The following is a 114,629-nucleotide window of genomic DNA, read 5'->3' as shown; positions in this document are numbered from 1 at the left end:
GGACCCTGCGCAGCCAGGCCGTGGGGACGCCGTACATCATCCGTTCGCTCGGCACCGGCCCGGACGGCGACGTCTTCGTCGGGGGCTACCTGACCCCGCGCGGGGTCGCCCGGGTCGATCCGGAGACGGGCGCGACGACGCAGCTGGCCTGGAGCGCGCAGGTCGAGGGGATGACGGCGCACGGCACGGACCTGGTGCTCGGCGTCTATCCGCACGGCAAGCTCTATCGCTACGACGCCACCCAACCCTGGTCGTCCGGCGTCAATCCTGGTGCACCGGTCGACATCGGCCAGGCGCAGGACCGGCCGGTCGCGCTGACCCCGGCCGGCGACCTGACCGCCGTCGGCACGGTTCCCGAGTACGGCCAGTTGGGCGGGGCGCTGTCGCTCTACGACCGGGCGACCGGTGCGGTCGACGTGTATCGCGACGTCGTGCCGGCGCAGTCGGTCGTGACGCTCATCCATCGCGATGGGATCGTCTACGGCGGTACGGCGATCTGGGGTGGCCTCGGCATCGAGCCGACCGCGACCGAGGCTGTACTGTTCGGCTTCGACCTGGCGACCCGGACGGTGATCTTCTCGCTCGTGCCGGTGCCGGGCGAGACCAGCATCGGCGGCCTCGCCTTCGACGACACCGGAGCGCTCTGGGGTACGGCGACCAACACCCTGTTCCGGTACGACCTCGCGGCCGGAACCGTGACCCAGCGGAGGACGTACTTCCGGGCCGATCCCGCGGTCGAGTACTACACCGGTCACGGCCTGTTCTGGCATCAGGGCCGGCTGGTCGGCAGTACGGCCGGAACGATCTTCAGTGTCGATCCGGCCACCCTGGAGCTGACCACGATCGCGACGAACATGACCAATCTGGCGATCGACCGGCTCGGCCACCTCTACTACTCCAGGCGCGGCACCGGCGAGCTCTACCGCTGGACCAGCACCTGACCGGGAGTCAGCCGGGCTGGATCGTCAGATTCGCCATGTCGACCACGGCGCGGTAGCCGATCGCCTCGTAGATCTTGTTCGAGATCGGGTTGGCCTGGTCGGTGAACAGGCACATCCGGGTCCCGTCGGCGAGGCCGCGGGCGGTCAACTCGGCGACGACGTGGGAGGCGATGCCGCGGCCGCGGTGCTGCTTCGGCGTATAGACCGGGCCGATCCGGCACACCCCGAAGGCGGGCGGATTGACGCCGGTCAGGTGCGCGGGCTCGCCATCGGCATCGATGAACAGCCAGAACCGGCGGCCGGCGAGAATCTGCTGCCGAACCACTTCGCGGTCGCGGGTGCTGAACTCCGGCTCTCGACCGCCCTGCTCGGCGGCGTCACGGTTGAAGGCCTCGCACCAGTCCACGACGAGGTCGTCGTCGGCGGGCTCGGCCGGGCGCAGGGTCCCGGCTGGCGCCTTCGGCCGGGTCACCTCGCGGCACTCGAACAGCCGGGAGTGCATGGCCACCTCGACGGTCCCGCCCTCGCGTCGTACGGTCTCGTCGGCGATGACGCGGGCCGCGGGCAGGGCTCCGTTGCAGCCGCCCGGATGCTCGCCGCGATCCAGCAGCGTGGTCGCGAGCAGGCGGGCCGCCGGGTCCGGCATCGGCAGCACGAACATCGGATGCGGCGGGTTCGCCATCGTCCGCATGGCGGCGCTGATCACCGTACCGCCGTCGCTGATCGTGGCCCACCAGCGCGGCCAGTCCGGGTCGGGCGCGCCGTCGGCCCGCTCCCGTACCGTTCGCTCGCTGATCGTGGCGACCACACTGCCGGTCACCGGGTCCTTGGCGAGCACGGTCTGGGCCACGGCCAGGAACTCGGCCGGGTCGGTGAAGAACTGGACCTCCATGCTGCGGACCCTAAATCTCGCACCACTCCCGCACCCAGTGATTTTCCCCTCCGGCCGATCGTGCCCTGAGCCTGTCGAAGGGCCAGGCCCGATCGTGCCTGCCCTTCGACAAGCTCAGGGAGCGTTGTGGCCACTTCCCTGCCCCGCCCAATCCGCCGCCGACCGTCACTTGCTTCGTGCCCGGTCGGCGGGTTTTTAGAGGCGGAAGACGGTCTTGGGGATGGTGGTGACGAGGTCTTGGGCGATGGTGTGGGCCTCGGCCAGGTCGAGCTGGTGGGTGGCCACCAACTCGGCCAGGTAGACGGCGTCGGTGCGGCGGGACATGTCGTGCCGGGCCGGGATGGACAGAAAGGCTCGGGTGTCGTCGATGAAGCCGGACGTCTTGTAGAAGCCGGCGCTGTCGGTGACCGCGGCCCGGTAGCGGCCGATCGCGGCCGGGGTGTCCAGGAACCACCACGGGGCACCGGCGTAGACGCTCGGGTAGAAGCCGGCCAGCGGGGCGATCTCCCGGGAGAACGTGGTCTCGTCGACCGTGAACAGCACCAGCCGGAAGTTCGCGTCGGTGCCGAAGTCGTTCAGGATCCGGCGCAGCGGCTCGGTGTAGCCGCCGACCGCGGGAAGATCATGACCGGCGTCGGTCCCGTAGCGGGCCAGCGACGGGGCGTGGTGGCTGCGGTGCACGCCGGGGTGCAACTGCATCACCAGGCCGTCGTCGGCCGACATGGCGGCCAGCTGGTAGAGCAGGTTCCGCCGGTACGCGACGCCGTCCTCGACGCTCGCCGTGCCGGCCAGACCGGCGGCGTGGATCCGTTCCGCCTCGTTGTCCGGCAGCGGCGTGCCCCAGGCGTCGAACGGGCCGTTGTCGGTGGCCGTCGCGCCGTGCTCGATGAAGTAGCGGCGGCGGGCCCGCAGCGCCTCGATCAGTCCCCGGTACGAATCCGTGCCGGACCCCGCGGCCTCGGCGAGCCGGGCCAGCCGGTCCGGCCAGCCGACGACGCTCGGGTCCAGGTAGCCGTCGGCCCGGAACGTCGGCAGCACCCGGCCGGTGAACGTCGGGTCGGCGGCCAGCGCCCGGTGCGCGGCAAGATCATCGGCCGGGTCGTCGGTGGTCGCCAGAACGTTGATCTTGAAGCGGTCGAACAGTGTTCGAGGGCGGAACTCGTCGCTCTGCAGCAGCTCGGAAAGCTCGTCGTACAAGCGATCCGCGGACTCCTCGCTCGGCCGTACGGTGACGCCGAGGATCTCCGCCAGCTGCGACTCGAGCCAGTAGCGGACCGGCGTGCCGGCGAAGACGTACCAGTTCCGGCAGAGCAGCCGCCAGATCTCCCGGCCGTCCGGAGGTGTGGCGGCATCGCCCCGACCAAGATCACCAAGGCTCACCCCGGTGGCGTGCAGCAGGCGCAGCACGTAGTGATCGGGAGTGATCAACAACTCGGCCGGGTCGCCGAACGGCGCGTTGTCCAGCAACAGGGCCGGATCGACGTGCCCGTGCGGCGAATAGATCGGCGCATCGGCCACGGGCTCGTACAACTCCCGGGCCAGGGCACGGATCGTGGGATCGGCCGGGAACAGCCGGTCCGGGTCCAGTTGCAGTATCTGCGCGGCGGTCTCGGTCACACGCGGTCCTTGTCTCTTGAACGTTCGGCAACAACAGGCACGGGGGCAGGTCCGGAGGAGGACCGGATGGTCAGGTGGGTCGGCACCAGGGTCAGGCTGCGCCGCGACTGGGCCCGGCCGACCAGCCCCGGATTGATCTGGGACAGCAGCATCGTCGTCGCCACCTGGCCGACCCGTTCGATCGGTGCCGTGCACGTGGTCAAGGGCGGATGGCAGAACGAGGCGCCGAAGATGTCGTCGCAGCCGACGATGCTCAGCTGGCCGGGTACGTCGATGCCGCGGGCCCGGCAGCGTTCCAGCATCCCGATCGCGATCAGGTCGTTGAAGACGATGCAGCCCGTCGCCTCGGCATTGAGTACGGCCTCGACGGCCGGGCCGCCCGACGTCATGGTCGGCGCGAACGGCCCGAGCCGGACGATCTCGAGACCCGGCCGGGCCGACAGTTCCTCGGCCAGGGTCTTCCAGCGCAGCCCGTTGGAGAAGGAGTTGACCGGGCCGCCGAGGTAGGCCAGCCGCCGATGTCCCAAGGCCAGCAGGTGATCCAGCGCCTGCCGCAGCGCGGTCGGGGTGTCGATCACGACCGTCGGCACGGTGCCGGCGTTGCGGTTGATCGTGACCATCGGCCGGGTCCGGTGGGTCGCGATGATCTGGTCGTCGGTCAGCCGGGAGGCGGTCAGGATGACGCCGTCGGTCGCCGTCCGGAGCCGGTCCAACGCCTCCGCCTCGACCTCGGCCGACTCCTCGGTGTCCACCAGCAACTGGGTGTAGCCGGCCGCCTTCAGCTGGTGCTGGGTGCCCCGGATCAGGTCGAAGTAGAACGGGTTCGTGATGTCGGGGACGAGCAGCGCGACGGTCCGGGTCCGGCCCGACGAGAGGGCGCGGGCCTGGGTGCTCGGCACGTAGTTGAGTTCGGCGGCGATCTTCTCGATCCGTTCCCGGGTGCGCGCGTTGACCCGGCCCGGGTTGTTCAGCGCCCGGGAGACCGTGGACGCGGCGACGCCCGCCGCGGCGGCCACATCGCCGATCGTGGCCGGTCGGTCAGCCCCGCCTGCTTCTGACAACGCCTCGATCCTCCTCGATCGCCTCGATTCGGTACGGGCCCTCGGGTTCCCGCTCCCGACTCGGCTCGCACAGGCAGAAAAGCACACTCGGCAACCGGTGACAAACGTTTGCCATGACTTGCCAGCTTGGCGGTGCCCGGTCGACCTTCCCGCATCGGGGGAGTTCCGGCTGCGAACACGCGGCGCCAAGTCCCCCGTTGCGGGCGATTGGGGCCGGTGGCCGGAGGGCACTAGCATGAGGTCCTTACTGCGCGCGAAAGGTGTCTCGTGTCCCAGCCTCCCGGTGATCTGACGGCGGCCGGCGTTCCGAATCCGTTCAACACGCTCGGCCTGACCTTCGACGATGTGCTGCTGCAGCCCGGCCTCAGTGACGTGAATCCGTCCGAGGCCGATACGACCTCGCGGGTGTCCCGCCGGATCTCGATCAAGGTGCCGCTGCTGTCCTCGCCGATGGACACCGTCACCGAGTCGCGGATGGCGGTGGCGATCGCCCGGCAGGGCGGCCTCGGCGTCATCCATCGCAACCTGTCCATCGAGGAGCAGGCGCACCAGGTCGACGTGGTGAAACGGTCCGAGGCCGGCATGGTCGACGAGCCGATCACCATCTCGCCGGACGCGACGATCGGCGAGGCCGACGCGATGTGCGGCCGCTACCACATCTCCGGCGTCCCGGTCGTGGACGCCGACCTGAAGCTGCTCGGCATCGTCACCAACCGGGACATGCGGTTCGAGACCGATCCGACCCGGCTGGTCGGCGAGGTGATGACCAAGATGCCGCTGGTCACCGGCCACGTCGGGATCAAGGGCGACGAGGCGATGAAGCTGCTCGCCCAGAACAAAATCGAGAAGCTGCCGCTGGTCGACGACCAGGGCCGGCTGCGCGGGCTGATCACGCTGAAGGACTTCGTCAAGTCCGACCAGTTCCCGAACGCGTCGAAGGACGACCAGGGCCGGCTCCGGGTGGCCGCCGCGGTCGGCTTCTACGGCGACGCGTGGAAGCGGGCGATGGCGCTGATCGAGGAGGGCGTCGACCTGCTCATCGTCGACACCGCGCACGGGCACTCGCACGGCGTGATCGACATGGTGCGCCGGCTGAAGGCTGAGCGGGCCGCCGCGGGCGTCGACATCGTCGGCGGCAACGTCGCCTCCTACGACGGGGCGAAGGCGCTGGTCGAGGCAGGGGCCGACGGCGTCAAGGTCGGCGTCGGGCCGGGCTCGATCTGCACCACCCGGGTCGTCTCCGGCGTCGGCGTGCCGCAGGTGAGCGCGATCTACAACGCCTCCCGGGCCTGCAAGCCGGCCGGGGTGCCGGTGATCGGCGACGGCGGCCTGCAGTACTCGGGCGACATCGCCAAGGCGCTGGTGGCCGGCGCGGACACGGTGATGCTCGGCTCGCTGCTGGCCGGCTGCGACGAGAGCCCGGGCGAGTTGATCTTCGTCAACGGCAAGCAGTACAAGGCGTATCGCGGGATGGGCTCGCTCGGCGCGATGGCCAGCCGGGGTCGCCGGACGCCGTCGTACTCGCGGGACCGCTACTTCCAGACCGACGCCGACTCCGATGATCATCTGATCGCCGAGGGCATCGAGGGCCAGGTGCCGTATCGGGGCCCGCTGGCCGCGGTGGCGTACCAGCTGGTCGGCGGGCTGCGGCAGTCGATGTGGTACGTCGGCGCGCAGACGGTGCCCGAGCTGCAGCAGCGCGGGACGTTCGTCCGGATCACCTCGGCCGGGTTGCGCGAGTCGCACCCGCACGACATCCAGATGACCGTCGAGGCGCCGAACTACTCCGGCAAGTAGCCGCTGCGGACGTAGGAGATTCGAGGAGTTCATGATCGACATCGGTCGGAGCAAGCGTGCCGAGCAGGCGTACGCGTTCGACGACATCGCCATCGTCCCGTCCCGCCGGACCCGTGGTGAGGAAGAGGTCTCGCTGACCTGGCGGATCGACGCGTACACGTTCGACCACCCACTGATCGCGGCGCCGATGGATTCGATCATGTCGCCCGCGACGGCGATCGCGGTCGGCCGGCTCGGCGGGCTCGGGGTGCTCAACCTGGAGGGCCTCTGGACCCGGTACGAGGACCCGGAGCCGCTGCTCGAGGAGATCGCGTCGATCGCCGACCCGATCGAGGCGACCCGGCGGATGCAGCAGATCTACTCGGCCGAGATCAACCACGAGTTGATCTTGAAACGGGTGGCCGAGATCAAGGAGGCCGGCGTGCCGGCCGCCGGCGCGCTGTCGCCGCAGAACACCGCCGAGTACGCCAAGGCGGTGGTCGAGTCGGGCGTCGACTACTTCGTCATCCGCGGTACGACGGTCTCCGCCGAGCACGTGTCCTCGGTCCGGCAGCCGCTCAACCTGAAGCAGTTCATCTACGAGCTGGACGTGCCGGTGATCGTCGGCGGCTGCGCCACGTACCACTCGGCACTGCACCTGATGCGGACCGGAGCGGCGGGCGTGCTGGTCGGCTTCGGCGGCGGTGCCGCGTACACGACCCGTTCGGTGCTCGGCGTGGCGGTGCCGATGGCGTCGGCGACCTCGGACGTCGCGGCGGCCCGGCGGGACTACCTGGACGAGTCCGGCGGTCGCTACGTGCACGTGATCGCCGACGGCTCGGTCGGCCGGTCCGGTGACATCGCGAAGGCGATCGCCTGCGGCGCCGACGCCGTGATGGTCGGTTCGCCGCTGGCCAAGGCCGAGGAGGCGCCCGGCCGCGGCTACCACTGGGGCCCGGAGGCCTGGCACGCCGAACTGCCGCGCGGCGAGCGGGCGAAGTTCGACACCGTCGGCACGCTCGAGCAGATCCTGCGCGGCCCGTCGACGGTGCCGGACGGGACGATGAATCTGGTCGGCGCGCTGCGCCGTGCCATGGCCACCACGGGCTACACCGACCTCAAGGAGTTCCAGCGGGTCGAAGTGGTCCTCGGCTGACGCTGTCTCCTCGATGGACGGACGCCTGAACGTCGACCAGCGGGCTGCGGCGCTGGTCGAACTGCCCAAGACGCGGTACGACCTCGTCGTCGTGGGCGGCGGCGTGCTCGGCGCCGGGATCGCGCTGGACGCCACCACCCGCGGCCTGCGGGTGGCGCTGATCGAGGCCGTCGACTGGGCCGGCGGGGCATCCGGCCGGACCGGCAAGATCATGGCCGGGCGGCCGCGCACCCGGACCGAGGATCTGCGCGCCATCCCCGTCCTGCGCCGGGAACGGACCCGGCTGCTGGACCGGCTGGCGCCGCACCTGGTCCGCCGGGTGCCGATGCTGCAGCCGGTCGCCTCACCCTGGGACCGGGTCGCCATCGCCGCCGAACTGATCGCCCAGGACGCTCCGGTGCCGCGGACCGGCCGGGCCGGGCTGCTGCCCGCGCACCGGCAGCTGCCGCGGCGGTCGGTGCGCCGGATCGCGCCGGCACTGCGGCCGGAGTTGATCACCGGCGGTGTGCAGTACTTCGAGGCGGAATGCGACGACGCCCGGTTCGTGCTGGCGCTGGTCCGGACCGCCGAGTTGTACGGCACCACGCTGGCCCATCACTGCCCGGCACTCGAGTTGATCACCACTGACGGTGCGGTGACCGGCGTCCGGGCCCGGGACGAGCTGTCGGGTGAGGAGTTCGTGATCAACACCGCCACCGTGGTGATCGCGGCCGGGGCGAACACGCCGACCCTGGTGGGGGACCGGATCTCGCTGCCCCGGATCGAGCGCCAGCGGCGGGCCTATCTGGTGCTGCCGCGGGACCGGATCCGTGCCTCCACCGGGATTCTGCTCGCTGATCATGGAATCTCGCTGGTGCCCTGGGGTCGGCACTGGATCGTCGGGCCGTCCCGGTCACCGGTCGGCGACGGGCCGATCCGGCCGTTCGATGATCATGACCTCCGGCTGATCCTGGACGCCGTCAACCCGCAGCTGGCCCGGGAGCTGGGTCCGGCCGACGTCTCGGCCGGTTATGCCGGGAGTCATCCGGTGATCACCGACGGCGCCGGGCGAGATCGAGATCAGTGGGTCGGCACCGCCCCGGGCCTGGTGACGGCGGTGACCGCCGAGGCCGCCGGCTATCGGGACCTCGCGGCGCGCGCCGTCGACGCCGCCGGCGGCCTGATCGGCGGGCTGGTGCCGAAGCCGATCACCGACCGGGTGCCGCTGCTCGGCGCCGACGGCTACTTCGCCCGCTGGAACCAGCGGCACCTGCTGGCCCGCCGGGCCGGGCTGCACGTCGCCCGGGTGGAGCACCTGCTCCGCCGGCACGGGTCCGCGCTCGACCCGGTGCTGGAGTTGATCATGGATCACCCTGAGCTGGCCCGGCCGCTGCTCGGCGCCGAGGACTACCTGGCCGCCGAGGTCGTCCACGCCGTCACCCACGAGGGCGCGGTCACCGTCGACGACGTCCTGTACCGCCGCACCGGGATCGCGTACGAGACGGTCGACGGAGGCCGTACCGCCACCACCGCGATCGCCGACCTGATGGCGCGCTGGGCGGGCGGAACGGCGGACGCACCCTGAGCTTGCCGAAGCATGTCCTGAGCCTGTCGAAGGGGGCCGAGCCGGATCGGGCCTTGCCCTTCGACAGGCTCAGGGAACGTTGTGGCCGGTCCCGACTTGTCGAACGGGCTGGACGACTCTTCACACGCCGTTCAGGGCCTGGCCGCGCACCGGCGCCGGAATTGATCATCTTCCGTTGATCGATTGGGATGGTGAGCACCCGGGGGATCGGCAGCACTCGACGGACCTTCCTGACCGTGACCGGCGCGGCCGCCGCGCTGGCCCTGGCCGGCAACCTGCCGGAGATCGAGCCGGCCCGCGCTGCGGCGCCGAGCTCGGGCCGGCCGCGGGACCCGTTCACCCTCGGCGTCGCCTCCGGTGATCCGCTGCCGGATGCCGTGGTGATCTGGACCCGACTGGCCCCCCGGCCGCTGGAGCGATTCGGCGGGATGGACTACCGGCCGGTGCCGGTGCAGTGGCAGGTCGCGGAGGACGAGCGGTTCAGCAGGATCGTCAAGGAGGGCGTCGCCGAGGCCCGGCCGGAGGCGAGCCACGCGGTGCACGTCGACGTCCGGGGGCTGCGGCCGTGGCGCGAGTACTGGTACCGCTTCCGGGCCCACGGGCAGCTGAGCCCGGTCGGCCGGACCAAGACAGCCCCGGCTCCCGACGCGGCGATCCCCGAACTGAGTCTGGCGTTCGCGTCCTGTCAGGCCTGGTGGGAGGGCTGGTACACGGCTCATGCCGACCTGGCCGCCCGGCAGCACGACCTGGTCGTCTTCCTCGGCGACTACATCTACGAGTTCGGCATCGACCGCGGGGTCCGGCCGCACTCCGGCGAGGACTACGTCACCCGGGAGACGGTGACCCTGGACGAATACCGCAACCGGTACGCCTCGTACCGGATGGACCCGGACCTGCAGGCGGCGCACGCGTCGGCACCGTGGGTCGTCACGATGGACGACCACGAGGTGATCAACAACTGGGCCGACGAGGCCCACCCGAGCGCACCGCCGGCCCAGTTCCTGGTCCGCCGGGCCAACGCGTTCCGGGCCTACTGGGAGCACATGCCGCTGCGGGCGGCCCAGCAGCCGCAAGGTCCGGACCTCCAGCTCTACCGCCGTTTCCGGTACGGGAAGCTGGCCGAGTTCAGCGTGCTGGACACCCGGCAGTACCGCTCCGACCAGGCGTACGGCGACGGGTCCAAGCCGCCCGGCCCGGAGACGAAGGACCCGGCCCGGACCCTGACCGGCGACGCGCAGGAGAAGTGGCTGCTCGACGGCTGGGCCGCTTCCCGGTCGCGGTGGAACGTGCTGGCCCAGCAGAACGCGCTGGCCCGGCTCGACGTCCAGGACGGCGCGGGCGTGGTGGTGCCGATGGACACCTGGGACGGCTACGAGGCCTCCCGCAGCCGGGTCCTCGGCGGTGCCCGCGACCGCAACGTCCGCAACCTGGTCTCGATCGGCGGCGACCTACACCGCAGTGTCGCGTCCGACCTCCGGCTCGACTTCGACGATCCCGACTCGCCGGCGGTCGGCACCGAGTTCGTCGGCACCTCGATCAGTTCCGGGCTGGACGGGATGGACCTCGACCCGGGCGGCGCGACGCTGCTCAAGGAGAACCCGCACATCAAGTACTGCAACTTCCAGCGCGGGTACGTCAGCTGCAGTGTCACCCCGGAGCGCTGGATCAGTGACTTCCGCGTGGTCGACAAGGTCACCGTGCCGAACGGCACCGTCAGCACCCGGGCCAAGCTCCTGGTCGAGGACGGCCGCCCCGAGATCCAGACCCTGTGAGGCGATCATGATCAAGGTCCCCGGACCCCGGACCGCCGCCGTCCTGCTCGCGGCCGTCGGCCTGACCCTGCTCGGCGTACCCGCGACGGCCGAGCCGCCCGCCGCCGCGCCGACCCGGAGCACGGTCCAGGTCTCGACGACGCCCGAGCGGCTCGACGTCGTCGGGCTGCCCTGCCTGCCCGGCCAGCTCACCCTGACCATGATCAACACCGGTTCGGAGAGCCGCTACGCCGACCTGTTCCTGGACCCGACCGGCCCGCTGCAGTTGTCCCGCGACATCTTCTCGTCCTGGCTGCCGGCCACCGACCCGGACCAGCCGGTGTCCGCGCCGGTCGAGGTCCGGGTGCCGCGGGACACCGAGCCCGGCGACCACAAGATCACGTTGCGCCTGGACCGCAGCCGGCTCGACGTACCGGTGCGGGTGAATCCCTTGCCGGGCAAGGATCCCGGCAGCAACCTCGCCCTCGGCGAGCAGGCGGCCGCGTCGTCGACGCACGGCAACTTCGAACTCTGCGGCGCCGTCGACGGCGACGCCGACTCCGAACACTGGGACACCCTGACCGGCTGGAACGACGGCACCCGGGCCGCCTTCCCGGACACCTATGACGTCGCGCTGGCCGAGCCGACCATGATCAACAAGGTCGTGCTGAGCACGCTGGACTCGGCCCGCTACCCGGCGAGATCGGTCGGCCTCAAGGACTGGGACGTCCAGGTGCGCAGCGGCGCCGGCGGCTGGACGACGGTCGCCGAGGTCCGCGGCAACCAGGCCGGTCGGGTCACCAGCACCTTCGACCCGGTCCGGGCCGACCAAGTCCGCATCCTGTGCCTGGCCGGAAACGACAACACGTACTCCCGGATCGTCGAGCTCGAGGTGTACGGGAGCTGACCCGGATCGGCCGGGCGCAGCCGGTCAGTGGCAGTGCTTCCGGGCGGCCTGGCCGAGGCTCGGATCGGCCGGAGCGGCGCCCGGCCGGCTCCACTGCGGCACCGGTCGCCCGTCGCGCTGCCACCAGCTGGCCGTCGGGTGCTGCGGCCAGCCAGCTGGTGAGTCCTCCCACTCCTCCTGACGGCCGTAGACCGTCAAATCCAGCAGGTGGGCCTGCACCATGGCGGTCTCCACGCCGCGGCCGGTGACCTCGTACGTCAGATAGACGTCGTCGCCGACGCGCAGGTAGCAGGAGTAGTTGCCCCGTTCGGCGTCGAGGCTGCTGGCGACCGCTTCGTCCTCGACGCCGGTCGCCGAGTACCAGTCGTACGGGTAGCCCATGAACTCCTTGAACGGCGCGATCTCGTCCCACGGCGCATCGGCGAACACGGCGAAGGACACGCCCCGGTGGTGCAGGTAGCTCGTGTCGTGGACGTCGAACAGCGAGGCCGTACAGCCCTCGCACTGCCCTTCGATGCCGGCGCCCGGCCACCACATGTGCTTATAGACGATCAGCTGGTCGCGGCCCTGGAAGATGTCCAGGAACGGCACCGGGCCGTGCTCGCCGAGGAGCTTGGCCTGGGCGTCGACCTTGATCATCGGCAGTCGTCGCCGGGCGGCTGCGATGGCGTCGCCTTCGCGGGTGTGGGCCTTCTCCCGGCCCAGCAGGGCGTTGCGCTGCTGCACCCACGCGTCGCGGTCGACGACTTCCGGTACTGCTGGCATTGCGGTTCTCCTCGTACTCGTCGGAACGGTCACACAGGGTTGGACGAGCGACCACGGGGACTGTCATCGGTCGTCGGTACGCTGATTTCGGATCACCACCGGAAGGCCGACAAGGATGACGGACGACTCTCTCGAGGAGCACCGGCCGCGGCTGCGCGCGCACTGCTACCGGCTCACCGGCAACGTCGCCGATGCCGACGATCTGGTCCAGGAGACGTTCCTGCGTGCCTTGCGGTCGCGGGACCGCTTCGAGGGCCGCGCCGCCCTGGCCACCTGGCTCTATCGGATCGCCACCAACCTCTACCTGGACCAGCGCAAATCCGCGGTACGTCGAACGGTGCCGTCCGGGGACGCGCTGGAGTGGAGCACCGACCTGGGCCCGTTTCCGCAGCAGCCGGGCGGTGATCCCGCTTCGGGCGTGCTGGCCAACGAGACGGTCGAGCTCGCGCTGATCGCGGCGCTGATGCACCTGCCGCCCCGGCAACGGGCCGTGTTCGTGCTGAGCGAGGTGTCGGGCTGGACCCCAGCGGAGATCGGCGAGAGCCTCGGCCTGTCCCGGACCGCCGTGAACAGCCTGCTGCAACGCGGCCGCCGGACCCTTCGCGACCGGGCGCCCGAGGACCGGTACCGCTGGGCCCGGCCGGAACTCACCGCCACCGACGAGGACGTGCTGCGCCGGTATGCGGCGGCGATCGAGCCCGCGGACTTCCGCGCGCTGCTCGCCGACGACGTCCGCATCACGATGCCGCCCGCCCCGGCGATCATCGGCATCGACGCCGCCGCCGAATTCCTGGGCCGCGGGCTGGATTGGCGCACCTTCCCCGCCGTCGCCAACGGGCGCCCGGCCCAGCTCTGCTATCTCTGCGACCCCGGCTCCGAGTTGTACCAGGCGACGGTCGTCGACGTGCTCCGCGTCGAGAACGGCCGGATCATCGAGAGCAACGCCTTCGTCGGCGCCCACCACGTGCAGGCCTTCGGCTTCCCGGCCACCCTCCGACCGGACCACGGAATCGGCAGCCCACCGGACCAGGACCGCGCTCACGTATCCGGCTAATTTCGAGCCATGCATGTATTCCTCGCCGGTGCGACCGGCGCCGTCGGCCGCCGGATCGTTCCGCTGTTGATCAAGGAGGGGCACCGGGTTACCGGCACCACCCGGCGCTCCGAAAAGGCCGAGTTCCTGCAGTCCCTGGGCGCCGAGCCGGTCGTCGTCGACGCGTACGACCGGGACCGGGTGCGTGAGGTCGTCGCGGCGGCCCGGCCCGACTTGATCATGAACCAGCTGACCGACCTCGTCGTGTACGACGTCGCGGCCAACGCGAAGCTGCGCCGGGAGGGCACCCGGCACCTGGTCGACGCCGCGCTGGCCGCCGGCGTCCGCCGCTTCGTGCATCAGAGCCTCGGCTGGATCTACGCGCCCGGCCCCGGCCTGGCCGACGAGGATGAGCCGCTCGACCTCGACGGCGACGCGGCCCGGCGGTCCCTGGTCGGCAGCGTGCTCGAGGCCGAGCAGGCGGCGGCGGAGGTGCCCGAGACGGTGTTGCTGCGGTACGGGCTCTTCTACGGGCCGGACACCTGGTATGCCCCGGACGGGCTGAAGGTCGACGAGGCACGGGCCGGCCGGCTCGTCGCGAACCGCGACGTGACGAGCTTCCTGCACGTCGACGACGCCGCGGCGGCCGCGGTGCAGGCGCTGGACTGGCCGAGCGGCCCGGTCAACGTGACCGACGACGAACCGGCGGCCGGCACCGACTGGATGCCCGTCTTCTGCCGGGCCGTCGGCGCAGCGGACCCGGCGATCTCGACGGAGGAACGGCCCGTCTGGGTCCGCGGGGTGGCGAACCGGAAGGCCCGCGGGCTGGGCTGGGCGCCGGTCTACCGCTCCTGGCGGGACGGCTTCACGGCGTTCTGAGCAGCGGGCCGAGCCGCTCCAGCGCCCGCCGCCAGGCGTGGTCCGGCGGCGTCGCGTACCCGATCAGCACACCGGCCGCCGTGCTGCCGGGCGCGTGCCAGTGCACGGGGGCGTTGAGCCCGTACACCTGCAGCCCGGCGGAGGCGGCCCGGTCGACCAGCGTGTGTTCGCTGGCCGGGTCCGGCAGCGGCACCAGTGCGTGCAGGCCGGCGTCCAGCCCGAGCGGTGGGGTGTCCAGGGCGGCGGCCAGTTCGCCGCGGCGGCGCTGATAGCTGCGCCGCGCTCGCCGTACCTGGCGGTCGTAGTCGCCCCGTTCGATCAGGTCGGCCAGGGCCAGTTGATCGATCGCCGGCACCGTCGCGCCGAGTTCGTCGGCGGTCTCCCGGGCGGCCTCGATCAGGGCCGGCGGCAGCACCAGCCAGCCGATCCGCAGCGCCGGGGCCAGCGCCTTGCTCGCCGTACCGGCGTAGATCACCCGCTCCGGAGCGGCCGCCTGAAGCGCCGCCACCGGAGTCCGGTCATAGCGGAACTCGCCGTCGTAGTCGTCCTCGATCAGGTACGCCCTCGCGGACCGGGCCCAGTCCAGGAAGGCCGCGCGGCGATCCGCGGCCAGCGCGACGCCGTACGGGTGCTGGTGGGCCGGCGTGAGCAGCGCGGCCCTGGTCCCGGCCGCAAGGTCGTCGGGATCGGCGCCGTCGTCGTCGACGGTCAGCGCGGCGAGCCGGAGCCCACCGGCCGCGAGCAACCGCCGGTGCCGCGCCAGACACGGACTCTCGGTCGCGATCTCCTCGATCCCGAGCCGGCGGAACGCGCGCGCCAGGATCGCCAGCCCGTGCGTGAAGCCCGCCGTGATCATGATCGACCCGGCGCCGGCCCGGACACCGCGGGTCCGGGCCAGATAGCCGGCCAGGGTGCGGCGGATCTCGGCCAGCCCCGCCGGATCGGGTACGTCGAGCGCCGTCGCCTGGATCGCGGCGAGCACCCGCCGGACCGCGGCCGCCCAGACCGTGCGCGGGAACGAGCCGAGATCGGGCCGGCCCGGCCGAAGATCGATCATGCTCGGCTCGCTGCCCGTACCGCCGGCCGGCGCCGTCGTCGCCGGGGCCTGCGCGACCCGAGTCCCGGATCCGGGGTGCCCGACCAGCCACCCCTCGGCGATCAACTGCTCGAACGCCTCCACCACTGTGCCCCGGGACACCCCGAGCTCCACCGCTAGGCTGCGCGTCCCCGGCAACAGCGTCCCCGGCGCCAACCGGCCGTCCCGGACCGCCCCACGCAGCGCGTCCCGCAATGAACGCCCGACCCCCGGACCACGCCGGACGTCGAGCAACAGATCAAGATCATTGAGTCCCATCGCCCGCCAAGTCTGCCGCCACCCCGGCCACCTGCCCACCCGCCGATCTGCGATTCGGCCCGCCCGCGAGGGCTGGTTTCGTGACTCGCGCCACCCGCGAGGGCCTGGTGGTGATTCGCGCCGCCTGCCTGGGTTGGTGGTGACTCGCGCCGCCCGCCCGGGCCTGTCCGTGACTCGCGCCGCCCGCCCCGAACCAATCCGCGACCGCTCCTCGTAGCCGCGGCTGGTACATCGGTCGCGGCTACGAGGAATGGTCGCGGTCGGGCATCGACGGTAGGCGGCGGCGCGTGGGCTGGCCGCCGCGGGTACGGGCGGGCGCGGCCGCCTGCCTGGGCTTGTTCGCGACTCGCGCCGCCCGCCCGGGCCTGTCCGTGACTCGCGCCGCTCGTCCCGAACCAATCCGCGACCGTTCCTCGTAGCCGCGACTGGTACATCGGTCGCGGCTGCGAGGAATGGTCGCGGTTGGGCATCGACGGTAGGCGGCGGCGCGTGGGCTGACCGCCGCGGGTACGGGCGGGCGCGGCGGTCCTGGCGGGGTCCACGCGAGTCCCGCGACTGCTCCGCGCATCCGCGACTGGTGCAGCCTCCGCGGAGGGTGTGGGCGGAGGCTCGGATCTGGCCCGGACCGCCCTGTTTCGGCGTCGGAGTTCCACGCTCAGGGCGAGTGTCACAGATCTGCAACGCAACGCCTCGTGTAATCGGTTTCTCGGCTTCTCGAGGGGCTTTGCATTGCAGATTTGCGACAGCATGATCGCTCGCGTGTGGATCGAGCGTCCAGGGCGATAGCCGCGCCCAGGAGCGCTCGCCGCGCCGCCTACCCGGACCGCCCGCGGCCGGCGTCGCCACCCGAACTGCCCGGGGCTCGCGCCGCCACCCGAACTGCCCGGGGCTCGCGCCGCCACCCGAACTGCCCGGGGCTCGCGCCGCCATATGACCATCGGCGCGCCCTGCGTCCATCTGCGACTCGCGCCACGCGACCGCTCCCCTCCACTGCGACCAATCCTCTCCATCCGCGACCGCTCTACCCATCCGCGACTCGTGCAGCGATCGCGGCTGCGCGGAACAGTCGCGGTCGGGGCGAACCTGCCGTACGGGCGCCAACCCGCGCCGCGGATACATCCGGGTGCGCACCGGCTGCGGTCAGAGGGAGGCGAAGAAAGCGTCGATGTCGGCGGCCAGGGCGGCCGGCTGCTCCATCGCGATGAAGTGACCGCTGCCGGGGTTGTCGGTGCCCCAGTGCCGGACGTCGTTGCTGAGCTCGGCCAGCCGACGGATCCCGGGCGGACCGCTGTAGACGCCGGTCGGCGCGGCCTGCTGGCCGCCGGGCCAGACGAAGCGTTCGCTGTTGAACATGAACCAGGACGACGAGGCCGCGGTCTGGGTGAACCAGTAGATCGACGCGTTGATCAACAGCAGGTCCCGGTCGATCGCCTGCTGCGGCTCGGGCACGACGAACGTGAACTCGTGGAACTTCTGCATCAGCCAGGCGAGCAGCCCGACCGGAGAGTCGTTCCAGCCGTACGCCATCGTCTGCGGGTAGTGCCGCAGTAGCAGATGATGATCAACTCCCTGCCCGGCCCATTGCTGGATCTGGTCGTAGACGGCCCGCTCTTCGGCGTTCAGGTCCGGCAGCAGGTCCTCGGTCGGCAGCCCGATCCCGCTGTCCAGGTGGACGCCGATCACGTGCTCCGGATCGGCCTTCGCGGTCTCCTGTGCGACGTAGACGCCGAGGTCGCCGCCCTGCACCCCGTACCGCTGACAGCCGAGTCGCCGCATCAGTTCCGCCCACAGCCGGCCGACGTCGCCGACGCCGAACCCGGCGGCCTGCGGCTGGCCGGAGAACCCGAAGCCGGGCACGTGCGGCACGACGACGTCGTACCCGAGCTTGATCAACTCGGGGATCAGGGTGACGAACTCGGCCACCGAGTTGGGCCAACCGTGGGTGATCAACAACGGCACCGCGTCCGGGGCGCCGGACCTCACGTGCAGGAAGTGCACGTCGACGTCGTCGATGGTCGTCACGAACTGCGGGAAGGCGTTCAGCCGCGCCTCCTGGGCGCGCCAGTCGAAGCCGGTCCGCCAGTAGTCGGCGAGCTCGCGCAGATAGTCGGTCGGCACGCCGCGGCTCCAGCCGTCGCCGGGCAGGCTGCGCGGCAGTCGGGCGTTCGCCAGCCGGGACTGCAGGTCGTCCAGGTCGGCTTGCGGGATCTCGATGCGGTAGGGCCTGAGCTGTGTGGTCATGTCGACGACCCTAGGCGTCGTGTAGGACGGATCCTGTCCTACACAGTTAGAATCCTGGACGCCATGGGTGATCCGTCGGAACGACTTCTCAACCTGCTGTCACTGCTGCAGACGCCGCGGGACTGGTCCGGCACCGAGCTGGCCCGCCGGCTCGCGGTGACCACCCGGACGGTGCGGCGCGACATCGACCGGCTCCGTGCGCTCGGGTATCCGGTGCAAGCGGCGATGGGTCCGGACGGCGGCTACCGGCTGGTCGCCGGGACCGCGATGCCGCCGCTGCTGCTGGACGACGACGAGGCGGTCGCGATCGCGATCGGGCTGCGGATCGCCGCCGGCCAGGCCGTGACCGGGATCGAGGAGACGGCGGTACGGGCGCTCGCGAAGCTCGAGCAGGTGCTGCCGAAGCGGCTCCGGCGCCGGGTCGGCACGCTCGGCGCGGCGACCGTGCCGTTCACCCTGCGCGACGACCCGTCGGTCGACCCGGACCTGCTCACCCGGCTGGCCGGCCTGATCGAGAACACCGAGCGGCTCCGGTTCGACTACGTCGCCGCCGACGGTTCGTCGACCGACCGGAACGTCGAGCCGCGCAGCCTGGTCGCGCAGACGGGCCAGTGGTATCTGCTCGGATATGACCTCGACCGCGGCGACTGGCGGACGTTCCGGGTGGACCGGATCGGCACCCTGCGGCCGACCGGGCATCGGTTCCGGCCACGGGACCTGCCGGCCGAGAGCGTCGAGGCGCTGGTCCGTCGCCAGGTGTATGCGCGGGCGCCGGTGTACCGGGCCGTGGTCACGCTGGCCGCGCCGGTCGACCGGGTGGCCCGTCGGTTCGGCGGCCGCGACGGGCTGACGCCCGAGGGTGACGGCTGCCGGTACGTCAGCCACGAGGACACGATCGAGTTCCTCGCCTTCCGGTTGTTCCGGCTCGACTGCGAGTTCGTCGTGCACGAGCCGCCGGAGTTGATCAACTACCTCCGCCGGCTCAGTGAGCGGTCGCTCCGGGCCGCCGGTCCGCCGAGTTGATCAAGCTCCGGTCCGCTGGACACCGGAGTTGATCAAGGTCCAGGTCAGGACAGGTCGATCAGGGCGAGTTCGCGGTTGATCGCGGTCCAGCCGCCGTTGCCGCGGGCGGCCGGGATGATCCGTGGCACCGTGTACCAGTTGGTGCCGATCCCGGTGTGCAGCACCTCGGCCTCGGTCAGCCCGGGCCCGATCCGGTACAGGTTGTCGCCGAAGTTCGCGCCCGCATACACCTGGCCGCCGCTGACGGTGATCACGCCGTAGCCGCTCAGCTTGCCCTGCGCGATCACGGTCCGCCGGGCGAGGTCGTACGCGATCCAGGTCCCGGAGACCCGCTTGTACGAGACGTACAGGATCCCGTCCAGCACCGCGACGCTCTGGATGCTCGGCATGCCCGGCAGCGGGGCGATCCGATCGATCACCGTCCGGGTCCGCAGATCGAAGACGGCCACCTCGCTGGTCGGCTCGGTCGGCGGGGTGCCGCCGCCGCCCCAGGTGTCGCCGGCGATGTAGGCCCGGTCGCCGTCCAGCGCGATCGAGGTCAGGCCCTGGTTCTTCAGGATGTCCAGCCGCACCTCGAACTCGCCGGACACCGGGTCGAGCAGGGTCAGCCCGCCCTGCAACGATCCGGTCGGCGGCGCACTGGTGATCAAGATCGTTTCCGACCTCGGATGGCGGACCACCGACCACGGTCGTTGCTGCCCGTTGAGGATCCGGCCGTAGCTCTTGATCTTGCCGGTGTCCGGTCGGAGCAAGATCAACTCGGTGCTCGGGTAGAGCGCCGCGACGATCCCGTTCCGCCAGGTGATCATGTCCTTCGGCTCGCCGGCGACGTGATGCCGGCTGCTGGTCCGGCGGGCCGGGTCGTGCACGGTGATCGAGAAGTGCCCGCCGGCGGCGACGGTGCCGTCCGGCCCGAGGCTCAACGACTGCAGGAGTTCCGGGCCGGCCGCGTCCTCGTTCTCGACCAGGTCGCTGGTGGTCACCTCGCCGGAAGCCGGGTCGAAGACGAAGAGCAGACCGCTGCCGCAGGCGCCGATGATCTTGCCGTCCGGAAGCTCGGCGACGCCGCGGTTCTCGTCACCGGCCGGGCCCTGGCCGATCACGGCCATCGTGTTGCCCTCCCGGCGCAGGATGCTCCCGGTCCGCCGGCCCAGGCCGATCACCGCGCCGTCGGCGTCGAAGGCGAGGGCGTCGATCAGGTACTCGTCGGCGGCGGGCAGGTCGACGAAGCCGGACCCGTCCCGGTTGATCTCGATCACGCCGTTGCCGACGCCCGCGTAGACCTTGCCGTCCCGGACCGCCAGCGAGCCGAACCCGCGGCTCAGCGTGGTGTCGGCCGGCATGATGTCGACCTTCTCGCCGCTGACCCGGTCGATCCGGATCAGGTGCGAGGGGATCGTGCCGACGTAGACGTACCGCTCGTCGGCGGCCAGCACCCGGGCGTACTGCGAGCCGGCGACCGCCCGGCCGAGATTGGTCAGGGCGCGGGTGGCCGGGTCGAACGACCAGACCTCGCCGCGCGGGTAGGTGCCGAGGTAGACCACCCCGTCGGGCGCCGGCGCGGTCTGCCAGGGGATGGTCCCGACCGGGCCGATCTGGCCGATCGTGGTGGCGGACCCGGTCGCCGGGTCGTACTCGACCAGGTCGCCGAACGAGTACGTACCGATGTAGACCTTGCCGCCCGACAACCCGGCCGCCCAGGCGCCGTCACCGCGCTCCAGCGGAACCACCTTGGTCACGGAGCCGGAGGCGATGTCGTACGTGATCACCTTCGGCGGGGTCTGGCCGCGGCTGACACACCAGGCCGTGCTGCCGTCGGTCGCGAAACCGACGATGGCCGCGCTGAGCGCCGCGGTCCCGTACAACTTCGGTGGCTGGGCCGCCAGGGCCGGGGCAACGGTGCTCCCGGCCAGCGTCGTGCCCGCCAGGGCTGCCAATCCACCGGTCTTGATCAGCTGACGTCGATCCATTCAGTCACGCTAGAGCGATCTGCCATGTTTGAGCAATACCCAAATTGTCTTTTCGGCCATCCGCTATGCAGGAGCAGGGCCGCTGCGGTACGGGACTACGCTGACCCGCGTGACCGATCAGGTGATGACCGAACTCCACCGGCTGCGGGACAGTATCGACAACATGGACGCGGCGCTGGTCCATCTGCTGGCCGAGCGGTTCAAGATCACGCAGCGGGTGGGGGAATTGAAGGCCCAGTACGGACTCCCGCCCGCCGATCCGGCCCGCGAGGCCCAGCAGATCAGCCGGCTCCGCGAGCTCGCCGAAGAGGCCAAGCTCGACCCCGAGTTCGCCGAGAAGTTCCTCAACTTCATCGTCGCCGAGGTGGTCCGGCACCACCAGGCGATCGCGGAGCACCACGCGACGTCCTGAGCCAGACTGGCGGACGTCCGGCTGGACCTCGCCAGAGCAGATCAGGCGGGCTGGTCGTGGAGGTGGGTCAGCTGCCGGCTGAGGGTGATCAGGTCGTCGACGAGGGTTTCGGGTGCAGTGAGGGCTTGGTCGAGGTCGGCGATGATCGCGGTTCCGAGCTCGCGGGGGTAGACCGTGAAGGACGGCGGGAGGTCGGTGGGGACGGTGACGCCGAGGGGGACGTAAGTTGCGACGCCGCAACCGGCGGGGATGACCTTGATGGGGGTTTCCCAGAAGGCGTCGCCGAGTCCTTGGTTGTGGACGGCGACTTCCTGGGCATGGCCGTGGTGGCCTGTGCGGCAGACGAGATCGGCGAGCCATTCGGGGGCGTGCTCGTTGAGCGGTTTGGCGACGCCACGGCTCGGCTTGAACTCGAACGGCCCGCCGAAACCGTAGCGGTGATTGGTTCGGGCGGACCAAACGCAGCTGACGAGCCGGTCGCACTCGCCGGTGGCATCGAGCAGGTGACCTCCGATGCCTCCGGTCGCCCCGATTTCCTCGATGGGTTGTCCATGATCGTTGAGGCTGCGGAGCGCGATCAGGTGCTCGGTGATCGTGTCGATGGATTCCCAGTCTTCGTACGTCGTGTCTTCGCTGCTCCAGCGGAGCTGGCCGCCGTAGACCGGTGCAACGGCATCGGAGATCGCGTTCAGGATGTCGCGCATCACCAGAGCGGCGGCCTGCCAGGAGTCCAGGACCGAGCGAGTGGCCACCTGCAGGATCCACGGCTCGAGGTGCTTGTTCACGGGCGGTCCTCCGCTCGGTTCTCGGGGTCTTGTTCGGGCATCGGCAGGTGGCGCACGGTGAACGTACCATCCGTCACGTACCGTCGGAGGTGCTGGTTCCCCCGCGCTGATCGCTGGAACGCATTCGCGGATTCGGGTTCGGCGAACCACCACTCCACGGGGTGGCCGTCGGCGGCCTTGATCTGCCGCAACGCCGTTTCGATCATGCCTGGCACCCCGCCCTTCTTGGATTCGCCGAACCAGTCGTGCCAGTTGCCGTCGCTGCTGATGAACTGCCGGTAGCGGCCCTTCGCGTCGACGACGACTTCGGTCGATTGGTCACCGTGATCGCGGAAGGTTCGGGTGTCCATGTGGGCCGCCGTGCCGTCATGTTCGATGCGGTATTCCTTGCCGGCGGGCGCACCGGTGATCTCGCGGGCGTGATCTTCGTAGCGTTGGTTGTACGGGTCGTTGAAGGTGCGGCGGGGTGGGTCGACCCAGCGGCCGATGGGTTGATCAACTTCTGCAGCGACGTCGTGATCTTGGTCGGCGTAGTGATCATGAAGCTCGGTGTCGATCAACCACAGGGTGCGGCCGTCGCCGGCTTGGTGCCAGGTCTTGCCCTCGGGGGTGCTGGTCCAGCCGAACACGTCATTGGCCCGGCGATCGGGGTCGGCGTATTCGGGGCGGTCGTAGCCGTTGGCGAGCGCGACGGTCTTGCTGGCGTAGCGGGCGAGGTCGGGTCTGCCGTCGGCGGTGTAGTCGACCCCGTGTGGGTAACGCTCCCGGAGGGACTCGGGGACGGGCTGGTGGGTGCCGGCCAGTTCCGGGCGGGACTGGCCGGTCGGCTGCGGCGGGTCGGAGAGTTGCCGACCGGGCTCGCAGCGGCGGTAGATCAACTCGTCCCGGAGCCGAAGGTCGCCCGGTGGGAACGGTGGATCGTTCTTCCGCCATTCCGAGCCGAGCCGGTTCCCGATCCGGGCCGGGTTGAGCGGCGTGTTGTCGGGCCCTTCGACGGGGACCGTGCGGAACCGGTCGAGCGCGACGGTTTGCCGATCCTCCAGTTCCGCGTGCCGGTCCGGGGCGAGGTGCGGTCTCGGCGGGGCGAGGGCGGCTCGGATCGGCGGGCGCAGCTCCTGCCGGATCCGCTCCAGCTCGGTCGCGTAGAGATCGTCGAGTTGCGCCTCGCCCCGGTACGCCTCGTACTGCTCGCGGGTGGCGCCGTTCTTCGCGACCGCGTCCCACCGGACCCGATCCCACGCCTCGGCCCTGGTCAACGACCGAGTTGCCGGTGCGTCCCGGTCGTCGGCCGGCCGCTGATCATCCCGTTCGGGCAGGTGGTCGGGCCGGGACTCGCCGTGAGCGGGCAGGTCAGAATCATCCCGGTGATCCTCCGCACGGCCGATCTCCCGCATGCCGGAACCCTAACGGCCGGGCCGGGCGTCCGTCGGGTCTGCCTCACCACCTGTCGGTGGTTCGCCGTAGAGTCCGGACAACAATCTATGCACCATGAGGAGGACTCCGCGTGCGACTGGAAGACATCACCACCGACCAGCGCCTGTGCGGGGTTGTCCCGGGAGAGCAGGTGCTGGTCGTCGGCGTGCGCAGGAACGGTCGGGATGCTGTCACGCTCACCTTCGAGCGCACGGACGGATCGCTCGACCGCCGGCTGCTCTATCGCGCCGACGAGGCGGTCCTCTCCGTTGCCGAGGCGACGCGCCGGCCGTTCGACGCCGATGCGCAGGACTTCCGGTTGGTGGCCGAGGCGCAGCGCATTCGCCTGGCTGGCGCCTTCGACCCGATGCTGGCGGTGGCCACCAGCGATGTGCAGCCACTGCCGCACCAGATCAGGGCCGTCTACGGCGAGATGCTGCCGCGAACTCCCTTGCGCTACCTGTTGGCCGACGACCCTGGCGCGGGCAAGACGATCATGGCCGGCCTCTACATCAAGGAGTTGCTGCTGCGCGACGTCGTTCGTCGGGTGCTGATTGTCGCACCCGGTGGCCTGGTCGAGCAGTGGCAGGACGAGCTCTGGTTCAAGTTCGGCCTCGAATTCGACCTGCTCACCTCCACGGCAGCTGAGGCCGCGTTGGGCCGCTCCGTCTTTGACGGCAAGGACCGGCTGATCGCACGGATGGACCAGTTGGCTCGCAACGACGACCTGAACGCCCAGCTGGCGGACTCCGAGTGGGACTTGGTTGTCGTGGACGAGGCCCATCGGATGAGTGCCCACTACTTCGGCGGCAAACTTGAGCGCAGCAAGCGATTCCAGCTGGGTGAGCTGCTGGGCGAGCGGACCCGTCACCTGCTGCTGATGACGGCGACGCCGCACGCCGGCAAGCAGGAAGACTTCGAGTTGTTCCTCACGTTGTTGGATCGGGACAAGTTCGAGGGCAAGGCACGTCGCGGAGTCACGCCGGGCGACACCTCAGACGTGATGCGCCGGATGGTGAAGGAGGACCTGCTCACGTTCGAGGGCAAGCCGCTCTTTCCCGAACGGATCGCCCAGACCGTGCCCTACGAGTTGAGTCCGGAGGAGCAGGACCTCTACGAGCAGGTGACGGCATATGTCCGCAACGAGATGGGGCGGGCCCAGAACCTTGACGGTAAGCGGCGCAACACCGTTGGGTTCGCACTTACCGTGCTGCAACGCCGTCTTGCCTCGAGCCCCGAAGCGATCTTCCAAAGCCTTCGTCGTCGCTCCGATCGTCTGCAACGTCGTCGTCAGGACCTGATCAACGGAGTCGGCGTGGCCGATCCGTTCTACGACGAGCGGCTCGAATCCGATCCCGACGAATTCGCAGCCGACGAGATCGAGACAGTCGAAGAGGAACTGGTCGACGCGGCCACTGCGGCTCGCACGGTCGACGAGCTGGACGCAGAGCTCGCGGTGCTGGACCACCTCGTCGCAGCTGCACGCAAGGTCCGGCACCTTGACACGGACCGGAAATGGATCGAGCTCCGCGACATCCTCGAGCACGACGTGATCGGTCAGGACGACTCAGGGCGACCGCGTAAGTTGATCATCTTCACCGAACACCGCGACACCCTCGACTATCTCGAGCGCAAGATCACCGGGTTGCTCGGACGCAGCGGGGCGGTGCGCGCCATCCATGGTGGCGTGCGTCGAGTCACCCGCCGGGAGATCACCGAGGAGTTCACCCATAATCCCGACTGCCACATCCTCCTGGCCACCGATGCCGCGGGAGAGGGCCTCAATCTCCAGGTCGCCCATCTGATGGTCAATTACGACCTGCCCTGGAATCCCAACCGGATCGAGCAGCGCTTCGGCCGCATCCACCGGATCGGGCAGACCGAGGTCTGCCGGCTGTGGAACCTCGTCGCCCAAGGCACGCGCGAGGGAGCCGTGTTCACCCGACTGTTGGAGAAGGTCGAGGAGCAGCGGCAGGCGTACGGCGGTCGCGTCTTCGACGTGTTGGGCGCGGCCTTCGACGAGCATCCCCTGCGTGACCTGCTGTTGGAAGCCATCCAGTACGGCGAGCGGCCGGAAGTGCGGGCCCGGATGGATCGCGTCATCGACGCATCGGTCGCCGAGGGCGTGCGAGACCTGCTGGAGGAGCGAGCCCTGGCGAAGGAGACCATGGCCGAGGCCGACCTGCAGGCGCTGCGCCGGACCATGGACGAGGTCCGCGCGCGGCGGCTTCAGCCTCATTTCATCGCCGAATGTTTCCTCGCCTCCCTCAAGGCGCTCGGTGGTCGTGCCGCACGACGCGAGGCCGGCCGGTACGAGATCAGCAACGTCCCAGCGGTGGTACGCGAGCGGGCCAAGGCAGATCGCCGGCCGGTGGCGACGCGCTACGACCGGGTGACGTTCGACCTCGACCGCGTCGACGGTACCGAGCTGACCCGGGCCGAGTTGATCGCGCCCGGGCACGTCCTTCACGACGCTGTCCTGACTGAGGTGCTGGCCACACGGGGCGAGGTCCTCGAACGCGGAGTCACGCTGGTGTCTTCCAAGGTCTCCGAGCCGGAGTTGCTGGTCGCGCTCCAGGAGGAGATCGTCGACGGCACCGGCACCACCATCGGCAAACGCTTCGGCTACGCCTACGTGAACGCTGACGGACGGGCGCGTCCGGCAGGACCCGCCCCCTACCTCGACTGCGTGGCTGCGCCGGTGTCGTTCGACGTGACCTCGGTCGCCGGGGCGCTCGACGGGGCCGAGGGAGCGGCACTGGACTGGCTGGTGACCGAGCAGCTGCCGGCCTATCTCGCCGAGGTGGCCCAGCGGCGCGTTGCGGAGGTCAAGCGGTCCCGCGCGCAGGTGACCCAACGGCTGAATCTCGAAATCAACCGGCTCAGCGGTGAGGCGATGGAGGCGGCCGAGCGGCAGCGGCTCGGCAAGCGCGTACGGGAGACACCCGAAAGTCTGGAGCGCAAGGCGGCCGAGCTCGACGCGCGGCTGACGGCCCGCACTGCGCTGCTCGACAAGCAGGCCCTGCTGTCGTCGGTGCCGCCGCGCGTTGTGGCGGCCGCCGTCGTACTGCCGCCGAGCGCGGTCGAGCTCCCCGCCGACGCCCCGATGCACGCCGTGGCCACCGAGGAGGTGGAGCGTCGAGGAGTTGACGCGGTGCTCGCGGCTGAGCGGATCCTGGGCCGCGCGCCGGAGGAGATGGCGCGCAACAATCCGGGCTACGACATCCGGTCGTTCCCGGGTCCGGAGCAGCCCGACGGGCCGACGATCTTCGTGGAGGTCAAGGCACGCATCGCTGGGGCGAAGGGCTTCTACGTCACCCACACCGAGATTCGCCACGGTCAGAACGCCGCACCGCACTACCGGCTGGCGCTGGTACGGGTCGATCCGCGCGGCCCGGAGCACGACGAAGTCCGCTACCTCACCGATCCGTTCCGGGAATTGCGACTCGGCGCCTTCGACGCCGACGGCGTGCTTGGGAACTGGGCCCGGACCTGGGCGAAGGGATCGGCGCCCTTCTGACGCGCCGGGTCGGTCCGTGGAACGAGTCGGACCGTTCCGGCACATCGGCTGCAAGAACGACATAGGTTTAGGCACGGGGCACAGTGGCATGGGCACGGGGGCGGACGCCTGCGGCGTGCTCACCCAGGTCGGGTCGAAGGGTCCCCCACAGGTAGGCCACGAAGGAGAAGCACTTGCCCGCTATGGAGGGTCACCCCCGCAAGCTGATTGAGGTGGCGTTGCCGCTGGAGGTGATCAACCGCGAGTCGGCACGCGAGAAGTCGATCCGCCATGGGCACCCGTCGACGCTGCACCTCTGGTGGGCCCGGCGTCCGCTGGCCGCCGCGCGGGCCGTTCTCTTCGCCCAGCTCGTCGACGACCCGAGTGCCCGCCCGGAGGAGTTCCCCACCGAGGAGTTGCAGCGCAAGGAACGCGAGCGGCTGCATGGTCTCATCGAGCGCCTGGTCGTGTGGGAGAACGTCCGCGACGAAAAGCTGCTGGAGGAGGCCCGGCAGGAGATCCTCAAGTCCACCAACGGCAACCCGCCGCCGATCCTCGACCCCTTCGCCGGCGGCGGCACCATCCCGCTCGAGGCCCAGCGGCTCGGCCTGGAGGCCCACGCCTCCGACCTCAACCCGGTGGCGGTGCTCATCAACAAGGCGCTCATCGAGATCCCGCCGAAGTTCCGCAACCAGCCACCGGTATTCCCCGGACTCGCCGAATCGGAGTTCCGGGACTGGAAGGTCGCCGCAGGTCTCGCCGCCGACGTCCGCGCCTACGGGCAATGGATGCGCGACCAGGCCGAGCAGCGGATCGGTCACCTCTACCCAAAGGCGACCCTGCCCGACGGCACGCAGGCCACCGTCATCGCCTGGATCTGGGCCCGCACCGTCACCTGCCCCAACCCGGCCTGCGGCATCGAGATGCCGCTGGTCCGGTCCTGGTGGCTCGGCAAGAAGAAGGGCAAGGAGGCGTACATCGTCCCGACTGTCGTCGGCGACCCGACCCATCCGTCGCGGCTGCGGGTCAAGTTCGAGATCGGGCACGACGCAGTCGGTCCGCAGATCGTCGGGACGATGTCGGGTCGACAGGGCGGCGTCTGCGTCGCATGTGACTCGGTCGTGTCGAAGGATCACATCAAGTCGGAGGGCATGGCGGGCCGGATAGGCGCTGCACTGATGGCTGTCGTCGCGGAGGGCAGCCGGCAGCGAACCTACTTGCCGCCAACCCAGGAGCACGAACACGCTGCCGCCGTCACACGCCCGCATGACGTCCCCGACCAGGAGCTCGGACACGACCCGCGGAATCTCTGGACGCCGCACTACGGGCTGACGAAGTTCTCTGACCTCTTCACCAACCGCCAGCTCGTCGCCCTCACCACCTTCAGCGACCTCGTCACCGAAACCCGCGAGCGGGTCCTCGCCGACGGCGGCACCCCCGAGTACGCCGACGCTGTCGCGACCTACCTGGGCATCGTCGTGAGTCGGCTGACTGACTACCAGTCATCGATCACCACCTGGGCGAGCAATCCGCAGATGGAGATTCTGCGCAACATGTTCGCTCGGCAGGCGATCCCGATGACCTGGGACTTTGGCGAAGGCAATCCGTTTGCAGATAGCTCGGGAAGCCTGACGAAGATGGCTGGCGCTGTGGCAAACGCGGTCGAGCGGCTACCGGCGTCAGCCGGGGCGGTCGCCCGCCAGGAAGATGCTCAAGAGGCGGTCAGTCGGCCTGTCGTCCTCAGCACCGACCCGCCCTACTACGACAACATCGGCTACTCAGACCTTTCCGACTTCTTTTACGTCTGGCTTCGCCGCAGCCTTCGGCCGGTGTACCCGGACCTGCTGGCAACGATGCTGGTGCCGAAGGCCGAGGAGCTGGTCGCAAATCCGTATCGCCACGGCGGCCGTGATGGGGCTCGTGAGTTCTTCGAGGAAGGGTTTCGAACTGTCTTCGCGCGTGCGCGAGTTGCTGCAACCAGTGAATTCCCGATCGCGGTCTACTACGCCTTCAAGCAGAGCGAGGCAGATTCCTCCGGCGAAGCATCTACAGGCTGGGAGACACTTCTGGAAGGAATGGTTCGCACAGGGTGGGCGATAACGTCGACTTGGCCAATGCGCACCGAAGGCTCCGGCCGGATGATCAGCATTGGCTCCAACGCCCTTGCCTCTTCCATCGTCCTTTCCCTCCGCCCCCGCCCGGAGGACGCACCGACGACCGACCGTCGCGGCCTAATCGGCGCGCTGGAGTCCGAGTTGCCGGACGCGCTGCGCAAGCTCCAGCAGGGCTTGATCGCGCCGGTTGACCTGCCGCAGGCGGCGATCGGGCCCGGGATGGCGGTGTTCAGCCGCTACTCGGCGGTGATCGAGAACGACGGCACGAAGATGACCGTCCGCTCGGCGCTGGCGCGGATCAACGAGCTTCTTGATCAGGTCCTGTCGGAGCAGGAGGGCGATTTCGACGCGACGACCCGGTTCGCGATCGCGTGGTACCGCCAGAACGGCTACGGCACCGGCGTCTTCGGTGATGCCGACAACCTCGCCCGGGCTCGCAACACGAGCGTCGCCGCGATGGATCGCGACGGCATTCTCACCAGCCGCGCGAGCAAGGTCGCGCTGATCAGGCCCACCGATCTGCGCTGGGACTACGACATCGTCGCCGACGACCACACCAGCATCTGGGAGGCACTGCATCACCTGATCAAGATCCTTGAGCACGACGGCATCGGTCCGGCCGGCGATTTCCTCGCCGCGGCGCTTAGCCGCCCGGACGGCGCGGTCGAGTCCGACCTAGTCAAGGAACTCGCCCACCTACTCTTCCGGATCGCCGAGAAGCACGGCTGGACCAAGGACGCGCTCGCGTTCAACAACGTTGTCACCAGCTGGCCCGACGTCCAGCACTCGATGCAGGCTGCCGCCGACGCCCGACCAGCGCAGTCCCAGGAAGCCTTCGACTTCGAGGAAGGAGACGAGCGATGACACAGGAGCTGAAGGCCCACGAAGAGCCGTTGCAGAAGGTCTTCTCCAGCGACTACGACTTCCGGATCCCGCCCTACCAGCGTCCCTACCGGTGGCAGACGGACCAGGCGATCCAGCTACTGGACGATCTCGAGCACACGCTCGAACGCAGCGACAATGAGCCCTACTTCCTCGGCTCGCTGGTCCTCGTTGAGGCCGGGAAGGACATCTACGACGTCATCGACGGACAACAACGCCTCACCACGCTGACCATCCTGTTCGGTGCACTTCGCGACCTCAGCACTGATGACGTCTACGGGCGGGCCCTCGGAGCCTACGTCACCGAGCCAGGCAATCCGGTGACGCGCACGCCCTCCAAGCCGCGGCTATTGCTGAGGGAGCAGGAGGCTGAATTCTTCCAGTCCTACGTGCAGAATCCGGGAAAGATCGCGGTCCTTGTTGGTCTTTCGGACAATGCAGCGGACACGGAATCCAAGCGGGCGATTCGCGACAACGCCAAAGTCCTGCACGAGCGCCTGTCGGCGTGGGGTGAGGATCGGCGCCAGGAACTCGCGACCCTGATGACGACCAACACCTACCTGGTCGTCGTTGCCACCGCGAACCTCGACAGCGCCTACCGGATCTTCAGTGTGATGAACGCACGCGGTCTTGATCTGGCGCCGACGGACATTTTCAAGTCGGAGGTGATGAGCAAGTTCCCGGCCGACTCCGACTATGCCAAGCGCTGGGAGGACGCCGAGGCAGTGCTCGGCAGTGAGGGTTTCACTGACCTCTTCCGCGATGTCCGCACCATTGTGAGTGGGAAGCTTCCACGCCAGGAGCTCCTCAAGGAGTTCCCCGATCAGGTGCTCAACGGTTACCTCACGGCGGGGGCTGCCGCGAACTTCGTGGACGACCTGATCCTGCCTTATAGCAGGGCTTTCGAGCGCACTGTCGTGCAAGACTTCGGGCACGGCGCCGAGTGGGAAGCAGTCAACCATCGGCTCCAGCGACTCGCGATGATCGACAACAAGGATTGGCGGCCCGCTGCGTTGTGGGCACTCAAGGAGCACAGCGACGACGCGGAGTTCCTTGCCACCTTCCTCGACAGGCTCGAGCGGCTGGCAGCGAGCTTTCTCATGCGGGGCGTCTACACGACGCCACGCATTACCCGGTATCTCGACCTGGTCAATGAGCTCAAGGCTGGCAAGGAGCTGTCGGCTCCGGCGCTCGAGCTCACCGATGAGGAGCGTCGGGAAACGCGGAACGCCATCAACGGGCAGATTTACCGCATGCAAACTCGGCGAGCGCGCTATGTCATGCTTCGGCTTGACGAACTGCTGGCCAAGGATCCCGGGGCCACGTACAAGCACAGCATCATCAGCATCGAGCATGTTCTGCCGCAGACCCCAGCCGAAGGGTCGCAATGGCTAGCGGATTTCACCGAGGAGCAGCGGGACGATTGGACCCACCGGCTGGGAAATCTCCTATTACTCAATCGCAGGAAGAACAGCCAGGCGCGCAATTACGACTTCGCTGCCAAGAAGTCGCGCTACTTCGGTGGAGTAAAGGGTTCCTCCGTGTTCGCGCTCACCACCCAGGTACTCGAATACGAAACCTGGACGCCCGACGTCATCGAGGCCAGGCAGAAGCAGCTCGTAGATCTCCTTGTTCACGAATGGCAGGTGGATTGACATGGCACTCAATAACCGCGACCGGATTGGCAGGATGTTCGACCTGTTGGCGCCGGACATCGAGGCGTTCCTGCACCGGACTGTGCCGCCGGCAGACGGCAAGAACTGGGTGGAGATCTATGGGGACGTCATCGGTACTGGGCATGACGTGAATCCGGGGGACCCGTCGGTCCAACTCAAGTTCCTTTCCGAGAACGTGACCAGCCGGTACAAGAAAGGCTGGCGACCGCTGCAGAAGGTGTTCAGCCGCACCCACGAGGCTTGGGCGGGCGAACTGCTCCAGGTGCGGCATTCCTGGGCGCACCTGAAGCCGTTCTCCAACGACGACGCCTACCGCGCGCTCGACACGGCACAGCGGTTCGCGGTCGCTATCAACGCGCCCGAGACGGCTGATGCGATCGGCAAGATCAGGCTCGACCTGCGCCGGGTGACGGCGGAGAAGGACGACCAGCGGACGCTGCGCTCGGCAGCCGCTGCGAACCCCGAGTCTTCCGGGCTCAGACCGTGGCGGGAGGTGCTCGCGCCGCACGACGACGTTGCGACGGGCAATTTTCCCGCATCGGAGTTCGCGGCTGATCTTTACAAGGTGGCCAGCGCGGGGGAGCAGGACAGCGAGTACGCCCAGCCCGTCGAGTTCTTCCGGCGGACGTACCTGACCGAAGGTCTCAAGGACCTGATCGGTCGCGCCGTGCGACGGCTGTCCGGCGATGGCAACGCGTCACCGGTGATCAACCTCCAAACCAACTTCGGTGGCGGCAAGACGCACTCGATGCTCTCGCTGTGGCACCTCGCCAGTGGCACGTCGCTGAGCGAATACCCACAAGAACTGCAGGACCTGCTCGTCGCGTCCGGCGGCCTGCCGGAGGAACCGGTTCGACGCGTGGCACTGGTCGGCAACCACTTCAGTCCGGCAGGGGAGACCCGGAGCGGTACACGAATCAAGACACTGTGGGGCGAACTCGCCTGGCAGCTCGGCGGCGCCGAGGCGTACGAACTTGTGGCTGAGGCCGACCGCTCGGCCACGAATCCGGGTGGCGCGCTCCATACCCTGCTGGAGTTCTATGCGCCGGCCGTCATTCTCATCGACGAGTGGGTCGCCTACGCTCGCCAACTCCCGGATCAGGTCGAGCCCGACAGCGAGGTCGCAGGCGGCACCTTCGACACGCAGTTCACCTTCGCACAGGCGCTGACCGAGGCGGCGAAGGCCACCCCGGGAGTCCTGCTCGCGATCTCGATCCCGGCATCAGAAACCGGTCGGGATCCCAACCAGATCGTGGTCGGCAGCGCCGAGGAAGTCGGTGGAACTCGCGGCCTGGAGGCACTCAAGCGCCTGCAGAACGTCGTCCGCCGGGTGGCGGATCAGTGGCGTCCAGCCTCCTCGAGCGAGGCCTACGACATCGTCAAGCAACGCCTCTTCACTCAGCCCGATGCCGCGGCCCTGGCGGCGATCAGCCAGACGGCGCGGACCTTTGTGGAGTTCTACCGCAGGCACGACAATGACTTCCCCCGCGAGGCGCGCGACGCGTCGTACGAGGACCGGATCAAGCGGACTTATCCCCTCCACCCCGAGCTCTTCGACACCCTGTACGAGGAGTGGTCCAGCCTTGACCGCTTCCAGCGGACCCGCGGTGTACTGCGCCTGATGAGCGAGGTGATCCACGCGCTGTGGACCGGCGGCGACGCCGGGCCCCTGATCATGCCGGGCTCGCTGCCGCTGGCGGCGTCCCGGGTCAATGCGGAGCTCGCGCAGTATCTCCACGACTCGTGGCGGGCGATCATCGACGCCGATGTCGCAGGAGAGGGATCCGAGCCGGCCCGGATCGACAAGGAGCGGTCCGTCTTCGGCGCACGATCGCTGACCCAGCGGCTCGCCAAGACGGTCTTCTTCGGCGCCGCTCCGACCATCGGCTCCGCTCACAAGGGCATCGAGACTCAGCGGGTCTTCCTCGGCACTGCTGTGCCGGGCGACGTGCCGGGCAACTTCCACTCTGCGCTGACGGCGCTTGCCGATCGTGCGACGTACTTCTACTCGGGGCAGGGCAAGTACTGGTACGACCTGCAGGCCAACATCACGCGCCGGGCCAAGGACCAGGCCGAGCGGATGCACAAGGAGGACGTCTGGGCTGAGATCGTCACCCGGCTCAGTTCACAGACGCGCGCCCGCGGGGGGTTCGCCAACGTCCACATCTGCCCGAACGACACCGGCGACATCCCGGACCTCGACGAAGCGCGCTTGGTCATCCTGCATCCCAGGTTCACCCACGCCCGCAACAACGGCGCATCGAGTGCCAAGGAGTTTGCCCAGACCGCGACCGAGCAGAAGGGCACCGGCCACAGGACGTTCCGGAATGCCGTGGTGTACCTTGCCGCAGACCAGGATCGGATGGCCGAGGTCGACACCGCGGTGCGGGACTACCTGGCCTGGAAGGAGGTCCTGGCTTCGCACGATCTCGATCTGACCCAGAACCAGCGCAACCAGGCCGAGGAGCGCCGTCGGTTGGCGAACGACACTGTCGACGCGCGACTGCTGGGCGCCTACCAGTGGGGTCTGGTGCCGGACGCTCCCAATCCAAGCGGCCCGTTCGAGATCGCGGTCACCAAGGTCGAAGGCTCCGCAGCCTCTCTCGCCGAACGCGTGACCAAGAAGCTCGCCGGCGACGGGAGGCTCGCGCAGCAGACCGCCGCGCTCAACATCAAGTTGGCCATCGACCGGGTACCGAAGATCTGGGAGAGCGGTCACGTGGCGGTCGGCGACCTGTGGCAGCTCTTCGCGTCGTACCCCTACATGCCTCGACTGCGGGACTCCTCGGTCCTCTTCGACGGAGTGCTCAACCAGCCGCTACTGCTCAACGACGGGTTCGCCCTCGCTGAGGGTCACGACGGCGAACGGTACGTCGGTCTTCGGATCGGCACCGGGCGGCTGGACGGCGCAGTCACCAACGCGACGTTGATCGTCAGGTACGAGATCGCGGAGCAGCAGCGACAGCAGGAGCAGCAGCAGGAGTCCGTCGGCGAACCCAGCCCCGATCCGGTGGCGGACCCGTCGAGGCCCGGCTCGTTCGATATCGAACGTCCCCCGGTCACGGTCGAGCTGGACCGTCGATTCTTCGGCAGCAAGACGCTCGATTCCGAGCGTTACACGCTGGACTTCAAGAAGATCTCCGACGAGGTGCTCGCCCATCTCAACGCCCAGGGCATCCGACTGACGGTGCGGGTGGAGATCGAGGCGCTCGCCGGAGACGGCTTCGACGAGGCGCGGCGGCGGACGATCTCCGAGAACGCGACGGTGCTCCGGTTCGACCAGGCCGGCTTCGAGGCGGAGTAGGACCGGGCACCAAGGTCGTGACCTGCCGAGAGCAGGGGCGGGTCAGGCCGCCCGCGGCGTGGGTACGGGATCGTCGTTGCCCAACTGGGCGGCCAGGGCGGCCCGGCCGCGGGACAGCCGGGCCTTGATCGTCCCCTCCGGCGCCCCGACCTCCCGCGCGACCTCGGCGACCGACAGGTCACAGAGGTGGTGCAGCACGATGGCCCGGCGCTGCTCGGCCGGAAGCCCGGCCAGGGCTCGGGCCAGCGCGATGCCGGTCACGTCGGGTTCGGCCGGCGTCCGGGCCGGTTGCTTGGCCCGGTCCGGCGGCTGCAGGGCCCGCTTCGCCCGGCGCCAGCGGCTGACCGCGAGGCGGTACGCGACCGTTCGCACCCAGGCCTCGGGCGCCAGGTCGGGATCCAGCGTGTGCCGCTTGTCCCAGGCCCGGACGAACGCCTCTTGGACGCAGTCCTGGGCCTCGGTGAAGTTTCCGCACATGGCATAGACCTGACCGACCAGTCGGCCGAACGACGTTGTATAGAAGGCGTCGAACGTTTCAGGATCCATGACCTTCCCCCGCGATGGGCAGGCGTCCGGGCCGAGCGGGGACGAGCGCTGGGGCTTCGCGGTGCGCCTGAGGCTCCATGTCTACGCCACGGCTGCATTCCGGTTGTACGTCGAATGCACTTCCGGCGACGGCGTCCAGGGGACGGCAATATGCGGGCCGATGCTGACCCGCTGGTGCGCTAGTTGATCATTCCCACTCGATGGTGCCCGGCGGCTTGCTGGTGATGTCCAGCACGACCCGGTTCACCTCGGCCACCTCGTTGGTGATCCGGGTGCTGATCTTCTCCAGCACCTCGTACGGGAGCCGGCTCCAGTCGGCCGTCATCGCGTCCTCGCTGCTGACCGGGCGGAGCACGATCGGATGCCCGTACGACCGGCCGTCGCCCTGCACGCCGACCGACCGGACGTCGGCCAGCAGCACCACCGGGAACTGCCAGATGTCACGGTCCAGCCCGGCCGCGGTGGTCTCCTCGCGGGTGATCAGGTCGGCCTGGCGGAGCAGGTCGAGCCGCTCCCGGGTCACCTCGCCGACGATCCGGATCGCCAGCCCGGGGCCGGGGAACGGGTGCCGCCAGACCATCTCCGGCGGCAGGCCCAGCTGCTCGCCGACCTTGCGTACCTCGTCCTTGAACAGGGTCCGCAGCGGCTCGATCAGCCGGAACTGAAGATCATCCGGCAGGCCGCCGACGTTGTGGTGGCTCTTGATGTTGGCCGCGCCCTCGCCGCCGCCGGACTCGACCACGTCCGGGTAGAGGGTGCCCTGGACCAGGAACTCGACCGTGTGGCCGGAGTCGGACTCCGCACTCGCCACGACCTCCCGGGCGGCCGCCTCGAAGCACCGGATGTATTCCCGGCCGATGATCTTGCGCTTGGCCTCGGGATCGGTCACCCCGGCCAGTTCGGACAGGAATTGATCTTGGGCGTCGACCACCTTGAGGTCGGTCTTGGTGTGCGCCACGAAATCGCGTTCCACCTGCTCCACCTCGCCGGCCCGGAGCAGGCCGCCGTCGACGAAGACGCAGGTGAGTTGATCACCGATGGCGCGCTGTACGAGAGCCGCGGCGACCATCGAGTCGACGCCGCCGGACAGCGCGCAGAGCACCTGCTTGTCGCCGACCTCGGACCGGATCCGCTCCACCTGCTCCTCGACGATGTTGGCCATCGTCCAGGTCTGCCGGCAGCCGGCGATGTCGATCAAGAACCGCTCCAGCACCTGCTGGCCGTGCTCGCTGTGCAGCACCTCCGGGTGCCACTGCACGCCGGCCAGCTTGCGGTCCGGGTGCTCGAACGCGGCGACCGTCGCCCGCGGCGAGGTGGCGTTGACCAGGAACCCCTCCGGCGCCGCCGTGACCTCGTCGCCGTGCGACATCCACGAGCTCAGCTCGCCGGGCAGACCGTTCAGCAGCACGCCCGGCGCCTTGACGGTGACCGGTGTGCGGCCGTACTCCCGCATGCCGGTGTGCGCGACCGTACCGCCAAGGGCCTGGGCCATCGCCATGAAGCCGTAGCAGATGCCGAACACCGGCGTCCCGTTGGTCAGCATCGCCGGGTCGAGGCCGGGGGCGCCCGGCGCGTAGACCGACGCCGGCCCGCCGGACAGGATGATCGCCTTCGGGCTGCGGGCCGTGATCTGCTCCACCGACGCCGTGTGCGGCATGATCTCGGAATAGACGCCGGCTTCGCGGACCCGGCGCGCGATGAGCTGGGCGTACTGGGCGCCGTAGTCGACGACGATCACCAGATCATGATCAAACGATGTCATAGGGTTCGCGGCCTTCTCAGACGTCAACGGTGGGGAAGCCGGAAGTCTATCCATGGCCCAACCCGCACAAAACCTGGCAGCATGCAGCCATGGACGCTGATGTGATCGTGGTCGGCGCCGGCCTGTCCGGCCTGGTCGCGACGGCGGAACTCGCCGAGGCGGGGAAGTCCGTGCTGCTGCTGGACGCGGAGCCGATCCAGTCCCTCGGCGGCCAGGCGCACTGGTCGTTCGGCGGGCTGTTCCTGATCGACACGCCGGAGCAGCGCCGGCTCGGGGTCCGGGACTGCGAAGAGCTCGCGCTGGCCGACTGGTACGGCTCGGCCGGGTTCGACCGGGACGAGGACTACTGGCCCCGGAAATGGGCCGAGTCCTTCGTGCACTTCGCGGCCGGGGACGCCCGCAGCTGGCTGCACGGGCTCGGCGTGCGCTGGTTCCCGCTGGTGCAGTGGGCCGAGCGCGGCGGCTACGCGACGCCCGGGCACGGCAACTCGGTGCCCCGTTTCCACGTCACCTGGGGCACCGGTCCCGGGTTGGTCGAACCGTTCGCGAACCAGGTGCTCGCCTCGCCGCGGGTACGGCTGCGGAACCGGCACCGGGTCACCGGGCTGGCGGCCGGTGCCGACGGCGTCACGGTGACCGGGTCCGTGCTGTCCCCGTCCGATGCGCCGCGCGGTGTCCGTACCGAACGGACGGAGGTGGGCGGGTTCACGTTCTCGGCGCAGGCCGTGGTGATCGCGGCCGGCGGCATCGGCGGCAATCTCGACCTGGTCCGCAAGAACTGGCCGCGGGTCTGGGGCGAGCCGCCGAAGAACATGATCATCGGCGTGCCCGACTACGTCGACGGCTCGATGCTCGAGGTGGCCCAGGCGGCCGGCGCCCGGGTGATCAACCCGGACCGGATGTGGCACTACCCGGAGGGCATCGTCAACCATTCGCCGGTCTGGACCCGGCACGGCATCCGGATCCTGCCCGGCCCGTCCTCGCTCTGGCTGGACGCCGAGGGCCGCCGGCTGCCCGCGCCGCTGTTCCCGGGCTTCGACGCCCTGGGCGCGCTGCGCGCCATCACCGCGGCCGGCCACGACCACTCCTGGTTCGTCACCGACGTCGAGACCGTCGGCAAGGAGTTCGCGCTGTCCGGTTCGGAGCAGAACGCCGACCTGACCGGCAAGAACCTGCGGCTGCTGGCCGGCCGGGTTGCGCCCGGCCCGACCCCGGAGGTGCGCGCGTTCCTCGACCACGGCGTCGACTTCCTGACCGCCCAGACCGTCGCCGAACTGGCCGTGAAGATGAACCAGCTGACCCCGGACCACCGGATCGACCCGGACGTGTTGCGCCAGACCATCGAGCTGCGCGACCTCCAGGTCGGCAGCGGCCTCGGCAAGGATCCGCAGATCACCGCGATCACGGCCGCCCGGCAGTTCGTCGTCGACAAGCTGATGCGCGTCGTCCCGCCGCACACCCTGTTGGACCGCAAGCATCCCGGCCGAGCCGGCACCGGCGGCCCGTTGGTCGCCGTACGCCTGCACGTCCTCACCCGGAAGACCCTCGGCGGCCTGGAGACCGACCTCGACGGCCGCGTCCTGGTCCCAGGCGGCGACGTCCTCCCGGGCGTCTACGCGGCGGGCGAAGCGGCCGGTTTCGGCGGTGGCGGCTTGCACGGCTATCGGGCCTTGGAGGGTACGTTCCTCGGCGGCTGCCTGTTCAGCGGCCGAACCGTAGGTCGCTCCCTCGCCGGCGCCCTCGCTTGATCGCTGCACTCCGGGTTCCCTGGCCTGTGGATAACTGGGGCCCGGGGTGGCGGGGAGGACGCCCCGCGTGTTGGTGTTGTTGCCGTGGAACCTCCACGGTTGATCACCGTGCCCGCCGCGTCTCGGCACGGGTTGACGGCGCGTCAGCTCCGGCGGTCTGCCCGGTTTCGCCGGTTGACCCGAGGGGTGTACGCGACCGGATCGGAGGAGCCGACGCTGACCGAGCGCGCTGCCGCCGCCGTCCTGGTGTCGCCCGCGGATGCCGTGATCACCGGGGTGACGGCGCTCTGGCTGCCCGGGGTCGAGATCGGCTCGCCGGAGCCGATCCGGGTGGCGACCGAGACCGCGGGCCAGACCGTCCGAAGCGGCGTACGGCTGAGCCGGGTCAGGTGCCTCCCGGACTCCCGCCGCCGGATCGCGACACCTCAGGCGGCGTGGCTCGCCGCCTGTGCAGACCTCGACCTTGTCGATCCGGTGGCCGCGGCCGACTGGTTGATCCGGCTACGTCGGGTCACGCCCGCGGAGTTGGGCGCCGCGGCAACGTCGGCGTCCGGCCGCGGCTGCCGACTGGCGCGGAGCGCGGCGGGCCTGGCGCAGTCCGGCGTCGACTCGCCGAAGGAGTCCGAGCTCCGTCTTCTGCTCGTCCTGGCCGGCCTACCGGAGCCCCGTTGCAACCCCAGGATCGGCACTGCCGATGAGCCGATCGGGCAGATGGATCTGGTTCTCGAGGAGTTCAAGACGATCGTCGAGTACGACGGCGACCAGCACCGGACCGACCCGATGCAGTGGAGTCGTGACATCGCACGTCACGAGGCGGCCGTGGCGGCCGGCTATCGGATCATTCGCGTGACTCATGGGCGGATGAAGCATCCTCGCGAGATCGCCGAGACGGTCCACAAAGCCCTGACCGACCGCGGTTACCGCGGCCCGCGCCCCCGCTACACCAACCTCTGGCAAACCCTCTTTGAATCGCGTCGAGTGTGAGGCTGCGACCACGAATCGGACCGATTTCGTGGTCGTAACCTCACACTCGGTGAGGCGACTCCGGGGCGGGTAGGGGAGGGGTCGGGTTAGGTGGACGAGCTTGATCCGCTGCTCGAGCCGGAGTCGGACGAGCTCGAGCCGGAGTCGGACGAGCTCGAGCCGGAGTCGGACGCGCCCGACTCGGACGAGCTCGACTCGGTGGTGCCGGTCTCGGTGGAGGGCGAGTCGTACGAATTCGTCGCGGACGAGCCCTCATCCCCGGAGTCCGAGGTGGAACCGAGGCTCGATTCGCCGAGGCTGGAGTCGGAGAGGGTCGAGCCCTGGGTCGAGGTCGACTCCGCGGCCTTGGGCTCACCGGGCTCCGGCGCCGGCGGGAACGGCTCGGGCGGCGGCGGGGTCGGCTCGGGCTGCGGGGTCGGCTCGGGCGCCGGCGGGGTCGGCTCCGGGGCCGGCGGGAACGGTTCCGGCTTGGGGAACGGCTCCGGCGTCGGGAACGGCTCCGGCTGCGGGGACGGCTGCGGCTGCGGGAACGGGCCGGGCTGCGTGTTCTGCGGTGCCTGCTGCTGCGACTGCTCCCACGGCGCGCCCGAGTTGCCCCAGACCGGGTCGGCGCTCTGCTGCTGCGGCGGCTGGTACGGCGCGTACGACTGCGACGGCTCACCCGGCTGCGGGCCGTTCACCGACGGGTACCCGCCGGGCGTCGTGTTCTCCGGTACGGCCAGCGCCATCACGATGTAGGCGATCACGCCGATGCCGCCGCCGGTGACCAGGGTGAGCACGACCCAGAGCACCCGGACCAGGGTCACGTCCATGTTCAGATACTCGGCGAGCCCGCCACAGACGCCGGCCAGCACCTTGTTCGAACTGCTGCGCATCAACCGCTTCTGCGGTGGCGGGTACGGGTTGCTCATTGAAGTTCTCCTTTGTTCTGGTCGTTCGCCATTGGTCTATTCCCTGCCCCGCGAGAGAGCGAGACCGAGCACGCCGACCACCACCAAGGTCAACGGTCCGGCCACCCGCAGTACGCCCCATTCGATCTTTCCCGCGATCGCCGTCCACAGAGCGAAGACGGCGATCGTGCTCAACAGAAGCCCCGCGATCAGCGAAACGACGTCGCGCTTCATCGCGTCACCTCCAGATAACCTTGGTCGAGTTGCAGGTCCAGCGTCAACGTCGGCGCCTTCGGATCCACCGCCACCGGCACCTCGTCGGCCAGATCGCTGCCGGACTGCTCCCGCCGGTCCAGCACCAGCACGCTGCCGTTGTCGACCCGGTAGCGGATGTTCAGGTTCACCCCTTCGGGTACGTGCACCCGCACCGTTCCGACATCGACGTTCGCGGCGACCGTCGTGTTCTTGGTCAGCTCCACCTGGCTCAGGTCGAGTTCCAGCCAGCCGAACTCCTTGACGATCGGCGTGGTCGGCAGGTCGGCCGGTGTCGCGTAGACCCGGACGTCGCGGGCCATGTCCTGCACCTGCTGCGCGGCGCCGGCGACCGACACGGCGGCCAGCACGAATGCCAGCACGATGCCGATCGGCAGGATGCCGCGGGCCCGGCCGAGCCAGGTCGCGGCGACCAGCGTGATGCCGACGACCAGCAGGGCCGCGGCGACGTAGATCGTGGCCGTGATCGGCGCCCCCAGCGCGTCGGCGGTGCCGAGGCCGGCCAGCACCAGCCCGACCGCGATCAGCCCGATCAGCCGCAGCCGGCGGGCCGAGGGGCGGTCGGCGGGCCGGGCCGGGGCGACCGGCACCGGCAGCGCCGGCTCCGGGTGGTAGAGCCCGATCGGGTCGGGATTGCTGAAGTACGCGGCCCGGGCCTGCGCGTCGGCCACCGCCGGATCCGGTTGCGTCCTCCCGCGATCATCGACCCGTGCCCACGGCGGCTGCTGGTAGTCGGTGGGCGCGGCGGGCCCGGCCGGGCCGGTCGGCTCCTGGTGCCGGGCCGGCCCCGGATCGGCGGCCGGCCGGGTGTGTTCGGCCGACGGCTGCCCGGACGCCTCGGCGACCCGGCGCCGCCAGGCCTCGGCGGCCTGGGCGAACGGGCTGTCCGCGGTCGGGGTCTGCCCGGACCGGTCGGTCGGGTTCTGCCGGGCCTGGTCCTGGCCGTACCAGTTCTGGGTGTGCGGGTTCTGGGCGTACGGATGCTGGGCGTACGGACTCTGGGAGGGTGGGCTCTGGACGTACGGGGACGGCGGGGTCTGGCCGACCGGCGGCGTGGTCGGCTCCTCCGTCGAGGACGTACGACCGTCATTGCGGCGGCCGCGGTGATAGCCGAAGTACCAGATGCCGGCCAGGATCAGGGCGGGGCCGAGGCCGAACGGCAGCAGCGACCCAAACACGCTGATCGAGATCACGCTGGCGACCACCACGATCGCGATCCACGCCTCGCGGGGCACCTTCCGGATCCGCGGGCCGACCAACTCCTCGAGCTTGGACCGCTCCGAGTCCTGCTCGGGGATGAGCAGCCAGCCGGCCAGATACAGCACCAGGCCGACACCGCCGCTGAGCGCGAGCAGGACTCCGCCGATCCGGACCAGCAGCGGGTCGATGCCCCAGTGTGCGGCGATGCCGCCACACAGACCGGTCAGCTTGCGGTCACCCGTGCTGCGCCGGATCGTCCAGATCGAACCCATGGGGCCATCCTTCCCGGCATGTGCGTTCGTACCATCCGGGAGCACCCCCAATTGGGCCTGGCTGCCCCCAATCCTGCTCGCCCGATTACGGTCCGCGGGGTTTAATGGCGGCAGACGGCCCGGAAGGCGCCGCTGTGCCCTGACGATGCTAGCCGGGCAGCGCGGCGGGCGACAGGGCCGAACCGATGGCCAAGGAGCCCATGTCTGCGACCGAACCGCGATCGATGCCCGGCCCGGGCGCCTCCGACGCGGACCGCCCCGGGAACGGTCGCCCCCTGCCCTCGGACGTCGCCGAGACCGTCCAGGCCGGCGAGGCCGGCGAGGTCGGCGAGGTCGAACAGCCAGCCCCGACCACTGCCGATCAGGCCGCTGCTCCCGTACCGCCGACGCCTCCGCCACTCCCGTCGACCGTGCCGCCGAAGCCCGCTGCCGTACCGCAACCGGAGCCCGAGGAACGGCCCCGGGCCACCCGGCTCGCCGGCACCGCGATGCTCGGCGGCGTCTGCGCCGGCCTGGCCCGCCACCTCGGCTGGCCGGTGATGGTGCTCCGGGTCGGCTTCATCGTCTTGATGTGCATCCAGTTCGTCGGCGTCGTCATCTACGGCCTGCTCTGGCTGCTGCTCCCGCCGGAACCGATCCGCGCCGCGCCCGGCCTGGAATCGGCGTCCCGGAGCGGCATGCGCGACTCGGCCGGACAGATCCGCCGGTTCGACTGGGGCGCGATGTTCGCGCTGGTCGCCCTCGGGGTCGGGCTGCTCTGGATGATCCAGATCAGCGGGCTCGGGATGGCCCAGCAGATCTTCTGGCCGGTGCTGTTCGCCTGCGCCGGCGTCGCGCTGGTCTGGCGGCAGGCCGACGTCAGCCGGCAGCGGCAGGCGCTGGCCGAGCTGGCCGCCCGGCCGCGGACCGCCCGCTCGGTGGCCCGGGACCGTTCCCTGACGACGGTCTCGTTGATCCTCGGCCTGGCCCTGGTCGGCGTCGCCTTCGCGCTGGTGCTGGTCCAGCAGGGCAACTTCGAGCAGTTGCCGAACGTGCTCGCGATGACCATGCTCGCCCTGGCGGCGCTGGCGATCGTGCTCGCGCCGTGGCTGCACAAGTCGCGCGCGGAACTGAACGAGGCCCGGGCGGAGAAGGTACGGGCGGAGACCCGGGCCGACATGGCGGCGCACCTGCACGACTCGGTGCTGCAGACGCTGGCCCTGATCCAGCGCCAGGCCGACGACCCGAAGATCGTCCAGCGGCTGGCCCGGCGCCAGGAACGGGAACTGCGCGGTTGGCTGTACGACGACGAGACCGAGCAGGTGACGTTCAAGGCCGCGCTGGCCGCCGCGGCCGCCGACGTCGAGGACGACCGCGGCACCCCGATCGAGGTGGTCACCGTCGGCGACAGCCACCCCAGCGAGGCGGTGCAGGCGATCGTCGCCGCCGCCCGGGAGGCGATGGTCAACGCGGCCAAGCATTCCGGCGCGGACAAGATCGACGTCTACGCCGAGGTCTTCGGCGACGAACTCGAGGTGTTCGTCCGGGACCGCGGCCAGGGATTCGACCCGGCCGGCATGGGCGCCGACCGGATGGGCGTCCGGCGCAGCATCATCGACCGGATGGAACGCCACGGCGGCAGTGCCGAGATCCGCAGCGAACCGGGCGACGGCACCGAGGTCCGGCTCAAGATCGACAACCATTGATGATCACCGAAGGATGACGATGACCCAACCACCGAACCCGTCCCAGCCGCCGCGACCCGGTCAGCCCGGATCGCCTTCTCCGCAAGGACAACCGGCCCAGCCGGCATCGGCCGTACCGCCGGCCCGGCGCCGGGTGGTCGTCGTCGATGATCATGCGATGTTCCGGACCGGCGTGAAGGCCGAGATCGGCCGCGCCGTCGAGGTGGTCGGCGAGGCCGCCGACGCCGACACCGCGATCAAGGTCGTGCTGGCGACCCAGCCCGACGTCGTGCTGCTCGACGTCCACCTGCCCGGCGGCGGTGGGATCGAGGTGCTCCGCAAGGTGCACGAGAAGAACCCGGAGCAGAAGTTCCTCGCGCTGTCGGTGTCGGACGCCGCGGAGGACGTGATCGGCGTGATCCGCGCCGGTGCCCGCGGGTACGTCACCAAGTCGATCGCCGGCAACGAACTGATCGACGCGATCCGCCGGGTGGCCGAGGGCGACGCCGTGTTCTCGCCGCGGCTGGCCGGGTTCGTGCTGGACGCGTTCTCCGGCGCGATCGACATCGCGAGCGTCGACGAGGACCTGGACCGGCTCTCCCAGCGCGAGCGCGAGGTGCTCCGGCTGATCGCGCGCGGCTATGCGTACAAGGAAGTCGCCAAGGAGCTGTTCATCTCGATCAAGACCGTCGAGACCCACGTCAGCAGCGTGCTGCGCAAGCTCCAGCTGTCCAACCGGCACCAGCTGACTCGCTGGGCCACGGATCGCCGGCTCGTCTGAAACATCTCTCCGGAGGATGTCGAAACGCGGTGGCGGGCTCCGTTCCACGGGTGTCAGCGAAAGAGACCCGAGGGAGCCCACCATGAACGCCACCGAGATCGCCGAAGTCCTGAACCACCCGTACAGCCAGGAACTGCTGAGCCGGGACATCACCCGGCTCGCCTACGTCGCCAAGGACGGCACACCGCGGAACATCCCGATCGGGTTCACCTGGAACGGGACCGAGATGGTCGTCTGCAGCCCGAAGAACGCCCCGAAGCTGCACTCGCTGCGGCGCAACCCGGCGGTCGCCTTCACCATCGACACGGAGGTCCACCCGCCGAAGATCCTGCTGCTCCGCGGCAACGCCGAGCTGGACCCGACCGACGACATCCCGCAGGAGTACCTGAAGGTCGCGAGCACGTACCAGATGACGCCGGAGCAGCGGGTCGAGTGGGAGGCCGGCATCCGGTCCCTCTACGCCGACGGCATGGTCCGGATCGTCGTCAAGCCGACCTGGGCGAAGTTGATCGACTTCGAGACGACGCTGCCGACCCCCGTCGCGGAACTCATCGAGCAGCAGGCCGCGCGGGCCGCACAGCAGTGACCGGCGGACACAGCAGACCCGGCCGGCGGCTGCCGGCCGGGTCGGTATCCCCGCGGTGGTGGGGAAGGGTCAGCTGCGGGCCGACTTGCGGCCCTTGATCACGCCGTAGATCGCCAGCACGACGAGGCTGCCGGCCAGAGCGAGCAGCCAGGTCCAGAGCGAGAAGAACCCGCTGATCCCGCGGTTGAAGATCAGGTCGCCGAGGAACCCGCCGACGACCGCACCGACCACGCCGACGACTAGCGTGCTGATCCAGCCACCGTTGACCCGGCCGGGGAGGATCGCCTTGGCCAACGTGCCCATGACCAGGCCGACGATGAGGTACGAGAGGATGCTCATGCCCGCGAAGCTACCGGCGCGGCGGCAGCCGGCCCAGGCCTCGGCGCCGAAATCAGGGGAGCCCGACGTCCGAACCAGGGAAGACCTGGATCGCGGTGTCCCGGACACCCGGAGGCTCGGACACTAAGCTCGACGTCATGGAGCTAGCCCACCAGATCCTGCTCTTGATCACGCTGTTGGGCTTCGCCGCGACCTGTGGCGGGCTGTTGGGGCAGCTCCGGTCTCGTGACCCCGAGGTCACCGGCGGCATGCTGATCGGTGGCTGGGTGCAGCTGATCGGTTGGGTCGTGGTGTCGGCCTGGCAGTTGATCGGTCTCGCCCCGTACTCCGAACCGTCCGGTCGGTACGTGCAGCCGATCGTCGTCGCCGTGATCATGATCCTGCAGTTGATCTTGCTGGCGAGCAACCGGAAGTTCACCTCGATCCCGCGTGGCCTGTGGGGAATTCTCCTCATCATGTCCCTTGCGGAGTCGGCGATCGCGGTGATCTGGCAGTAAGGTCTGCGACAGGATGCGCCTCTCAGCCCGAGTCGATTACGCCCTCCGCGCCGCCGCAGAACTCGCCGCCGCGGGGGAGCCTCGTACTGTCGATCAACTGGCCGCCGCGCAGCAGATTCCCGCGAAGTATCTGGAGAGCATCCTCGGCGAGCTGCGCCGCGGCGGTCTGCTGCGGAGCCAGCGCGGCCCCGACGGCGGCTACCGGCTGGCCCGGCCGGCCACGGAGATCAGCATCGCCGACGTGATCCGTGCCCTGGACGGAGAGCTCGCCAACATCCGCGGCAGCCGGCCGGAGCACCTGGAATATGTCGGCGCCGCGATCACCCTGCAGAAGGTGTGGATCGCCCTGCGTGCCTCGGAGCGATCGATCCTGGAGCAGGTCACCCTGGACCACGTCGCGAAGGCCAAACTGCCGCGGACCGTCGCGAATCTCGCCGACAACCCGGACGCCTGGGTCTGACCGATTCGTCTCATTCGCCGGTGATTGCGTAGACTGAGCACTTCTTCAACTCGTCGAGTTCCTGCCGCGGGTTGATCGCACGTCGTAGCACTTGACATCTGCTCCGTGCGTAGTCCCGCCGGAATCGTCCGGCTGGATTGTCGGCGGGACGTACTCACAGATGGTGTAACCCTTTGACTTCCTTCACCGAACTGGGCGTGCCCGCACGCCTGGCCGCCGTGCTCACCGAGCTCGGCTTCGACACTCCCACGCCCATTCAGCAGGCCACCCTGCCCGACGCGTTCGCCGGGCGGGACCTGCTGGGCCGTGGCCGGACCGGGTCCGGCAAGACCCTCGCCTTCCTGCTCCCGCTGGTCGGGCGGCTGTCCGGTCCCAACCGGCGCCGACCCCGCTCCGGCGCGCCGCGGGCCATGATCCTGGCGCCCACCCGGGAGCTCGTCGCCCAGATCGACGCCGCCCTGCAGCCGCTGGCGAAGGCGGCCGGGCTCACCTCGCGTACCGTCTTCGGCGGCGTCGGCCAGGGCGCCCAGGTCGCGGCGATCCGTCGCGGCACCGACATCCTGGTCGCCTGCCCCGGCCGGCTCGAGGACCTGATCGAGCAGGGACTCTGCTCGCTGTCCGACGTCGAGATCTCGGTGCTGGACGAGGCCGATCACATGGCCGACCTCGGCTTCCTGCCTGCCGTACGGCGACTCCTCGCCGGCACTCCGGCCGGCGGCCAGCGGATGCTGTTCTCGGCGACCCTGGACCGGGCGGTCGACGCCCTGGTCCGGCAGTTCCTGGTCGATCCGCAGGTGCATCAGGCGGACTCTGCGCAGTCGCCGGTGAGCACCATGTCGCACCACGTCCTCCAGGTGACCCGGGAGAACCGGCTGCCGATCTTGATCGACCTGACCAGTGCCCCCGGCCGGACGGTCGTCTTCACCCGGACCAAGCACGGCGCCAAGGGGCTCGCCCGCAAGCTCAACCGAAGCGGCGTGCCGACCGTCGAGCTGCACGGCAACCTGGCCCAGAACGCGCGGACCCGCAACCTGGAAGCCTTCCACAGCGGGAAGGCGACCACTCTGGTGGCCACCGACATCGCCGCCCGCGGGATCCATGTTGATCATGTGGCACTGGTGATCCACGCCGATCCGCCGGTGGACCCCAAGGCCTACCTGCACCGCTCCGGCCGTACGGCTCGCGCCGGCAACTCCGGCTCAGTGATCACGTTGGCGACGCCCGACCAGGCCAACGAGGTACGGCAGCTGACCCGGTCGGCCGGCATCACCCCGACCACGACCAAGATCACCACGGACCGGCACGCCGTGCTCAGCGAGCTCGCGCCCGGACCGCGGGTGCTGACGAAGCCGGTCGAGTTCGAGGCTCCGGCCGAGAGCCAGCCGGTCACCCGGTCGGCGGGTGAACGGCAGCGCGCCGAGCGTCCGGCCGGCGGCGGCCGCGGCCGTCGCCGGGGTGCGGGCCGTGGCCGCGGCACCGGTACGGCTGCGACGGCGGAGCGGGAGACCAAGACGGCCTCCCGGCCCGCCGCAGGCGGCCGGAGCCGGGGCCGTCGCCGGTCGTCCGGCTCCTCGAGCCCTGCGGCGTCACCGACCCACAGCGCCGCCGCGTTCAGCGCCCGCCGGCGCTGACCTGATCGCGGGGCACCGTAACGATTCCGCGGGATCGGCCCGGGGAAGGCGCGGCGAACCTACGCTTCTCGCCATGGTGTATCCGAGCGCCCCAGCCGAGGCGCGCGCCGAGCGCCCCGGCCCGGGCCGGGGTTGGCTCGCGGCCGTGATCAGCTGCGGCGTGTTGATCATGGCGGTCCAGTTCCTGTTGGCCGGCGCCGTGGCGACCCGCCTGGTCACGCCGGCTCCGAGCACGTACCGGCTCAGTGACAAGGCGGGCCGGGTCTCGGTCGAGCTGCCGAAGACCTGGTGGGAGGCGACGGCGCACAACGCGGGCCAGGTGGTCAGCGACGACACCGGCGACTGGGTGGTGCCCGACCTCGAGGCCTCCAGTGACACGCCGCGCTGGCTGTCCGTCTGGGTCGACCGGTCCTGGGACCAGGACACGGCACTGGCGCGGCAGCACGAGACCTTCGTGGCCGACGGCTGCCCCGACGAGGCCTGCCTCACCGACGCCGTGACCGAGATCATGATCGACGGGCACCGCGGGCTGCGTCAGCTGGCCCACTTCGATGACGGGCACCTCGCCGTACTCACCACGCTGGACACCGGGCGCTGGATGATCTTCGTGACCGCCGACGGCCCGGAGACAGCCGAGGGTGCGGCCGAGTTGATCACCATCTCCGACTCGCTCCGGCTGGCCGGCTGATGAGCTCGCCGAGCTCACGTCTCGCCAAGCCGCGGCGTCGCTGGGGCCGCCTGACGATGGGGATCGGTGCCTGCGTGGTGCTCGTCGGCGTGATCACCATGATCATCGTCGTGGCCACCGGTCAGTCCAACCGGCTGCTCACGCCGCGATCCGCCGACCCGGAGGTGTTCCACCTCCTCGACACGGGCGGACGGGTCTCGGTCGAGCTGCCGACGACCTGGTGGGACACGACTGCCCGGGACGCCGGCGAGACGGTCAGCGACGACACCGGCGACTGGCTCGTCGCGGCGCTCTCGGCCGCGAGCGACGCGCCGCGCGAGCTCGCGGTGTGGCTGGACGATCCTTCGGGCGCCGGTGACGGGCTGACCGAGCCGCACGCGGAGTTCCTCGCGGCCACCTGCTCCGACGGAGGAGGCTGCACGGCGGAGGCGGTCGCCTCGGTCGCCGTCGACGGCAGGCCGGGACTACGCCAGACGCTCCGCTTCGACGACGGCCACCGCGGAGTGATCACGACGATCCCGACCGACCAGTTGTTGATCTTTGTGCTGGCGGAGGGCCCGGACACCGACGACGCTGCGGCGGAACTGCTCAAGATCAGCGATTCGGTCCGGGTCCGCTGAGCCTGATCAGATCAGCGGCCGGAACGGGGACAGCACGGCCTCGGAGAACTTGACCATCAGGTTGCGCCGGTTCCACGACTCCAGGGTGAGCTCGATCGTGTTGGACGAGTCGATCGAGAAGATCTCCTCCATCTGCCGGGCCACGCCCGGGTCGAACACCTCGAGGTTGATCTCGTAGTTGCCGAGCAGGCTGAGCCGGTCGATGTTGGCAGTGCCGATGGTGGACCACTGGCCGTCGATGGTCGCGGTCTTCGCGTGCACCATCGCGCCCTGGTAGAGGAACAGCCGAACGCCGGCGCTGAGCAGCTGGTTGTAGAAGCCGCGGGACAGCCAGTCGGCGACGATGTGGTTCGACTCCTTCGGCACGATGATCCGCACGTCCACGCCACGCCGGGCGGCCCGGGTCAGCGCGGCCAGCATGTCCTCGTCCGGAATCAGGTACGCATGGGTCAGGTAGATGTGGTGCGACGCGCGGTCGATCGCCTCCAGATACATCCCGCGGATCGGGTACACCAGGTTGCGCGGGATGTTGCGGTGGATCCGGATCGTCGGCGTCCAGATCGGTGCCCCGGAGTCGGGCAGGGCCGGCCGGCGGCGGTTGGCGAACAGGTTCCAGTAGTCGATGAACGCGTTCTGCACGTCCCAGACCATGTCGCCGGTGAGCCGGGCGTGGGTGTCGCGCCAGTCCGTGGCGTACAGCGAACCGATGTTGTAGCCGCCGAGGAACGCGGCCTTGTCGTCGACGACCAGCAGCTTGCGGTGGTCCCGGCCCGAGTTGCGGATGATCCGCAGCGGGCTGGCCACCAGCGGGTGCCGGCGGACGTGCAGATGGCTCGGGAAGTTGAAGAAGCGGCGCGGGACGACCAGGTTGGCGAACTCGTCGAACACGATGTAGACCTCGACGCCCCGGTCGGCCGCGTCGAACAGGGCCTGCTTGAACGCCTGCCCGACGGCGTCGGACTTCCAGATGAAGGTCTCGAAGAAGACCTGCTCCTTCGCCTGCCGGATCGCGTCGAGCATGTCGGCGTACAGATCCTCGCCGTACGTGTACACGGTGACCTCGGACCCGCCGACGGTGACCGAGCGGGGTGGCAGCCGCGGGAACACCGCCGGGGCGCGCTTGCGCTTCCGCCAGACGTCGACGATCCGCAGGCCGATCAACGTCGCGCCCTGGATCGCGGCGATCACCAACAGGATCCGCCTGATGATGGTGCCGATCCGGAGCCGACCGATCATCCGGGGCCCCCGCGGCGTTGTTCGGGGGAGCGCAGCGGAGGAGAAGACCGCCGTGGGGTGGTGCTCATGGGCACAGAGTAGTGGGGCGTCCCGACAGGCGGGCCGTGTGTGTACGTGAGCTGTGTTAAGTGGGCTGTGTCAGTGGGCGGCATTAGTGTGGTGACGTCATGAACTCCTCGAACTCGGCAGCAGCAGCGGACACCCGGATCGATGCCGTCGCGTCCGCGGCGGAGGAGGTGGCCCGAGCCATGGGCGACGTCCAGGACGACCTGTTCGGCGCCGTCGCCGAACCGCGGCCGAAGCGGAAGCCGAAGTTCGATCTGGAAGCGCTGCTGGACGGGCTGAATCCGCCGCAGCGTCAGGCCGTGCTGCACGACGGCGGCCCGGTCGTCGTCGTGGCCGGCGCCGGTTCGGGCAAGACGCGGGTGCTGACCCGCCGGATCGCCTACCTGGTGGGCGAGCGGAAGGTTCATCCGGGCTCGATCCTGGCGATCACGTTCACCAACAAGGCGGCGGCCGAGATGCGGCACCGGGTGATGGATCTGGTCGGCAACCGGGCGAAGCTGATGTGGGTCTCCACGTTCCACTCGGCGTGCGTCCGGATCCTCCGCGCGGAGATCAGTCGGTTCGGCATGAACCGTACGTTCTCGATCTACGACGACGCCGACTCGAAGCGGCTGATGCAGCTGGTGGCTCGTGATCTTGATCTTGACCCGAAGCGGTTCGGGGTCCGGACGATCATGAACTGGGTCTCCAACTGCAAGAACGACCTGGTCGATCACGACTCCGCCCGGGCCCGGGTCAACGGGCCGGACGAGGAGCGTTTTCTCGAGGCGTACCAGGAATATCAGCGGCGGCTGGTCGCCGCGAACGCGCTCGACTTCGACGACTTGATCATGACCACGGTGCACCTGTTCCAGGCCTTCCCGGAGGTACGGGAGCAGTACCGGCGCCGGTTCCGGCACGTGCTGGTGGACGAGTATCAGGACACCAACCACGCGCAGTACGCCTTGATCAGGGAGCTCTGCGGTTCCGAACTGGCGGCGCAGGACGGACGGCCGGAGCAGCGGGAGGCCGACCCGCCGGAACTCATGGTGGTCGGCGACTCCGACCAGTCGATCTATGCGTTCCGCGGCGCGACGATCCGCAACATCCTCGACTTCGAGTCCGACTTCGCCGGCGCCAGCACGATCGTGCTCGACCAGAACTACCGGTCCACCCAGACCGTGCTGAACGCGGCGAACGCGGTGATCACCAAGAACGAGGGCCGGCCGGACAAGCGGCTCTGGACCGACGCCGGCGACGGCGACCTGATCGTCGGGTACGTGGCGGACTCCGAGCACGACGAAGCCCAGTTCGTGGCCGGCGAGATCGACAAGCTCAGCGACGACGGCAAGAGCCGATACGCGGACTGCGCGGTGTTCTACCGGACCAACGCCCAGTCCCGTCCGTTCGAAGAGGTGTTCATCCGGGTCGGGCTGCCGTACAAGGTGGTCGGCGGGGTCCGGTTCTACGAGCGGCGCGAGGTGCGCGACGCGATCGCGTACCTGCGGGCGATCAACAACCGCGACGACGACGTGTCGGTGCGCCGGATCCTCAACGTGCCGCGGCGAGGGATCGGTGACCGGGCCGAGGGCGCGGTCGAGGAACTGGCTCGGGAGAAGCGGATCAGCTTCGGCGAGGCGCTGCGCCGGATCGACGAGATCAACGGGCTGGCGACCCGGTCGGCCAAGCAGCTGCGACTGTTCGTCGACTTCCTCGACGCGCACGAGAAGATGGTGGCCGAGGGCCAGCCGGCCGACCAGATCCTGACCAGCGTGCTGACCGAGTCGGGCTACCTGGCCGAGCTGCAGGGCTCGACCGATCCGCAGGACGAGACCCGGATGGAGAACCTGGTCGAGCTGGTCGCGGTGGCCCGCGAGTTCGTCGCCGGGACCGTCGGTGTCGAGGCCGAGCTGGAGCCCGCCGCACTGCCGGGCGCGCTGCCGGACGACTTCGACATCACCGCCGAGCTCGACCTGGCCGGCGGTGCACCGGAGCCGGACCCGTCGCTGGGCGCCTTCCTGGAACGGGTCGCGCTGGTCGCCGATTCCGACCAGATTCCCAGCAACGATGCCGACGACGCCGGCGTGGTCACCCTGATGACGCTGCACACGGCGAAGGGACTGGAGTTCGACACGGTGTTCCTGACCGGTCTCGAGGACGGCGTGTTCCCGCACCAGCGGTCGCTGACCGACCAGGTCGAGCTGGCCGAGGAGCGCCGGCTCGCCTACGTCGGTCTGACCCGGGCCCGGAAGCGGCTCTACCTCAGCCGGGCCGCCGTCCGCGCCGCCTGGGGCGCCCCGCAGCACAATCCGCCGAGCCGGTTCCTCGGCGACATCCCGGACCGGCTGGTCGACTGGCGCCGGACCGAGAGCGCCCTGACCTCGTGGCGGAACAGCTCCGCGACCTCGTCGCGGCAGTCCTCGGGCCGCCAGTCCTGGAACTCGCAGCCCAGCCGCCCGCGGCCCACCGAGCGCGAGATCCCGTCCCTCGCCGCGGGCGACAAGGTCCTCCACCCGACCTTCGGCCTGGGCAAGGTCGTGGCGACGTCGGGCGCGGACGACAACGCCAAAGCCGATGTGGACTTCGGGTCGGCGGGCCTGAAGCGACTGGCCCTGAGGTACGCGCCTTTGCAGAAGTTGTAGGTAGGAGGTCGGCGCGGCGGAGCCGGGGGCTTGGGGGTCGATGCGCGGGCAACCAGTCGCGCGCGGTGGTTCAGTGCCGCTGCCGCGATCTGGGTGTGCGCGCGACGGCCAGTCCCATCCACGCCCGCGCATCGACCCCCAAGCCCCCCGGCTCCGCCGCGACCTTGGGCCGCCTCCCCGGTTGGGGGCGGGACTGAGCCGAGCGCTGATCTGGTCTGTGCTGGCTGTGTCGTACCGAGCGATGATGCTGATCACGAGCGTGCCTGACCCGACTCACCGTGAGGCGGCTGCTCGATCCTGCCCGCCCACATCCTTGCTCAGACCCCTCCCCGCCGCGCCCAGCCCCCGCCGTCGTCGCAGCCCTGCCGCGCCCGGCCTCCGCAGTGCCGGGCCGCTGTCGCCGCAGCCTCGCCGTGCCCGGCCTCCGCGGTGCCGGGCCGCTGTCGCCGCAGCCCGTCCGTGCCCAAACCTTCGCAGCGCCGAGCCCCTGTCGTCGCGCCCCGACCGTGCCCGGCCTTCGCGGCGCCCGGATCCCGTGGCCGCAGCCCGCCTCGCCCCAGCCTTCGCAGCGCCCAGGCTCGCAGCGCCGAGCCAGGCCGCGCCGGGCCCCGCCGCGCCCAGCCTTCGCCGAGCCTTCGCAGCGCCGAGCCCCGTCGCCGTAGCCCCGCCGCGCCGCGCCTTCGCAGTGCCGGGCTCCCGTGGCCGCGGCCCGGCCGCGCCCAGTCTCGCAGCGCCGAGCCCGCCGGGCCGGGCCTCCGTCGCCGTAGCACGCCGCGCCCAAACCTTCGCAAGCCGAGCCCGCCACCGCAGCCCCGCCCCGCCCTGGCCCACCCCGGGCGGCCCCTCGCCCTATCCGCGACTGTTGTACGCGTTCGCGACCGTTGCACCGGTCGCGGATGCGAGGAGCGGTCGCGGATGGGTACTCGAACGCGCGCCGTCGACGATCGCCGCGGCGAGGAGGCGATCGTCATCAAGATGCTGTGAGCGTGGATGGTGCGGTCTAGGTGACACGAATCTGCAACGGAACAGTGCTGCAATCGATTGCAGCGGCTTCGATGAGCGGTTGCACTGCAGATTTGTGACACCCCTCGGCTTTGCGCCGATCGTTGGCGGCGAGGCGGACGGAACGTTCGGGGCGTCGGGTGCTGGTGATCACGAAGCCAATCAGCTTCGTCAGCTCGGCGTCAGTCGATGCGGAGGTCTCGGACGACCTGGTTCAGCTGGTTGGTCAGGTCGGTGTTGCCGATCGGGACGGCGCCGAAGAACATGCCCCAGTTGTCGCCGTCGGGGACGACGATGAAGATCACCTTGTCGCCGGGGAAGGGGAGGCCGGGCTTGTCGACGCGGATGTCGGCCTCGATCAGCCAGCCTTGCTGGCCGGAGATGGTGATCGCCTCGTTGCGCAGGTCCTGTCGGTTCGGCGAGTACGGCTGGTACATGTCCGTGGTGACGCCGCACTGCATGATCAACTCCGCGATCGCCTTCGGCTGGCCGGGGAAGTCGGAGCCGAGCAGTCGGCCGACGGCGAGCTGGGCGATCCAGCCGGGGTTGTCGTTCACTCCGAGGTACTGCTGCGTGACGTCGTACGCGAAGCTCAGCCGGGGCTCGGGCGCAGCGGGCTGGAAGTTGCCGGCGGCCGGGAAGGACAGGTTGCCGCCGTGCACCCGGCCGTCCTCCGGATGCGCCTCGCGCCGGTTCGGGTCACCGAGCGGGCAGGGCCGCGAGCCGTCCGGGCTCGGGCTGGGGGAGACGCTCGTCGGTTGGTCGGTCGGCTGCGAATCGTCCCAGCCGCTCACGGTCGAGTCCGGGTAACTGCGGTCGGTGATCGGCGACCCGGCCGTGGTGGTCCGGAAGATCATGATCGCGGCGATCGCGATCACCACGACGAGGACCAGCGCCGCGACGGTCAGATAGGCCGCGCGCGAGCCGGGGCCCGTCCCACCGGATCCTGCCCCACCGGCGCCGGGTCCGCCAGCGCCCGGTCCGGGCTGGCGCGGGTCGGTCGTGGTCTCGGCCGACCAGGAGTCACCGTCCCAGTAGCGGTAGGCGCCGGGCTGGCCGCCCGGGTCCGGATACCAGCCGGGAACGGACATGATCAACTCACCGCCAGCGAGTCCGTCGCGGCGTCCAGCTCGGCGATCAGGTCTTCGCGTTCCATCGGCACCGCGTGGAAGTAGTACGTCCTCGGGTCCGAGTCGACCACGATGATCCGGATCAGCGAACCCTTGGTCTTCAACTGGGGATGGGAGAACGTGAGCAAGGCGTCCAGCCGGGTCGCCGGCGTGCTGCCGATCTTGGTCGGCTTCGTCTCGTTCTTCGCGATCGTGACGTCGACACTGGTGTAGAAGTCGCTGGTGACCAGGCACTGGAGCAGCCGCGAGGTGGCCTCCTCACCCTTCGGGTCATCCTCGAACGTGAGCACGCCGACCTGGGCCGATGCCTCCCAGCCCAGTTCCTCCCGCATCCGCTGGGTCTGCACCTGCGCGTCCCGGCTGTACGGGAAGCGGCGGGTCGCGACCGGCGACCGCCAGCTGACCGGCAGCCGCTTGAAGGTCAGCGGACCGCCGTGCACCCGGTCGTCCGACGGCGGGTCCGGCAACTGGTTCGGCGTGGTGAGGTCACAGGCCACCGGACGGGCGCTCGGCGTACCACTCGGTTCGGCCGATGACGGTGCCTCGGTCGGGCTGGAGTCGTCCCAGCCGCTGACCGAGGAGGACGGCAGGGCGGCGTCGGTGAACGCGCCACTGGTCTGCCGGGTCAGCACCACCACCCCGACGACGATGATCAACACCACGATGACGCCGCCGGTGATCATGGCCGCCAGCCGGCCGCGCCGCTGGCCGGTGGCCCGCCGCACGTTCGCCGTCCAGGCCCGCCCGTCGTAGTAGCGGAGCCGGCCCGGGGTGCCGTCCGGATCCGGGTACCAGCCCGGTTGCGGCCCGGCGCCCGGCGGCCCGGCACTCATGGGATGGCCTCCAGCGCCGGATGCTCCTCCCGCCAGCCGTTCGTGATCGGCAGCCGGCGGTCCCGGCCGAACGCCTTGAACGAGATCTTGGTGCCCGGCGGGTACTGCCGGCGCTTGTATTCGGCCCGGTCGACCATCCGCATCACCCGGTCCACGAGGTCGACGTCGTACCCGGCCGCGATGATCTCCGCCCGGCCCTGATCACCCTCCACGTACTCGGCGATGATCTTGTCCAGCACCTCGTACGGCGGCAGGCTGTCGGTGTCCTTCTGGCCCGGCCGCAACTCGGCGCTCGGCTCCTTGGTGATCGAGTTCTCCGGGATCGGCGGCTGCTCGCCGCGTGCCACGGCATGATCGTTCCGCCACGTCGCGAGCCGCCAGACCCAGGTCTTCGGTACGTCCTTGATCGGCGCGAAGCCGCCCACCGCGTCGCCGTAGATCGTGCTGTAGCCGACCGCGAGCTCGCTCTTGTTGCCGCAGGCCAGGACGATCGACGGGTTGTGCTGGTTGGACTCGGCCATCCAGATCACCGCCCGGATCCGTGCCTGCAGGTTCTCTGCCGCGACGCCGTCGATGTCGATCAAGGAATGGAAGGCGTCCACGGCCGGCGCGATCGGCACGGTGCTGAAGTTCAGCCCGAGCCGCTGGGCAAGATCGGCGGCGTCGGTCTTGGAATGTTCGGAGGAGTACGCACTCGGGTTGGAGATCCCGTACACGTTCGCCGCGCCGATCGCGTCGCTGGCGATCGTCGCGACCAGGGTGGAGTCGATCCCGCCGGACAGCCCGAGGTAGACCCGCTCGATCCCGTTCTTTCCGCAGTAGTCGCGCAACCCGAGCACCAGCGCGGAATAGACCTCCTCGTCGGCCGACAGCCTCGGATACCGCGGCGCCTCGATCGGCGTGCTCGGTGCCGGATAGGCGTCCGTGACGTGATGCCGGCTGATGATCAACTTCTCGGCGCGGGAGACCGTCGGCCCGTTCACCGCCTGGGAATCGGGCAACTCGAGGTCGGCCAACACCAGGTCCTCGACGAACTGCGGCCCGCGGACGATCAACGTACCGTCGGCGTCGGAGATCATCGAGTCGCCGTCGAAGACCAACTCGTCCTGGCCGCCGATCAGATTCACGTACGCCAGCGCACAGCCGGCCTCCCGGGCCCGCCGCGACACCAGCTCGCCGCGGGTGTCATCCTTGTCCCGCTCGTACGGGCTTGCGTTGATCACCGCCAGCAGCCCGGCACCCGCCTCGGCCGTCGCCGCCACCGGTCCGCCGTCCTGCCACAGGTCCTCGCAGATCGCGACCGCGACATCCACCCCGCCGATCGTCAGCACGGTCAACTCGTTGCCGGGTTTGAAGTAGCGGAACTCGTCGAACACGCCGTAGTTCGGCAGGTGATGCTTCGCGTACCGCGCCACCACCTCACCCCGGTGCAGCACCGCCGCCACATTCTGCGGATGCCCCTTCTTGGGATGCTCCGGCTCGTCGGTCCGGTCCAGATACCCGACCACGACGACGAGCTCGCCGAGCCCCTCGTCCGCCAGCCGCGAGGCGAGCCTGGAGACGCTCTGCCGGGACTCCTCGATGAAGCTCTGCCGCAGAGCCAGGTCCTCGACCGGGTAGCCCGTCAGCGCCGTCTCGGGGAACAGGACGAGCTGAGCCTCCTTGGCGGCCGCACGGCGAGTCCAGTCCAGGATCTTCTCACCGTTGCCTTTGATGTCGCCGACGATGACGTTGAGCTGAGCCAGGGCGATGCGCAGATGTGCCACGTAGCTGAGCCTAATCGCGACGGTGGTCTGTTGAGGGAGGGGATCATCCCGCTGGGCGGTACGGAGGGCTGTGCGGGTGTCAGTGCACGGGCAACCAGTCGCGCGCGGCAGCGGCAGGAAATCACCGCGCGCGACTGGTTGCCCGCGCACAGACCCCCAAGACCCCATCGCGGGATCACCCCTCCGAGGGGTTGTAACGCGTCTGTTACACGACGGAAGGCAGACTCAACCCCATGGACAAGCAGACCGAGTTCGTTCTTCGTGCGATCGAGGAGCGGGACGTCCGGTTCGTCCGGCTGTGGTTCACCGATGTGCTCGGGTTTCTCAAGTCGGTCGCGATCGCCCCGGCCGAGCTGGAGGGGGCGTTCAGCGAGGGGATCGGGTTCGACGGGTCGGCGATCGAGGGGTTCGCCCGGGTGTACGAGTCCGACATGGTGGCGCGGCCGGACCCGTCGACGTTCCAGATCCTGCCCTGGCGGGATGCCAACCCGGCAACGGCTCGGATGTTCTGCGACATCACGATGCCGGACGGTTCGCCGTCGTACGCCGATCCGCGCTACGTGCTCAAGCGGGCGCTGCAGCGGGCCGCCGATCTCGGGTTCACGTTCTACACCCACCCCGAGGTGGAGTTCTTCCTGTTCAACGACCCGCTGGACCCGGACCGGCCGCCGATCCCGGTGGACCAGTCCGGCTATTTCGATCACACGCCGCAGAGCACCGGCAGCGACTTCCGGCGCCGGGCGATCACGATGCTCGAGCAGATGGGGATCTCGGTCGAGTTCTCCCACCACGAGGGCGGTCCGGGGCAGCAGGAGATCGATCTTCGGTACGCCGACGCGCTGTCCACGGCCGACAACCTGATGACGTTCCGGGTCGTGGTCAAGGAAGTGGCGCTGTCGCAGAACATCCACGCGTCCTTCATGCCCAAGCCGTTCACCGAACACCCGGGTTCGGGCATGCACACCCACGTCTCGCTGTTCGAGGGCGACAACAACGCCTTCTACGACGCGAGCGCCGAGTACCACCTGTCCAAGATCGCCCGGCACTTCATCGCCGGCCTGCTCCGGCACGCCAGCGAGATCACCGCGGTGACGAACCAGTGGGTGAACTCGTACAAGCGGCTGGCCGGCGGCGGCGAGGCGCCGAACTACATCTGCTGGGGCCGGAACAACCGCTCCGCGCTGGTCCGGGTCCCGATGTACAAGCCCAACAAGGGCGCCTCGGCGCGGGTCGAGCTGCGGTCGCTCGACTCGGCCTGCAACCCGTACCTGGCGTTCGCGCTCACCCTGGCGGCCGGCCTGGCCGGCATCGAGGGCGAGTATCCGCTGCCCGAGGGCGCGGAGGACGACGTCTGGTCGCTGACCGAACGGGAACGCCAGGCGCTCGGCATCGAACCGCTGCCGCGCAACCTGGACGAGGCCATCCGGGCGATGGAGAACTCGGAACTGGTCGCGGACACGCTCGGTGAGCACGTGTTCGACTTCTTCCTGCGCAACAAGCGGGCGGAGTTCGAGGAGTACCGGCGCCAGGTGACGCCGATCGAGTTGCAGCGACTGCTGCCGGTGCTCTGATTCCTTTCCATCATGGGGGTTCTGGGATGTTGATCAACGATGTCATCGTCACGCCGATCGCGTTTCGCGACCCGCCCCTGCTGAACTCCTGGGGCGTGCACGAACCGCTGGCGCTGCGCTGCATCGTCCAGGTCGTGCTGGCCGACGGGACCGTCGGACTCGGCGAGTGCACCGGCGGCACCACCCGCACCGAGGAACTGCTCAAGGTCCGGGAGGCGGTGATCGGCTGCGACGTCTTCGCCACCGGCGAGATCGAGCGCCGGATCGACGCCGTGCTCGGCGACCGGCCCGGCATCGGCGGCGGCTTCGTCGGGATGCCGTCCAAGGCGGCCCGGGCGGTGTTCGCGCCGATCGAGGTGGCCTGCCTGGACGCGCAGGGCAAGCTGCTCGGAGTGCGGGTCTGCGACCTGCTCGGCGGGCCGGTCCGGGACGCGGTCCCGTACAGCGCGTACCTCTTCTACAAGTGGGCCGAGCATCCCGATCTCGACGGCAGTGGTGCGATCGTCGACGGCTGGGGCCCGGCGCTCGACCCGGCCGGCGTGGTGGCCCAGGCCAAGATCATGATCGACCGGTACGGGTTCGAGTCGATCAAGCTCAAGGCCGGGGTCTTCCCGCCGGAGCAGGAGATCGCGGCGATCAAGGCGCTGGCCGAGGCGTTCCCCGGAATGCCGTTGCGGATCGACCCGAACGGCGCCTGGACCGTGCCGACATCGATCATGGTCGGCGAGGCGCTGGCCGCGGAACTGGAATACCTGGAGGACCCGACGCTCGGCCAGGACGGGATGGCCGAGGTGGCCAAGCAGGTGTCGATGCCGCTGGCCACCAACATGTGCGTGATCGGCTTCGAGGACGTGCCGGGCTCGGTCGCGAAGGGTTCGGTCGGGGTCGTGCTCTCCGATCATCACGTCTGGGGCGGGCTGCGGCACAGCCTGGAACTGGCGGCGATCTGCGAGACGTTCGGGCTCGGCATCTCCATGCACTCCAACTCGCACCTGGGCATTTCGCTGGCCGCGATGACCCATCTCGGTGCCGCGATCCGCAACCTCGGCTACGCCTGCGACACGCATTACCCGTGGAACAGCGACGACGACGTGATCAAGAACGGGCCGCTGGAGTTCGCCGGCGGGACGCTGGCGATCCCGGACGGACCCGGTCTCGGGGTCGAGCTGGATCACGACAAGCTGGCGGCACGGCACGAGGATTTCCTTGCCTCCGGTCGATCCCAGCGGGACGACACGGCCTACCTGCGGCGCGTCCAGCCGGACTACGACCCGACGCTGCCGCGGTTCTGAGCCAAAGGTGGCTCGGGGTCAGGAAAGTGCGCGTCAACTCAGGACAGGGAGCGCCGGGCTCAGGTCGGCGCGCTGCCCGGACGCGCTGACCCGGCCGCCGGCCAACGCCTCGGCCCAGGCCAGCCTGCCGGTGGCCAACCGGAGGAACGTCGTCGGGTCGGTCTCGACGACGTTCGGCGGCGTACCGCGCGTGTGGGTCGGGCCCGGCTCGCCGATGCCACACTGGACCGCCGCGTACGGCGGCACCCTGACCTCGATCGAACGGCCCGGCTGCTGGGCGGCCAGAATCGCTGCCAGGGTACGGATGCAGGCCGCGACCGCCGGCTTGTGCGAGGTGATCGCCGGGCGGTCCGGCAGCGATCGGGAAAGATCATCGGCGTGCACGACCAGGTCGACGATCCGGGTCGCCACGAAGTCCGTGCTGCGGCCGGGGCCGCGCGGTGTCATGATCACCTTCGGCAGCACGGTGCCCGGTTGCAGCGCTTCGGCGGCCTCGTCGATCGCCGAGCCGAGTCGCCGGACCAGCTCGGGCCCGGGGTGGTCCGCTGCCAGCTGTTCGGTCCAGTCCATGATCATCGCCACGTCGCGCCGGTATCGCCGGACCAGTTCGTGCACGGGCACGGCCGGCTGCCGGGACGGCTGGCGCAGGGCCGCGGTGAACCGGGACAGGATGCCGACCAGGTGCCCGGTCAATGTCCGTACATCCCAGACGTCGAGCACCGTCGGGCTGTCGAACTCCTCGACGGAAAGCTCGGAAAGCCAGTCCCGGACGACCCGGGCCTGCTCCAGCAAGTGCTGCTCTGGTTGGGTTTTCGGGCCGGCCACGGCGGTGACGTTAGCATCAGTCGCGTTCCGCCAACGGCGCGCGGCGTCCCGCGGATCGGCGGTAGCCGCGGGTTATAGTCCACTGGGCGACGGGGACTTGACGGGTCGGCAGGTGTAGAGAGTGAAGTTGACGGTCTTAGGCGGCAGCGGGGCATGGCCCACTGCCGCCGCGGGCTGCAGCGGCTACCTGATCCGGCACGAGGGCACCACGATCCTGATCGACCCGGGCTACGCGATCTTCCCCCGGATGCTGGAGGAGTGCCGTGCCGGCGATATCGATGCCGTCTTGATCAGTCATGCGCATCCTGATCACTGCGCGGACCTGAACCCCCTGCTGCGGGCCCGGGTGCTCGGCGACGAACGGCCGCCGGTGCTTCCGGTGTACGCGCCGGAGGGGGCACTGCAACGCATTCTTGATCTTGATCCGGTACGGGTCGTCCGGCGAGGCATCGAACTGAACGCGCTGGCCGATGGCGGCTCGGTCCGGATCGGGCCGATCCGGGTCCGGGCCCGGACGCTGCCGCACCACGCGACGAACCTCGGCTACCGGCTGGAGGCGGACGGTGACGTGCTGGCGTACACGGGCGACAGCGGCGACTGCGCGGCGCGGATCGAGCTGGCCCGGGACGCCGACGTCTATCTGGCCGAGGCGACCTATGTGGACCAGGTGCCGGGCGGTGACGCCCCGTACCTCTGCACGGTGCGGCAGGTGGCCCGGCAGGCCTCGATCGCCCGGCCGCAGCTGACCGTGCTGACCCATCTGTGGCCGACCGCGTCCGCCGACCACGCGCTGGCCACGGCCCGGGCCGAGGGCCTGGAGAGCGTCCAGATGGCCCGGCCGGGACTGACCGTCGACCTGGCCCGGATCGGCGTCGCCTCGCTGCCGCGCCGGGCCGCCGGCGAGCAGGTACCGCCGGACGCGATCACCGCACTGCCGCGCCGCGCTCGCCGCCTCTGATCAGGCCAGAAACTTCTTGATCATCGGCAGCACCAGGTCCGGGTTCGAGACGACCCGCATGTGCGTGGTGCCGGGCAGGATGGCGAGTTGCGCGTTCGGCAGCGACTGCTTCATCTCGACCGCGTGCTCCAGCCGGATGAAGTCGGTGTCGCCGATGATGATCAACACCGGCATGGTGAGCCGGCCGAGTTGTTCGGCGGTCCACGGCTCGAACGCGTGCACGGCCGGCTGGATCCGTTCCAGGAATGGGAAGAAGTCCTCCGGGTTCGGTGCCACCTCGTCGTAGGCGGCCTTCATCGCGTTGAAGTCGGCCTCGGTCGGCAGCCGCGGCGAGTCCTGTTCCGGCGCCGTGATCTCCGGGTAGTACGCGTCGGGATGGAAGTGAGCCGCCGCCAGCACGACCCGCCGGACCCGGTCCGGAGCCAGCACGGCGACGTCGGTGGCGACCAGGCCGCCCAGGCTGTAGCCGAGCAGGTCGGCCTGCTCGACGCCGAGGTGGTCCAGCAGCACGATCACATCCTCGGCGCATTGCCGGATCGAGAACGGCCGGTCCGGCGCCGCGGCGGTGTGGCCGTGGCCCTGCAGCTCGACACCGATCACCTTCCGGTCGGCGACCAGGCCGGGCAGCAGTGGATCGAAACTCAGGTGGAACGTCAGGACGCCGCCGTGCAGCATGATCAACGGCGGGCCCCCGTGCTCGGCGCCGTGGATCTCGTAGTAGAGGTCGATGCCGTTGACCGAGGCGTACGTGCCCTGTGTCATGTGGTGCCTTCCGTTCGGTGGTGCCGGGGTCGACGGTATCGACTCCGGCCGACATCGGAACTCATCGGCCCCCGCCATAGCCGTGCCATAACGCCGCTATAGCGACCCGGGAGACCGTGGGACGGACCGGGGCGACCGTCGCTCCGGTGCGGACAGGAGACAAGCAGATGCGGAAACTGATGGGGCGGATCGTCGCAGGGGGAGCGGCGTTGATCGCGATCCCGGCCCTGGCGCTGGTGACGGCCCTGCCGAGCCAGGCCGAGACGAGGGGGACGAGCGTGACCGTCCGGCACGGCGACTACAAGGCCGTCTTCCACCACACGGGAAGCAAGGGCGAGACGCTTGAGGTGTTCGACTATGCGTCCGACGGCTACGCGGCCGTCGCGTACGTGACGTTCTACTCCTACCCGGCGCCGCCGGTCGGTTGGGCGGACAAGGACAAGCTGGTGGTGGACGACGGCTACCACCGCTTCAACCTGCGGGAGGGCGACTCGGGATCGTACGACGTACCGGAGGGCCACGGGGTGCGGATCATGATCTGCCGCGGCGTCAAGGAGATTCCTGGCGACAACTGTTCGCCGTCGAAGCTGGGCCGGGCCTGATCCCTCGTCACCACTGCTCCCGACCGGACCTGGCCCGGGCGTTCCGGGCCAGTAGGGTCGGGCTGTGGCACGCATCGAAACGCGCGAGGGGGCGCTCGCGCGGCGGGGCTTCACCGCCGCTGAGTCGGCGGTCCGGATTCTCCGCGGCTGGGACGAGCGGTACGCGCCGCTGCTGGAACTGGTGTCGGGGGCGGCGGACCCGGATCACGCGCTGGCCGCGCTGGACCGGCTGCGGGACGCCGATCCGCAGGTGCTGGACCGGCTGATCGAACGCCCCGAACCGGCCCGCCGGCTGATCGCGGTGCTCGGGGCCAGCGCCACCCTGGCCAACGACCTGGTCGCCCACCCGGACCGGCTGGACCGGCTGGGTGGCCCGCCCGGGCGGGTGCCGGCGGCCGAGTTGCGGTCGGAGTTGCTGACCGCGGTCGGCGCGGACCCGCACGTCCCGGTGCCGGTCGCGACCGATCTGACCGGTGATCAGCTGCGAACGGCGTACCGGACGGCGGTGCTCCGGATCGCCGCCCGCGACCTGACCGCGGACGACCCGACCGAGGTGGTCGACGACATCGCGGGCGAGCTGGCCGATCTCGCCGACGCGACGCTCGAGGGCGCCCTCGCCGTGGCCCGGGCCAAGGTCGGCCCGGACGCCCTGCTGTGCCGGATCGCGGTGATCGCACTCGGCAAGTGCGGTGCCCAGGAACTCAACTACGTCAGCGATGTGGACGTCCTGTACGTCGCCGAACCGGCCCTGGACGGCGACGGCGAGCCCATGATCAACTCCGATCGGGCGATCACCATCGCGACCCTGCTGGCGTCCGAACTGAGCCGGATCTGCTCCGCCCACACGGCGGCCGGGACGATCTGGCCGGTGGATGCGGCGCTGCGGCCCGAGGGCAAGGCCGGCCAGCTGGTCCGCACCCTGACCAGCCACCGCGGCTACTACGAGAAATGGGCCAAGACCTGGGAGTTCCAGGCGATGCTCAAGGCGCGGCCGAGCGCCGGCGATCTGGCGCTCGGGCAGGAGTTCGTCGACCTGGTCACGCCGCTGGTCTGGCGGGCCGGCGAGCGGCAGAACTTCATCGCGGACACCCAGGCGATGCGGCGCCGGGTGGTCGACCTGATCCCGGCCCGGGACGCGGAACGGGAGCTGAAGCTCGGCGAGGGCGGCCTGCGTGACGTCGAGTTCTCGGTGCAACTGCTGCAACTGGTGCACGGGCGCGCCGACGAGCGGCTGCGGGCCCGGGCCACGCTGCCGTCGCTGCAGGCGTTGATCGACAACGGGTACGTGGGCCGCGAGGACGGCCGCCGGCTGGACGAGGCGTACCGCTTCCTGCGTGCGCTGGAGCACCGGATCCAGCTCTACCGGCTGCGCCGGACCCACGTCCTGCCGCAGGCCGACGACGATCTGCGCCGGCTCGGCCGCTCGCTCGGCTATGCCGATCCGGTCGCGACGCTGCTCAGCACCTGGCGCTCGTACAGCCGGCAGGTGCGGCGGCTGCACCAGCGGATCTTCTACTCGCCGCTGCTGGACGCGGTGGCCCGGATCCCGTCCTCGGCGCTCCGGCTCACCACCGACGCCGCCGTCGACCGGCTCCGGGCGCTCGGCTACGCGGACCCGGCCGCGGCGCTGCGGCACATCGCTGCGCTCAGCCAGGGCGTGTCCCGGTCCGCCGAGATCCAGCGCCAGCTGCTGCCGGCGATGCTCGGCTGGTTCGCCGAGGGGCCCAATCCCGATCATGGTCTGCTGGCGTTCCGGCAGGTGTCGGAGGCGCTCGGCTCCACTCCCTGGTATCTGCGGGCGCTCCGCGACGAGGGCCTGATGGCGGAACGGCTGGCCCGGATCCTCGCCTCCAGCCGGTACGCGGTGCAACTGCTCACCCGGTCGCCGCAGACCGTCCAGATGCTGGCCGACGACACCGCCCTGACGCCGCGTCCCGTCGATGATCTCCGGGCCGAGATGCGCGCCGCTGCCGGCCGGCACGAGACGCCGCGGTCCGCTGTCGAGGCGATCCGCGCGATCCGGCGCCGGGAGCTGTTCCGGATCGCCGCCGGCGACCTGCTGGACGTGAACGACGTCGACACGGTCGGCGAGGCGTTGACCGATCTGGCGGCGGCGACGATCGACGTCGCGCTCACCGTGGCCCGGAATTCGATCAGCGGGCCGGTGCCGGAGATGGCCTTGATCGCCATGGGTCGGTGGGGTGGCCGGGAGCTCTCGTACGCCTCGGACGCGGACACCATGTTCGTCATGGCCGACAGTCCCGACCCGGGCGCGACTGACCGCGCGGTCGCGGTGATCAGCGCACTGCGAGACCTGTTGGCCAAGCCTGGCGTCGATCCGTCCTTGATCATCGACGCTGCGCTGCGGCCGGAGGGCAAGCAGGGTCCGTTGATCAGGTCGCTGTCGGCGTACCAGAAGTACTACCGGCAGTGGTCGTCCACCTGGGAACTGCAGGCGTTGATCCGGGCCGACGCGCTGGCCGGTGATCATGATCTTGGTCAGGCGCTGCTGGCCGAGATCGATCTTCGGCGCTGGCCGGCGGACGGGTTGTCCGACGCCCAGCTGCTCGAGATCCGGCGGCTGAAGGCGCGGGTCGAATCGGAACGGCTGCCGCGCGGCGCCGACCCGGCCAAGCACACCAAGCTCGGTCCGGGCGGGCTGGCCGACGTCGAATGGACCGTACAGCTCCTGCAGCTGCAGCACGCCGGGACCGAACCGTCACTGCGGACCACACGCACGCTCACCGCCCTCGACGCGGCCGAGCGCGCCGGGCTGATCCTGCCCGACGACGCCGATGCGCTGCGGCAGGCCTGGCTCTTCGCCAGCCGGGTCCGCAACCAGCTGATGCTGCTCCGCGGCCGCGGCTCCGACTCGCTCCCCTCCGACACCCGGGAACTCGCCGCCCTGGCCCACCTGATGGGCTTCGGCCGCAACGAGTCGTCCCACCTCGAGGCCGAATACCGTCGCCTCACCCGCCGAGCCCGAGCGGTCGTCGACCGCCTGTTCTGGAACAACCCCTGAACTCCACCCCCACTTCCGCCGACCAGTCACAAAAAGCAGCCGTTTTGGCGGCGTGTCGCTGCACTTGTGACCTGTCGGCGGGGACGAGGACGGCGGTTCCGGGCCGCGGGGTGCGGGGCCTGGGAATGCGGGGCGGGGATGCGGATCCGGGCCGCGGGGGTGCCGGGGCCTGGGAATGCGGGGCGGGAGTGCGGTTCCGGGCCGCGGGAGCGCTCGGGCTTAGGAGTGCGCGGCGCGAGTGCGGGTCCGGGGCGGCACCCAGCGCGCGGGATATCGAGCCGGATCAGGGCGTCGAGCGGAAAGGGCGCCGATTCCTGACCGGGAGCCGCCATAAGCGTCCGGTCGGCGGCACCGGGCGCGCGGAGCCCGGTACGCGCGCCACCGCCTCGCCACGCTCCGAACCACAGCCGCGACCGTTGCCCTCAACCGCGATCGTGGCAACGGTCGCAGGGGAGAAGGGGTCGAATGGCGGGTGGCGGAGCGACGGTGCAACCTCGGTGCGACTTGGCGTCAGCGGATGCCGTTGGACCCGATGGTGATCTTGGCCTGGTGCGCGCCGGCGGGGCAGTCGGGGCCGTTCGGGTGGGTGGCGGCGGCCATCACGGTGGCCTTGCTCTCGGGCAGCGGCTTGGCTCCCTTGATCACGACGGCGGTGACGTCGATCGGGCCGGACGGGAGGCCTTCGATCTGGGCGAAGCCAACCAACGTTCCGTTCGGTACGGCGCTCGCGGAGCAGGTCGAGTCCGGGTCGTCGCCGTCACAGCCCTGATCGACCGTGTCGGTGCCGGGCCGCAACTCGACCTCGGCCTGCCGGCACGGGTCGCCCTTCCAGCAGACCTCCAGCCGGAGCCCGTCGACGCCCTTCGCTGCGGTCTCGTCGATCGTCACCCCGACTCCCGGCACACTGCCGATCGCCGTGCAGGCCTTCGGCCCCATCGCCGTGCAGCCGACCAGGGCGACCGCGGCGAGGATCAGCCCGGCGATCCCGACTGCGCTGCGCATTGGCCCACCCTAAGCGAACTGTTCCGTGCATGTCCGTTCGCGGAGCGGCGGGAGATCTGGAGGGGGTCGTCCCCCTTCACTCAACACTGCCAGACTGGCCGGCATGCCGCTGCCGATTGAGGACTACGCATTGATCGGGGACTGCCGGACGGCCGCGCTGGTGGGGCGGGGCGGCAGCATCGACTGGCTGTGCCTGCCCCGCTTCGACTCGCCGTCCGTGTTCGCCGCGCTGCTCGGCACCCAGGAGCACGGACACTGGCAGATCGCGCCGACCGTGCCCGCGCGGGTGGAGCGGCGCTACCGGGGCGACACGTTCGTGCTGGAAACGACGTTCCACACCGAATCCGGGGTGGTCCGGCTGATCGACCTGATGCCGGTCGGATCGCCGTACCCACAGGTGATCCGGCGGATCGAAGGCGTCGCCGGCAGCGTCGAGCTGGCCCAGGACCTGGCCTTCCGGTTCGGCTACGCGGAGGCGTTGCCCTGGGTCCGGCGCACGGCCGGCGGGGTGCTCGCCGCGGCCGGTCCGGACGCGCTGCTGCTCCGTGGCGGTCCGCTGCCGGTGGCGCACGGGCACCGGCATCGCGGCGAGTTCCGGGTCGGGGCCGGGGAGCGGTACGACTTCACGCTGGCCTGGCATCCTTCGTACGAACCGCCGCCGGAGCCGGTCGACGTCGACACCGAGCTGGCCCGGACCGAGCACTGGTGGACGTCGTGGGCGGACCGGTCCGACTGTGGCGCGGATCCGCACCAGCACTACCGGGCGCCGGTACAACGCTCGTTGCTGGTGTTGCGGGCGCTGACCCACATCGAGACCGGCGGGATCGTCGCGGCCGCGACCACCTCGCTGCCGGAAGCCTTCGGCGGGCCGAGGAACTGGGACTACCGCTACAGCTGGCTGCGCGACGCCGCGCTCACCCTGGAGGCCCTGCTGGCGCACGGCTATTCGGCCGAGGCGGTGGCCTGGCGGGACTGGCTGCTGCGGGCCGTCGCCGGCGATCCGGAGGACATTCAGATCATGTACGGGCTCGCCGGCGAGCGGGACCTGCCGGAGCGGGAGCTGACCTGGCTGCCCGGCTACGCCGACTCGAAGCCGGTCCGGGTCGGCAACGGCGCCGTTGATCAATTCCAGGCCGACGTGATCGGCGAGGTGATGGTCGCCCTGGATCTCAGCCTGCGCAGCGGAATCCCGCATCCGGGTCACGCCTGGCCGTTGCAGCGGGCCCTGCTGGCCCGAGCCCGGGCCACCATGGGCCGACCGGACTCGGGGATCTGGGAGATCCGCGGCGCGCCGCGACGGTTCACCCACTCGGCGGTGATGACCTGGGCCGCGTTCGACCGCGGCGTGCGCGCCGTCGAAGATCACGGGCTGCCCGGACCGGTGGCGGAGTGGCGCCGGCTCCGCGAGGAGTTGCGGGCCGAGATCGAACGGGACGGAGTCGATCATGAACGGGGCTGCTTCACCCAGTACTACGGCGGCCGGGGCGTCGACGCGGCGCTGCTGCAACTGCCCCAGGTCGGGTTCTGCGCGCCGGACGACCCGCGGATGCTGGCGACGGTGGCCGCGATCGAAGCGGAGTTGATCAACGACGGCCTGGTCCACCGGTACCGGACCGAGGAGGGGGTCGACGGCCTGCCGCCGGGCGAGTATCCCTTCCTGGCCTGCTCGTTCTGGCTGGTCGAGCAGTACGCGCGGACCGGCCGGGCCAAGGACGCCCAGGCCCTGATGGACCGGTTGCTCTCGTTCGCCAATGATCTTGGTCTGCTCAGTGAGGAGTACGACCCGGACGGACGGCGCCAGGCCGGCAACACGCCGCAGGCCCTGTCGCACCTGGCCCTGGTCCGGGCCGCCGACGCGATCACCGGACACCACCCGCCGGTCCGATGATCATGGAACCGTGCCGGCTCCTTGTAGGGTGTTGATCATGACGGCGACCTTCAAGGACCTCTGCCTGGATGCTCGCGACCCGGCCCGGCTGCAGTCCTTCTGGGCTTCGACGCTCGGCTTGCGGCCGGAGTCTCGTGGTGCGGACAACCTGTTGCTGACCGGTGATCGTCCGGAACGTACCGTCTGGATCAACGAGGTGCCGGAACCGCACTCGGTGAAGAACCGGGTCCACTTCGACATCAACACGTCCTCGATCGAGGAACTGGTCGAGCGCGGTGCCCGGGTCCTTGATCAGAGTCACCCGTGGACGATCATGGTCGACCCGGAGGGCAACGAGTTCGACGCCTTCGTCCGGGAACCCGATCAGCTGGACGGCTACCGGCTCTACGAGTTGGCGATCGACGGCACCGATCCGCTGGCCCTCTGCACCTGGTGGGGCGAGCGGTTTGGGCTGCGGCCGCAGCAGGAGGCCGATCAGCCGGTGTGGGCGATCGAGGGCGGCACCCTGCCCTGCCCGATGGTCTTCGCTGAGGTGCCGGAGCCGAAGGTGGTGAAGAACCGGGTGCACTGGGACGTCGTCGGCGTCACCCAGGAGTTCCTGGACGCCGGGGCGAGGCTGCTCCGCCCGGCCGACCGGGAGACCGCCTGGGACGTGCTCGCCGACCCGGAGGGCAACGAGTTCTGCGTCTTCTGCCCCTGAGCCGACTCAGCGACCGAGCTTGGCTCGTTTGATCGTCACGCCCAGTGCGGGGGCGCCGTCCTCCGGCGTACCCTCGGTGCCCGGATCGATCCCGCCGGCGGCGATCTTGTCCAGCACCTCGAGACCCTGCCCGGTCACCCGGCCGAACACCGTGTAGTCGGGACGCAGCCGGGAGTCCCGATAGACCAGGAAGAACTGGCTTCCGTTGGTGTCCGGCCCGGCGTTCGCCATGGCCAGGGTGCCGCGCGGGTAGTTGCGCCGATCCGGTGCGCCCGGCCACGGCTCGAGGGCCCGTGCGGAGTCCAGCTCGTCGGCGAAGCTGTAGCCGGGATCGCCCCAGCCGGTGCCGAGCGGATCGCCGCACTGCAGCACGGACAGCGCGGCCGGCGGCGTGTGGTACGCGGTCAGCCGGTGGCAGGAGGTCTGGTCGAAGTACTTCTGGTGCAGCAGGAACAGGAACGACTGCACCGTGCACGGCGCGAGGCTGCGATCGAGTTCCAGCCGGACGTCGCCGTGCTCGGTCCGCAACGTCACCCGGATCGTGCCGCGATCGGGCGTGTGCCGCGGATCCGGAGGCAGCCCGACCCAGGTCGAGTAGGTCTGGTCCGCCAGGGGAGCGAACCCACAGGCACCCTGGGTCGGCTCCGTCTCGCCCGGCGGATCCGGCGCCGCCTGGGCCGGCAGCGCGATCGCACTCCCCGCGGCGACCATGATCAAGACAACAAGCCCGCGCAGAACCCTCCGCATGGCGCCCTCCTTTGGACGTCGGCTGAACCGCCTCGCAGTCTACGCAGAGCGCCGCCGGTCAGGCGAGGGCAGCGACCGCGCGGGCGAGCAGGTCGGCAAGATCATCGGGATAGACCGGATCGGTGGTGCCGGCGAGTTCGGCGGCGGAGAACCAGGCGTAGGCGTCGATCGAGGCGTGCTCGATGGCGTCCTGGCCGGCGAAAGTGATCGGGTCCGGCGCGACGCGGACGGCGTAGTAGGTCTGTTGCTGGAGATAGCGCACGGAGTCGAACCAGAACTCGATCGTCGCCTCGGCGAGCGGGCCGACCAGGCGGTCCGGAGTGGCGGCCAGGCCGACTTCCTCGGCGAGTTCGCGGACCGCGGCCTCGGCCGGGGTCTCGCCGGGTTCGAGGCCGCCGCCCACGGTGAACCAGTACGGTTCCGCCGGCCGGGCCGGGTCGAAGCCGTGCAGCAGCAGGACCCGGCCGTCGCCGTCGATCGGCAGCACCCGGACCGCGGTACGCAGTTCGGTCGGAGTCTCGTCGGTCGGGGTCTCGGTCATCCCATCGCCGTCCGGTACGCCCGCAGGGTGGCCTCGGCCGACGCGTCCCAGCTGAATCCGCGGGCATGATCGATGCCGGCCTGGCCGAGCCGTACCGCACGATCGGGATCATCGAGCAGCGACCCGAGCGCGCTGGCCCAGTCCTGCGGGCCGTGCCCGCCGACCAGGATGCCGGTCCGGCCGTCGGCCACCGCATGGCGCAGCCCGCCGACGTCGGCCGCGACCACCGGCCGGGTGCAGGCCTGCGCCTCCAAGGCGACCAGGCCGAACGACTCGTTGTGCGACGGTACGGCGACGATGTCACTGGCGCAGTACCAGCGATAGAGCTCGAGCCGCTCGGAGTGCGGCCGGAACTCGACCAGTTCGCCGACCTGCAAGGAATCCGCCAGTTCCGGCAGCGTGTCGGCCCAGTCCCGGTCTGGGCCGGACGGGCTGCCGATGATGATCAACTTCAGCCGCTCCCGGCGGCGCGGCTGCTGCTTGATCAACTCGGCGACGGCCCGGATCAGCACGTCCGGCGCCTTGAGCGGCTGGATCCGGCCGACGAACAAGATCACCTCGGCCTCGGCACCGATGTCGAGCAGGTCCCGGGACTCCCGTTGATCACAGGGATGGAACACGTCGAGGTCGACGCCGGGCGGGACGATCGTGATCCGGTCCGGGGCGGCGCCGTAGTGATCACGAAGCTCGGCCGCCTCCTCGCCGGTGTTCGCCGTCAACCCCTCGGCGGACTTGACGATCAGGGCTTCGCCGTCGGCCCGCGGCTCCGGCTCGGCCTGTTGATCATCGGCCAACGCGGCGTTCTTGACCCGCGCCATCGTGTGCATGGTGTGCACCAGCGGAGGCCGTACCGAAGTGTGGTGGTGATCTTGGTCGACGCGCAGCGCGGCCAGCCCGGACAGCCAGTAGTGCGAGTGGATCAGGTCGTAGCCGGCCGCGAGCGGGCGCAGCGAGGCGGCGAACTCGTCCACCAGCCCGGGCAACTGCTCCTTGGCGACCGGCTCCGGCGGTCCGGCGGCCAGGTGCCGGACCGTCACCCGCTCGGCCAGCGGCACCACCTCGGGCGTCGCCGGATCGGACCGCCGGGTCAGGATCTCGACCTCGACGCCGTGCCGGCCGAGCGCGGTCGCCAGCTCCGCGACGTAGACGTTGAGGCCGCCGGCGTCGCCGACTCCGGGCGTCGCCAGGGGAGAGGTGTGCAACGAGATCATCGCGACCCGGTCCGGCTTCGGTCTGCTCCTCGGCACGTCACCAGGCTAACGGTGTCAGTGGTACCGCCCACACTGGGGACCAGCAGGTGAGCCAGGGGAGGCGTGCTTGTCGGGAAGGAGTGGGGGATGATCAGCAAACTGCGGCCGGTGCCGGGACAGTTCCGGGCGTTGTGCTGTGTCTGCGGCGAGGTGCGCCGGTTCAGCGCCCGCTATGCCGGCGGCGGCCGGATCGACGACGACGGCCTGCCGGACGAGCGGTGCACCATCGACCTGAAGTGCGACGTCTGCCGGCGCCGAACCAGACATGCCTTCCTGCTCGACTTCTACAGCCGACCCGACGCGGCGGAGCGCCGGAACCCGCCGGTGCCGCCCGGGGGCTACGACCCGTTCCGGGAGGCGGCCGAGCACTGGCCGGACTGGAACTTCACCGAGACCCCGCTGCCCGACGGGATCATCGAGATCATCGACCTGGACCGCCGCGAGGCCTATTTCGACCGGGCCGGCTGGGCCGGTGACGCGATCCTCGGGCTGGCTCACGTGCTGGCCCACCTCGACCTCGGCCACCACGAGCTGTACGACGCGGGCTTCGACGCCGAGGACCTGGAGGACGAGGCGGAGCAGACGGCCCGGGAACGCCTCGACGGGCCGCCGAGCCGGCGATCGCGAGGCGACGACCGATGATCAAGGACGCTCCGCCACCAGCAGGTAGGCGGCCGGCAGCGCGGTCGCCGCCGGGCCGAGGCCGTCGTACAGTTCCGGCTGCGCGTACTCATCGAGTGAACGGATGGCCAGGCCGGCCCCGAGCAGCGCGGAGACCACCCGGCCGAGGGACCAGACGAAACTGGCGTGGTCCGGCAGCGGTTCGGTGCGACCCCAGGTCACCTGGGGCGCCTTGCGCGGATCGGGATAGCCGGCGCGGTACGGGTCGAGATAGTCGCCCGTCACCTCGAGCTGCCCCGCGCCGCGGACACTGAGCACCTCCCACAGCGGGTGGTGCTCGCTGATCACCAGCCGGCCGCCCGGGACCAGTCGCGCGGCGACGCTGCCGGCCCAGGCGTCGAGGTCGGGCACCCAGCAGAGCCCGCCGCCGGAGATCAAGATCAGGTCGAAGCCGGTCAGCGCCGGGTCGAGCGCGGTCAGGTCGCCCTCGCGCAGGTCGACCCGCAGCCCGAGCTCGGCGGCCTTGGCCCGTCCGGTGGCCAGATGGGTCGGCGAGATATCGACGCCGACGACGTCGGCTGCCCCGAGCCGGGCCAGGCTGAGGTCCTCGTCGCCGACGGAGCAGGCCAGGTGCAGGGTCCGCTGCCCGGTGACGTCGCCGATCGCGGCCAGTTCCCGGTCGTCCAGCGCGCAGCCGCCGGCGCGGAAGAAGTCGACCGGCTCGCCGGTCCGGCCCGGTGCGATGGCCTCCCAGTAGGCCCGGTTCCGGCTCGTGATCTCGGCGATCTCCATGCGGTGACCGTAGGCGTACCCACCGAGAGCCGCCAGCGGATTTCGGCCTGTCAGCGGCCGTGTCAGGCGCATGTCAGGTGGGTGGCAGTCGGCCCGTCGAGGCTGGTCCCATCAGCAACACCGAGCCAGGAGCAGCCACCATGACCACGTTCAGCACCCCCACCCCGATCAAGGCCGTCGTCCAGGTCGCCGGCGCCCGCGTCGTGATCAACGCGACCGACCGCGCCGACACCTCGGTCCGGGTCGAGCCGATCGACCCGGCCAACCCGAAGCACGCCCAGGTGGCCGAGCGGACCACGGTCGAGTTCTCCGTCGGGGAGCTGGTCGTCAAGACCCGCAAGGCCGGGGCGAAGGGCGGATCGGTCGCCATCACGATCGACCTGCCGGCCGGATCGAGCCTGGACTACAGCGAGGCGTACGCGAGCCTGCGGACCACCGGCCGGCTCGGCAGCACGGAGGTCAACCTGGCCTCCGGCCGGGGCCAGCTGGACCGGATCGGCGACCTCCGGGCCAGCCTGGCCGCCGGCGAGCTCGAGATCGGGCAGATCGCCGGACGGGCCACGGTCCAGGGCGGGTCGGCGTCGGTCCGGATCGGCGAGGTCGGCGGGCCGGTCAAGCTGATCGGTTCCTCCGGTCCGGTCTGGATCGGCGAGGCGGCCGGTGAGCTGGATCTCACCAACAGCAGCGGCGGCTTCGAGATCGGCCGGGCCGACGGCAGCGTGACGGCGATGGTGGGCGGCGACGCGGTGATCAAGATCGGCCGGATGAGTCAGGGCCACGCGTTCCTGACGAACGCCGCGGGCAACATCGAGATCGGCGTCGGCGCCGACACCGAGGTCCGGCTGGAACGGGCCGAGAGCACGTACGGCACCGTCCGGAACTCGATCCGCACCTCGGCCGCACCGGCCGCCGACCTGGTCACGGTCGACGCCCGGACCCGGCGCGGCGACATCGTCATCCGACGGGCGGCAAGCTGACGCCGAGCGTGCGCTCGACCAGGGCGGGCCACTCCGCCTGCGTCCCCTCTTGCGAGGCCTCGGCGAACCGCGCGTCGCCGAGGCTTCGCCGTACCGTCTCCTCGAGCCGGGCGGCGTCCGGGTCGGACCGGTCGGGCACCCCGCGCACCGCGACGGCGGCCGCGAGCAGTCGGGCCGCTTGCTCGTCCTCGCCGAGCCGGACGGCCAGGTCCGCGATCCCGATCAGCATCCGGGCCACCAGGTGCGGGGCACGGGCCTCGCTCGCGGCCTGCCACTCGGCCACCCGGTGCGCCTTGGCCTGCTCGAGATCTTCGGCGAGATAGGCACTCAGGTCGTGGACCAGGAGCCGGATGGTCGTCTGCTCGGCCGCGTCGCCGAGCTGTGCGGTGGCGACGGCCAGTTGCTCGCGGGCCTCCGGCAGGTCGCCGCGAAGCCGCGCCAGCCCGGCCTTGGCCAGTGCGAGCGTGGCCAGCGCGTACGGCCAGGTGACGTTCGTGGCGAGCCGTTCCGCCGCAGCGATCGCTGACTCCGAACCGGCCCGGTCACCCGCGAGCCAGGACAGTTGCGCCAGCTGAGTCCGTACCTCGATCACGTCCTCGACCGCGCCCAGCTCGGCGAGGACGACGGCCGCTTCCTCGTACTGGGCGATGGCGGCGCTCACCTCACCTCGTCGGGCCAGGTGCGCGGCCAGCTCGGACAGGGCCAGGAAGATCCCGAACCGCTCGCCGAGCGCCCGGAACTCGGCCAGCGCTGTGGTCAGTTCGGCCTCGATCGCCGGGCCGTCCTCCCCGTACATGGTGCGCATCTTGGCGGCCTGCCACCGCCCCATCGCCCGGACCCACGGATCGGAGCTGTCGCGCAGCGACTCGAACGCGATCGGTGCGTCCCGCGGCGACTCCAGCAGCATCATCAGGGGCGTCGCGAAGTCGAGCAGCGGGTGGCTGCTCGAGGACTGCGGGATCAGGCCGTAGCCCTTGCGGATCCATTTCGCACCGACCTGCTCGTCGCCGAGCCCGGAGGTCACGAACAGCACCACCATGCCGTACGCCAGCGTGCGGATCTCGTCGGTCACCTCGCCGGGCAGTTCGGCCGCGGCGATCAGCAGCTCCAGACCCTCGCCGCGACGGCCGCCGAGGAACCAGTACCAGCCGGTGGCGGCCGCCAGCCGCATCGCGGCCTGGGCGTCACCGGTCCCGATCACCCAGCGCAGCGCCCGGGTCAGGTTGTCGTGGTCGGCCCGTAACCGGGCCAGCCATTCCAGCTGCTCGGCCCGCCGCAGGTGCGGTTCGGCGGTCTCGGCAAGCTCGGTGAAACAGGTCAGGTGAGCGAGCCGGGTGGCCTCGGTCTCGCCGGCCTCGGCGAGCCGGTCGGCCGTGTACTCGCGGATCGTGGTGAGCATCCGGTAGCGCGTCGTCTCGTCGTCGGAGGCGATCAGCAGCGACTTCTCGGCCAGCGAGGTGAGCAGGTCGAGCACGTCGTCGCGGGACACCGGGCCGCCGGAGCAGACGCGTTCGGCGGCGTCCAGGGTCGCGCCGCCGGCGAAGACCGAGAGCCGGCGGAGCACCGTCCGTTCGGCCTCGCTGAGCAGTTCCCAGCTCCAGTCCACGACGGCGCGCAGGGTCCGGTGCCGGGGCAGCGCGGTCCGGCTGCCGCCGGTGAGCAGCCGGAACCGGTCGTCCAGCCGGTTGGCCAGCTGGTCGATCGACATCGTCCGCAGCCGGGCCGCGGCGAGTTCGATGGCGAGTGGCATCCCGTCCAACGCGCGGCAGATCCGCAGCATCATGACCAGCATGTGCTCGTCGGGCGCGAAGTCCTTGCGGACCGCGGCGGCGCGCTCCCGGAGCAGCCGGACCGCCGGCGCGGCGGCGATCTCCCGCGGGTCGGCACCGTCGGGCAGCGGCAGCGGCTCGACCGCCCAGAGCGCCTCGCCGGTGATCCCGAGCGGCTCCCGGCTGGTGGCCAGGATCCGCAGCCGCCGGCACTCGCCGAGCAGCCGTTCGGCCAGCGCCGCGACCGGTTCGATCACGTGCTCGCAGTTGTCCAGGATCAGCAGCATCTCGCGCTCCCGGAGCGCGGCGACGAGCCCCTCCACCGGGTCCGCCGTGGTCGCCGTGCCGCCCAAGGTGTCGCGGAGGCCGAGTGCCGCGAGCGCGGTCTGGGCCACGTCGCCGTCCGACCCGAGCGGGGCGAACTCGACCAACCAGACCCCGTCGGGCAGCTCGCCGAGCAGGTTCCGCGCGGCCTCCGAGGCCAGCCGGGTCTTGCCCGAGCCGCCCGGTCCGATCAAGGTCGTCAGCCGGTGCTTCGTGATCATGGAACGGACGGCGTCCAGGTCGGCCTCGCGGCCGACGAAGCTGGTCAGTTCGGCCCTGACATTGGTCTTCCGGGTGTCCACCGGCCGGCTCAGCTCGCCGCGCAGCAGGGCGACGTGCAGCGCGGCCAGCTCCGGTGAGGGGTCGGCGCCGAGCGTGTCGGCCAGGGCCTCCCGCGTGCGTTCGTACGCCAGCATGGCTTCGGAGTCCCGGCCGTCCGCGACGAGGGCCCGGATCAGCGCCGCGGTCAGCCGCTCCCGCAGCGGATCGGCGGCGACCGCCTCGGTCAGCTCCGGGATCAGCTCCGTTCCGTGGCCGGTCGCGACCTCCTCGACGTAGCGTTCCTCGGTCGCCGTGGCGTGCAGATGGCCGAGCCGGGTCACGGCGGCGTCGAACGCCTCGCTGTCCGCCAACCCGACGTCCTGCATCGGCGCGCCGCGCCACAGGCCGAGCGCCTCCCGCAACAACCTGACCCGGTCCGATGCGTCCTGCTGACGGGCCCGGACCAGCAACCGCTCGAACCGGACGGCGTCCACGGACTCGGGGTCGACGGCCAGCCGATAGCCGCCCGCCTGGCTCTCCAGCGCGCCGTCGGGCAGCACCTTGCGGAGCCGGGAAGCCAAGCGCTGCAAGGCGTTCGAGGCGTCGGCCGGTGGTTCCTCTCCCCAGATCCAGTCGATCAAGGTCGCCTTGCCGACGACCCGGCCCGGTTCGAGCGCGAGGGCGATCAGCAGGCCGCGCAGCCGGGCGCCCGGGACGTCGGCGACCGTACCGTCGCCCGTACGCACCTCGAAGGGTCCCAACAAGCCGATCTGCACCGGCCGATCCTCCCACGCCTCCCGCCGTTCAGAAGTCTCCGGGCAGGCCGCCGTTCCGTAGCCGCAGGATGTCGTCGGTGGAGCGGAGCGTCGTGATCACGGACGGCAGCGGTGTCGCATGGAGTCGCGGGTCGTCACGTTCACCGAGTTCCGGCCGCACCGGCCAGGCCAGCCGCTCTCCGGTCACCGAGAACCGGGCGTCGATCCCGCCGGTGTTGCCCCGCGGATCCTGCCGGTGCCAGCGGCCGTCGAGCTTGATCGCGACCAGCCCGTGCACGACGTGGCTGCTGCCGTCGTCGGTCAGCCGCTGGTAGCAGAGCGCGGCCGGGATGCCCTGGCCGCGGAGCAGGGCGGCCAGCAGATGGGACTTCGCGAAACAGAGGCCGACCCTGTTCTCGAGGGTCTCCGACGCGGTCACCGAGACCCGGGGATCTCCGACGTCAAAGGAATGCGCGACCTCGTCACGGACGTACTCGAACGCGGCCCTGGCGAACTCGTGATCATCGCGGTGGGCGGCGCGCAGCTCCGCGCCGAGCCCGGCGACTTGCGGATGATCACCGTCGATCACGGTGTCCAGGCCGAGATAGTCCTGCGACGGTTCGGCGGTCAAGATCATCTCCCGAGCCTAGCCGCGGTATATCGGCTGACCGCGGGGCCGCCCGGCAGGCAAGATGGCCGGGTGTACCTGACCCTGACGACGACCCACCGGCCCGCGACCGACCTCGGTTTCCTGCTGCACAAGCATCCGGACCGGGTGCAACAGTTCGAGCAGTCGTACGGTACGGCCACGGTGTTCTACCCGGAGGCGACGGAGGAACGGTGCACGGCCGCCCTGCTGCTGGAGATCGACTCGGTCCGGCTGGCCCGCACGGCCGGCCGGGACACACCGGACTTCAGCCTGGCTCAGTATGTCAATGATCGTTCCTACGCGGCGTCGTCACTGCTCGGCGCCGCGTTGGCGGACGTGTTCAGCACAGCCCGCGGCGGCCGGTGCCGGTCCCGGCAGGAGCTCGCGGATTCGGCGATCCCGCTGGTGATCACGATCCCGGCGCTGCCCTGCCGAGGCGGCGCGGGGATCGCGGTCCGGATCTTCGAGCCGCTCGGCTGGCAGGTGACCGCGGAGGCGATCCCGCTGGACGAGCAGTACCAGGACTGGGGCGACTCCCGCTATGTCCGGCTGACCCTGACCGGCACACTGCGGCTGGCCGACGCGCTGAACCAGCTGTACGTCCTGCTGCCGGTCCTCGATGAGGCGAAGCACTACTGGCAGGGACCGGACGAGGTGGACAAACTGCTCCGGTCGGGAGCCGGCTGGCTGGCCACGCACCCGGACCGAACCATGATCACGCGGCGCTACCTGGGCCGGCGGAGTGCGCTGACCCGGGCCGCGCTGGCCCGACTCGCGGAGCTGGACGACGACCGCGAGGAGACGCTGGATCCGGAGATCGAGGAGGAGACCGCCGAGCCGGAGGAACGGCGCCGGCCGCTGAACGAGCAGCGGCACGAGGCGATGCTCGCGGTCCTGCGCGACCTCGGCGTGACGTCGGTGATCGACTGCGGCTGCGGGAGCGGGCAGTTCCTGACCAAGTTGATCAAGGAACGGTCGCTGACCAGGATCGCCGGCATGGACGTGTCCGCGCGGGCGCTGGAGCTGGCCCGGCGAAGGCTTCGCCTGGACCGGCTGTCCGAACGGGAGGCCGGGCGGATCGAGTTGTTCCAAGGCGCACTGACCTACACCGACGAGCGGTTGTCCGGCTACGACGCCGCCGTGCTGATGGAGGTGATCGAGCATCTGGACCCGCCGCGGCTCGGCGCCCTGGAACGCGTCGTGTTCGGTGACGCCCGGCCCGGCGCGGTTCTGATCAGCACCCCCAATTCCGAGTACAACCCCCACTACCAAGGACTCTCCGGCATGCGCCATCCCGATCACCGGTTCGAATGGACCCAGGCCGAGTTCGCGGCCTGGGCGCGGCGGGTCGCCGGTGATCACGGCTACTCGGTGACGCTGTCCGGCATCGGCGAACCGGACGCCGAGCTCGGTGCCCCGACCCAACTGGCGGTGTTCCGCCGTGGCTGATCCCATGATCGACACCCCGACCGTGATCAACGTCCCTGCGATGGGCCTGGTGCTGCTGGTCGGCATCTCCGGCAGCGGCAAGTCGACGTTCGCCCGGACCCACTTCAGGCCGACCGAGGTGATCTCGAGCGACTTCTGCCGCGGCCTGGTCTCCGACGACGAGGCCGACCAGTCGGCGACGGCGGACGCGTTCGACGTGCTCCACTACATCGTCGGCACCCGGCTGCGTCGCGGCCTGCTCACCGTCGTCGACGCGACCAGCGTCCAGCCGGCCGCCCGGGCGTCCTTGATCAAACTGGCCAGGGAGCACGACGTGCTGGTCGACGCGATTGTCCTGGACGTCGGCGAGGCGGTGGCGATCGCCCGGAACCAGGGCCGGCCGGACCGGACCTTCGGTGACCGGGTGATCACTCGGCAGCAGCGCGATCTTGATCGATCGCTGCGCCGGATCCGCAAGGAGGGCTTCCGCCGGGTTCACGTGCTGCACAGTGCCGCCGAGGTGGACGCGGCGACGGTGGTCCGGGAACGCCCGTGGAACGACCGCCGTGATCTGGCCGGCCCGTTCGACATCATCGGCGACGTGCACGGTTGTGCCGGCGAGCTCCGTACTCTGTTGGCGGAGCTGGGCTGGCAGTTGGTCCTCGATGATCAAGGACGGGCCGTCGACGCGTACCACCCGGACGGCCGGATGGGCTTGTTCGTCGGCGACCTGGTCGATCGCGGCCCGGACACGCCGGGCGTGCTGCGGCTGGTGATGGGCATGATCAAGGCCGGGCATGCGCTCTGCGTCTGCGGCAACCACGAGGCGAAGTTGATCAGGGCGCTGCGCGGGGCGAAGGTGCAGGTCCGGCACGGGCTGGCCGAGTCGCTGGCCCAGCTGGAGGCCGAACCGGAGGAGTTCCGGGCCGACGTGCTCGCCTTCCTGGACGGGCTGATCGCCCACTACGTGCTGGACGAGGGTCGGCTGGTCGTCGCGCACGCCGGGCTCAAGGAGGCCTACCACGGAAGGGCTTCCGGCCGAGTGCGGTCGTTCGCGCTGTACGGCGACACCACCGGCGAGACCGACGAGTACGGGCTGCCGGTCCGCTACCCGTGGGCCCGCGACTACCGCGGCTCCGCCATGGTCGTGTACGGGCACACGCCGACCCCGGAGCCGGAATGGATCAACAACACGATCTGCCTGGACACCGGCGTCGTCTTCGGCGGCAGCCTGACCGCGCTGCGTTACCCGGAGCGGGAGCTGGTCTCCGTGCCGGCCGAGCAGCAGTGGTACGAGCCGACCCGCCCGTTGATCAAGGTCGCGGAACGGGAGCCGGCCGCACTCCGGATCGACGACGTGAAGGGCACCCGGTGGCTGGAGAGCGAGCACGCGGGCAAGATCAAGATCGGCGAGGAGCACGCGGCCGCGGCGCTGGAGGTGATGAGCCGGTTCGCGGTCGACCCGCGCTGGCTGATCTACCTGCCGCCGACCATGGCCCCGGCGGCGACGTCAAAGCTGGATGGCTACCTGGAGCATCCGGAGACCGCGTTCGACGAGTTCGCGGCGGCCGGGGTTACCGAGGTGGTCTGCGAGGAGAAGCACATGGGCTCGCGAGCGATCGCGGTGATCGCGCGCGACGCCGACGCAGCGGAACGCCGGTTCGGCGTGACCGACGGCAGCACCGGCGTCGTCTACACCCGGACCGGCCGGCCGTTCTTCGCCGAGGTCGGCGAGCTGGTGGAGCGAATCCGGACAGCGGTGCTGCCGCTGTTCGACGAACTCGAGACCGACTGGTTGGTGCTGGACGGGGAACTACTGCCCTGGTCGGCGAAGGCACTGCCGCTGATCCAAGATCAGTACGCGGCGGTCGGCGCGGCCGCCGGTGCCTCGCTGCCCGCGGTGGCTGCCGGGCTCGCCGCGGCCACGGCGCGGGGGCTGGAGGTGGCGGCGTTGATCGACCGGACGGCCCGGCGCCGGGCGAACGCGGAGGCCTATCGGAGGGCGTACCGCAGCTTTGTCCGGCCGACCTCGGGGCTCACCGGCGTCACGTACGCACCGTTCCAGATCCTTGCTGCAGAAGGAAAGGCGCTTGGCGTCACGGAGTCGCACCGGTGGCATCTGGAGCAGCTGGGCCGCGTCGCGGGTGAGTTGATCACGCCGACCCGGCACCGGTTCGTCGAGCTCGGCTCGGCCGAGCAGCGGGCCGAGGCGACGCAGTGGTGGCTGGACCTGACCGAGGCCGGTGGCGAGGGCATGGTGATCAAGCCGGTGATCGCGAAGCGCGGAGCCCAGCCGGGCCTGAAGGTTCGTGGGCGGGAGTATCTGCGGATCATCTACGGCCCGGACTACACCGACGCCCTGGACCTGCTGCGCAACCGCGGCCTCGGCCGGAAGCGCAGCCTGGCGTCCCGGGAGCACGGCCTCGGCCTCGACGCGTTGATCAGGTTCGTCGCCGGGGAGCCGCTCTGGCGGGTGCACCAGCTCGTCTTCGCGGTGCTCGCACTGGAGTCCGAGCCGGTCGATCCGCGGCTGTGATCAACTATCCTGAGCCGATGCTTCGGGTCCTCACCTTCAACATCCGGGCCGGCCACGACCTGGCCAACCGGCTCGACCTCGGCCGGACCGCGGACGTGATTGCCGCGGTCCAGCCGGACATCGTCGGCCTGCAGGAGGTGGACCGCCACTTCGACGCGCGCAGTGATCATCGCGACCAGACCGCCGACCTGGCCGAGCGGCTCGGCTGGACCGGCGTGTTCGCCCCGGCGCTCGATCTGGAGCCGGAGCCGGGTGCCGATCATCGCCGGCAGTACGGCGACGCCCTCCTCACCCCGCACCGCATGATCGACTTCACCCCGTACCGGCTGGAGAACCTGCCGTCCGACGACCCGGACCTGGAGGAACGCTCCGCCGTCCGGGCGACGCTGGAGATCGACGGCCGGACCGTCGAGGTGTACGTGACCCACCTTGATCACGTGTCCGCCGAGCAGCGGGAACATCAGGCCCGGCAGGTCCGCGACCTGGTGAGCGGCGACGGCCCGGTGATCATGATGGGCGACCTCAACGCCGGCCCGGACGAGGCGTCGGTCAAGACGATTGCGGAGGGGCTCGAGGACGCGGCCGCGAGCCTGAACGGCTATCTGACCTATCCCAGCGACGTGCCGGAGCTCCGGCTCGACCACATCTTCGTCCGCGGCCTCCGCCCGGTCGGAGCCGCCGTGCTCGACGTACGCGCCTCGGATCATCGCCCACTGTTGGTCGAACTCGCCTGGCCGTAATTGTCAGTGCCGCCTGTCAGGCTGCAGGGAAGCTGACGGGGAGGTGCTGATGCACGAGAAGGTTCCGGGACTGATCGATCCACCGGAGGGGTACGGGGATTGGCTGACCGAGCTCAAGGGGCGGATCCACACGGCCCAGCAACGCGCCGCGCTCGCGGTGAACACCGAGCTGCTCAAGCTCTACTGGCAGATCGGCCGGGACATCCTCGATCGCCAGGCAGAGCAGGGCTGGGGCGCCAAGGTGATCGACCGGCTCTCTCGCGACCTGCGCGAAGCCTTCCCGGAGATGAAGGGATTCTCGTCGCGCAATCTCCGGTACATGAGGGACTTCGCGAAGGCGTGGCCGAACTCGGAGATTTGGCAGCAGACTGCTGCCAAATTGCCCTGGGGCCACAACATGGTCCTGGTGGACAGGGTACGGTCCGTGGACGAGCGCATTGCCTACGCCAGGGCCGCACTGGAGCACGGCTGGTCACGCAACATCCTGGAAATTCAGATCGAGGCTCGCGCCATCGAGCGCCGGGGTAAGGCCGTGACGAACTTCGAGCGAACGCTGCCCGCCGCGAGTTCGGACCTCGCCCGCGAGGCGCTCAAAGACCCGTACAAGCTCGACTTCCTCGGGCTCGGCGAGGATGCCCAGGAACGCGCGATCGAGCAGGCGATCGTCGACCACGTGACCGAGTTCCTGCTCGAACTCGGCGCCGGGTTTGCCTACGTCGGGCGGCAGATCCACCTCGAGGTCGGCGGCGACGACTTCTTCCTCGACCTGCTCTTCTATCATCTCCACCTGCGCTGTTACGTCGCGATCGAGATCAAGGCCGGCAGGTTCAAACCGGAACACATGGGCCAGCTGGGCTTCTATATGACCGTGATCGATGCCGACGTCAAGCACGCGTCGGACGGGCCGACGATCGGCCTGCTGCTGTGCAAGACCAAGAACGAGGTGGTCGCGGAGTATGCACTGCGGGACACGTCGCGACCGCTGGGGATCGCCGAGTACCGGCTGATCGAGAGCCTGCCCGAGCCGCTGCAGACCAACCTGCCGACGGTCGAACAGCTCGAACGCGAGCTCCAGGAGGGTGGTGTGATGCAGGATGGGGCGGGTGACGATTGAGGAACCCCGCTCGGTCGTGCAGCGCCGTGAGGACACGTTGCACCGGCTGGAACACGATGTCGATCTCTGGGTGGCCACGGCGGAGGCAGCGACCGGGGCGCCGGCACTGGTGCCGTTGTCGTTCCGGTGGGACGGCGAGACGATCATGATCTCCACGGCGGCCGGCAGCCCGACCGCACGCAACCTCTCGGCCGGCGGACCGGCCCGGCTGGCGATGGGTGAGACCCGAGACGTGATCATGATCGACTGTACGGTCGCGGCGGTTGTCCCGACCACGGAGATCCCGGACGAGGTCGGCGACGCGTTCGCGGCGAAGGCCGGCTTCGACCCGCGACAGGACACCGATCCCTATCTCTACTTCAGCCTCCGCCCGCACCGGATCCAGGCCTGGCGCGAGGTCAACGAGCTGTCCGGCCGGACGCTGATGATCAAGGGCCGCTGGCGCTGAGGAGGGACGGGCCGGCCACTTTCTGGCCGAGGAAGCGCCGCAGGAGACGGCCGCCCTGCTGTGTGACTTCTTCAGTACTGATGATCAAGGGCGCTGGTGCTGATCCCGCTGCTCCTCATATCGATCATGATCGTCGACACGTCCGGCGGCTTTGCGGGTGACATCATCGAGCGGTGACGACCTCCGAGCCCTTGCCGGCCACCCCTGCCGAGTCGGCCGAAACTGCCTACTGGGCCCGACTCTACGGCCGTTGGGAGAGTTTGGACTTGGCGGGCCTTGTGCAGTTCATGGCTGGGTTCAAGCAACCCTGGTGGGTTGTCGGAGGGTGGGCGATCGATGTCTTCACCGGCCTGCCCCGCGAGCACGAGGACGTCGACGTGTCGATCTTTGCGTCGGATGTGTCACATCTTCGTGCGCACGTGAGAGGTCGATGGGACCTGTGGAATGTGGCCGGTGGCGACATGCGGCCCCTGACTGATCGGACTCCCGACGTCTTCGACGATGCCAGCCAGATCTGGGTGCGTGAGAACGGTGACGCACCGTGGGTGCTGGACGTACCGATGACGCCAGGCCACGGCGAGCAGTGGACGAACAAGTTCATCCCTGGCCACACCGCTCCGCTTGAGGCGGTCACCTGGATTGCCGACGACAAGATCCGGTACCTGAATCCCGAGATCGTGCTTCTGTTCAAGGCGCGGAAGCGGCGCAGGAAGGATGACCGAGACTTCGAGGTGACCTGGCCGCTGCTCGGCCAAGAGAAGCAGGACTGGCTGCGCGAGATGATCCGCGGCTTCGACGCCGACCATCCTTGGATCCGAGGCGCCAAAGCAGCTGCCCGAAGTGGCACCGGCTGACCGAGGTCCCGTCGAGTGGTGAGTTATTGACGTCGAACTCGGAAGATCGCGTCGTTAGGTCACCACTGGATCGATTCACACTCCGCCGGACGCGGCAAGCCTGGTTGGTGGGACAACTCAGACTGTGATGGGAACACGATGGTAGCCTTTTCCCATGGAGGCGACGATTGATGCTGGCGGGCGGATCCTGCTGCCGAAGGCTCTGCGCGATGCGCTCGGACTGGCTCCGGGCTCGAAGGTCGACATCTCGGTCTACGGGTCCGGTGTTCAGGTGACCCCGGGCGGGCGTACCGCGCGGCTCATGCGGGACACCGATGGTCGTCTGGTCGCCGCCAGCGACACTGCCGTATCCGACGAGGACATGCTTGCTCTGATCGATTCCGGCCGCCGGTGATCGAGACCGCGGTCGACACCAGCGTCGCTGTGCCGCTGCTCCTCGCGTCCCACACCGCCCACTCGACCGTGAGCTCATGGGCCAGGGATCGACCGCTGGTGCTGAGTGGCCACGCGCTGGCCGAGACCTATTCGGTGCTGACCCGGCTGCCCGGTGATGCTCGGGTCGCACCCCACGATGCCGTGACGCTGATCGACGAGAGTTTCGGGGAGTCGTTGGTGCTCGACGAGGAGGCGTCCCGTTCGCTCCACCGGGAGTTGGCCGGTCGCCAGATCACCGGCGGTGCCGTCTATGACGCGTTGTTTGCTGCGGCCGTGCGTGGTCGCGACCTTACGCTGGCAACACGCGACGCCCGGGCTCGCGGAACCTACGAAGCGCTCGGGGTGCGGGTCGAACTGGTCCAATGATCAGGTCGGGAGGCCGAACCGGGCCACCAGGTGCCAGAGCTTCTTGAGCACCTGCGGGTCGTACCGATCGGAGCGGGCTGCGACGCCGATCATCCGAGCGGTGATTTGATCATGCTCGGCGACCGCCGGGCCGATGATCAACGGCTCCGGGCCGCGGAAGTCCGGGTGTCGTTGCAGTTCGGCGACCGAGAGGATGCGGCCGGCGGTCCATTCGATCACCGGATGGGCCAGCCGCGCTGCCTGTTCCACCTCGGTGCCGCGGAACGACGGATCCAGGACGATCGCTTCGACGTCGCGGTCGAGCAGCACGGGGCCGTGCACGTGAGCTTCGATGTAGCTGTCCAGTCGTCCACCTTCGGTTCCTTCCGACAGGTCCGTGTGCGGGCGATCATGGAAGGCGTCCGCCAAGGCGGCAAGATCACAGTGCGCCGCGGTGCCGTAGTCGGTCGGGTCGAAGACCGAGTCCGGAAAGCAGAACGTGGACCGGTCCAGCACCGACTCGGTGAGCCGCAGGTGGCAGGACCCGAACCGGATCGCGCCGCCGGCGTCGGCCCCGCGATGGTTCAGCGCGCCGTACCGCGGCCGCGACTCCGGCGGTGCGTCGTCGTACGCACCGCCGAAGCTGCGCTGTTCCCAACGCCACCGGGCCCCTCCGGGATAGGCGGTCAGCCCGCCGTTGCTGATCTTGGTCTCGAACTGCGACCGATAGCTCCGCTCCTCGGCGAGGCATTCGATCACCGTACGGTCGCCGACGAGTCGATCCGGATGAAAGTTCAGGGTGACCCGCAACGACCGGTCCAACGGCGCGCCGCGACTGACCCGGCCGACATGATCAAGGGCCGCTCGCGCCCAGCGGCTCAGCCCTGCCGGATCAGTAGGCACGGGCCGCGATCGCCACCAGGTCGGGCTCGGCGGCCGCATCATCGGTGTCGGGTACGCGGCCGTCGGGATGGACCAGACAGCGCACCGTGACGCCCTGAGCCGCCAGCTCGTCCTCGCCGGTCTCGCCGAGCAGGCGCCACGGGATCCGCGCCCACCCCGACCGCGCCGCCTCGATCGCGTCGCCGACCGTCGTCACGTCGGCCGTCCGGTCGTCCCGGAAGCGTTCGGCTTCGGTCAGCAGTTGGTCATGATCATCGGCGAGCGCGCGTACGGTCGCGGACACCACGTCGGCCACCGGGCACGGCGTCTTGATCCCGAGCGCTCGGCGAACCAGGGTCACCTGGCCGTCGACGAGATCGCGCGGCCCGATCTCGACCCGGACCGGGATCCCCTTCAGTTCATGATCAACAGCCCGGCGCCCGTACGGCAGGTCGGTCCGGTCGTCCAGCTCGACCCGCACCCCGGCAGCGCTCAAGCCATCCACGAGCTCCGCGGCGACCGCAGCGGGCGCGCCGTCGCCGTCCTTGATCACCGTGATCATCGCCTGGACCGGCGCGACGCGGGGCGGGAGCCGGAGCCCGTCGTCGTCGCCGTGACACATGATCATGCCGCCCAGCATCCGGGTCGACGAGCCCCAGGAGGTGGTCCAGGCGAGCCGGCTCTGTTGCTCGGCGTCGGTGAACGTGATGTCGAACGCCTGGGCGAAGTTCTGGCCGAACTCATGGCTGGTGCCGAGCTGCAGCGCCTTGCCGTCGCCCATCATCCCCTCCACGGTCATGGTGTTGACCGCGCCGGCGAACCGCTCCCGCCGAGTCTTCCGCCCCGGGACGACCGGGATCGCGAGTTCGATGCGCAGGAAGTCGGCATAGGCATCGAGCAGAATGCGCCGCGCATAGGCTCGCGCCTCCGCCTCACTGGTGTGCGCCGTGTGCCCTTCCTGCCAAAGGAATTCGGTGGTCCGCAGGAAGATCCGCGACCGCAGCTCCCAGCGCACCACGTTGGCCCACTGGTTCAACAGCAGGGGAAGATCACGATGCGAGCTGATCCACTTCGCCATGAACTCGCCGATCATGGTCTCGCTGGTGGGCCGCACGATGATCGGCTCCTCCAGTTGCTTGCCGCCGGCATGGGTGACGACGGCCAGCTCGGGCGAGAAACCCTCGACATGATCGGCTTCCCGGTTCAGGTACGACTCCGGGATGAACAGCGGGAAGTACGCGTTGCGGGCACCGGCCGCCTTGATCCGGGCATCCATCGCCGCCTGCATCCGCTCCCAGATCGCATAACCCCACGGTCGGATGACCATCGTCCCTCGAACCGGCCCGTTCTCGGCGAGCTCGGCCTTGGCGATGACATCCTGATACCACTGCGGGAAGTCCTGCTCCCGCGGGGTCAACACGGTTCTGGCCATCGCTCGAGCCTAATCAGGGTTCGCGGCGGCGTCCTCCGAATTACGATCGGCCGATGGAGCTGATCTACCTGTACGGGCCGCCCGCGGTCGGCAAACTGACCGTGGCGAACGAGCTGGCCCGGCGGACCGGGTTCCGGGTCTTCCACAACCACCTGAGCATCGACTGCGTCCGGCCGGTCTTCGACTTCGGGACCGAGCCGTTCTGGCGCCAGGTGCACGCGATCCGGGAGAACATCCTGGCCGAGGCCGCCCGCTCCGATACGAACGTGATCTTCACGACGGTCTACGCGGGACCGACCTCGGAGCCGCAGACCAGCCGGCGGTTCGACGCGGTGCGCCGCAACGGCGGACGGGTCCGGCCGGTCCGCCTGGTCTGTGACCGGTCGGTCGCCGAGTCCCGGGTGATCGCCGAGAGCCGCCGGGAGCTGGGCAAACTCGCCACCGTCGACGGGTTGCGGCGGGCCTGGGAACAGGAGGATCTCGCCGCCGTCATCCCGGACGTGGAGAGCCTGACCCTGGACACATCGCTGCTGGATCCCGCGGCCGCGGCAGGCAAGATCATCGAGTCCTTCCGGCTGCCGACCGGATCGCCTACTCCATGATCAAGAGCGGACGGCCAGGTGCTCGCGGAACGCCTCGAGGGTGGCGCGGGCGCCGGCCGTCGGCGCGGGCCGGGTACGCCAGACGACGCCGAGCCGCGAGGTTGCGTGCTTGGAGTTGATCTTGAGCCGGACCAGATCGGTCGGCAGGTCGGCCCGGGAACTGGTCAGCACGGCCACGCCCAGCCCGCGGGCTGCGAGCGCCCGGGCCGTGGTGGGCAAGGTGACCTCCCAGCTGACCGGGGCGGGTAGCCCTTCGGCCCGCATCATGGCGTCGTACGAGCTGCGCATGCCGGTGCCCGGCGCCAGCCCGACGACCGGCTGATCGAGCAGGTCGGCCGGCGAGATCCGGGATCGGCCGGCCCACGGATGGTCGGTGCCGACGGCGGCGATCACCCGCTCCTCGAGGGCCACCCAGGACCCGAGACCTTCCCTGGGTCGATCCACCCAGGTCGCGACGGCCAGGTCGAGCCGGCCCGCAGCGACGTCCTCCTGCAGGTCGACCGATTTGGCTTCGCGAAGGGACAGCTCGAGCCCGGGATGGGTCCGGTGCACCTGCTGCAGCGCGTCGAGGAACGCCGGCCAGCCGAGTCCGGCGACGGCGCCGATGCTCACTGTGCCGCGGACCAGCCCGTTGAGTTCGTCGGCCACCGCTCGGACCCGGTCGAGCTCGGTCAGGGCCCGCCGAAGTTGATCAAGGACCGGCGAGCCGGCCGGGGTCACCCGGACTCCGCGGGCCGAACGGTCGAACAAGGTCAGTCCGAGCTCGCGCTCCAGCAGGGCGACCTGGGCACTGACGCCGGACTGGCTGACGTGCAGGACTTGGGCCGCGGCCGTGAACGAGCGTTCGTCGGCGACCGCGAGCGCGTACCGGAGTTGATGCACTTCCATCAGCGTTGATGATAGCAACCAGCAGAAGTATCTGTTGGACCGATGGTGGTCCGACGCTGAGGATGGTCCCATGAGAAGGACGAACGACCGCCGGTTGATCGGCGCCCTCCAGTTCGGCACCGCCACCGTCGAGGGCGTCGTGCTGTCGACGATCGTGTTGCAGGTCGCGCTCGAACTCGATCTGCCGGCACCGCTGATCGGGATGATCTTGGCGCTCGGGGCCGTGACCTCGCTGGTGTTCGCGGTGCCGCTCGGCGACCTGGCCGATCGGCTCGGGTTGGGTCGGGCCGCCGCGCTCTTCGCTGCGCTCGCTGCCTTGGCCGTCGCCGGTTATGCCGTCACCGATTCGGCGGCCGGCTTCGCGGCCGCCGCGATCGCCTTCGGGGTCGCCCAGTCCACCTCGGCCGCGGCCCGGCAGGCGCTCGCCGTCGACGGCGCGGTACCGGCCGACCGGCTCGCGATCCGCGCCACCATGAACCTGCTGCTCAACGCCGGCATCGGGCTGGGTACGGTGCTCGGCGCCGTGCTCGCCGCGTCCGGCCTCGGCCCGACCACCCGGATCGCGTACGGCATCGGTGCGGTGATCATGGTGCTGACCGCGGTTTCGGCCCTGACGCTCCGCCGTCCGGCCCGGGCAGCGCGCAGGGGCGGCTGGGCCGAGACCATGATCGCGCTGCGCGACCGCCGGTTCGCCGCCGCCACCGGGTTCGCGGCGGCGATCCAGCTGACCATGCCGGTGCTGTCGGTGATCCTGCCGATCTGGGTGTTGGAGCAGACCGCCGCGCCGATCTGGCTGCCCGGCGTCGCGCTCGGGCTGAACACGATCCTGGTGATCATCGGCCAGCGACCGTACGCGGCGCGGGTGCGGACCACCCGGGCCACGGTGCGGACCGCCCTGATCGCGGCCGGCGGGCTCGGCGTCGCCGGTGTCTTGCTGGCCGGCTCCGGCGCGGTGCCGTCTCCGAGCCTGGTGGTGGTGTTGATCTTGGCCGGCATCGTCGCGCTCACGGTCGGGGAGGTGTGTGGCGGCATCGCGACCTGGCGGGTCGCCCTCGATCACGTACCGGACTGGGCCGAGGGTCGTTACCAGGCGGCGTTCTCGATGTCGACCAGCGCCGCCCGGATCGTCGGCCCGGCCGCCGCCCTGCCGCTGGTGATCATGCTCGGCCCGGTCGGCTGGTTGATCTTGACCGCGGTGATGGCCGCCGCCTGCTTCGGCATCGCCGCTCTCGCCCAGGCACCGGCGCTACGCGATGCCGCGGCGCCGATCAGCGAGGCGGCCACTCCTCGCGGAGGAGCGCGTACGTGAGTCCGTCGTGCCAGGTGCCGTCGCGGTGCAGGGCCGTGGCGCGGCTGTGCTCCTCGCGCCGCATCCCGAGGCGTTCCATCAGTCGCCAGGACGCCGCGTTGTCGGCGAAGCAGCCCGCGTGGACCCGCCGGAACCGCAGTGCCTCGAAGCAGAGCCCGAGCACGGCACGTACGGCCTCGGTGGCGAAGCCCCGGCCGCTGTGCTCGGGGTGGAACATCCAGCCGAGCTCGGCCTCGAGCCCCTTGGCCCGGTCGGCGACGTCGGCCTGCGACCAGCTGTCCCGCGGCATGATCATGATGTGGCCGATGATCATCGAGTCGAGCAGCACCATCACGTGCGTCGTGGCGCTGGCTTCGTCGTCCATCGCGGTCCGAAGTTCGTCCGCCGTCTTCGGAGCCCAACCGAGCCACTGCTGGACTTCCGGCAGCCGCTCGTAGGCCCAGAGGGCATCCAGGTCGCCGGATTCGTACGGGCGGAGCACCAGACGTTCGGTCCGGACCGGCCAGGCGATCGACGTCACCCAGGCAGCCTAGCCAGCCCGGCGCCGCGGAGCTCGCAGTAGTTCCTCACGCCGTCGCTGCGGCACGGGGAGGGAAGACTTCGGTGAGCAGTTCCGCGACGCCGACCCCGCAGTCGGACCCGGCGATCCGGCCGCCGGCGTCCCGGACCCAGGATTTCACGTCCTCGTTGGCGTTCGCGACGGTGGCCGACGCGAAGCCGTGCCGCCCGTCCAGCATCGGCCGATCGTTGTAGCCGTCGCCGAACGCCATCACCTCGTCGTTCCGCAGCCCGAGGTGCTCGGCCAACGCGGCCAGGGAGGTGCCCTTGTCCCGCTCCGCGTCGAAGACGTGCACGATGGTGCCGTTCGAGTTGCAGGCCAGCGGGCTGCCGGTCAGTTGCGGCTGCAGCCAGGTCGCCAGTTCCTGCGCGCCCTCGGCGGTCTCGACGGAGATCGCCCAGATGCCTCGGCGCTGACCGGTCTCCCGGTCGTAGGCTCGGCTGGCCCAGCCCCGCTGCCGGGTCTGCTCCTCGAGGAGTCCGCACCAGTGTTCGGCGATCGGCCCGAGTTCGGCCCAGCCGGCCCGGACTTCCGTGTTCCACGGCTCGAGCGGCTGAAGCTTCGGCTCCGTACCGGTGGTGTCCGCGAGGTGTACCCACCGCTCGTCACCGATCAGGGCCGTGAAGTGCTGCATCAGGTCATGTTCGGTCAGCAGGTCGAGCTGGAAGCCGACCGAGCGTCCGGAGTTGATCACGCAATGCACGCCCTGCGTGGCCAGCCGGGCCACGGTGTCGGCGTACTCGGGCGCAATGCCATGGCGGTCGAAGATCGTACCGTCCAGGTCGAAGGCGACGAGTCTGATGGTCACGAACGCACCGCGCCCTCGCGACCCGAGGCGATCTGTTGCAACACCTGGGTCGAGGATTCGTCGGCGGGGAGGTAGAGCAGCAGGTGTTGCGGTTCGTCGATGAACAGGTCAAGCGTCTCGTACGTCAGCCTGAGCAGTCCACCCGTCGGGTGGTTCAGCCGGAGGTAGTCGTGCCGCTCCGGCATCACGAGCGGTCTCTCGATCCGGTCGGTGAACTCGGCTCCCGCGGTCCGCGACATCTCATCGATCAACCGCTCGGTCTCGTCACAGGTGTCCAGCCGGAGCTGGGTCGCCACGCGATCGGCGACCGAGTCCCAGTCCGGGAAGGCGGCCGGGGCGCGGGGATCGGTGAAGACGTACCGGCTCAGGTTGCTGGGTGACGCGTCGAGCATCCCGGTGGGACCGAAGAGGAGCCGTCCGACGGCGGTCGCGGCGATGACATCGCCGACCCTGTTGATCACCAGGGCTGGCGCCGGGTCCAGCCGGGTGAGCACGACATCGAGACGTGCCCGGATCGTTCCGTCAGGGCCATCGGGACCGACCGCCACAGCAACTCCTTGTCCTCGCCGAGCTGGAGCATTCGGAAATCATGCACGAGTCTAGAAGACATAGGACGTCTCGTGTTGTTTAGGCGAGGCTGCCTAGCGAGGCGACGGGCTACGCTCCGAGACATGACTGAGCTCGCGGCGACGTTTCAGTACGAGGCCGTGGCGGAGGCCTATCGGCATCGGCCGCCGTATCCGGACGAGGTGTTCGATCGGCTGGTGGGCCTGATCACCGACGACCCGCGGCGAGTGCTCGATCTCGGCGCCGGCGAGGGCGCGATCGCCCGGCCGCTCGCGCCGCGGGTCGAGCGGGTCGATGCGATCGACTTCTCGGCGGCGATGGTCTCGGCGGGCCGGCGACGTACGGGCGGTGATCACCCGAACCTCGCCTGGCAGATCAACTCGATCGAGACCGCGGACCTTGCCGGACCGTACGCGCTGGTGACGGCCGGAGCGAGCCTGCACTGGATGCCGTGGCAGGACACGTTCGCGCGGATCGTGCCGCACCTGACGCCGAACGCACAGCTCGTCGTGGTCGGGCACGGACCGATCGATCAGCCCTGGCAGACCGACGTCATCCCGGCCATCCAGCGGCACTCACGCAAGAAGGATTTCGACCCGGAGTTCAGCATCGTCGAGGCGCTCCGGGACCGCGGTCTGTTCGACCTCACCGGTACGGCCCTGACGGCTCCGATCCTGTACCGCCAAACGGTCGCCGACTACATCGAACAGTTCCATTCGACCTCGAGCCTGGCCCGCGACCTGATGACCGCTGAGGAGGCCGCCGACTTCGACGCTGCCGTCGAGAAGGCGGTCCGCCCGTACGCAGTCGACGGCTGGCTGGACCTGACCATCCAGGCCGAACTCAGCTGGGGCCGTCCCAAGATCGCGGGTTAGCGGCGCGGCCTCAGAGCTTCTCGGGCAGCAGGTTAGCGCGCCGACGTGGCGGGGTCGGACAGCACTGAAGTGCCGCCGATCGAGAGGAATTAACCGACCGCTGCCGCAACTGTCGCCGGAAGGAGCAGGCGGCGGCTCGCGAGTCGTAGACCTGTAAACAGCTCTGTGCACGTGTAGTTGCGAGGTTGACTGCTGATTGCGGCCGCCACGAGCGGACCCGTATCGCAGAGGATCACGATCGTGGCGCCCCGAAACCCTCCAGGTATTGTCGACGTTCTCGGCAAGATCGCTGGGAATATCGGGGTCATTGATCATGCCGATCCAGGAGAACGGTTCGGTGGTGCGCTTTGCCGGTGGCTGGGAACGGCGACGGAGATCTGCAGCGGCCAGGGCCACCTGGTCGTCCGGAAGTTGCTCGACGAGCTCGTGCAGGCTCAGCTCGCGTCTCTGCCTCGTCGGTCACGGGTGGGGTTCGGTACGCAGGTTTCGCGCCTCGGGATCGAGAGCGAGGCGGATGCCGGCGGTCACTGTCCCAGATCTGCAATGCAACGCCTTCACAATGGCGATTTCGGCCCAGTCCGGGCGGTTCCATTGCAGATTTGTGACAGCTGGCGAGAAACGGTCGACGACGACATCTGTCTGCTCGATGCCCGCACAGCCGCCGAGCGTGCGGCGGACGGCCGGGACTGAGACGTCGAGTGAGTTCTGCGTGACGTCCGACGTCCGCGGTCAGGAGCCGAGCGTGATCTCGTACCGGCGGAGCACGGGATGGGGCGGGAACGAGGTGCGGGACGTGATCTTGGTCCGTTGCCAGCCGTACTTCTCATAGAAGCGGACGGCACGGTGATTCTCCTCGAAGACCCGTAGCCAGGCCGAGTCGTGCCCCTTGTTGATCAAGTGATCGAGCAGTTCAGCATGCGCCTGGCCGGCGAGCCCGGAACCCCAGGTGTCAACCGCGGTCCCGAAGTGGAGCAGTTCGCCCGCCCTTGTCGCCGCGAACCCGGCCAGCCGCCCGTCGGCCACGACGGCGAAGCAGTCGATCTCTGAGTTTCCGATCTCCCTCACCCAGCGGTCCCTGATGGTCGCCTCGGGAAAGGGATGCGTCTCCTGCGGAAAGATGTGTCCCAGACCGGCGGCGGCGCCCGCTCGCTGCACGATCATGAGGTGATCGAGATCCTCGGTGGTCAGCGAGCGCAGGACGGGCATGCCCGCAGATCCTAACCAGCGGCCGGCGTCTGTCGCCCATCCATTCCGAGCCTGGACAAGCGAAACGGCGACGACCGATTACACCGCGGGGCGCTCCCGGTCAGCCGCCGTTCCGGCTGATCATGGGCGGTCAGTGACCGCGCATGGACTACACGTCGTAATAGAGCTCGAACTCGTGCGGGTGGGGGCGGAGCCGGATGGCGTCGATCTCGGCCCGCTTCAGTTCGATCCAGGTCTCGATCAGGTCGGCGGTGAAGACGTCGCCGGCCTGCAGGAACTCGTTGTCCGCTTCGAGGGCGTCCAGTACGGAGGCGAGGTCGGTCGGGACCTGCGGCACGGAGGCGTGCTCCTCGGGCGGCAGTTCGTAGAGGTCCTTGTCGATCGGCGCCGGCGGCTCGGTCTTGTTCTGGATGCCGTCGAGGCCGGCCAGCAGCAGGGCCGAGAAGGCCAGGTACGGGTTCGACGACGGGTCCGGGCAGCGGAACTCGACGCGCTTGGCCTTCGGGTTGGACCCGGTGATCGGGATCCGCATCGCGGCGGACCGGTTGCGCTGGCTGTAGACCAGGTTGACCGGGGCCTCGAAGCCGGGCACCAGACGGTGGTACGAGTTCGCGCTCGGGTTCGTGAACGCGAGCAGGGCCGGGGCGTGGGCCAGGATGCCGCCGATGTACCAGCGGGCGATGTCGGACAGGCCGCCGTAGCCGGTCTCGTCGTAGAACAGCGGCTCGCCGCCGTTCCAGACCGACGAGTGCACGTGCATGCCGGAGCCGTTGTCACCGAAGATCGGCTTCGGCATGAAGGTCGCCGTCTTGCCGGCCGCCCAGGCGGTGTTCTTGACGATGTACTTGAACTTCAGCAGGTTGTCGGCCGTGGTCAGCAGCGTGTCGAAGCGGAAGTTGATCTCCGCCTGACCGGCGGTGCCGACCTCGTGGTGGGCCCGCTCGACGACCAGCCCGGACGCCTCGAGGTGCTTGGTGATCACGTCGCGGAGGTCGGAGAAGTGGTCGATCGGCGCGACCGGGAAGTAGCCGCCCTTGTAGCGCACCTTGTAGCCGCGGTTGCCGCCGTCCTCGACCCGGCCGGTGTTCCAGGCCCCGGCCTCGGAGTCGATCGAGTAGTAGCCGGTGTTCGACTTCGTCTCGAACCGGACGTCGTCGAAGACGTAGAACTCGGCCTCCGGAGCGAAGAACGCGGTGTCGCCGATCCCGGTGGAGGCCAGGTAGGCCTCGGCCTTGCGGGCGATGTTGCGCGGATCCCGGCTGTACGGCTCCTTGGTCAGCGGGTCGTGCACGAAGAAGTTCAGCGCCAGCGTCTTGGCCTCGCGGAACGGGTCGACGAAGGCGGTGGTCGGGTCCGGCAGCAGGGCCATGTCCGACTCGTGGATCTTCTGGAAGCCGCGGATCGAGGAACCGTCGAAGGCCAGGCCCTCGGTGAACACCTCCGGGCCGAAGGAACCGGCCGGCACGGTGAAGTGCTGCTGGATGCCGGGCAGGTCGGTGAACCGGACATCGATGATCTCGATGCCCTCATTCTTGACATAGGCCAACAGGTCGTCGGCTCCTTGGAACATCTGTCCTCCGGTGAGAGTTGTCGGCGGATGGTCGGAGCCCGGCGGGCGCCGACCACCGACCAGGGCTGGACGAGCGGCCGGTGAGTTCTCGCTCGGTGCTCACCGAGGCTAGACACCCGGAATTTCCGTCCAGTTGCGCGATTGTTTCACGGATGTAACAGCCGGGTGTGTCGCCGCCGAGTCGGGGTCCGACCGTGATCAGTCTTCGCTGAGTACGTGAGCGAGCGCGTCGTCGATGACCAGGGTGCTGACCAGTCCGGCCCGGATCGCCGCGACGATCGCGTCCCGGCGTTCGGCGCCGCTGCCGGTGGTCAGCCGGACCTCGGCCGCCCGGAGTTGATCAAGGGTGGCGCCGACGACCCGGCGGTCCAGGTCGGTGATCACGGCCTGGCCGTCGGCGTCGAGCACGCGGCCGCTGACCTCGCCCACGACTCCGCGATCGTGCAACGCCCGGCGGTCGGCGTTGGGCAGCAGGTCGTACACGGCTGAGGAGCCGGACCGCCAGGCACCGACGGACAATACGGCCACGTCGAGCCGGTCGCCGCGGCCGAGGGCGGCGGCGATCTCGGGCTGCCGGCGCAGGCCGTCCGCGGTCTCGGCATCGGGGACGACCAGCGGCGCGTACAGGATGTGCGCCGTGCCGCCCGCCGCGGCGGCGACCTCCCGGGTCACCTCGACCGAACCGGGCAGCCCGCCCGGCGGATAGATGGCGCCGGACAGTTGCACCACGGTGCACGGCGGCAGCCGGCGCATTCCGCGCGCCATCGCCGGCGCGGCCCGGCTCCAGGCGAGTCCGATCACGGCGTCCTCGGTGACCAGGCGCTCCAGTTCCGCGGCGACGGCGGTCCCGATGAAGTCGAACGTGGCCTGCTGGGAGCTCGGATGGGCCTCGACGACGATCACCCGGGGGACGTCCCAGCGATCCGCGACCCGGGTCGACAGTTCCTCGTCCACATGGCCGGGCGAGCCGATCTCGATCCGGACCAGCCCGGTCCGCCGCGCCTCCTGGAGCAGCCGCGCGACCTGGAACCGGCTCAGCCCGAGTTCGCGGGCGATATCCACCTTGGACTGGTCCTCGCGGTAGTAGCGCCGGGCGATCGCCAGCATCAGGGCCGTCTCGTCCGCCCCTTCGGGCGTCGTGCTGCCCGGGCGCTTTGTCGTGCCCACCAGTCGTCCACCTGCCTTCGTGTTCCAGTCCACAGTCTGGCGTACGGCCCTTGACGTTCCGCGCCGACGACACCTAGCCTCATGCACATCTGAGGGTCAGTATCGCTCATCTGAGAGTTTGGCCGGGGGTGTCCGACACAGGTTCGCGCTGACCGACGAGAGGAAATGATCACGTGAGCGGAACGGGCCGGACCCGGCCGAACGTCGTCTTCGTCATCACCGACCAGCAGCGGTTCGACACGATCAACGCGCTCGGCCATGATCATGTCGACACCCCGAACCTTGATCGTCTGGTCCGGGAGGGCACCAGCTTCACCCGGACCTACGTCAGCGCTCCCTCCTGCGCGCCGTCCCGGTCCAGCCTGTTCACCGGCCTCTACCCGCACTCGTTCGGGGTGCTGCGGAACGAGGAGGTGTGGCGGCACTCCTGGGTCGAGCGGCTCGCCGACAGCGGCTACCGGTGCGTCAACGTGGGCAAGATGCACACCCATCCGTGGGAGACGCCGCTCGGCTTCCACGAACGGACCGTGGTGGAGAACAAGGACCGGTTCCATCCCAACGTGCCCTTCTACCATGATCAATGGGACAAGGCGCTGTGGACCCACGGCCTGACCAAGCCGACCCGGGCGGTGCACCGGACCAGGCCCGACTACGCCGAGCGGCTGGGTGCCTTCGAGTGGGAACTGCCGGACGACCTGCACTCGGACAACTTCGTCGCCGGCCATGCTCGGTGGTGGCTGGAGACCTATCCCGGCACCGAACCGTTCTTCCTGCAGATCGGTTTCCCCGGCCCGCATCCGCCCTATGACCCGGTGGACCGGCATCTCGACGCCTATCGAGATCGGGACGTGCCGCTGCCGGTCCGCGACGACGTCGACCTCGCGCAGCAGCCGGAGGTGCTGCAGGAGCTGCGCCGGCACCACGAGGAGAACGATCATGACTCGGTGGTGCACCTGGCCGACCCGACCGAGGAGCAGTCGCTCCGCCAGCGCCGGCACTACCTGGCCAATGTGTCCCAGATCGACGAGCAGCTCGGGTTGATCATGGGCGCGCTGGAGGCCCGCGGTGTGCTGGATGACACGGTGATCATCTTCACTTCTGATCATGGTGACTGCCTCGGTGATCATGGACACAGCCAGAAGTGGACCATGTACGAGGCGAGCGTCCGGGTGCCTGCGATCGTCTGGGGCCCAGGGATCGCTGCAGGGCAGCGGATCGACGCGCTCACCGCGATGATGGACCTCGGCCCGACCGTGCTGGAGCTGGCCGGCCTCGAGGTGCCGCGCTGGATGGAGGCGCAGTCGCTGCTTCCGGCGCTGCGCGGTGAGCCGTGGGAAGGCCGGGAGTACGTCTTCTCCGAGCATGCCCGGGACATGATCTTGACCGGTACCGAGCTGATGACCATGGTCCGCGACGACCGCTGGAAGTACGTGGAGTTCGTCGACTCGGACCAGGGTCAGCTGTTCGACCTGACCGCGGACCCGGACGAGCTCCGTACCCTCTGGGATGCGCCGGCCGACTCCGAGGCGGGCCGGGCGAAGGCGCGGCTGGCCGACGTGATCAGCCGCTGGCGAGCCCGGAGTGCCTTGCACACGGTGGACTTCTGGCGCGACCACCGCTGACCGTCCCGGCCGGCGAGGCCTTGACAGGCAGCCAGGTGGCTGCCTATCGTGAAAAAGGCAGCCAATCGGCTGCCTAACAGGATCGGAGCGGTGATGGACGAGGTGTTCAAGGCGCTGGCCGACGCCAGTCGCCGCCGGCTGCTCGACCGGCTGAACACGCGCAACGGCCAGACCCTTCGCGAGCTGTGCGAGGGGCTGGAGATGGCGCGGCAGTCGGTCAGCAAACACCTCGCGGTGCTCGAGGGCGCGAATCTCGTGACCACCGTCCGGCGCGGCCGGGAGAAGCTGCACTACCTGAACGCGGCACCGATCGAGGCCGTCGCCGACCGCTGGATGACGCGCTACGACCGGCAGCGCGCGGCGGCGCTCGCCGACCTCAGATCAGCCCTGGAGGGGGAGCGGATGGATGACACCGAGTTCGTCTACACGACATACATCAAGACCTCGCCGGAACGGCTCTGGCGAGCGCTGACCGAGCCGGCGTTCACGCGCCGCTACTGGGGCACGACGTTCGAGACGGACTGGCAGCCCGGCTCGCCGATGGTGTGGGTGGACCAGAGCGGTCACCGGATCGAGGATCCGGAGCAGGTCGTCCTCGAGGCCGTACCCCATCGCCGGTTGTGCTACACCTGGCACACGTTCACCACCGAGTGGGCCGACGGTGCCGGGGTCAGCGCCGAGCACCTGGCCCGACTCCGGGCCGAACGCCGGTCCAAGATCACCTTCGACCTCGAGCCGGCCGGTGACGACCTGGTCCGGCTCACCGTGATCCACGGCGACTGCGAGCCCGACGGCGACCTGCTGCAGATGATCAGCGGTGGCTGGCCCCACCTGCTGTCCGACCTGAAGACCCTGCTCGAGACCGGCGAACCCCTGCCGTCCGTGTCCGAGCCGTCCCCGAACCCCGTACCGCCCACCACGAAAGGCGATTCCCGATGACCGAGGCCACCCTTCAGCTCACCCAGGCGCCGACCGTGCAGGTCGCCATGCTGATCCGCCGACCCGCCGCCGAGGTGTTCCAGGCGTTCGCCGATCCCGCTGTCACGACCCGCTTCTGGTTCACCCGCAGCAGCGGTCCACTCACCCAGGGCGCCGAGGTCACCTGGGACTGGGAGATGTACGGCGTCTCGGCGAAGGCCCGAGTCGACGAGTTGATCAAGAACAAGTTGATCAAGTTCCACTGGACCAACGACGGCATGACGGCGGTGGAGTTCCGCTTCACCCCGCACGGCGACGACGCGACCTTCGTCGAGGTCACCGAGTCCGGGCTGTCCGGCACCGGCGACGAGCTTGCGGCGTACGCGGTCGGCTCCGCCGAGGGCTTCACCATCGCCCTGTGTTCGGCGAAGGCGCTGCTCGAACACGGCATTGCCCTGAACGGCGTCGCCGACCGGTTCCCGAACGGCCTCGGCGGCTGACCGCCGCGCGCCGGTGATCAGTCCAGGATGGCGCCGGGGTTGAGAATGCCGTCGGGATCGAGGGCGTTCTTGATCTTGCGGGTCAGCGCCATCACGTCCGGGCCGAGCTGGTCGGGCAGGGCTCGGCGCTTGGCCCGGCCGACCCCGTGCTCGCCGGTGATCGTCCCGCCGAGCTTGATCGCCAGGTCCATCACCTCGTAGAACGCGATCAGGGCGCGGTCACGGGCGCCTTCCTCGGCGGCGTTGTAGACGACGTTCGGGTGCGTGTTGCCGTCGCCGGCGTGCGCGACGACCGGGATCTCGACCTGGTGCTTGGCGGCGATCGCGACGATGCCCTCGACCAGCTTCGGCAGCACCGGAACCGGCACACCGACGTCCTCGAGCAGCAGTGCGCCGCGTGCGTCCAGGGCGTCGAAACAGGCCCGGCGGCCGGCCACGAACAGCTCGCCCTCGTCGGCGTCGTGGGTCAGGAAGACGTCCATCGCAGCGGCCTTGGTGAACGCCTGCTCGATGATCGCGATCTCCGCCTCCCGAGCGCCCTCCGGGGCGTCGGACTGGGCGATCAGCATCGCGGCCGCGTCCCGGTCCAGCCCCATCGGCCGGTAGTCCTCGACCGCGTTGATCGAGGTCTGGTCCATCAACTCCAGCATCGACGGGCGGAGCGTGCGGCCGATGTCGACCACGGCTTCGGCGGCCGCGACCACGGTCGGGAAGGTGCCGACGATCGTCGAGCGTGGCGGCTGGGCCGGGATCAGCCGGAGGATCGCCCGGGTGACGATGCCCAGCGTCCCCTCGCTGCCGACGAACAGCTTGAGCAGCGACAGTCCGGCCGAGTCCTTGACCCGCTTGCCGCCCAGCGTGATCGCGGTCCCGTCGGCCAGGACCAGGTCGAGGCCGAGCACGTAGTCGGTGGTGACGCCGTACTTCACGCAGCACAGGCCGCCGGCGTTGGTCGCGATGTTGCCGCCGATCGAGCAGATCTCGTACGAGGACGGGTCGGGCGGGTACCAGAGTCCGTGCTCCGCGGCGGCCGCCTTGACCTCGGCGTTGAGCAGGCCCGGTTCGACCACGGCGACCCGGCTGTCGGTGTCGATCTCGATCTTGCGCATCCGCTCCAGGCTGAGCACGATCCCACCGTCGACCGCCGACGAGCCGCCGGACAGGCCGCTGCCGGCGCCGCGCGGAACGATCGGGACCTTGTGCTCCGCCGCCCAGCGGACGGTCGCCTGGACCTGATCGGCGTCGGTGGCCCGGACCACCGCGATCGGCGTACCGGCGGACGGGTCCCGGGACCAGTCGTGCCGGTAGTTCTCGATCGTCGCCGCCTCCGTGGTCACGACGCCGGGCGGCAACGCGGCGACCAGTTCCTGCAGCGACGACTCGGACATGGTTTCACGGTACGTCGTCCGTACTCGCCGCACCGAGAACTGGCCCGCTCAGTGGCACGGCACGCTTTCATTAGGATGCGCCGCATGGCGAGTGCCGCGGTGACCCGGATGCTGGTGCTGGGCGTCGTCTCCTTGTTCCAACCGGTCAACGGCTATCAGGTGATGCGCGAGCTCAATTCCTGGTACGTCGAGGACTGGGCCCAGGTCCGGCCCGGCTCGATCTACTCGATGCTGAACAGCCTGTCCAAGCAGGGCCTGCTGCGTCGGCACGAGCTCACCGAGGCCGACCGCGCCGTCGCCGTCTACGAGGTGGACCCGGCCGGGGCCGACCAACTGAACGAGTTGGTCCGGAGCGGGCTGGAGGGCACCACCGGGCCGGATCAGATCATGTTCCAGGCCGCCATGTCGTTCGCCCCGATGCTGACCCGGGCCGAGGTCGTCGCGGCCATCAGGGTCCGGGTCGACAGCGTGGCCCAGTACCGCGACGGCCTGGTGGCCAAGATCAGCAACGAGAACATCCCGACCCATGTCCGGCACACGTTGACGATGCACTACACGCTGGCGGAGGCGGAACTGGCCTGGACCAGGGAGTTCGCCACCATGCTCGACAACGGGTTCCTCTGGTTCGCCGGCGAGTCCGGTGACCCCTGGAAGCCGCCGGAGGACGACGCGGGCTGGGAGATGGTCGAGCAGGCGCGGCGCTATCGGGAGGAGATCGCCAAGCGATACGGCTGACAGCATTCAAATTTGACTATTCGGGCTCAAATTTGAATAATCATGGATCGAAGGAGGAGCGATCCATGATTCATGCACGCCAACTCAGCCGGACCTTCCTGACCCGTCGCGGTCGCGAGAAGGTCGAGGTCAACGCCGTCGCCGGTGTCGACCTCGACGTCGCCGAGGGGGAGATCGTCGGCTTCCTCGGCCCGAACGGAGCCGGCAAGTCGACCACCCTGAAGATGCTCACCACCCTGCTGCGGCCGACCTCGGGCACCGCGACGGTGGCCGGCTACGACGTCGCCACCGAGCCGGTCCAGGTCCGCCGATCGATCGGCTACGTCTCCCAGTCCGGGTCGGCTTCCAGCGAGGCCAGGGCCGGCGACGAGCTTGTCGATCATGCCCTGCTGTACGGGATCGACCGCGCCACGGCGACCGCGCGGGCCCGCGACCTGCTGTCCCGGTTCGACCTGGACGGCATCTGGACCCGTCCGGGCCGCAGCCTGTCCGGCGGCCAGCGGCGCCGGCTCGACATCGCCATGGGACTGGTCCACCAGCCGAAGTTGATCTTCCTCGACGAGCCGACCACTGGTCTCGACCCGCAGGCCCGGGCCAACCTGTGGCAGCACATCGCCGCGCTGCGGGACCGGCTCGGCAGCACGGTCTTCCTGACCACGCACTACCTGGACGAGGCCGACGCCCTGTGCGACCGGATCTTCGTCATCGACCACGGCAAGATCATCGCCGCCGACACCCCGGAGGCCCTGAAGTCCGCCGTCCGCGGTGATCTGATCGAGCTGACCCTGGCCGATCCGGACCGGCTCGGGCCGGCGATCGAACGGCTGCGGGACGTTTCGGGCGCGGTCGAGATTGCGGCGGTCGAGACCACCGTGACCGCACGGATCCCGAAGGCCGGCGCGGTGCTCCCCGGCCTGCTCCGTGATCTTGATGCCGACGGCATCGGGCTGGCGGCGGTCGAGGTGCGCCGGCCGACGCTCGACGACGTGTTCCTCACCCTGACCGGGCATTCGCTGCGCGACGACGCCGCGCCGAGTCCCGAACTCGAAGCCGCAGGAGTTTGATCATGACCTTCTTCCGCGACACGTTCATCGTGTTCCGCCGGCAGTTCCGGCTCGCCGTCCGCAATCCGGCCTGGGTGATCATCGGGATGCTGCAGCCGGTGCTCTACCTGGTCCTGTTCGGCCCGCTGCTGGAGCCGATCGCCGGCCAGTTGGGCACCGCGAACGCGTACACGCTCTTCGTGCCGGGTCTGCTGGTGCAGCTCGGCCTGTTCGGTGCGCTGTTCGCCGGGTTCGGGCTGATCGGGGAGTGGCGCGACGGCGTGATCGAGGCCGAACGGGTCACCCCGGCCAGTCGGGTCGCGCTGCTGCTCGGCCGGGTGCTCCGTGACGTGCTGCAACTGACCGTGCAGGGGTTGATCTTGATCGGGCTCGCCTTCGCCTTCGGGCTGCGCGGGTCGATCGGCGGCATGCTGCTCGGGTTGGTGTTGGTGATCTTGGTCGGTACGGCCTGCGCCTCGAGCTCGTACGCGCTCGCGCTGGCCACCAAGAGCGAGGACGCGCTGGCCCCGATCCTCAACATGGTGACGCTGCCGTTGCTGCTGCTCAGTGGCATCCTGCTGCCGATGACCCTCGGCCCGGGCTGGCTGCAGGCGATCAGCAACGTGCTGCCGACCAAGCACATCGTGGACGGTGTTCGGGCGGTCTTCCGTGGCGACCTGCTCACCGGTCAGACCTTCTGGGGTGTGCTGTGGGCGATCGTCCTGGCCGCGGCGGGCCTCTGGATCGGCACCCGGACGTTCCGCCGTCAGAACGCCTGACCGTCGAGTTCCACCAGGTGTCTCCCCATCGCGGCGGCGATGGGGAGACCGGTCAGGATCTCGACATAGAGGAACTGGCCCTGCGGGTTCAGCTCCAGGAAGTAGAGCGTGCCGTCCCAGCCCTCCTTGAGATCGATCGTCGCGAAGGTCAGTCCGAGCGCCGCCATCAGCCGCGCCAGCGCCGCCTGGACGCCTGCCGGGAGTTCGTACGGACGCACCGGCACGTCGAGATCGAGCCGCGAGTCCACCGGGCCGGGCCTTCGCCCGCGGTCGAACGCGACCGCGAGACACTCCGTGCCGATCATGGTGACCCGGAGGTCGCGCGGCCCTTCGACGAGTTCCTGAAAGATCGTCGGCGTCAGCCGGAGCCGGTCCAGCTCGGCCCGGTGCCGTTCGTCCCAGCGTGCCGTGGCCAGCAGCCGATCGGCGGGACCGTTCATCACCTTGTGCACGACTCGGCCGGCATGATGATCGATGAAGGCCGCCGCGTCCGCCGGATCGCTGGTGATCAAGGTCTCCGGGATGATCAGGCCGGCCCGCGGTGCCTGCGCGAGCTGGGCCGGCTTCGTCGCGGCGCGTTGTGAGCTGAGCGGGCTGACCGCGGTCGGCCCCTCGGCCAGTCCGTACAGCAGATCACGCCATTCCGCCTGGGCGAACCGGCGCTGCTCGGTGTCGATGATCGCAGGGGAGACCGTGGCCGCGCCCACCCGCCGGGTCCAGACCGCACCGGCGTCGGCGAGATCCAGCGTCCGGGCATCGTCCGCGCGGATCGATCGGCGGATCCGCGGCCCGGCAAAGTGCAGCGAGGCCATCGCCCCCACGCCCGCGGTACGCCAGTCGACGATCTCCACCGGGCCGCCGAGCCGGGTGATCTCCTGGCTGACCCGCCGGGCGTGCACATCCGCCGGCGGGGCGAGGATGATGATCAACTCTCGCCCGCGAGATGCCAGCGGCGGGTGTAGTCCCGTTCGAGTTCGCGATAGGCGGGCGAGGCGAAGGTCGGGCTGGTGTTCCTGCGCGCCGCGTACGGGAACGTGGCCTCCCCGAAGGCCTCGCCGACGAACAGGGCGTCGGCGTCCTGGACGGCGATGACCGTCGCGCCCGGCTTGAGCCGCAGCTCGACCCGGGCGGCCTCGATGCCGGCTAGCGAGGCGAGGACGCGGGAGCCCGCCACGTCCGCCGCGGCGAAGTCGACGCACACGTCGGTCACGAGGAGCCGGATCCGCCCGGCCGGTGACCCGACCGCGATGCCGGAGACGACGACGCCCTCGTCCGGCTCGTCCAGGGCGGGCAGGGTGTCCAGCCAATCCTGATCTTGAGCCATCCTCAGAACCAGATCTCCTCGGCCTCGACGATGTGCGAGTCGTCACCCTCCGAACCGTGGATCCCGTCGTCGGTCATGTCGCGCTCCAACGGATCCCCGGTCAGCGTCGCGGTCTCGCTGTGGATCGGGATGGTCCAGGTGGTGTGACCGGAATCGGCAGCCAGCGAGACGCCTTCGCCGCCGCGGGGGAACAGCTGGACCCGCCGGAGCTGGGTGATCATCGCGGGGTCCTTCACATCGACCTCGACCACTTCCGAGGTGGTGCCCGGGGCGTCCACCCGGCGCAGGTCGGTGATCTCGTCGAGCGGCACCCCGATGATGCCCGTACGGACCGCGAGATGGACATACCCGTCGCTCTTTCCGACGGCGAATCCCGTGATGGTGATCGTTTCCTGGGGCTGCGGAAGCCGGCTCAGGAGATCGTCGAGTTCAGTCATCGTTGACTCCGATCAGGGGTGAACTGCGGGGCCCGCTCCCGGACCTGCCTTCCTCACCATCGTCCACCAGGAACGGAGGGCTGTCAGTCGAACCCCCGAACTCGTACCCGACCCCTGATCACCCACCGAAATAGTTCGGATCGCCGTGCAACGGATCCCGCCGCCGGACCGTATCGGTCGTGAGTGGCACGGGGCCGCTCGACAGCGAGGGGGTCTGAATGACCGGATATCGACTGCGGCGGGCGACTGTGGGCGCCCTGACCGCGGTGGCCATGAGTGCGGGAATCTGCGGATCGACGGGGGCGCCCGCGGCAGCGGCACCGAGGGACGTGCCGCTCAAGCTCGAGGTGGCGACCAAGAACATCACTGCGGAGAACTGGGACGGCGATACCGCGGTCCCGCTGAACCTCTACGCGGTGGCCGGCCGGCGACCGTTCGAGATCCGGGCCTACCGGACGTCGTACGACCGGCCGATCAGTGCCTGGCAGGTCAAGCCGGGCGCCGACCGGCGGATCCCGGAGGCCTCGGTGCCGACGTTCGACGGCCTGCGGAGGTTCTTCACCGTGCGGGTCGTGGACGGAGGAGGGAAGCAGGTCCTGGAGCGCCGGCTCGACTTCTGCCCGGGCGCCTCGGAGCAGGTACGGCGCCGGCCCGACGCGCCGGCCACGTCGCCCTACCCGGTCGGGTGTGCGGCGAACCCGTACACGATCGGGGCGGTGTGGGGGATCGAGCGCGGCTTCGCGGTACGTGCGGTCGACTACCTGGAGACGAAGCTCAAGCCCGGCAGCTACAAGATCACCACGACCGTTGCGAAGGGTTATCGGGACCTGTTCGAGATCCCGGCGGCGGACGCCACCAGCACGGTCAACCTGAAGGTGATCAAGGGTGTCGAGGGGAAGGACCGGGCTCGCCGGCCGGTCCGTACGGCGCCGGAGGACCAGCCGGCCCCGGTCCGGCCGACGGGTCGGGCCATGATCACCAAGCCGATCGGGCCGCTGCCCGATCTTCGCTCGCTGCCCGCCTGGGGCATCATGATCGACCGCGGCCGCTACCTCGATTTCTCTGCCACGGTGTGGAATGCGGGACCGTCACCGTTGGTGGTGGACGGCTTCCGGCAAGATCAGAACGACGACCTGATGGACGCCTACCAGTACTTCTTCAACCGCTCCGGGAAGCAGATCGGCCACCGCCGGGTCGGCACCATGGAGTGGGACGCGCGGGACGGGCATGAGCACTGGCACTTCACCGACTTCGCGCGCTACCGGCTGCTGGACGAGGACAAGAAGGTCGTCGTCCGCAGCCAGAAGGAGGCGTTCTGCCTGGCCAACACCGATGCGATCGACTACACGATCAAGGGCGCGAACTGGAAACCGGAGAACACCGACCTGCACACCGCGTGCGGCGACCGCTCGTCGATCGCCATCCGCGAGGTGCTCGCCAGCGGCTCCGGCGACACCTACGTGCAGTCGCTGCCCGGCCAGTCGTTCGACCTCAAGGGGTTGAAGAACGGCGTCTACTACATCGAGGTGACGGCGAACCCGGAACGAAGGCTCGTCGAGACCAGCACCGGCAACAACACCACCTACCGCAAGGTCACCATCGGCGGTACGAACGGCCACCGCACCGTCACGGTCGCCAAGATCGGGGTGATCACCGAGCCGCCGCCGGACGGCCACGAACACTGAACCAGGAGGCTGGCGGCGAACGTGCGCTTCGCCACCAGCCACCGGGGCGAGCGTCCCTGCTTGCGGCGGTTGAGTCGAGCGGCAGGTCGCTTCGTGGGAGTAGTGTCAGCCCGGTGCGAATCCAAGGGTCCGCGCCTGTTTCTGCGGCTGCGGCATTAGTGCTCGGGATGTCCCTGCTCCTCGGCGCCTGCGGCGCTGCTCCGCCCACCAGTACTGCGCCGTCCGAAAGGATCGTCTCCGAGGCGTCCGCCGGCCGGCCGGTCGTGCCGCTGACGGTGGCGGCGGCGTCGCCGAAGCCGACTCCGAACGCCGCGGCGAAACGGTCCCGACCGGCGGTCGACTGCAAGAAGCTGAAGTGCATCGCGCTCACCTACGACGACGGGCCGAACCCGCGGACGACGGGCAAGCTGATCAAGATCCTGAAGAAGCACAAGGTGAGGGCGACGTTCTTCCAGCTCGGCCAGCTCGCCCGGCGGCATCCGAAGCTGGTCCGGAAGATCCACCGGGCCGGGTCCGAGGTGGCGAACCATTCGTGGGACCACGACTCGCTGAACCGCAAGTCGGTCAAGGGTGCGTACCGGGATCTCAAGCGGGCCTCGGCCGCGATCGAGAAGGGCTGCCGCTGCCGGGTGCGGCTGATGCGTCCGCCGTACGGCGCGACGGACCGGGGCGTGACCAAGGCGGCCAGGAAGGCCGGCCTGGCCGAGATCCTGTGGGACGTCGACACGCTCGACTGGTCCAGCCGCAATGCGCGCAAGATCAAACGCAAGGTGCTGCGCGGCGCGGCCAGGAACCGGATCGTGCTCATGCACGACATCCACCGGTCCACGATCGCCGCCCAGGAAGGCATCATCAGGGGACTGAAGAAGCGCGGCTACACGCTGGTCACGGTGAGCGAGTTGCTCGGCAAGCCCAAGCCCGGCAAGCGATACCCGAAGTCCTGGCGATGATCAACTGAGCCGTTCGGCGGCCTCCAGCCACTCCAGCTCCAGCGCGTCCCGCTCGGCGGTCAGGCCGTCCAGGTCGCGCTGCAGCTCGGCCAGCCGCTGGTAGTCGGCCGCCGCCCCGGCCATCTGATCATGAAGCCTGCCGATGGCGGTCTCGGCCCGTTGCAGCCGCTGCTCGATCCGGGCCAGGTCCTTCTTGGTCTGCCGTTCCTCGGCCGCCGAGAGCTTCGGTGCCGCGGTCTCGGCCGGCTCCGGCTCCGGAGTGCTCGTGGCCGCCGGGGCGTTGCGGCGATGATCAAGGTACTGGTCGATCCCGCCGGGCAGCAGGACGCAGCGGCCGTCACCCATCAGCGCGTACGTCACGTCGCAGACCCGCTCCAGGAAATAGCGATCATGGGTGACCACGATCAGCGTGCCCGGCCAGCGGTCGAGATAGTCCTCGATCACCGTCAGGGTGTCGATGTCGAGATCGTTGGTCGGCTCGTCGAGCAGCAGCACGTTCGGCTCGTCGAGCAGGATCCGGAGGAACTGCAGCCGCCGGCGCTCGCCGCCGGACAGGTCGCCGACCCGGGCCATCAGCTTGTCGCCGGTGAAGCCGAAGTCCTCCAGCAGCGAGGTCGCGCTGACCTCACGGCCGCTGGCCAGCTGGGTGAGATTTGCGCTGACCGAGTCCCGGACCCGGTCGTCCTCGGGCAGTTCGCCGACCGTCTGGCTGAGCTGGCCGAGCTGGACGGTCCGGCCGCGCTTGATCGTCCCCGCGTCCGGTTCCCGTTCGCCGGCGAGCAGCCGCAGCAGGGTGGTCTTGCCGGCACCGTTGACGCCGATCAGGCCGATCCGCATCCCGGGCCCGATCGACCAGTCCAGGTTCTTGATCAACTCCCGGTCGCCGACCCGGAGCGTGATCCGGTGCAGGTCGAACACGTCCTTGCCCAGCCGGCTGGTCGCCAGCCGGCTCAGCTCGACCGTGTCCCTGGGCGGCGGCTCGTCCTCGATCAGGGCGGTCGCGGCTTCGGTACGGAACCTCGGCTTCGAGGTCCGAGCCGGTGCGCCGCGGCGTAGCCAGGCCAGCTCCTTGCGCAGCAGATTGGCCCGCCGGGACTCGATCTGGGCGGTCTGCCGGGCTCGTTCGGCCCGGGCCAGCACATAGGCCGCATAGCCGCCGTCGTAGCCGTCGACGATTCCGTCGTGCACCTCCCAGATCCGGGTGCAGATCGCGTCCAGGAACCAGCGGTCGTGGCTCACTACGAGCATCGCGGTGCGGCCCTGTTGCAGCGCGCGGAGATGCTCGGCCAGCCAGGCGACCGCCTCGACGTCGAGATGGTTGGTCGGCTCGTCCAGGACCAGCAGGTCGTGCCCGGCCAGCATCAGCCGGACCAGGGCGGTCCGGCGCCGTTCGCCGCCGCTCAGTGTCGCGATCCGGGCGTCCAGATCGACGTCGCCGAGCAGGTGCTGCACGATCGACCGGGTGGTCGAGTCGGCCGCCCAGACATGATCATCGGCACCGCCCACGATCACGGTCCGTACGGTCTCGTCGGGCGCGAAGTCGTCGGTCTGGTGCAGATAGCCGACTGAGGCGCCGCCGGACCGGGTGACCCGGCCGCTGTCCGGTTCCAGGGCCCCGGTGAGGATCCGCAGCAGGGTGGACTTGCCGTCGCCGTTGCGACCGACGACGCCGATCACGTCGCCGCGGTCCAGGCCGAGGCTCACCTCGTCGAGCAGGGTCCGGGTGCCGAAGGCGATGCTGATCCGCTCGGCGTTGACGAGATTGGCCACCCGGTTTCAGCGCTCCCCGGCCGTGACCAGGCCGCTCTCGTACGCGACGACGACGAGTTGCGCGCGATCCCGGACGCCGAGCTTGCTGAGCAGCCGGCTGACGTACGTCCGCGCGGTGGCCGGGCTGATGAACAGCACGGCGCCGACCTCGTCGTTGGACCGGCCGCGGCCGACCTCGGCCAGCACCTCGCGCTCCCGATCGGTGAGGTCCGCGACCAGTTCCGGCCGCGCCTTCGGTGACCGCGCCCGGGCGATCTCGGCCAGCACCTTGCCGGTCACCGACGGCGCCAGCAGCGCCGATCCGGTGGCCACCAGGTGCACCGAGCGGCGCAGTTCGTCGGGCTCGACGTCCTTGAGCAGGAAGCCGGCGGCGCCGGCCCGGATCGCACCGAGCACGTGTTCGTCCTCGTCGAAGGTGGTCAAGATCACCACCTGGGTGCCGTTCAGCTCCGGGTCGGCCGTGATCATGGTGGTCGCCTCGATGCCATCCAGCACCGGCATCCTGATGTCCATCAGCGCGACGTCCGGCCGGGTCCGCCGGAGCAGCGCGATGCCGTCCTTGCCGTTGCTCGCCTCGCCGACGATCGAGATGTCGGGATCCCTGTCCAGCAAGGAGATCAGCCCGGTCCGGACCATGGCCTGGTCGTCCACGACGGCGACGGTGATCATGGTCCCTCCTCGTCCAGGGGCAGCGATGCGGAAACGGTGGTGCCGGCGGACTCGGATCGTACACCGACGGTGCCGCCGAGGGCCGAGGCCCGTTCGGCCATCCCGCGGATTCCCTGCCCCGCCCGGAAATCCCGCCCGGCTTGGGATCCGCCGGCTCCGACGCCGTCGTCGCTCACCTCGATCCGCAGCACCGGCCCGTCGGTGTGGACGTCGATGGTGACGTGCCGGGCCTGGGCGTGCTTGATCACGTTGGTGGTCGCCTCCTGGACGATCCGGTACGCCACCGCGGACACGCCGCCGGGCAGCTCCGGCGCCGAGATCCTTTGCGTGACGTCGATCCCGGCCTCGCGCAGCGTTGCGGCGATCCGGTCCAGCTCGGCCAGGGTGGCCTCCGGCGCCGTCGGTACCGGCTCGTCGGTCCGCCGCAACACCTTCACCGTGCCGCGCAGCTGCCGCAGCGCTTCGGTCGCGGCCTGGCGGACGTTGTGCAGTGACCCGCGGGCGGCCTCGGGGTCGTCGGTGACCGCCTCCTCGGCGGAGGCCGCGTGCAGGGCGATCACCGACAGGCTGTGGCCGAGGTCGTCGTGCAGTTCCCGGGACAGCGCGAGCCGTTCGTCGGCCCGCTCCCGTTCGGCCTGGGCCCGGGCTTCGCGCTCCCGGAGTTCACCGAGTCGGCGCAACTCGCGGCGCGATCTCGTACCGTCGCCGAGCGCGATCGCCGCTGCCATCAGCGCCGCGGTGGACAACAGCTCGAGACCGAACAGCTCGACCGGGTTGCGGCCGTCGCGGAGCTGGAACACGATCGACAAGATGATCATGGCCAGCCCGGTCAGTGCGGCAGCCAGCGAGAGATCCTTCTCGGCCGCGGAATAGAGCGCGGCGGCCATCGGCAGCGCGAGCCCGATGGCCGGATAGTCCAGCGTGTAATAGACGCACATGCCCAGCGCGGTGATGATCAAGACCGGCAGCGGGAAGCGGCGGCGGAACATCAGCAGCGCGCCGAAGAAGACCGCGAACAGATAGGCGCCGACGGTCGGGCCGGTGGGACTGGTCAGATTCGTGGCCACGCCGATCGCGATGACGATCACGACCGCGGCCCCGAGCAGGGCATCCAGGACCGGCGCGG

Annotated in this window: 98 protein-coding genes (2 of these 98 running past the window's edge); 54 read left to right on the top strand and 44 right to left on the bottom strand. The window is 69.9% G+C overall.

What is annotated here, in order from left to right; all coding sequences use genetic code 11:
• Positions 1 to 941, top strand: partial view of a hypothetical protein gene (locus BKA15_RS11510; protein WP_179750870.1) — the end only. It extends 1,066 nt beyond the left edge of the window; the window shows 941 of its 2,007 coding nt (coding positions 1,067–2,007); its start codon lies beyond the left edge, outside the window; it ends in the stop codon at positions 939 to 941.
• 7 nt (positions 942 to 948) lie between these two features.
• Here the strand turns inward: BKA15_RS11510 and BKA15_RS11505 are convergent, their stop codons facing one another.
• The 3 genes from BKA15_RS11505 to BKA15_RS11495 form a co-directional block, all read right to left on the bottom strand.
• On the bottom strand, positions 949 to 1,833 hold the full coding sequence (locus tag BKA15_RS11505; protein WP_179750869.1) for a GNAT family N-acetyltransferase: 885 nt from the start codon (positions 1,831 to 1,833) through the stop codon (positions 949 to 951).
• A 195-nt stretch (positions 1,834 to 2,028) separates the two neighbouring features.
• Positions 2,029 to 3,450 (bottom strand): glucuronate isomerase, encoded by a 1,422-nt coding sequence (gene uxaC, locus BKA15_RS11500; protein ID WP_312878959.1) that lies wholly within the window; start codon positions 3,448 to 3,450, stop codon positions 2,029 to 2,031.
• A complete protein-coding gene (locus tag BKA15_RS11495; RefSeq protein WP_312878958.1) occupies positions 3,447 to 4,466 on the bottom strand; it encodes a LacI family DNA-binding transcriptional regulator in 1,020 nt (339 codons plus the stop codon). The genes uxaC and BKA15_RS11495 overlap by 4 nt, the downstream gene beginning before the upstream one ends.
• Before the next feature lie 312 nt (positions 4,467 to 4,778).
• Between BKA15_RS11495 and guaB the strand changes: the two genes are divergently transcribed.
• The 5 genes from guaB (at position 4,779) to BKA15_RS11470 (ending at position 11,665) form a co-directional block, all read left to right on the top strand.
• On the top strand, positions 4,779 to 6,308 hold the full coding sequence (gene guaB / locus BKA15_RS11490) for an IMP dehydrogenase (protein WP_179750865.1): 1,530 nt from the start codon (positions 4,779 to 4,781) through the stop codon (positions 6,306 to 6,308).
• A 31-nt stretch (positions 6,309 to 6,339) separates the two neighbouring features.
• The gene (locus BKA15_RS11485; protein WP_179750863.1) at positions 6,340 to 7,443 is read left to right on the top strand and encodes a GuaB3 family IMP dehydrogenase-related protein; all 1,104 of its coding nucleotides are present in this window, start codon (positions 6,340 to 6,342) and stop codon (positions 7,441 to 7,443) included.
• A gap of 13 nt (positions 7,444 to 7,456) precedes the next feature.
• Positions 7,457 to 9,007 (top strand): glycerol-3-phosphate dehydrogenase/oxidase, encoded by a 1,551-nt coding sequence (locus tag BKA15_RS11480; RefSeq protein ID WP_179750861.1) that lies wholly within the window; start codon positions 7,457 to 7,459, stop codon positions 9,005 to 9,007.
• A 188-nt stretch (positions 9,008 to 9,195) separates the two neighbouring features.
• On the top strand, positions 9,196 to 10,779 hold the full coding sequence (locus BKA15_RS11475) for an alkaline phosphatase D family protein (RefSeq protein ID WP_179750859.1): 1,584 nt from the start codon (positions 9,196 to 9,198) through the stop codon (positions 10,777 to 10,779).
• Between the two features lie 7 nt (positions 10,780 to 10,786).
• Positions 10,787 to 11,665: a galactose-binding domain-containing protein gene (locus tag BKA15_RS11470; protein WP_179750857.1), complete on the top strand. Its 879-nt coding sequence runs from the start codon at positions 10,787 to 10,789 to the stop codon at positions 11,663 to 11,665.
• Positions 11,666 to 11,689: 24 nt separating this feature from the next.
• Here the strand turns inward: BKA15_RS11470 and BKA15_RS11465 are convergent, their stop codons facing one another.
• Positions 11,690 to 12,430 carry a DUF899 family protein gene (locus BKA15_RS11465; protein ID WP_179750855.1) on the bottom strand — a complete coding sequence of 247 codons (741 nt, stop codon included), beginning with the start codon at positions 12,428 to 12,430 and terminating at the stop codon, positions 11,690 to 11,692.
• Between the two features lie 115 nt (positions 12,431 to 12,545).
• Here BKA15_RS11465 and BKA15_RS11460 point away from each other — a divergent pair, with 115 nt between their 5' ends.
• Both BKA15_RS11460 and BKA15_RS11455 read left to right on the top strand, forming a co-directional pair.
• Complete coding sequence (locus BKA15_RS11460) at positions 12,546 to 13,484, top strand: RNA polymerase subunit sigma-70 (protein ID WP_179750853.1); 939 nt, start codon at positions 12,546 to 12,548, stop codon at positions 13,482 to 13,484.
• A gap of 9 nt (positions 13,485 to 13,493) precedes the next feature.
• Positions 13,494 to 14,342: an NAD-dependent epimerase/dehydratase family protein gene (locus BKA15_RS11455; protein WP_179750851.1), complete on the top strand. Its 849-nt coding sequence runs from the start codon at positions 13,494 to 13,496 to the stop codon at positions 14,340 to 14,342.
• Here BKA15_RS11455 and pdxR read toward each other — a convergent pair.
• Entirely contained in the window at positions 14,329 to 15,696 is a 1,368-nt protein-coding gene (pdxR, locus tag BKA15_RS11450) for a MocR-like pyridoxine biosynthesis transcription factor PdxR (protein WP_179750849.1), read from the bottom strand. The genes BKA15_RS11455 and pdxR overlap by 14 nt on opposite strands.
• Before the next feature lie 1,140 nt (positions 15,697 to 16,836).
• A complete protein-coding gene (locus BKA15_RS11445) occupies positions 16,837 to 17,937 on the bottom strand; it encodes an epoxide hydrolase family protein (protein ID WP_179750847.1) in 1,101 nt (366 codons plus the stop codon).
• Positions 17,938 to 18,000: 63 nt separating this feature from the next.
• Here BKA15_RS11445 and BKA15_RS11440 point away from each other — a divergent pair, with 63 nt between their 5' ends.
• A complete protein-coding gene (locus tag BKA15_RS11440; protein WP_179750845.1) occupies positions 18,001 to 18,960 on the top strand; it encodes a helix-turn-helix transcriptional regulator in 960 nt (319 codons plus the stop codon).
• Positions 18,961 to 19,004: 44 nt separating this feature from the next.
• On the opposite strand, the gene BKA15_RS11435 is transcribed toward BKA15_RS11440, so the two are convergent.
• Positions 19,005 to 20,930, bottom strand: a complete 1,926-nt coding sequence (locus tag BKA15_RS11435) for a ligand-binding sensor domain-containing protein (protein ID WP_179750843.1) — start codon at positions 20,928 to 20,930, stop codon at positions 19,005 to 19,007.
• Between the two features lie 109 nt (positions 20,931 to 21,039).
• On the opposite strand from BKA15_RS11435, the gene BKA15_RS11430 reads away from it, so the two are divergent.
• On the top strand, positions 21,040 to 21,342 hold the full coding sequence (locus BKA15_RS11430; protein WP_376766799.1) for a chorismate mutase: 303 nt from the start codon (positions 21,040 to 21,042) through the stop codon (positions 21,340 to 21,342).
• Between the two features lie 41 nt (positions 21,343 to 21,383).
• On the opposite strand, the gene BKA15_RS11425 is transcribed toward BKA15_RS11430, so the two are convergent.
• Both BKA15_RS11425 and BKA15_RS11420 read right to left on the bottom strand, forming a co-directional pair.
• Complete coding sequence (locus BKA15_RS11425; RefSeq protein WP_179750841.1) at positions 21,384 to 22,127, bottom strand: hypothetical protein; 744 nt, start codon at positions 22,125 to 22,127, stop codon at positions 21,384 to 21,386.
• Positions 22,124 to 23,521: a Tox-REase-5 domain-containing protein gene (locus tag BKA15_RS11420; protein WP_179750839.1), complete on the bottom strand. Its 1,398-nt coding sequence runs from the start codon at positions 23,519 to 23,521 to the stop codon at positions 22,124 to 22,126. Before BKA15_RS11420 ends, BKA15_RS11425 begins: the two co-directional genes overlap by 4 nt.
• A gap of 110 nt (positions 23,522 to 23,631) precedes the next feature.
• Here BKA15_RS11420 and BKA15_RS11415 point away from each other — a divergent pair, with 110 nt between their 5' ends.
• The 4 genes from BKA15_RS11415 to BKA15_RS11400 all read left to right on the top strand — a co-directional run bounded on the left by BKA15_RS11415 (position 23,632) and on the right by BKA15_RS11400 (position 35,015).
• Entirely contained in the window at positions 23,632 to 27,060 is a 3,429-nt protein-coding gene (locus BKA15_RS11415; RefSeq protein ID WP_179750837.1) for a helicase-related protein, read from the top strand.
• Between the two features lie 212 nt (positions 27,061 to 27,272).
• On the top strand, positions 27,273 to 30,017 hold the full coding sequence (locus tag BKA15_RS11410; RefSeq protein WP_312878954.1) for a DUF1156 domain-containing protein: 2,745 nt from the start codon (positions 27,273 to 27,275) through the stop codon (positions 30,015 to 30,017).
• Entirely contained in the window at positions 30,014 to 31,690 is a 1,677-nt protein-coding gene (locus BKA15_RS11405) for a DUF262 domain-containing protein (protein ID WP_179750835.1), read from the top strand. Before BKA15_RS11410 ends, BKA15_RS11405 begins: the two co-directional genes overlap by 4 nt.
• A gap of 34 nt (positions 31,691 to 31,724) precedes the next feature.
• Positions 31,725 to 35,015 (top strand): DUF499 family protein, encoded by a 3,291-nt coding sequence (locus BKA15_RS11400; RefSeq protein ID WP_246322323.1) that lies wholly within the window; start codon positions 31,725 to 31,727, stop codon positions 35,013 to 35,015.
• Positions 35,016 to 35,057: 42 nt separating this feature from the next.
• Here BKA15_RS11400 and BKA15_RS11395 read toward each other — a convergent pair whose 3' ends face one another.
• The gene (locus BKA15_RS11395) at positions 35,058 to 35,561 is read right to left on the bottom strand and encodes an RNA polymerase sigma factor (protein WP_179750831.1); all 504 of its coding nucleotides are present in this window, start codon (positions 35,559 to 35,561) and stop codon (positions 35,058 to 35,060) included.
• Positions 35,562 to 35,748: 187 nt separating this feature from the next.
• Complete coding sequence (guaA, locus tag BKA15_RS11390) at positions 35,749 to 37,323, bottom strand: glutamine-hydrolyzing GMP synthase (protein ID WP_179750829.1); 1,575 nt, start codon at positions 37,321 to 37,323, stop codon at positions 35,749 to 35,751.
• An 89-nt stretch (positions 37,324 to 37,412) separates the two neighbouring features.
• Between guaA and BKA15_RS11385 the strand changes: the two genes are divergently transcribed.
• Positions 37,413 to 39,071: an FAD-binding dehydrogenase gene (locus BKA15_RS11385; RefSeq protein WP_179750827.1), complete on the top strand. Its 1,659-nt coding sequence runs from the start codon at positions 37,413 to 37,415 to the stop codon at positions 39,069 to 39,071.
• A 174-nt stretch (positions 39,072 to 39,245) separates the two neighbouring features.
• Positions 39,246 to 40,055: a DUF559 domain-containing protein gene (locus tag BKA15_RS11380; protein WP_179750826.1), complete on the top strand. Its 810-nt coding sequence runs from the start codon at positions 39,246 to 39,248 to the stop codon at positions 40,053 to 40,055.
• Between the two features lie 86 nt (positions 40,056 to 40,141).
• Here BKA15_RS11380 and BKA15_RS34805 read toward each other — a convergent pair whose 3' ends face one another.
• The 3 genes from BKA15_RS34805 to BKA15_RS11365 are packed head-to-tail and all read right to left on the bottom strand — an operon-like array spanning position 40,142 to position 42,690.
• The gene (locus BKA15_RS34805; protein ID WP_218871218.1) at positions 40,142 to 40,966 is read right to left on the bottom strand and encodes a PspC domain-containing protein; all 825 of its coding nucleotides are present in this window, start codon (positions 40,964 to 40,966) and stop codon (positions 40,142 to 40,144) included.
• A 36-nt stretch (positions 40,967 to 41,002) separates the two neighbouring features.
• Positions 41,003 to 41,179: a hypothetical protein gene (locus tag BKA15_RS11370; protein ID WP_179750824.1), complete on the bottom strand. Its 177-nt coding sequence runs from the start codon at positions 41,177 to 41,179 to the stop codon at positions 41,003 to 41,005.
• Positions 41,176 to 42,690 carry a PspC domain-containing protein gene (locus tag BKA15_RS11365; RefSeq protein ID WP_179750822.1) on the bottom strand — a complete coding sequence of 505 codons (1,515 nt, stop codon included), beginning with the start codon at positions 42,688 to 42,690 and terminating at the stop codon, positions 41,176 to 41,178. The genes BKA15_RS11370 and BKA15_RS11365 overlap by 4 nt, the downstream gene beginning before the upstream one ends.
• A 200-nt stretch (positions 42,691 to 42,890) precedes the next feature.
• Between BKA15_RS11365 and BKA15_RS11360 the strand changes: the two genes are divergently transcribed.
• The 3 genes from BKA15_RS11360 (at position 42,891) to BKA15_RS11350 (ending at position 45,721) form a co-directional block, all read left to right on the top strand.
• Positions 42,891 to 44,375: an ATP-binding protein gene (locus BKA15_RS11360; protein ID WP_246322322.1), complete on the top strand. Its 1,485-nt coding sequence runs from the start codon at positions 42,891 to 42,893 to the stop codon at positions 44,373 to 44,375.
• A gap of 19 nt (positions 44,376 to 44,394) precedes the next feature.
• On the top strand, positions 44,395 to 45,135 hold the full coding sequence (locus BKA15_RS11355) for a response regulator (protein WP_179750820.1): 741 nt from the start codon (positions 44,395 to 44,397) through the stop codon (positions 45,133 to 45,135).
• 82 nt (positions 45,136 to 45,217) lie between these two features.
• On the top strand, positions 45,218 to 45,721 hold the full coding sequence (locus tag BKA15_RS11350) for a pyridoxamine 5'-phosphate oxidase family protein (RefSeq protein ID WP_179750818.1): 504 nt from the start codon (positions 45,218 to 45,220) through the stop codon (positions 45,719 to 45,721).
• Positions 45,722 to 45,790: 69 nt separating this feature from the next.
• Here the strand turns inward: BKA15_RS11350 and BKA15_RS11345 are convergent, their stop codons facing one another.
• On the bottom strand, positions 45,791 to 46,060 hold the full coding sequence (locus BKA15_RS11345; protein WP_179750816.1) for a GlsB/YeaQ/YmgE family stress response membrane protein: 270 nt from the start codon (positions 46,058 to 46,060) through the stop codon (positions 45,791 to 45,793).
• Between the two features lie 137 nt (positions 46,061 to 46,197).
• On the opposite strand from BKA15_RS11345, the gene BKA15_RS11340 reads away from it, so the two are divergent.
• From BKA15_RS11340 to BKA15_RS11320, 5 genes are all read left to right on the top strand, one after another.
• The gene (locus BKA15_RS11340) at positions 46,198 to 46,557 is read left to right on the top strand and encodes a hypothetical protein (RefSeq protein WP_179750814.1); all 360 of its coding nucleotides are present in this window, start codon (positions 46,198 to 46,200) and stop codon (positions 46,555 to 46,557) included.
• A gap of 13 nt (positions 46,558 to 46,570) precedes the next feature.
• The gene (locus BKA15_RS11335) at positions 46,571 to 47,017 is read left to right on the top strand and encodes an RrF2 family transcriptional regulator (RefSeq protein ID WP_179750812.1); all 447 of its coding nucleotides are present in this window, start codon (positions 46,571 to 46,573) and stop codon (positions 47,015 to 47,017) included.
• Positions 47,018 to 47,190: 173 nt separating this feature from the next.
• Positions 47,191 to 48,648 carry a DEAD/DEAH box helicase gene (locus BKA15_RS11330; RefSeq protein ID WP_218871216.1) on the top strand — a complete coding sequence of 486 codons (1,458 nt, stop codon included), beginning with the start codon at positions 47,191 to 47,193 and terminating at the stop codon, positions 48,646 to 48,648.
• A 73-nt stretch (positions 48,649 to 48,721) separates the two neighbouring features.
• On the top strand, positions 48,722 to 49,336 hold the full coding sequence (locus tag BKA15_RS11325) for a hypothetical protein (RefSeq protein WP_179750810.1): 615 nt from the start codon (positions 48,722 to 48,724) through the stop codon (positions 49,334 to 49,336).
• Positions 49,336 to 49,956, top strand: coding sequence for a hypothetical protein (locus BKA15_RS11320; protein ID WP_179750808.1), 621 nt, complete (start codon positions 49,336 to 49,338; stop codon positions 49,954 to 49,956). Before BKA15_RS11325 ends, BKA15_RS11320 begins: the two co-directional genes overlap by 1 nt.
• A gap of 6 nt (positions 49,957 to 49,962) precedes the next feature.
• Here the strand turns inward: BKA15_RS11320 and BKA15_RS11315 are convergent, their stop codons facing one another.
• Positions 49,963 to 51,192, bottom strand: coding sequence for a phospholipase D-like domain-containing protein (locus BKA15_RS11315; protein ID WP_179750806.1), 1,230 nt, complete (start codon positions 51,190 to 51,192; stop codon positions 49,963 to 49,965).
• 167 nt (positions 51,193 to 51,359) lie between these two features.
• On the opposite strand from BKA15_RS11315, the gene BKA15_RS11310 reads away from it, so the two are divergent.
• The gene (locus BKA15_RS11310; RefSeq protein ID WP_312878950.1) at positions 51,360 to 53,879 is read left to right on the top strand and encodes a UvrD-helicase domain-containing protein; all 2,520 of its coding nucleotides are present in this window, start codon (positions 51,360 to 51,362) and stop codon (positions 53,877 to 53,879) included.
• A gap of 1,184 nt (positions 53,880 to 55,063) precedes the next feature.
• Here the strand turns inward: BKA15_RS11310 and BKA15_RS11305 are convergent.
• Genes BKA15_RS11305 through BKA15_RS11295 form a run of 3 tightly spaced genes read right to left on the bottom strand, consistent with a single transcriptional unit; the run spans position 55,064 to position 58,610 of the window.
• A complete protein-coding gene (locus tag BKA15_RS11305) occupies positions 55,064 to 55,972 on the bottom strand; it encodes a DUF2510 domain-containing protein (RefSeq protein WP_179750804.1) in 909 nt (302 codons plus the stop codon).
• Between the two features lie 2 nt (positions 55,973 to 55,974).
• Entirely contained in the window at positions 55,975 to 56,844 is an 870-nt protein-coding gene (locus tag BKA15_RS11300) for a DUF2510 domain-containing protein (RefSeq protein WP_179750803.1), read from the bottom strand.
• Positions 56,841 to 58,610 (bottom strand): NAD+ synthase, encoded by a 1,770-nt coding sequence (locus BKA15_RS11295; RefSeq protein ID WP_179750801.1) that lies wholly within the window; start codon positions 58,608 to 58,610, stop codon positions 56,841 to 56,843. Before BKA15_RS11295 ends, BKA15_RS11300 begins: the two co-directional genes overlap by 4 nt.
• 233 nt (positions 58,611 to 58,843) lie before the next feature.
• Here BKA15_RS11295 and glnA (BKA15_RS11290) point away from each other — a divergent pair, with 233 nt between their 5' ends.
• Both glnA (BKA15_RS11290) and BKA15_RS11285 read left to right on the top strand, forming a co-directional pair.
• Positions 58,844 to 60,181, top strand: coding sequence for a type I glutamate--ammonia ligase (gene glnA / locus BKA15_RS11290; protein ID WP_179750799.1), 1,338 nt, complete (start codon positions 58,844 to 58,846; stop codon positions 60,179 to 60,181).
• Positions 60,182 to 60,207: 26 nt separating this feature from the next.
• The gene (locus tag BKA15_RS11285; protein ID WP_179750797.1) at positions 60,208 to 61,473 is read left to right on the top strand and encodes a glucarate dehydratase family protein; all 1,266 of its coding nucleotides are present in this window, start codon (positions 60,208 to 60,210) and stop codon (positions 61,471 to 61,473) included.
• Positions 61,474 to 61,506: 33 nt separating this feature from the next.
• On the opposite strand, the gene BKA15_RS11280 is transcribed toward BKA15_RS11285, so the two are convergent.
• Positions 61,507 to 62,298 (bottom strand): maleylpyruvate isomerase family mycothiol-dependent enzyme, encoded by a 792-nt coding sequence (locus BKA15_RS11280; protein WP_179750795.1) that lies wholly within the window; start codon positions 62,296 to 62,298, stop codon positions 61,507 to 61,509.
• 121 nt (positions 62,299 to 62,419) lie between these two features.
• On the opposite strand from BKA15_RS11280, the gene BKA15_RS11275 reads away from it, so the two are divergent.
• Entirely contained in the window at positions 62,420 to 63,256 is an 837-nt protein-coding gene (locus BKA15_RS11275) for an MBL fold metallo-hydrolase (protein ID WP_179750793.1), read from the top strand.
• Here BKA15_RS11275 and BKA15_RS11270 read toward each other — a convergent pair whose 3' ends face one another.
• Entirely contained in the window at positions 63,257 to 64,018 is a 762-nt protein-coding gene (locus BKA15_RS11270; protein ID WP_179750791.1) for an alpha/beta fold hydrolase, read from the bottom strand. It abuts the gene before it with no gap.
• Between the two features lie 167 nt (positions 64,019 to 64,185).
• On the opposite strand from BKA15_RS11270, the gene BKA15_RS11265 reads away from it, so the two are divergent.
• Complete coding sequence (locus BKA15_RS11265) at positions 64,186 to 64,620, top strand: hypothetical protein (RefSeq protein WP_179750789.1); 435 nt, start codon at positions 64,186 to 64,188, stop codon at positions 64,618 to 64,620.
• Positions 64,621 to 64,684: 64 nt separating this feature from the next.
• On the top strand, positions 64,685 to 67,642 hold the full coding sequence (locus BKA15_RS11260; protein ID WP_179750787.1) for a bifunctional [glutamine synthetase] adenylyltransferase/[glutamine synthetase]-adenylyl-L-tyrosine phosphorylase: 2,958 nt from the start codon (positions 64,685 to 64,687) through the stop codon (positions 67,640 to 67,642).
• A 510-nt stretch (positions 67,643 to 68,152) separates the two neighbouring features.
• Here BKA15_RS11260 and BKA15_RS11255 read toward each other — a convergent pair.
• Positions 68,153 to 68,644: a hypothetical protein gene (locus BKA15_RS11255; RefSeq protein WP_179750785.1), complete on the bottom strand. Its 492-nt coding sequence runs from the start codon at positions 68,642 to 68,644 to the stop codon at positions 68,153 to 68,155.
• A gap of 103 nt (positions 68,645 to 68,747) precedes the next feature.
• Between BKA15_RS11255 and BKA15_RS11250 the strand changes: the two genes are divergently transcribed.
• The gene (locus BKA15_RS11250; RefSeq protein ID WP_179750783.1) at positions 68,748 to 70,532 is read left to right on the top strand and encodes a glycoside hydrolase family 15 protein; all 1,785 of its coding nucleotides are present in this window, start codon (positions 68,748 to 68,750) and stop codon (positions 70,530 to 70,532) included.
• A 37-nt stretch (positions 70,533 to 70,569) separates the two neighbouring features.
• The gene (locus BKA15_RS11245; protein ID WP_218871211.1) at positions 70,570 to 71,232 is read left to right on the top strand and encodes a VOC family protein; all 663 of its coding nucleotides are present in this window, start codon (positions 70,570 to 70,572) and stop codon (positions 71,230 to 71,232) included.
• A gap of 6 nt (positions 71,233 to 71,238) precedes the next feature.
• Here BKA15_RS11245 and BKA15_RS11240 read toward each other — a convergent pair whose 3' ends face one another.
• From BKA15_RS11240 to mshA, 3 genes are read right to left on the bottom strand one after another with little or no spacing between them, the layout of a single operon-like run.
• Positions 71,239 to 71,979 carry a peptidylprolyl isomerase gene (locus BKA15_RS11240; RefSeq protein WP_218871209.1) on the bottom strand — a complete coding sequence of 247 codons (741 nt, stop codon included), beginning with the start codon at positions 71,977 to 71,979 and terminating at the stop codon, positions 71,239 to 71,241.
• Between the two features lie 58 nt (positions 71,980 to 72,037).
• Entirely contained in the window at positions 72,038 to 72,520 is a 483-nt protein-coding gene (locus tag BKA15_RS11235) for an NUDIX hydrolase (RefSeq protein ID WP_179750781.1), read from the bottom strand.
• Positions 72,517 to 73,767, bottom strand: a complete 1,251-nt coding sequence (gene mshA / locus BKA15_RS11230) for a D-inositol-3-phosphate glycosyltransferase (RefSeq protein ID WP_312878949.1) — start codon at positions 73,765 to 73,767, stop codon at positions 72,517 to 72,519. The genes BKA15_RS11235 and mshA overlap by 4 nt, the downstream gene beginning before the upstream one ends.
• A 90-nt stretch (positions 73,768 to 73,857) precedes the next feature.
• Between mshA and BKA15_RS11225 the strand changes: the two genes are divergently transcribed.
• A complete protein-coding gene (locus tag BKA15_RS11225; RefSeq protein ID WP_179750779.1) occupies positions 73,858 to 74,412 on the top strand; it encodes a hypothetical protein in 555 nt (184 codons plus the stop codon).
• On the opposite strand, the gene BKA15_RS11220 is transcribed toward BKA15_RS11225, so the two are convergent.
• Positions 74,413 to 75,183: a class I SAM-dependent methyltransferase gene (locus BKA15_RS11220; protein WP_179750777.1), complete on the bottom strand. Its 771-nt coding sequence runs from the start codon at positions 75,181 to 75,183 to the stop codon at positions 74,413 to 74,415.
• Between the two features lie 140 nt (positions 75,184 to 75,323).
• Between BKA15_RS11220 and BKA15_RS11215 the strand changes: the two genes are divergently transcribed.
• A complete protein-coding gene (locus BKA15_RS11215; protein WP_179750775.1) occupies positions 75,324 to 76,160 on the top strand; it encodes a DUF4097 family beta strand repeat-containing protein in 837 nt (278 codons plus the stop codon).
• On the opposite strand, the gene BKA15_RS11210 is transcribed toward BKA15_RS11215, so the two are convergent.
• Positions 76,138 to 79,290, bottom strand: coding sequence for an ATP-binding protein (locus BKA15_RS11210; protein WP_179750773.1), 3,153 nt, complete (start codon positions 79,288 to 79,290; stop codon positions 76,138 to 76,140). The two genes, BKA15_RS11215 and BKA15_RS11210, sit on opposite strands and share 23 nt — an antisense overlap.
• A gap of 28 nt (positions 79,291 to 79,318) precedes the next feature.
• A complete protein-coding gene (locus BKA15_RS11205; RefSeq protein WP_179750771.1) occupies positions 79,319 to 79,906 on the bottom strand; it encodes a transglutaminase-like domain-containing protein in 588 nt (195 codons plus the stop codon).
• Between the two features lie 63 nt (positions 79,907 to 79,969).
• Here BKA15_RS11205 and BKA15_RS11200 point away from each other — a divergent pair, with 63 nt between their 5' ends.
• The 8 genes from BKA15_RS11200 (at position 79,970) to BKA15_RS11165 (ending at position 87,839) form a co-directional block, all read left to right on the top strand.
• A complete protein-coding gene (locus tag BKA15_RS11200; RefSeq protein ID WP_179750769.1) occupies positions 79,970 to 81,367 on the top strand; it encodes a 3' terminal RNA ribose 2'-O-methyltransferase Hen1 in 1,398 nt (465 codons plus the stop codon).
• A complete protein-coding gene (locus tag BKA15_RS11195; protein ID WP_312878948.1) occupies positions 81,360 to 83,882 on the top strand; it encodes a polynucleotide kinase-phosphatase in 2,523 nt (840 codons plus the stop codon). Before BKA15_RS11200 ends, BKA15_RS11195 begins: the two co-directional genes overlap by 8 nt.
• A 17-nt stretch (positions 83,883 to 83,899) precedes the next feature.
• Positions 83,900 to 84,622, top strand: coding sequence for an endonuclease/exonuclease/phosphatase family protein (locus BKA15_RS11190; protein ID WP_179750768.1), 723 nt, complete (start codon positions 83,900 to 83,902; stop codon positions 84,620 to 84,622).
• Positions 84,623 to 84,671: 49 nt separating this feature from the next.
• Positions 84,672 to 85,736, top strand: a complete 1,065-nt coding sequence (locus BKA15_RS11185) for a PDDEXK nuclease domain-containing protein (RefSeq protein WP_179758390.1) — start codon at positions 84,672 to 84,674, stop codon at positions 85,734 to 85,736.
• Positions 85,726 to 86,184 carry a pyridoxamine 5'-phosphate oxidase family protein gene (locus BKA15_RS11180; RefSeq protein ID WP_312878947.1) on the top strand — a complete coding sequence of 153 codons (459 nt, stop codon included), beginning with the start codon at positions 85,726 to 85,728 and terminating at the stop codon, positions 86,182 to 86,184. Before BKA15_RS11185 ends, BKA15_RS11180 begins: the two co-directional genes overlap by 11 nt.
• Before the next feature lie 173 nt (positions 86,185 to 86,357).
• Positions 86,358 to 87,038: a nucleotidyltransferase domain-containing protein gene (locus BKA15_RS11175; protein ID WP_179750764.1), complete on the top strand. Its 681-nt coding sequence runs from the start codon at positions 86,358 to 86,360 to the stop codon at positions 87,036 to 87,038.
• A gap of 154 nt (positions 87,039 to 87,192) precedes the next feature.
• Positions 87,193 to 87,432, top strand: a complete 240-nt coding sequence (locus BKA15_RS11170; protein ID WP_179750762.1) for an AbrB/MazE/SpoVT family DNA-binding domain-containing protein — start codon at positions 87,193 to 87,195, stop codon at positions 87,430 to 87,432.
• Positions 87,429 to 87,839 (top strand): type II toxin-antitoxin system VapC family toxin, encoded by a 411-nt coding sequence (locus tag BKA15_RS11165; protein ID WP_312878946.1) that lies wholly within the window; start codon positions 87,429 to 87,431, stop codon positions 87,837 to 87,839. Before BKA15_RS11170 ends, BKA15_RS11165 begins: the two co-directional genes overlap by 4 nt.
• Here BKA15_RS11165 and BKA15_RS11160 read toward each other — a convergent pair whose 3' ends face one another.
• Positions 87,840 to 88,721, bottom strand: coding sequence for a DUF3626 domain-containing protein (locus BKA15_RS11160; protein WP_312878945.1), 882 nt, complete (start codon positions 88,719 to 88,721; stop codon positions 87,840 to 87,842).
• Entirely contained in the window at positions 88,711 to 90,132 is a 1,422-nt protein-coding gene (gene proS / locus BKA15_RS11155) for a proline--tRNA ligase (RefSeq protein ID WP_179750760.1), read from the bottom strand. The genes BKA15_RS11160 and proS overlap by 11 nt, the downstream gene beginning before the upstream one ends.
• Positions 90,133 to 90,185: 53 nt before the next feature.
• Here proS and BKA15_RS11150 point away from each other — a divergent pair, with 53 nt between their 5' ends.
• Positions 90,186 to 90,734 (top strand): P-loop nucleotide/nucleoside kinase family protein, encoded by a 549-nt coding sequence (locus BKA15_RS11150; protein ID WP_179750758.1) that lies wholly within the window; start codon positions 90,186 to 90,188, stop codon positions 90,732 to 90,734.
• On the opposite strand, the gene BKA15_RS11145 is transcribed toward BKA15_RS11150, so the two are convergent.
• A complete protein-coding gene (locus BKA15_RS11145; protein WP_179750757.1) occupies positions 90,735 to 91,622 on the bottom strand; it encodes a LysR family transcriptional regulator in 888 nt (295 codons plus the stop codon).
• Positions 91,623 to 91,692: 70 nt separating this feature from the next.
• Here BKA15_RS11145 and BKA15_RS11140 point away from each other — a divergent pair, with 70 nt between their 5' ends.
• Positions 91,693 to 92,931, top strand: coding sequence for an MFS transporter (locus tag BKA15_RS11140; RefSeq protein ID WP_179750755.1), 1,239 nt, complete (start codon positions 91,693 to 91,695; stop codon positions 92,929 to 92,931).
• Here BKA15_RS11140 and BKA15_RS11135 read toward each other — a convergent pair.
• Genes BKA15_RS11135 through BKA15_RS11125 form a run of 3 tightly spaced genes read right to left on the bottom strand, consistent with a single transcriptional unit; the run spans position 92,891 to position 94,846 of the window.
• A complete protein-coding gene (locus tag BKA15_RS11135; RefSeq protein ID WP_312878944.1) occupies positions 92,891 to 93,451 on the bottom strand; it encodes a GNAT family N-acetyltransferase in 561 nt (186 codons plus the stop codon). The genes BKA15_RS11140 and BKA15_RS11135 overlap by 41 nt on opposite strands.
• 46 nt (positions 93,452 to 93,497) lie before the next feature.
• Positions 93,498 to 94,298 carry an HAD family hydrolase gene (locus BKA15_RS11130; protein ID WP_179750753.1) on the bottom strand — a complete coding sequence of 267 codons (801 nt, stop codon included), beginning with the start codon at positions 94,296 to 94,298 and terminating at the stop codon, positions 93,498 to 93,500.
• On the bottom strand, positions 94,295 to 94,846 hold the full coding sequence (locus BKA15_RS11125; RefSeq protein ID WP_179750751.1) for an MmyB family transcriptional regulator: 552 nt from the start codon (positions 94,844 to 94,846) through the stop codon (positions 94,295 to 94,297). The genes BKA15_RS11130 and BKA15_RS11125 overlap by 4 nt, the downstream gene beginning before the upstream one ends.
• Positions 94,847 to 94,969: 123 nt before the next feature.
• Between BKA15_RS11125 and BKA15_RS11120 the strand changes: the two genes are divergently transcribed.
• Together BKA15_RS11120 and BKA15_RS11115 are read left to right on the top strand one after the other, a co-directional pair.
• Positions 94,970 to 95,740 carry a class I SAM-dependent methyltransferase gene (locus tag BKA15_RS11120; protein ID WP_179750749.1) on the top strand — a complete coding sequence of 257 codons (771 nt, stop codon included), beginning with the start codon at positions 94,970 to 94,972 and terminating at the stop codon, positions 95,738 to 95,740.
• Positions 95,741 to 95,980: 240 nt separating this feature from the next.
• Positions 95,981 to 96,430 carry a hypothetical protein gene (locus BKA15_RS11115; protein WP_179750747.1) on the top strand — a complete coding sequence of 150 codons (450 nt, stop codon included), beginning with the start codon at positions 95,981 to 95,983 and terminating at the stop codon, positions 96,428 to 96,430.
• A gap of 39 nt (positions 96,431 to 96,469) precedes the next feature.
• Here BKA15_RS11115 and BKA15_RS11110 read toward each other — a convergent pair whose 3' ends face one another.
• The 3 genes from BKA15_RS11110 to BKA15_RS11100 all read right to left on the bottom strand — a co-directional run bounded on the left by BKA15_RS11110 (position 96,470) and on the right by BKA15_RS11100 (position 99,683).
• The gene (locus BKA15_RS11110; protein ID WP_179750745.1) at positions 96,470 to 96,946 is read right to left on the bottom strand and encodes a GNAT family N-acetyltransferase; all 477 of its coding nucleotides are present in this window, start codon (positions 96,944 to 96,946) and stop codon (positions 96,470 to 96,472) included.
• 148 nt (positions 96,947 to 97,094) lie between these two features.
• Positions 97,095 to 98,516 carry a type I glutamate--ammonia ligase gene (gene glnA, locus BKA15_RS11105; RefSeq protein WP_179750743.1) on the bottom strand — a complete coding sequence of 474 codons (1,422 nt, stop codon included), beginning with the start codon at positions 98,514 to 98,516 and terminating at the stop codon, positions 97,095 to 97,097.
• Between the two features lie 198 nt (positions 98,517 to 98,714).
• A complete protein-coding gene (locus BKA15_RS11100; RefSeq protein WP_179750741.1) occupies positions 98,715 to 99,683 on the bottom strand; it encodes a sugar-binding transcriptional regulator in 969 nt (322 codons plus the stop codon).
• A gap of 173 nt (positions 99,684 to 99,856) precedes the next feature.
• On the opposite strand from BKA15_RS11100, the gene BKA15_RS11095 reads away from it, so the two are divergent.
• The 3 genes from BKA15_RS11095 to BKA15_RS11085 all read left to right on the top strand — a co-directional run bounded on the left by BKA15_RS11095 (position 99,857) and on the right by BKA15_RS11085 (position 102,723).
• The gene (locus BKA15_RS11095) at positions 99,857 to 101,305 is read left to right on the top strand and encodes a sulfatase family protein (protein WP_179750739.1); all 1,449 of its coding nucleotides are present in this window, start codon (positions 99,857 to 99,859) and stop codon (positions 101,303 to 101,305) included.
• Positions 101,306 to 101,398: 93 nt separating this feature from the next.
• A complete protein-coding gene (locus BKA15_RS11090) occupies positions 101,399 to 102,244 on the top strand; it encodes an ArsR/SmtB family transcription factor (protein WP_179758386.1) in 846 nt (281 codons plus the stop codon).
• A complete protein-coding gene (locus BKA15_RS11085) occupies positions 102,241 to 102,723 on the top strand; it encodes an SRPBCC family protein (RefSeq protein WP_179750737.1) in 483 nt (160 codons plus the stop codon). Before BKA15_RS11090 ends, BKA15_RS11085 begins: the two co-directional genes overlap by 4 nt.
• A gap of 17 nt (positions 102,724 to 102,740) precedes the next feature.
• On the opposite strand, the gene BKA15_RS11080 is transcribed toward BKA15_RS11085, so the two are convergent.
• Positions 102,741 to 104,111, bottom strand: a complete 1,371-nt coding sequence (locus BKA15_RS11080) for an FAD-binding oxidoreductase (RefSeq protein WP_179750735.1) — start codon at positions 104,109 to 104,111, stop codon at positions 102,741 to 102,743.
• 84 nt (positions 104,112 to 104,195) lie between these two features.
• On the opposite strand from BKA15_RS11080, the gene BKA15_RS11075 reads away from it, so the two are divergent.
• The 3 genes from BKA15_RS11075 to BKA15_RS11065 all read left to right on the top strand — a co-directional run bounded on the left by BKA15_RS11075 (position 104,196) and on the right by BKA15_RS11065 (position 106,668).
• Entirely contained in the window at positions 104,196 to 104,846 is a 651-nt protein-coding gene (locus BKA15_RS11075) for a PadR family transcriptional regulator (protein ID WP_179750733.1), read from the top strand.
• Positions 104,847 to 104,911: 65 nt separating this feature from the next.
• The gene (locus tag BKA15_RS11070) at positions 104,912 to 105,910 is read left to right on the top strand and encodes an ATP-binding cassette domain-containing protein (protein ID WP_179750731.1); all 999 of its coding nucleotides are present in this window, start codon (positions 104,912 to 104,914) and stop codon (positions 105,908 to 105,910) included.
• A 2-nt stretch (positions 105,911 to 105,912) separates the two neighbouring features.
• Positions 105,913 to 106,668, top strand: a complete 756-nt coding sequence (locus BKA15_RS11065; protein ID WP_179750730.1) for an ABC transporter permease — start codon at positions 105,913 to 105,915, stop codon at positions 106,666 to 106,668.
• Here BKA15_RS11065 and BKA15_RS11060 read toward each other — a convergent pair.
• Genes BKA15_RS11060 through BKA15_RS11050 form a run of 3 tightly spaced genes read right to left on the bottom strand, consistent with a single transcriptional unit; the run spans position 106,656 to position 108,429 of the window.
• Positions 106,656 to 107,597, bottom strand: a complete 942-nt coding sequence (locus BKA15_RS11060) for an ATP-grasp domain-containing protein (protein WP_179750728.1) — start codon at positions 107,595 to 107,597, stop codon at positions 106,656 to 106,658. The two genes, BKA15_RS11065 and BKA15_RS11060, sit on opposite strands and share 13 nt — an antisense overlap.
• Positions 107,594 to 107,992, bottom strand: coding sequence for a hypothetical protein (locus BKA15_RS11055; protein ID WP_179750727.1), 399 nt, complete (start codon positions 107,990 to 107,992; stop codon positions 107,594 to 107,596). The genes BKA15_RS11060 and BKA15_RS11055 overlap by 4 nt, the downstream gene beginning before the upstream one ends.
• A gap of 2 nt (positions 107,993 to 107,994) precedes the next feature.
• Positions 107,995 to 108,429: a hypothetical protein gene (locus tag BKA15_RS11050; protein ID WP_179750725.1), complete on the bottom strand. Its 435-nt coding sequence runs from the start codon at positions 108,427 to 108,429 to the stop codon at positions 107,995 to 107,997.
• A gap of 218 nt (positions 108,430 to 108,647) precedes the next feature.
• Between BKA15_RS11050 and BKA15_RS11045 the strand changes: the two genes are divergently transcribed.
• The gene (locus tag BKA15_RS11045) at positions 108,648 to 110,114 is read left to right on the top strand and encodes a lysyl oxidase family protein (RefSeq protein ID WP_179750723.1); all 1,467 of its coding nucleotides are present in this window, start codon (positions 108,648 to 108,650) and stop codon (positions 110,112 to 110,114) included.
• A 167-nt stretch (positions 110,115 to 110,281) separates the two neighbouring features.
• On the top strand, positions 110,282 to 111,064 hold the full coding sequence (locus BKA15_RS11040) for a polysaccharide deacetylase family protein (protein WP_179750721.1): 783 nt from the start codon (positions 110,282 to 110,284) through the stop codon (positions 111,062 to 111,064).
• On the opposite strand, the gene BKA15_RS11035 is transcribed toward BKA15_RS11040, so the two are convergent.
• The 3 genes in view from BKA15_RS11035 to BKA15_RS36825 are tightly spaced (at most 6 nt apart) and all read right to left on the bottom strand, a layout consistent with a single transcriptional unit that may run on beyond the window.
• On the bottom strand, positions 111,065 to 112,834 hold the full coding sequence (locus tag BKA15_RS11035; protein ID WP_179750719.1) for an ABC-F family ATP-binding cassette domain-containing protein: 1,770 nt from the start codon (positions 112,832 to 112,834) through the stop codon (positions 111,065 to 111,067).
• A 6-nt stretch (positions 112,835 to 112,840) separates the two neighbouring features.
• Entirely contained in the window at positions 112,841 to 113,503 is a 663-nt protein-coding gene (locus BKA15_RS11030) for a response regulator (RefSeq protein WP_179750717.1), read from the bottom strand.
• Positions 113,500 to 114,629, bottom strand: the 3' portion of a protein-coding gene (locus tag BKA15_RS36825; protein WP_179750715.1) for a histidine kinase. 46 nt of this gene lie beyond the right edge of the window; 1,130 of the gene's 1,176 nt are visible here — the last part of the coding sequence; its start codon lies off the right edge, out of view; it ends in the stop codon at positions 113,500 to 113,502. Before BKA15_RS36825 ends, BKA15_RS11030 begins: the two co-directional genes overlap by 4 nt.

It is taken from the genome of Microlunatus parietis (assembly GCF_013407955.1).
Taxonomy (GTDB): domain Bacteria; phylum Actinomycetota; class Actinomycetes; order Propionibacteriales; family Propionibacteriaceae; genus Microlunatus; species Microlunatus parietis.
This window is presented reverse-complemented; position numbering and strand designations above follow the sequence as displayed.

What these genes read in the sequence shown, in the direction of transcription:
- BKA15_RS11405 (WP_179750835.1), top strand. Translation starts at nt 30,014, where the DNA reads ATGACACAGGAGCTGAAGGCCCACGAAGAGCCGTTGCAGAAGGTCTTC.
- BKA15_RS11400 (WP_246322323.1), top strand. Translation starts at nt 31,725, where the DNA reads ATGTTCGACCTGTTGGCGCCGGACATCGAGGCGTTCCTGCACCGGACT.
- BKA15_RS11470 (WP_179750857.1), top strand. Translation starts at nt 10,787, where the DNA reads ATGATCAAGGTCCCCGGACCCCGGACCGCCGCCGTCCTGCTCGCGGCC.
- BKA15_RS11355 (WP_179750820.1), top strand. Translation starts at nt 44,395, where the DNA reads ATGACCCAACCACCGAACCCGTCCCAGCCGCCGCGACCCGGTCAGCCC.
- BKA15_RS11040 (WP_179750721.1), top strand. Translation starts at nt 110,282, where the DNA reads ATGTCCCTGCTCCTCGGCGCCTGCGGCGCTGCTCCGCCCACCAGTACT.
- BKA15_RS11250 (WP_179750783.1), top strand. Translation starts at nt 68,748, where the DNA reads ATGCCGCTGCCGATTGAGGACTACGCATTGATCGGGGACTGCCGGACG.
- BKA15_RS11370 (WP_179750824.1), bottom strand. Translation starts at nt 41,179, where the DNA reads ATGAAGCGCGACGTCGTTTCGCTGATCGCGGGGCTTCTGTTGAGCACG.
- BKA15_RS11050 (WP_179750725.1), bottom strand. Translation starts at nt 108,429, where the DNA reads ATGACTGAACTCGACGATCTCCTGAGCCGGCTTCCGCAGCCCCAGGAA.
- BKA15_RS11480 (WP_179750861.1), top strand. Translation starts at nt 7,457, where the DNA reads ATGGACGGACGCCTGAACGTCGACCAGCGGGCTGCGGCGCTGGTCGAA.
- BKA15_RS11465 (WP_179750855.1), bottom strand. Translation starts at nt 12,430, where the DNA reads ATGCCAGCAGTACCGGAAGTCGTCGACCGCGACGCGTGGGTGCAGCAG.
- BKA15_RS11190 (WP_179750768.1), top strand. Translation starts at nt 83,900, where the DNA reads ATGCTTCGGGTCCTCACCTTCAACATCCGGGCCGGCCACGACCTGGCC.
- BKA15_RS11475 (WP_179750859.1), top strand. Translation starts at nt 9,196, where the DNA reads ATGGTGAGCACCCGGGGGATCGGCAGCACTCGACGGACCTTCCTGACC.
- BKA15_RS11145 (WP_179750757.1), bottom strand. Translation starts at nt 91,622, where the DNA reads ATGGAAGTGCATCAACTCCGGTACGCGCTCGCGGTCGCCGACGAACGC.
- BKA15_RS11445 (WP_179750847.1), bottom strand. Translation starts at nt 17,937, where the DNA reads ATGACCACACAGCTCAGGCCCTACCGCATCGAGATCCCGCAAGCCGAC.
- BKA15_RS11485 (WP_179750863.1), top strand. Translation starts at nt 6,340, where the DNA reads ATGATCGACATCGGTCGGAGCAAGCGTGCCGAGCAGGCGTACGCGTTC.
- BKA15_RS11440 (WP_179750845.1), top strand. Translation starts at nt 18,001, where the DNA reads ATGGGTGATCCGTCGGAACGACTTCTCAACCTGCTGTCACTGCTGCAG.
- BKA15_RS11110 (WP_179750745.1), bottom strand. Translation starts at nt 96,946, where the DNA reads ATGCCCGTCCTGCGCTCGCTGACCACCGAGGATCTCGATCACCTCATG.
- BKA15_RS11505 (WP_179750869.1), bottom strand. Translation starts at nt 1,833, where the DNA reads ATGGAGGTCCAGTTCTTCACCGACCCGGCCGAGTTCCTGGCCGTGGCC.
- BKA15_RS11030 (WP_179750717.1), bottom strand. Translation starts at nt 113,503, where the DNA reads ATGATCACCGTCGCCGTCGTGGACGACCAGGCCATGGTCCGGACCGGG.
- BKA15_RS11325 (WP_179750810.1), top strand. Translation starts at nt 48,722, where the DNA reads ATGGTGTATCCGAGCGCCCCAGCCGAGGCGCGCGCCGAGCGCCCCGGC.
- BKA15_RS11455 (WP_179750851.1), top strand. Translation starts at nt 13,494, where the DNA reads ATGCATGTATTCCTCGCCGGTGCGACCGGCGCCGTCGGCCGCCGGATC.
- BKA15_RS11220 (WP_179750777.1), bottom strand. Translation starts at nt 75,183, where the DNA reads ATGGAGATCGCCGAGATCACGAGCCGGAACCGGGCCTACTGGGAGGCC.
- BKA15_RS11460 (WP_179750853.1), top strand. Translation starts at nt 12,546, where the DNA reads ATGACGGACGACTCTCTCGAGGAGCACCGGCCGCGGCTGCGCGCGCAC.
- BKA15_RS11420 (WP_179750839.1), bottom strand. Translation starts at nt 23,521, where the DNA reads ATGCGGGAGATCGGCCGTGCGGAGGATCACCGGGATGATTCTGACCTG.
- BKA15_RS11385 (WP_179750827.1), top strand. Translation starts at nt 37,413, where the DNA reads ATGGACGCTGATGTGATCGTGGTCGGCGCCGGCCTGTCCGGCCTGGTC.
- glnA (WP_179750799.1), top strand. Translation starts at nt 58,844, where the DNA reads ATGGACAAGCAGACCGAGTTCGTTCTTCGTGCGATCGAGGAGCGGGAC.
- BKA15_RS11310 (WP_312878950.1), top strand. Translation starts at nt 51,360, where the DNA reads ATGAACTCCTCGAACTCGGCAGCAGCAGCGGACACCCGGATCGATGCC.
- BKA15_RS11245 (WP_218871211.1), top strand. Translation starts at nt 70,570, where the DNA reads ATGACGGCGACCTTCAAGGACCTCTGCCTGGATGCTCGCGACCCGGCC.
- BKA15_RS11395 (WP_179750831.1), bottom strand. Translation starts at nt 35,561, where the DNA reads ATGGATCCTGAAACGTTCGACGCCTTCTATACAACGTCGTTCGGCCGA.
- BKA15_RS11080 (WP_179750735.1), bottom strand. Translation starts at nt 104,111, where the DNA reads ATGTCCGAGTCGTCGCTGCAGGAACTGGTCGCCGCGTTGCCGCCCGGC.
- BKA15_RS11185 (WP_179758390.1), top strand. Translation starts at nt 84,672, where the DNA reads ATGCACGAGAAGGTTCCGGGACTGATCGATCCACCGGAGGGGTACGGG.
- BKA15_RS11070 (WP_179750731.1), top strand. Translation starts at nt 104,912, where the DNA reads ATGATTCATGCACGCCAACTCAGCCGGACCTTCCTGACCCGTCGCGGT.
- BKA15_RS11215 (WP_179750775.1), top strand. Translation starts at nt 75,324, where the DNA reads ATGACCACGTTCAGCACCCCCACCCCGATCAAGGCCGTCGTCCAGGTC.
- BKA15_RS11350 (WP_179750818.1), top strand. Translation starts at nt 45,218, where the DNA reads ATGAACGCCACCGAGATCGCCGAAGTCCTGAACCACCCGTACAGCCAG.
- BKA15_RS11235 (WP_179750781.1), bottom strand. Translation starts at nt 72,520, where the DNA reads ATGACCGAGACCCCGACCGACGAGACTCCGACCGAACTGCGTACCGCG.
- BKA15_RS11120 (WP_179750749.1), top strand. Translation starts at nt 94,970, where the DNA reads ATGACTGAGCTCGCGGCGACGTTTCAGTACGAGGCCGTGGCGGAGGCC.
- BKA15_RS11255 (WP_179750785.1), bottom strand. Translation starts at nt 68,644, where the DNA reads ATGCGCAGCGCAGTCGGGATCGCCGGGCTGATCCTCGCCGCGGTCGCC.
- BKA15_RS11170 (WP_179750762.1), top strand. Translation starts at nt 87,193, where the DNA reads ATGGAGGCGACGATTGATGCTGGCGGGCGGATCCTGCTGCCGAAGGCT.
- BKA15_RS11335 (WP_179750812.1), top strand. Translation starts at nt 46,571, where the DNA reads ATGCGCCTCTCAGCCCGAGTCGATTACGCCCTCCGCGCCGCCGCAGAA.
- BKA15_RS11085 (WP_179750737.1), top strand. Translation starts at nt 102,241, where the DNA reads ATGACCGAGGCCACCCTTCAGCTCACCCAGGCGCCGACCGTGCAGGTC.
- BKA15_RS11305 (WP_179750804.1), bottom strand. Translation starts at nt 55,972, where the DNA reads ATGTCCGTTCCCGGCTGGTATCCGGACCCGGGCGGCCAGCCCGGCGCC.
- BKA15_RS11360 (WP_246322322.1), top strand. Translation starts at nt 42,891, where the DNA reads ATGTCTGCGACCGAACCGCGATCGATGCCCGGCCCGGGCGCCTCCGAC.
- proS (WP_179750760.1), bottom strand. Translation starts at nt 90,132, where the DNA reads ATGGCCAGAACCGTGTTGACCCCGCGGGAGCAGGACTTCCCGCAGTGG.
- BKA15_RS11150 (WP_179750758.1), top strand. Translation starts at nt 90,186, where the DNA reads ATGGAGCTGATCTACCTGTACGGGCCGCCCGCGGTCGGCAAACTGACC.
- guaA (WP_179750829.1), bottom strand. Translation starts at nt 37,323, where the DNA reads ATGACATCGTTTGATCATGATCTGGTGATCGTCGTCGACTACGGCGCC.
- BKA15_RS11225 (WP_179750779.1), top strand. Translation starts at nt 73,858, where the DNA reads ATGATCAGCAAACTGCGGCCGGTGCCGGGACAGTTCCGGGCGTTGTGC.
- BKA15_RS11315 (WP_179750806.1), bottom strand. Translation starts at nt 51,192, where the DNA reads ATGATCGGTCGGCTCCGGATCGGCACCATCATCAGGCGGATCCTGTTG.
- BKA15_RS11345 (WP_179750816.1), bottom strand. Translation starts at nt 46,060, where the DNA reads ATGAGCATCCTCTCGTACCTCATCGTCGGCCTGGTCATGGGCACGTTG.
- BKA15_RS11285 (WP_179750797.1), top strand. Translation starts at nt 60,208, where the DNA reads ATGTTGATCAACGATGTCATCGTCACGCCGATCGCGTTTCGCGACCCG.
- BKA15_RS34805 (WP_218871218.1), bottom strand. Translation starts at nt 40,966, where the DNA reads ATGAGCAACCCGTACCCGCCACCGCAGAAGCGGTTGATGCGCAGCAGT.
- BKA15_RS11055 (WP_179750727.1), bottom strand. Translation starts at nt 107,992, where the DNA reads ATGGCTCAAGATCAGGATTGGCTGGACACCCTGCCCGCCCTGGACGAG.
- BKA15_RS11340 (WP_179750814.1), top strand. Translation starts at nt 46,198, where the DNA reads ATGGAGCTAGCCCACCAGATCCTGCTCTTGATCACGCTGTTGGGCTTC.
- BKA15_RS11075 (WP_179750733.1), top strand. Translation starts at nt 104,196, where the DNA reads ATGGCGAGTGCCGCGGTGACCCGGATGCTGGTGCTGGGCGTCGTCTCC.
- BKA15_RS11320 (WP_179750808.1), top strand. Translation starts at nt 49,336, where the DNA reads ATGAGCTCGCCGAGCTCACGTCTCGCCAAGCCGCGGCGTCGCTGGGGC.
- BKA15_RS11365 (WP_179750822.1), bottom strand. Translation starts at nt 42,690, where the DNA reads ATGGGTTCGATCTGGACGATCCGGCGCAGCACGGGTGACCGCAAGCTG.
- BKA15_RS11205 (WP_179750771.1), bottom strand. Translation starts at nt 79,906, where the DNA reads ATGATCTTGACCGCCGAACCGTCGCAGGACTATCTCGGCCTGGACACC.
- BKA15_RS11300 (WP_179750803.1), bottom strand. Translation starts at nt 56,844, where the DNA reads ATGAGTGCCGGGCCGCCGGGCGCCGGGCCGCAACCGGGCTGGTACCCG.
- BKA15_RS11065 (WP_179750730.1), top strand. Translation starts at nt 105,913, where the DNA reads ATGACCTTCTTCCGCGACACGTTCATCGTGTTCCGCCGGCAGTTCCGG.
- BKA15_RS11140 (WP_179750755.1), top strand. Translation starts at nt 91,693, where the DNA reads ATGAGAAGGACGAACGACCGCCGGTTGATCGGCGCCCTCCAGTTCGGC.
- BKA15_RS11240 (WP_218871209.1), bottom strand. Translation starts at nt 71,979, where the DNA reads ATGCGGAGGGTTCTGCGCGGGCTTGTTGTCTTGATCATGGTCGCCGCG.
- glnA (WP_179750743.1), bottom strand. Translation starts at nt 98,516, where the DNA reads ATGTTCCAAGGAGCCGACGACCTGTTGGCCTATGTCAAGAATGAGGGC.
- BKA15_RS11270 (WP_179750791.1), bottom strand. Translation starts at nt 64,018, where the DNA reads ATGACACAGGGCACGTACGCCTCGGTCAACGGCATCGACCTCTACTAC.
- BKA15_RS11045 (WP_179750723.1), top strand. Translation starts at nt 108,648, where the DNA reads ATGACCGGATATCGACTGCGGCGGGCGACTGTGGGCGCCCTGACCGCG.
- pdxR (WP_179750849.1), bottom strand. Translation starts at nt 15,696, where the DNA reads ATGGGACTCAATGATCTTGATCTGTTGCTCGACGTCCGGCGTGGTCCG.
- BKA15_RS11090 (WP_179758386.1), top strand. Translation starts at nt 101,399, where the DNA reads ATGGACGAGGTGTTCAAGGCGCTGGCCGACGCCAGTCGCCGCCGGCTG.
- BKA15_RS11435 (WP_179750843.1), bottom strand. Translation starts at nt 20,930, where the DNA reads ATGGATCGACGTCAGCTGATCAAGACCGGTGGATTGGCAGCCCTGGCG.
- BKA15_RS11265 (WP_179750789.1), top strand. Translation starts at nt 64,186, where the DNA reads ATGCGGAAACTGATGGGGCGGATCGTCGCAGGGGGAGCGGCGTTGATC.